This window comes from Croceitalea vernalis, assembly GCF_031846405.1.
Classification (GTDB): Bacteria; Bacteroidota; Bacteroidia; order Flavobacteriales; family Flavobacteriaceae; genus Croceitalea; species Croceitalea vernalis.
Genome location: NZ_JAVRHU010000006.1, coordinates 1 through 95,923, shown reverse-complemented (window position 1 = coordinate 95,923; position 95,923 = coordinate 1). Strand labels below are relative to the sequence as shown.

Below are 95,923 nucleotides of genomic sequence, written 5' to 3'. Positions count from 1 at the left end.
CAAATCATCATCCGAATCGTAGTCTAAATAGTCAGGTTTACCATTAGAATCAGTATTTACTGGAGTAATACCGGCATCGCCGTCACCTTCATAAGCATCATCCAATCCATCATTATCACTGTCAATACCACTTGGACCTACATAACCATCTGTGGGTTGACCTTCTACATTGTCTGGAATACCATCGTCATCACTATCTAAATCTAACTGATTTGTAAAACCATCATTATCTCTACTATCATCTGGTTGAATTCCAATCGGTGTGAATTGTTCATAAATATCATCTAATCCATTATGATTCAAATCGATACCTGAAGGTGATTCATATATATGTACGTTTTGTGCTTCAAGGTTATCTAAGAGTCCGTCATTGTCCGAATCGATATCTAAATAATCTGGTATGCCATCAGCGTCTGTGTCTGTGGGATAAGTCCAATAGCAATTATCTCCATCTTCATTTCCGTCTTCGACATCATTGGTTATTCCGTCACCATCGATATCGATATCATTTTCATCATAAACACCATCTCCGTCATAATCATTTGTATTATTTTCAAAAGAATTAAACCCAAATGAAAAATTACAAATTAAAAAACAAGAGAGTATTAAACATTGAATTAAGCCATTACACTTAAATTGAATGGTAATATTGGAATTGAATAGGTACAAATATTTATACATAGCGTTAGTCTATTTAAACTAATCACCATGGCTTTGTAGGTATGTTTTGTAAGGATTTTGGGGCAATCAATACTACTTCAAGATTTCATTTATCGCTCCAGAGTATGATTATGCATAGTTACTTTTTATCAATTTAACTACCTATTTTACTCGATAAACTGCAATCTTTTGGTTTGAATAGATACGTCAATTTTAGAAAAAAAGATGTTACAACATCCAAAAAAGACTTAACTATCAGTATTTAGATGAAATATACTTTGATTTTGTAGTACATATCTTATTTTGATTCTTTTTTATCCACAAACTATTCACATATAAGAACCAATTATTAAAAAAAGTCACTCCAACATTTTAGCTTATTTTTGCCCAAATTTTTCACATGAGCTTTGAAAAGGAAATTGCAAGAAGAAGAACTTTTGGCATAATATCACACCCAGACGCTGGAAAAACTACATTAACAGAAAAATTACTTCTCTTTGGTGGTGCTATAAAGGAAGCTGGTGCTGTAAAAAACAATAAAATAAAAAAATCTGCCACTAGTGATTTTATGGAGATTGAAAGACAGCGCGGTATTTCGGTTGCAACTTCGGTACTCGCGTTTATTTACAAAAACAAAAAAATCAATATACTTGATACTCCCGGACACAAAGATTTCGCCGAAGACACCTTCAGAACCTTAACTGCTGTAGACAGTGTTATCGTTGTTATTGATGTAGCAAAAGGGGTCGAAGAACAGACTGAGAAATTAGTTGAAGTTTGTAGAATGCGAAAAATACCAATGATTGTATTTATTAACAAATTAGATCGTGAGGGTAAAGATGCATTTGATCTTTTGGATGAAGTTGAGCAAAAATTAGGTTTAACAGTAACTCCTTTGAGTTTTCCAATAGGCATGGGGTATGATTTTAAAGGTATTTATAATATTTACGAAAAAAACATAAACTTGTTCAGTGGCAATAGCAAGCAAAATATTGAAGAAACAATTGCATTTGATAATATTGAAAATCAAGAATTAGATTCTATTATAGGTGAAAAGGCAGCCATTGAATTAAGGGAAAATTTGGAATTAGTTGAGGGAGTTTATCCCTCATTTGACACGGAATCCTATTTAAAAGCCGAACAACAACCTGTTTTCTTCGGATCTGCATTGAATAATTTTGGAGTACGTGAGCTACTTGATTGCTTTATAAATATTGCCCCGGCCCCATTATCGAAAATGGCAGAAGAAAGACTAGTGCTAGCAAAGGAAGAAGACTTTTCTGGGTTTGTATTTAAGATTCATGCAAATATGGACCCTAAGCATAGAGACAGATTAGCATTTATTAAAATTGTTTCAGGAACTTTTGAACGCAATAAACCTTACTTACATGTTCGTCATAATAAAAATTTAAAATTCTCTAGTCCAAATGCATTTTTCGCTGAAAAAAAGGAGATTGTCGATATTTCATACCCCGGAGATATTGTTGGTTTACATGATACTGGTAATTTTAAAATAGGTGATACTTTGACCAATGGAGAAAAACTTCATTATAAAGGGATACCCAGTTTTTCTCCGGAACATTTTAGGTATATCAATAATGCCGACCCAATGAAGGCCAAACAGCTAAATAAAGGTATTGACCAATTAATGGATGAAGGAGTTGCACAATTATTTACACTAGAATTAAACGGTAGAAAAATTATTGGAACTGTAGGTGCTCTTCAATATGAAGTTATCCAATATCGTCTTGAACATGAGTACGGTGCTAAGTGTACTTATGAGAATTTCCCAGTTCATAAAGCCTGTTGGGTTGAAGCGGATGAAAAAAATGAGGAGTTCAAGGAGTTTAAAAGAGTAAAACAAAAGTTTTTGGCAATTGATAAGAGAGAACAACTAGTTTTCTTGGCTGATTCACAGTTTTCCCTTCAAATGACTCAACAAAAGTATCCAAGTGTAAAACTTCATTTCACTTCAGAATTTGAATAATTAAAACAACCTAAACATCTGTCCTTCTTATTACGTGTAATTACTGTTTAATTAGGTCTTTTTTGTAACTTATTGGCTATTAACCAATAAAACTTTACAAATGACAAATTCAACATCAAAACCATCGATATGGTTTTGGGTAATAAGTGTTATTGCCCTTTTTTGGAATTTTTTTGGAGTGTTTCAATACCTTTACACAGCTTACAATCAAGTCGAGATGTTAGAAACAATGACTCAAGTTCAAAGAGAAGTGTTTGAAGCTATTCCTGCTTGGGCTACTGCATGTTTTGCTATTGCTGTTTTTTCAGGTACTATTGCTTGTATTGCCTTATTATTAAGAAAAAAGTGGGCGAAACCTCTGTTCATTCTTTCTTTTATAACTGCAGTTGCCCAATTTATCAATTGGCTATTCATTCAAAATGCAGACGAAGTTTTTCCGAATTCTTTTGCCATGCCAATTACTGTAACCATTATTGGTCTTTTACTAATTATGTTTTCAACTAAAAGCATTCAAAAGGGCTGGTTAAAATAAAAAAGAAGTGTTTTTAAAAAATAAAACCCTGACGAAAATGTCAGGGTTTTTATTTATGCTTCTCCAGCTGGGCCAAAATTTAAAGGTATTGAAGGCTGCTCATAATCCTTAATTGTACCATGGGCCTTCTCAAAACGATTCACATTATCATTTAAAGCCTTTAAAAACTTTTTAGCATGCTGCGGAGTCAATACTATTCTGCTTTTCACCTTGGCTTTCGGTGCACCAGGCATTAAGCTTATAAAATCAACTACAAATTCAGAAACTGAATGATTTATGATAGCAAGGTTGGAATAAATTCCTTCGGCCATCTTTTCATCCAATTCAATATTTATTTGCTTTTGTTTCGGGTTCTTTTCTGCCATTTCTAATTTGATTCAAACAAAAACCCTGACAATTTTGTCAGGGTTTTTAGTATTTAAAACTTAAACTCTTCTTTTCGAGCCATTATCTCATCATATTCTTCTTTCGAACCAACAATGATACTATCATAGTCTCTCATGCCTGTACCTGCAGGAATTTTATGTCCTACAATCACATTTTCTTTCAATCCTTCTAGAGTATCAACTTTACCGCTTACAGCAGCCTCGTTCAGTACTTTAGTAGTTTCTTGGAAAGAAGCCGCTGAAATAAATGATTTAGTTTGTAAAGAAGCTCTTGTAATACCTTGCAAGATTGGCGTTGCAGTTGCTGCAACAGCATCTCTAGCAGTAACAAGATTCTTATCAGAACGCTTTAATAAAGAATTTTCATCTCTAAGCTCTCTTGCCGTTATTATTTGACCTGCTTTCAAGTTTTCAGAATCTCCTGCCTCTTCAACTACTTTCTTACCAAAAATCTCATCATTCTCACGTATAAAATCATCTTTATGAATAAGTTGATTTTCTAAGAAAATAGTGTCACCAGAGTCTTGAATTCTAACCTTACGCATCATTTGTCTTACAACAACTTCAAAATGCTTATCGTTAATTTTTACTCCTTGTAAACGATATACCTCTTGTACTTCATTAACCAAGTATTGCTGTACCGCTGATGGCCCTTTAATTGCCAAAATATCTTCTGGTGTAATTGACCCATCAGAAAGTGGCATACCAGCTCTAACGTAATCATTTTCTTGAACAAGAATTTGATTAGACAATTTTACAAGGTACTTTTTTATTTCACCTAATTTAGACTCAATAATTATCTCACGATTACCACGCTTGATTTTACCGAATGACACAACACCATCAATCGCTGATACAACTGCAGGGTTTGAAGGATTTCGAGCTTCAAACAATTCAGTCACCCTTGGTAAACCACCAGTAATATCACCTGCTTTTGCCGATTTACGTGGAATCTTAACCAAAGTCTTTCCTTCATTAATTTTTTCGCCGTCATCAACCATGATATGTGAACCAACTGGTAAATTATACGATCGCAAAGTTTCACCTTTAGCATCTTGAATTAATAAAGTTGGTATCAACTTTTTATTTCTAGATTCAGAAATTACTTTTTCCTGAAAACCTGTTTGCTCATCAATTTCAACTTGATAAGTAATTCCTTGCTCAATATTTTCGTAAGCAATCTTACCAGTAAACTCAGAAACTATCACACCATTGTATGGATCCCAAGAACAAATAACATCTCCTTTTTTAATTTTGGCTCCATTTTTAATTAATAATTGAGAACCGTAAGGAATATTATTCGTACTTAAAGTAATACCTGTTTTCTTATCAATAATTTTTATCTCAGAAGTTCTTGATATAACAATATTTGATTTTTCACCTTCATTGTTTTCACCAACTACAGTTCTCAAATCTTCAATTTCAGCAACACCCTCAAACTTAGCTTCTAATCTACTTTCCTCCGAAATGTTACCTGCAATACCTCCAACGTGGAACGTACGCAATGTTAATTGTGTACCTGGCTCACCAATAGACTGAGCAGCAACCACACCAACAGCTTCACCTCTTTGAACCATTTTATTTGTAGCAAGGTTACGACCGTAACACTTTCCACAAATTCCTTTAGGTGCTTCACATGTTAATGGTGAACGAACTTCAACTTTATCAATCGGAGAAGCTTCAATTTTCTTAACCTCAACCTCAGTTATATGCTGACCTGCAGCCACCAATAATTCTTCAGAAACAGGATCAAAAATATCATGCAATGAAACACGACCAACGATACGTTCTCCTAATGTTTCAACAATTTCTTCATTCTTTTTGAGCGCTTTAACCTCAATTCCACGCAGCGTCTCACAATCTTCAATATTAATAATCACATCTTGTGAAACATCAACCAAACGTCTAGTTAAATAACCAGCATCTGCAGTTTTTAACGCGGTATCTGCTAATCCTTTACGAGCACCGTGAGTTGAGATGAAATATTCAAGAATTGACAATCCTTCTTTAAAGTTAGAAAGAATAGGATTCTCAATAATTTCACCACCACCTGCTGTTGATTTTTTAGGTTTGGCCATTAAACCACGCATACCAGTTAACTGACGAATTTGTTCTTTAGAACCCCTTGCACCAGAATCCAACATCATATAAACCGAATTGAAACCTTGTTGATCCTCGCGAATACGTTTCATTGCCAATTCAGTTAACATAGCGTTAGTAGATGTCCAAACATCAATAACTTGATTATATCGCTCATTATTAGTAATAAGACCCATGTTATAATTGGCCATAATACCATCTACTTGACCATTAGCCTCATCAATCATTTCAATTTTTTCCTTAGGAATAATAATATCCCCTAAACTGAAAGATAATCCACCTTTAAAAGCGAATTGATATCCCATAGTCTTAATCTTATCCAAGAACTCAGCAGTTCTAGGAACATCAGTTACTGCAAGAATATCACCAATAATATTACGAAGTGCCTTCTTATTCAATACCTGATTGATAAAACCAGCTTCTTTTGGAACATGACTATTAAATAATACTCTACCTACTGTAGTCTCAATTATTTGGCTAACTAATTCGCCTTCTTCATTAAAATCAACTGCTCGTACTTTAATACCAGCGTTAAGTTCAACTTTCTTCTCATTGAACGCTATTTCTACTTCTTCAGCAGAATAAAAAGTTAACCCTTCTCCCTTCACAGGAACTTCTTTAGTAGACTTACGATGTTTGGTCATATAGTAAAGACCTAAAACCATATCTTGAGAAGGAACGGTAATTGGAGAACCATTTGCAGGGTTTAATATATTTTGAGAAGCCAACATTAATAATTGAGCTTCTAAAATGGCCTCAGGACCTAATGGCAAGTGCACCGCCATTTGGTCACCATCAAAATCTGCATTAAATGCAGTACATGCTAATGGATGTAAACGAATAGCTTTACCCTCAATAAGTTTAGGTTGAAAAGCTTGAATACCTAGACGGTGTAATGTTGGGGCCCTATTCAATAAAACCGGGTGACCTTTCAAAACATTTTCAAGAATATCCCAAACTACAGGTTCCTTTTTATCTATAATCTTTTTAGCCGACTTTACTGTTTTTACAATACCTCTTTCAATCAGTTTTCTGATTACAAATGGCTTATAAAGCTCGGCAGCCATATCTTTTGGAAGGCCGCACTCATATAAGTTCATTTCCGGACCAACAACAATTACTGAACGTGCAGAATAATCAACACGTTTTCCAAGTAAGTTTTGACGGAAACGACCTTGTTTACCTTTTAACGAATCGGAAAGTGATTTAAGTGGTCTATTAGATTCCGTTTTTACAGCAGAAGCTTTTCTCGTATTATCAAAAAGTGAATCGACAGATTCTTGAAGCATTCTTTTTTCATTACGAAGAATTACCTCCGGAGCTTTTATTTCCATCAATCGCTTTAAACGATTATTTCTAATAATTACTCTACGGTATAAATCATTCAAATCTGAAGTCGCAAAACGACCACCATCTAAAGGCACTAATGGACGTAATTCAGGCGGAATCACTGGTACCACCTTCATAATCATCCACTCAGGTCTGTTCTCACGATTTTCTTGAGACTCACGCAAAGCTTCTACTACTTGAAGCCTTTTTAAAGCCTCTGTTTTACGTTGCTTTGAGGTCTCAGTATTTGCTTTATGTCTTAATTCATAAGAAAGCTGTTCTAAGTCAATTCGTCCTAATAAATCAATTAGACATTCAGCTCCCATTTTTGCTATGAACTTGTTCGGATCTGAATCTTCTAAATATTGATTCTCGGCAGGAATAGTCTCCAATATATTTAAATATTCCTCCTCTGTCAAGAAATCCATTTTATTGATTTCTTCTCCTTCAGGTCCTTTTGCAATACCAGGCTGTATAACTACGTAACGCTCGTAGTATATGATCATATCCAATTTCTTGGATGGTAACCCTAATAAATAACCTATTTTATTAGGAAGCGAACGGAAATACCATATGTGTGCGACAGGCACAACTAAGTTGATATGGCCTACTCTATCGCGACGTACTTTTTTCTCAGTTACTTCAACACCACAACGATCACATACAATTCCACGATAACGGATTCGCTTATATTTACCGCAAGCACATTCATAATCCTTTACAGGACCAAAAATACGTTCACAGAATAAACCATCTCGCTCTGGCTTATGAGTTCTATAATTAATAGTTTCTGGTTTTAAAACTTCTCCTCTTGATTCTGCCAAAATTGATTCTGGAGAAGCAAGACCTATTGAAATTTTATTAAACCTCTTTGGTGCGTTATTATCTTTTATTCTAGCCATAATGCTATAAAGATGAAAATGTTAAAAATGTTCTCTTTTAAATAGTTTTTCAACTATACTACTACTCTTCCAATCTAATATCTAAGCCTAAACCTTTCAGTTCGTGCATTAGTACATTAAAAGATTCTGGTAACCCAGGCTCAGGCATTGTTTCGCCTTTTACAATTGATTCATAAGTTTTGGCTCTACCGATTACGTCATCCGATTTAACAGTCAATATTTCGCGAAGAGTTGACGAAGCCCCATAGGCTTCAAGCGCCCAAACTTCCATCTCACCAAAACGTTGACCTCCAAATTGGGCTTTACCACCCAATGGTTGCTGCGTAATCAACGAATATGGACCAATCGAACGAGCATGCATCTTATCATCAACCATATGACCTAATTTCAACATGTAGATAATTCCAACCGTTGCAGCTTGATCAAATCGCTCTCCAGTTCCACCGTCATATAAATGTGTATGTCCAAATCTTGGAACCCCTGCTTCATCAGTCAAAGCATTGATTTGATCCAAAGTAGCCCCATCAAAAATTGGTGTTCCGTACTTTCGTCCTAATTTTTCTCCAGCCCAACCAAGCACTGTTTCATAAATTTGGCCAATATTCATACGCGATGGTACCCCTAGTGGATTCAATACAATATCAACTGGTGTTCCATCTTCCAAGAAAGGCATATCTTCTTGACGAACAATTCGAGCAACAATACCCTTATTACCGTGACGACCTGCCATTTTATCACCAACTTTCAACTTACGTTTCTTAGCTATATAAACCTTAGCTAATTTCATAATACCAGCTGGCAATTCATCACCTACAGAAATTGTGAACTTATCTCTTCTTAAATTACCTTGAAGGTCATTTAATTTAATTTTGTAGTTATGAAGTAAATCAGCTACTTGAGCATTAGTCTTATCATCAGTTGTCCAGCTGCCTGTTACCAAGTGAGCAAAATCATCAACAGCATTAAGCATTTTGATTGTATACTTCTTGCCTTTAGGAAGAACTTCTTCACCAAGGTCATTCATAACACCTTGCGAAGTTTTTCCATTAACAAGAGTAAATAGTTTTTCAACTAAAACGTCTTTCAACTGCTGGAATTTAACTTCGTATTCTAATTCTAAATTAGAAATAGCTTCCTTATCCTCCGAACGCTTGCGTTTGTCTTTGATTGAACGAGAGAAAAGCTTTTTGTCAATAACTACTCCTCTTAGAGAAGGCGAAGCTTTTAAAGATGCATCTTTTACATCACCAGCTTTATCTCCAAAAATTGCACGAAGTAGTTTCTCTTCTGGTGTAGGATCAGATTCTCCTTTAGGAGTAATTTTACCAATTAAAATATCACCAGGCTTAACTTCTGCCCCAATTCTAATCATTCCATTTTCATCTAAATCGCTTGTAGCTTCTTCAGAAACATTTGGAATGTCATTAGTAAGCTCTTCAGCACCTAATTTAGTATCACGAACTTCTAGAGCATATTCATCAATATGTATTGAAGTAAAGATATCTTCACGAACAACTTTTTCCGATATTACGATTGCATCCTCAAAGTTATACCCTTTCCAAGGCATAAAGGCAACTTTCATATTTCTTCCAAGCGCCAATTCACCCTTTTCAGTAGCATACCCCTCACAAAGAACTTGACCTTTTTTAACCTTATCACCTTTCTTAACAATAGGCTTAAGATTGATACTTGTTCCTTGATTCGTTTTACGGAACTTAATAAGATTGTAAGATTTGTAATCTTCTTCAAAGCTTACTAATTTCTCATCTGCTGACCTCGTATATTTTACTGTGATTTTTTGAGCATCAACATAATCAATTACACCATTTTCTTCAGCATTGATTAATACTCTAGAATCTGTTGCAACTTGACGTTCTAATCCAGTTCCTACAATAGGAGATTGTGGTCGCAATAATGGTACAGCTTGACGCATCATGTTTGACCCCATTAAAGCACGGTTAGCATCATCATGTTCCAAAAATGGGATTAATGAAGCAGATATGGAAGCAATTTGATTTGGTGCAACATCCGTATAATTTACTTCAGATGGGTCTACTACTGGAAAATCACCTTCTTCCCTTGCAATTACCTTATCATTAATTATAGTTCCGTCTTCTTTTAAAGGAATATTCGCTTGAACAATTTTCATTCCTTCCTCCTCCTCAGCACTTAAGTATCCAAAATTCTTAGTATCCACTTTACCATTTTGAACTTTGCGATAAGGTGTTTCTAAGAATCCCATTGGATTAACCTTAGCAAATACCGAAAGTGAAGAAATCAAACCAATATTTGGTCCTTCTGGAGTTTCAATTGGGCATAGACGTCCATAATGAGTATAGTGAACATCTCTTACCTCAAAACCTGCCCTTTCTCTTGAAAGTCCTCCAGGTCCTAATGCTGATAATCTTCGTTTGTGAGTAATCTCAGCTAATGGATTTGTTTGATCCATGAATTGAGACAACTGGTTCGTTCCAAAGAATGAATTAATTACAGAAGACAATGTCTTAGCATTAATCAAATCTATTGGTGTAAAAACCTCATTATCACGAACATTCATACGTTCGCGAATCGTACGCGCCATACGTGCCAAACCAACACCGAATTGAGAAGACAATTGTTCACCTACTGTTCTTACACGACGGTTAGACAAGTGGTCAATATCATCAATCTCTGCTTTAGAATTAATTAGCTCAATTAAGTATTTGATTATAGTTATGATATCTTCTTTGGTCAAGACTTGTTTGTCCATTCCAATATCTAACTGTAATTTCTTGTTCATTCTATAACGACCTACTTCACCTAAATTGTAACGTTGATCTGAGAAGAACAATTTATCAATAATACCGCGAGCAGTTTCCTCATCTGGCGGTTCTGCATTACGCAACTGACGATAGATATGTTCAACAGCTTCCTTTTCAGAGTTTGTTGGATCTTTTTGAAGCGTATTATGAATTATTGCGTAATCTGATTGTGCATTATTCTCTTTATGTAAAAGAATAGTTTTTACATCAGCATCAATGATTTCATCAACATGTTCTTTTTCAAGAATTGTATCACGATCAAGAACGATTTCATTTCTTTCAATTGAAACAACTTCACCAGTATCTTCATCCACAAAATCTTCATGCCAAGTATTCAAAACTCTTGCCGCTAACTTGCGACCCATGACTTTTTTAAGTCCTGCCTTAGATACTTTTACCTCTTCAGAAAGATCAAAAATTTCAAGAATATCTTTATCTCTTTCAAAACCAATGGCTCTAAACAAAGTAGTTACAGGCAACTTTTTCTTTCTATCAATATAAGCATACATAACGCCATTGATGTCAGTTGCAAATTCAATCCAAGATCCCTTGAATGGAATTACTCTTGCAGAGTATAATTTCGTACCATTTGCATGGAAAGACTGTCCGAAAAATACACCCGGAGATCTATGTAATTGAGAAACAACAACTCTTTCAGCTCCATTGATTACAAAGGTACCACTTGGAGTCATGTAAGGTATTGTTCCCAAATACACATCTTGAACAATTGTTTCAAAATCTTCGTGTTCAGGATCGGTACAGTAAAGTTTTAAACGCGCTTTTAAAGGTACGCTATAAGTAAGACCGCGCTCAATACATTCTTGTATAGAATAACGAGGAGGGTCAATAAAATAATCCAAAAACTCAAGTACAAATTGGTTTCTGGTATCTGTGATTGGAAAGTTTTCCATGAAGGTATTATACAAACCTTCGTTGCCTCTTTCGTCAGATTTAGTCTCAAGTTGAAAAAAGTCTTGAAATGACTTAATCTGAATGTCCAAGAAATCCGGATATTCCGGTATGTTCTTAGCGGATGCAAAATTTACTCTTTCAGTCTGATTTGTGAACATCTATGGACAAATTTTGATAGTGAATTCTCTTAGGGGATACGTGTGCCGTCACACGTGGCTATAAAAACAGGCTAAGGTCTGACCGTTTTTACGGAAAGACCTTAACCATATTGTCTATGTGGAAGCTATTACTTAAGCTCAACTTCTGCTCCTGCTTCTTCCAAAGATTTTTTGATACCTTCTGCTTCATCTTTAGAAACAGCTTCTTTAACAGCTTTTGGTGCGCTATCAACAATCTCTTTAGCATCTTTCAAGCCTAGACCTGTTAATTCTTTTACCAATTTAACAACTGCTAATTTAGAACCACCAGCTGCGGTTAAAATTACATCAAATTCTGATTTTTCTTCAGCGGCTTCTTCACCACCACCAGCTCCACCGCCAGCGGCAACAGCTACAGCAGCAGCTGCAGGCTCGATACCATATTCTTCTTTTAAAATACCAGCCAATTCATTTACCTCTTTTACAGTAAGGTTGACCAATTGTTCTGCAAAATCTTTTAAATCTGCCATTTTTCTATCGTTTAAATAAAATTCTTAAAATATAATTGTTTGTGTGCGTACGTATTATCTTTCAGATAAAGTTTTAATAATCCCGGCTAATTTACCGCCACCAGATTTAAGCCCAGAAATAACATTCTTGGCAGGTGATTGTAATAATCCGATAATATCTCCGATTACCTCTTCTTTTGATTTGATATTAACCAAAGAATCAAGGTTTTCATCTCCAATATAAACTGCCTCTTCAATAAAGGCACCTTTTAATAAAGGTTTATCTGATTTCTTTCTAAAATTCTTAATAAGTTTTGCTGGTGCATTTCCAGTTTCAGAAAGCATTAAAGAGGTATTACCCTTTAACACTTCAGGAAGTTCACCAAACTCCTTATCAGAAGCTTCCATTGCTTTTTCAAGTAATGTGTTTTTGACAACTGCCAGCTTAATATTGGCTTTAAAACACGCTCTTCTTAAATTAGAAGTAGTCAATGCATCTAAACCAGATATATCTGCAAGATATATGTTAGAGTTATCAGCCAACTGTGCAGTCAAATCTTCAATTACCGTTGCTTTTTCTTCTCTTGTCATTGTTTTAATTTTGAACTACTCAGTAATTAAACTGTTTTAGGGTCTAAAGGTACACTCGGGCTCATAGTACTTGACATGAAAACACTTTTCATGTAAACACCCTTTGCCGCAGCTGGCTTCAACTTATTTAAAGTTTCTAAAAGCTCTTTAGCATTTCCAGCTATTTTATCAGCTGAAAATGAAGCTTTACCAATCGCTGCATGTACGATTCCTGTTTTGTCAACTTTGAAATCTATTTTACCAGCTTTTACATCAGATACTGCCTTAGCAACATCCATGGTAACTGTTCCAGTTTTTGGATTAGGCATTAAACCTCTAGGTCCTAAAACTCTACCTAATGGTCCTAATTTACCCATAACGCTAGGCATTGTGATGATGACATCAACATCAGTCCAACCGCCTTTTATTTTATCCAAATATTCATCTAACCCAATAAAATCTGCACCCGCTTCTTTCGCTTCTGCTTCTTTATCTGGTGTTACCAATGCTAAAACTTTTACATCTTTACCAGTACCATGAGGTAGTGTTACTACACCACGTACCATTTGATTAGCTTTTCTAGGATCAACACCTAAACGTACAGCCAAATCAATTGATGCATCAAATTTTACATTAGTTATCTCTTTAATTAAAGCCGATGCCTCGTCAACAGAATACAATTTGTTTCTGTCAATTTTAGATTGAGCTTCTTTTTGATTTTTAGTCAATTTTGCCATTTGAAATTGCTTTTAGATTTTAAAAAGGTCTTTTACCTGCAACCTTTAATCCCATTGATCTAGCAGTTCCAGCAACCATACTCATTGCTGACTCTACAGTAAAAGCATTCAAATCGACCATCTTGTCTTCAGCGATTTGCTTTACTTGATCCCATGAAACAGATCCATTTTTAACTCTGTTAGGTTCGCCTGATCCTTTTTTAATCTTAGCTGCTTCCATCAATTGAACTGCCGCTGGTGGTGTTTTTACAACAAAGTCGAAAGACTTGTCTTTATATACCGTGATAACAACTGGCAATACTTTGCCCTGTTTGTCCTGCGTTCGTGCATTAAATTGCTTACAGAACTCCATGATGTTAACACCGGCAGCACCTAAGGCGGGTCCAACCGGTGGCGACGGATTCGCAGCACCTCCCCTAACTTGTAATTTAACTACCTTATCTACTTCTTTTGCCATTGTTTTTGTTTAAAATGAAAATGTGCTAATTGGAAGCAACACAATTTCTATATATGTAACAGCTCTTGTTAAACTTTTTCTACCTGCATATAACTCAATTCTAAAGGCGTTTTTCTTCCGAAAATCTTAACCATTACTTCGAGTTTACGCTTTTCTTCATTGATTTTTTCCACAGTTCCATTAAAACCGTTGAAAGGACCATCAATAACCTTTATAGTTTCTCCAATCACAAATGGAATAGAGATATTATCAGTATTTACAGCAAGTTCATCAACTTTGCCTAGCATTCTATTAACCTCAGCTTTTCTCAAAGGAACCGGGTCACCTCCTTTAACTTCACCTAAAAAACCAATAACATTGGTGATTGAACGAATGATATGAACCATTTCTCCACCTAAATTGGCTTTAATCATAATATAGCCAGGAAAGTATGTTCTTTCCTTATTGATTTTTTTACCATTCCGAATCTGAATTACCTTCTCGGTTGGCACCAAAACATCTTCTAAGTAGTCAGCAAAACCATGTCTTTCAACCTCACTCTCAATATATCCTTTGATTTTGTTCTCTTGTCCACTTACTGCTCTGACAACGTACCATTTTTTCTCTAATACCTCTGACATCAGCTTATCCTATTAAATTATCAAAATACAACTGAATCAATTTACTAAAGACTGAATCAACACCCCAAGTTGCCAACGCAAATAAAATTGAGAAAACTGCAACGATTACCATAAGACTTGAAGCTTGTTCCCGGCTTAACCAAGTCACGTTATTCTTTAATTCTTCCCAAGATTCTCTAACGTACGTCAACATAAAATAAATTTTTACTCTTTAATGCTTAGCTAATTTTGCTTTGCATAAAACTTATTACCCTATTGGGCTTTAATTTCAAACTGCACGGGCGGAGAGGCTCGAACTCCCGACACCTGGTTTTGGAGACCAGTGCTCTACCAACTGAGCTACGCCCGTAATTGTGGAGCTACATTTTTCCAAATAAAATAGAAATGAACTACACCCGTTTCTATTTACACCGAAAGGTATCCGTCATTTGACGGACACCCTTTTAGCGTAAACTATGATTACAAATATTTTTAATCAGTGATTTCAGTAACCTGACCAGCACCTACAGTTCTACCACCTTCACGGATAGCAAAACGCAGACCAACACTTAGTGCAATTGGCTGAATCAACTCAACTTCAATAGTTAAGTTATCACCAGGCATTACCATTTCAACACCACTTGGCAAAGCAATATTACCAGTTACATCAGTTGTTCTAACATAAAATTGTGGACGATAGTTGTTATGGAATGGCGTGTGACGACCACCTTCTTCTTTTTTCAAGATATAAACCTCAGCTTTAAATTTAGCGTGCGGTGTAACAGAACCTGGTTTACAAATAACCATTCCTCTTTTAATATCAGTCTTTTCAATACCTCTCAAAAGGATACCAACATTATCACCAGCTTCACCTCTATCCAAAATCTTACGGAACATTTCAACACCAGTCACTGTAGAAGCTAGTTTTTCAGCTCCCATACCAATGATATCTACAGCATCACCTGTATTTGCAACACCTGTCTCAATACGACCAGTTGCAACAGTACCACGACCTGTAATAGTAAATACATCTTCTACAGGCATTAAGAAATCTTTATCAACATCTCTTTTTGGAAGTTCAATCCAATCATCAACAGCTGCCATTAATTCCATAACAGTGTCAACCCATTTCTGTTCTCCGTTTAAAGCACCAAGTGCAGAACCAGAAATTACAGGACCGTTGTCTCCATCATACTCATAAAAAGAAAGTAATTCTCTTACTTCCATTTCAACAAGTTCTAAAAGCTCTTCATCATCAACCATGTCAACTTTGTTCAAGAAAACAACAATACGTGGTATACCAACTTGACGTCCTAAGAGGATGTGCTCGCGAGTCTGTGGCATAGGACCATCAGTAGCAGCTACAACCAAAATTGCACCGTCCATTTGAGCAGCACCAGTTACCATGTTCTTAACGTAATCCGCGTGACCTGGACAATCTACGTGCGCATAATGACGATTCGCCGTTGCATACTCAACGTGAGATGTGTTAATTGTAATACCTCTTTCTTTTTCTTCAGGGGCATTATCAATTGAGTCAAAGCTTCTAAGCTCAGACAAACCTGCGTTTGCTAAAACAGTTGTAATAGCCGCAGTTAATGTAGTTTTACCGTGATCTACGTGTCCAATGGTACCAATATTTAAGTGCGGTTTGGAACGATCGAAAGTTTCCTTTGCCATTTTGAAATGATTTTAATCTTAGTTTATATTAGTGTACAAATCGTTTATGAGCCAATGACGAGATTTGAACTCGTGACCTCTTCCTTACCAAGGAAACGCTCTACCCCTGAGCTACACCGGCGTAAAGTGTTGAAACAACTACTTTAACATAGTCCTCCCATTAATTAGGAAGAGATTTCTGCTTTCACAGAAATGACTTTTTAGAGCGGGAGACCGGGTTCGAACCGGCGACATTCAGCTTGGAAGGCTGACGCTCTACCAACTGAGCTACTCCCGCAATTTTTTAATAATTTCAATATTTCAAAACTTAAATTTCAATAAATTCATTTTTTACATGAATTTGAAAATTTAAAACTTAATACTCTTTTGTACTAAGTGGGGAGAGCAGGATTCGAACCTGCGAAGACATAGTCAGCAGATTTACAGTCTGCCCTCGTTGGCCGCTTGAGTATCTCCCCTCACTTGATTTTCAGTATTTTATGAGCCGATGGAGGGACTCGAACCCACGACCTGCTGATTACAAATCAGCTGCTCTAGCCAGCTGAGCTACATCGGCTTATCACCTACTTTTTAGCACAAAAAAAGCCCGTTATTTCTAACGGACTGCAAATGTATATATTTATTCTTTTAATCAAAACAAATTATGAAAAATTTTAATCAAGCATGCGCCCTCATTTTTTCCTTCTTTTTAACTAATTGACGTTCTAATGAACTACAAGCGGAATCAACTGCCTCTTCAAAAGACTTACATTGTTTTTTAACTATAAACTGATCCCTAGGCACATGCACTTTAATTTCAACAATTTTATTTTCCTTTTCACTAGTGTTTTCAACTTTAAGATATACGTCTGAACTGATTACTTTATCATAAAACGTTTCTAGCTTATCCATTCGATTTTGTATAAAATCGATTAGCTTTCCGTCAGCAGCAAAATTTACAGATTGTGCATTTACCTTCATAAATTAAGTATTTAAGTTTGCCGTTAGCAAACAAGTTAAACATTACAAAGAACTTTACTCTTTGTTTCTAGGATGGGCAGTAAGGTGTACTTTCTTTAGTTCGGCAATATTATTATGTGTATATACCTGGGTGGATGCCAAACTCGAGTGGCCCAACAACTCTTTTACCGCATTTAAATCAGCTCCTTTATTTAATAAGTGAGTTGCAAAGGTATGTCTGAGAATATGCGGACTCTTTTTTATCTTAGGTGATATCATACTAAAGTACTTATTTATAACCCTATAAACAAGAGTTTCGTATAATTTATGACCAGATTTTGTCAAAAAAAGAAAAGGCAATTCTTCTTGTAATTCTATCTCAGATCTCCGTAATAGATATGAGTTAAAGAGTAACGACATAGAGGACAATAATGGTATTATCCGTTCCTTATTGCGTTTTCCAAGTACTTTTATAGTTGTTCGTGTGCTATTAATGTCATGTACTTTTAAATTAATAAGTTCTGCCCTTCTCATACCAGTAGCATAAAGCAACTCTATCATTAATTTGTTACGTACACCTTCAAAATCATCCTCAAAAGGTATTTGTTTTAAAACTTTATCCATTTCAATTTCTGAAAAGGGAACCTCAAGCTTCTTTTCTGTTTTCAAAGCTTTATGTTTAGCCAAAGGGTTTTTTTCCAATACACCAATTTTTTGAAGAAACTTGTAGTAACCTTTTAAGGAAGCAATTTTTCTATTAATTGTTCTATTTGAGATTCCGGCATCTACCAATGAAACAACCCAACTTCTAATCAAAGTATATTCTACATCCTTAATAACTTTAAGATCATAAATTCTAAGACAATATTTCTTAAACTCAGTTAAATCTTTTTGATAAGCCTTTACTGTATGCGAAGAATAGTTTTTTTCTATGGATAGATATGATGTAAAGGCCTCTAATGACATGTAGTAAAGTTACAAAGTTCTTCAGAACAGGGTGGAAAGCAAATAAACATATAGTGTTTATAGCAATTGAAACAAAAAAATCCTGTTCAATTAAATTGAACAGGATTTGTATTTTATTTAGAATCTTAAGACTTTAAATTTCTTCTTGATCTCTAAGGCCTTGAATATATTCTGCCTTTTGGATTTCAGCTCTTCGCTTTACTGAAGGTTTCGTAAACTGTTGACGTTTGCGTAATTGACGCATCGTACCCGTTTTATCAAATTTTCTCTTAAAGCGCTTTAAAGCCCTATCGATATTTTCTCCTTCTTTTACTGGTATAATTAACATTGGCTACAACCTCCTTTCTTTAGTACTATTTCCCGTTATAAAACAGGAGTGCAAATATACGAATGAATTTATTTTAAAAAAGAACTATTTCTAGTTTTTTTTAATCCTATTTATTAGGAGACTTATACTCCTTTTTATCAATTACAATTTTTGCAACTATTTCTTTCAAAATTTCAGAAGTACCGCCACCAATAGGGCCTAAACGACTATCTCTTAAAAGTCGAGCCATTGGGTAATCTTCTATGTATCCATAACCTCCTAAAAACTGAAGACAGTTATAAATCACCTCATCGGCTATTTTTGTTGATTTTAACTTAGAGATAGTGGCCTCTTTCACTGCATATTCTCCTTTTTCAAGTTTAGCAACTACAGCATAGTTAAATTGTTTACACATTTCCACATCGGCATATAAATCAACAAAACGATGTCTAAGCGCTTGGTATTTACTTATAGTTTGACCAAAAGCCTCGCGTTCTGACATATAATTCAACGCATACTCCAAAGCATATTCTGCCCTAGCATGAGCATTTATACCCATAGCAAGGCGTTCAAGAGCAAAGGCTTCCATTATAAAGTTAAAACCTGTCCCTTCTTCTCCCATTAAATTTTGAACGGGTACTTTTACATTATCAAAAGCAAGTTCTGCAGTATCTGATGCTCTCCACCCCAATTTATTAAGTTTGTTTGAAGAAACACCGTCACTTTTTAAATCTACTATAATTAAGCTAATTCCCTTATTCCCTGCAGAAACATCAGTCTTAACTGCAAGAATTATATAATCTCCATAAACGCCATTTGTAATAAATGTTTTTGAGCCATTGATAATGTAAAAATCACCTTCTTTAATCGCAGTTGTGCGCATACCCGCAACATCACTACCACCAAAAGGTTCTGTTACACCTAAACAGCCTATTTTATCTCCATTTACACTGGGTATTAAATAGGCCTCTTTCTGTGATTTATTAGCATTTTTATTTAAATGTGTCATAGCCAAATAAACATGAGCCCAAATAGCAGCAGCAAAACCTCCAGAATTTATCTTTTGTAGTTCTTCTAATAAAATCGTCGTATAAAATAAATCAAGTCCAAGACCTTCTTCAGATTCTGGTGTTGCTAAACCAAAATATCCCATGTCAGCAAACTTTTTCCAAATGAAGTTATCTATCTTACCTGTTTCTTCCCATTTATCAATATGTGGAACCACTTCTTTTTGTAGAAAATCTTTAAGACTGGTTCTAAAAAGTTGATGTTCTTCAGTGAAGTACATACTATTCATAGTTGTTTTTTTAAAGAGACAAATATAGGACTATTCTCTCGAGTTTCTCAGCTGGAAAACCTTCAATTAGGGTCAATTGTTCAAAGGATTCTATCCTTCCTTGAAGCTCTCTATGTTCTACAATTTCTATAGCAACTTGATAAGGAATATATACCAAACTACTAATCTCTAATATGGTTGCTGTATTAATATTTATCTTATTAACTGTTGGAGGGTTTAAAACTTGAAATTTTTCTAGCGTACTTTCCACAACATTAGGCTCTAGGCCATAAACATCGTATAGCTGTTCATTTATCAAAAAACCTCCTAGTCTATCTCTAAACTTTATAATGCGAGTAGAAAGCTTATCTCCAATGCCTCTTATTGATTTTAATTGACTGGCACTAGCAGTGTTTAGATTTTGAATTATTGTTTTCTCTTTTCTAGAAATAAATTGCCCTCGCTCTTGGAAACCAACCTTTTCATTCGAGACCCAATTAGGAAATTTAAAAAATGGACTTATAACCCCTAACAAGGAGTCTGAAACTAAAGTTACTTGCTGAAATTCTTCTTTAGAATTGATAAACTTGTTCGTTTCTCTGAATAGATGTAATCTATCAATTTCCTTAGGTGACATTCCTAAAGTATATCCCTTATAATCGCTTATAAAGTTTGGATTAAAAGGAAAAATTCTTAAAACTTTTTTTTGAGAAGCTACTTTTTTAAGACTGTCTATTTTTTTTTGCTCAATTTGATTCAGATGAACGATACTGTCATTTAAAGGATTTGTCTTGATGTAAAAGTAAATTCCTTGTAATACGATAATGAGCAGTATTAAAAAGAAAATCCCACTTCGTTCTTGTTTATTGAACTTAAAGTGGGATTTAAAATTTTTCAATTTTATATATTATTTGCCCATAGTTTTTATCGCACCTAAATATCTATTAAGCTCTTCTTTAACCTTTGGAAAAAGGATAAGTAAACCTATCATATTAGGAAATACCAATGCTAAAATCATTGCATCTGAAAAAGCAAAAACAGCTCCCATGGACGCAGAAGCACCGATTATTATAAATGCTATAAACAAGACTTTGTAACATAAATCTGCGGCCTTGCTTCTTCCAAAAAGATACTTCCAAGACTGTAAACCATAATAAGACCATGAAATCATAGTTGAGATAGCAAAAAGTAGAACAGCAAGCGTTAAAACATATGGAAACCAAGGAATCACCGATTGAAAGGCTTGAGAGGTTAAAGTAACACCACCAACATTCATACCATCAATTAGCACATTTCCTGCACCATCACCGCCATATTCAAATACGCCGCCACTATTATAAAAAATGATAACTAAAGCAGTCATTGTACAAATTACAACGGTATCAATAAAAGGTTCTAATAAGGCAACAATACCTTCACTTGCAGAATACTTTGTTTTTACTGCTGAATGGGCAATAGCTGCAGATCCAGCTCCAGCTTCATTTGAAAACACCGCTCTTCTAAAACCAACAATTAGAACACCAAATAAACCACCTAAACCGGCTTCAGGTGTAAAAGCTCCTTTAAAAATTAGTCCGAATGCATCATCTATATAAGAGAAATTCGCAAAAATCACTATTAGACATGCTATCGCATAAATAACAGCCATAAAAGGAACAATTTTCTCAGTTACCTGAGCAATTCTCTTTATACCACCTATAATAACTACACCAACAACAAGAGCTAAAACTATCCCTATATAAAATCCTGAAGATCCACCTTCCATACCCATCATACCAATCAATTGTTCTGCTGCTTGGTTTGATTGAACTGCATTACCACCACCGAAAGATGCTCCAACACAAAGTATGGCAAAAACCACCGCTAAAAACTTCCCTAAACCTGTAAAGCCTCTTTCTTTAAGACCTCTAGACAAATAATACATTGGGCCGCCATACACAGTGCCATCTTCTCCAACATCACGGTATTGGACACCTAAAGTACATTCAACAAATTTTGTTGACATACTTAAAAGTCCACATAATATCATCCAGAAAGTAGCTCCTGGTCCTCCAATAGCAATAGCTAAAGCTACACCCGCAATGTTTCCTAAACCGACTGTGCCAGAAACTGCAGTTGCCAATGCTTGAAAATGGCTTACTTCACCCTCTTCGCTTTCATCCTTTATGGTGTCAGGTAAATCACCATCCACGATATTAACCTCAGCTTTTTCAACTCCGTGACCCTCTGCCCCTTCTAAATCGTCGTATTTACCTCGAACAACATTTATTGCTAAAGGAAACTTTCTAATATTTATAAAACCAAAATAGACTGTAAAAAATAAAGCTCCTAATACCAGTATTATTACTACCAAAGGAATGCCTGTTCCGGGTACTTGCCAAAAGACTATTCCTTCCCACACAGCGGTAATAGGTTCAAACCAAGCATTAATTCTTTCGTCAAGCCCAGGTTCTGTTGTTTCTTGAGAAAAACTAATGAGTGGTAATAATAATGCAAAAAATGAAAGAAGTCTATACTTCATAATACGTTATTTGGTTATGTTAATTTGACGTAAAGCTGACAATATCCTAAAAAAATTCAATGGAATCAAATTTATTGGATGTTAAACTAATCTAGTTGAAACATTTGATTTAGCTTATCAATTTGTTCAGGACGACCTAAAACAATGACTTTACCTTTTGATTCTAACTGCAAATCGGCTTCTGGATTAATAATATAATGTCCGTCTGGTCTTATGTACCCAATAATTGTACATCCAGTCTTACGCCTTAGGTCTAAATCTCGGATAGAATTACAATCAAGCTGTCCTTTAAAATCCTCAATCTCAACTTCTTCTAAATTAGTGGTGTGCTCACCTTCAACCGATAGCTTATCCATGAAGGTTACGAGATCTGGCATAACCACTAAGGACGCCATATGATCACCTCCAATTTTATCTGGCATAATAACTTTATTCGCACCAGCAAATTCAAGTTTTTTAACGGAGTTGACTTGCGAGGCTCTGCTTATAATAAATAGGTCTTTATTCATTTGTCGGGCAGAAAGTACCACGAAAAGATTAATAGCATCATCAGGGAGAGCAGCAACCAAATATTGAGCTTTATCAATACCGGCCTCAAGCAATACTTCGTCCTCATTGACATCGCCTTCAACAAAAAGAATTTCTTCTTCATTAGCTTCAATCAACTCTTTACTTTTTTCAATTACCACAAATGGTTTATTGTAAGCTGTAAGTTTCTCTGCAGCTTGTCGCCCATTCCTTCCATAACCACAGACTACAATGTGATTTGATAAACTCTTAATTTTATTTTTCACTCTTTTTTTCTTTAAAAGCTGTAAAGAATTTCTACTCAGTATATATTCTGAAATCACTGAAATAGCAAAACCAAAAATAAAAACGCTACTTACTATTAAAAATACGGTAAATATTTGTGCGTTGGAATCTAAAGGTCGGACTTCTTTAAAACCAACTGTAGTTACAGTAATTATTGTCATATAAATTGACTCAACCCATGTAAAGTCAGTTATTATCCGATATCCAAAAACCCCAACCAAAAAAATTGCTACCATCATGGTTAGTGCAATTGTAATTTTTGAACGGAATAGTCTAAACATAATTACAAATCAAATACTGAAGTTCGTTTGGTATAAACTAGGTCTTTTATCTTCAACCAAAAAGCAATAAAAAGATATAATGCAAAACCAAAGCCCAAAGTGGCAAAGGTTAGATATATAAAAGTTGTTCTTACAACACGGGCTCGAATTCCCCAACGCTCGGCAATTCTTCTGCAAACTTCGAATCCTCTTTTTTGAAAATAATATAAGATGTCATAAATCCACCGCATAATCAAAATTAGGTATTTCGATTTAAAAGCTTGACTCCAATAAAACATTTCAAACATTCATTTTTTGTGCAATAACAATTATATAATTGAATTTTTGATTGACTTTCTAAAGCATTAAACGTTTTTTCTCCAATTTTATCAAAACCAGTGATAATAAAATTGCTTTCAGGTTTTAAGGTTGAAATCAACCCAATCAGCTCATCGTTAATTTCTTTTCCATGTTTTTTGGCATAACAGAACTTTAATGGAATAACTGTATTAATTATTAATAAATCAATTAAATTTTTAGTCATTGTTTTAGAACTAACTTTTGATTCTTTTCCAAAGGTGAAATGACTTTTCCAATAGTCGCTTGCAGAAACTTTTAAAATTGATTCCATTCTAGTCACTGAATTAGAATTGATTAAATCATCAAACAAGTTATGGTTTAAACTATATAGATTGGCAATTTGAGACAAACGAATTGTTGGGAAATTATGGGGCCTGAGGCCAAACATTTCTGGGGATTGAACATGTTTAGTTCTTAGTTCAAATTTGATTGATTGATAGTTAAATTCCTTTTTAAGTTCTAAATAGTAGGTATCTGTCAACTCAGGTTTATCTAATAAACCCGACATGCCAAATAAAACACTTTCTAACCCAAGAGTATTGTTTTGTAGTTTTCGAACAATTGAAAAATCTAATGCCTGTGCTAATGAATAAAAAGAATCTGAATTAAGATTAAGGCCAAAATTCTTTAAGAGCATGGTAAACAAAACTTTTTCCCAATCATTATTAGTTTGCTCAAGAAGACTAAAAACCAAACTCGTCTTTTGTTCCAGACGTTCAAAATAAAGATTATGGTACCAGTTTTCTAATAAAAAAGAATCCATCTCTGAAAAATTCTTTTCGCAGTTAATAAATTTTCTTTTTGAATTATTCAATAAACCTTGGTAGGAATTAAGCAACTCATCTGGTACGATGCTTTTTAAAACCAATGTTGGTATTTCAGTCTTGTCTTTTCTAAAAACGGCAATATCATCTTCCCATACCACATGAAGTATTACATTGTCATATTTATCATCCAATTCATGACTATGAGCATACCAATCAGAAGATTTTAGATGTATTTCAACATTACCAACCCATATTTGATTATTAATTACAATTTTTGAGTTGAAAAAATCAGGCCCTCCCTTGTGATTATGATTTCCGGGTAAGAGCACTTGTACTTGCTCACCCTTTGATGACTCAAGTTTATTTGTAGTGAATTTTTGTGTCTTCCAGATAAAATGAAGTAAATCTTCACGCATGGAACTAAAATAGAAAATAGTTTACCAATTACCTGCGTAAGTTAAATTATCACTTGAGTTTGTATTAAAATAAGCTCTTTTAAGAGCATTTATTTGTCTAATATGCAAAAAGTCATGCGCTAACCAATTCTCTAAAAATGTTTTCGCCGACATAGCTCCTTTTTCTGGGTGTATTGTTGAAAGTTCCCATGATACTGTCTTTAGCCCTTTTAACCAAATCACGGATTGATTTCGTTCTTCTAGAAACTTTAATAATATCTCTTGAAAATTTTGATGTAAATATTGGTGGTCAATAGGCCAGGTTGTTGGACTAATCGGTTTAAAAGAAAATTCTGGAGTTTCTAGAATATGTTTTATTCTAGTTCTAAAATCATAAACTTCTTCATCTAATAAATGACAAATAATCTCTAAAAGGCACCAAGATTCGGAATTTATCTTAAAAAGTTCAAGCTCTTTTGGTATACCGGAAAGACTAGCTTGAAAAACATGGTAGTTTTGTTCTATTTGAGATATAATGTCATATGGAAATCTCAAAGATTAACAACTTCTCCTTCCCAATTCATAAAACCACCATCTAAATTAAATGTATTTTCAATTCCAATACTATTTAATATGGCACAAGCCTGCCCACTGCGATTACCTGAACGACAATAGACATAGTAATTTTTAGAAGTATCCAATTTTTGAATTTCATCCATAAAACCTTGTCCCAAGTAAATATCAATGTTAGTAGCATTTGCAATAGCTCCTTCTTCGAGTTCTTCGGGCGTACGAACGTCTAAAACAAAAGCATTATCGTCATTTTTCAATTGTTCGGTCCACTCTTCTTGTGTCAAATCCATCTTAATCTTATAATTAGGTTTCAAAAATAAAAGTCAATATCTAGAACTCAATGATAAATATCATTTTTATTTAAGCTTTTATCGAACAACCTATTGCTCTTGTAGTTTTTATCTCTATTTCTTTCCCTGAAAGCATATTATCAACGGCTATTTCTACAAATTTCTCTTCTACCTGACTTTCGTCTTGGTAGTTATCGTCTATAGCTCCAATGTATCTAACGATATTACCAACCTTGGTTTTCTCTAATAAATAAACATGAGGAGTGCGTTGTGCACCGTATTTTGGATAAATCTTTTGTCCTTCATCAAAAAGATAAGGAAACGTAAAGCCTTTTTCTTGTGCACGAACCTTCATCCCTTCAAAACTATCTCCAGATTGGATTTCTGGATTATTAGGGTTTATGGCAACTACTGGCACACCCAATGGCTTATATTTTTTGTCTAATGCTATAATTCTATCTTCGTAAGCAACTGCATAAGGGCAGGTATTGCAAGTGAAAATTACCAAGAAACCCTTAGCCTGATTATAATCAGATAAAGAAATCATTTCTCCATTAATATTTTTAAGGGAAAAATCAGAAGCGACGTCTCCTACTTTATATCCCAGAAGAATTGGATTGTCATTTTTAACAAATGCTGTCAAAATGAACAACATTGTAACTAATCCAAAAGACTTTAAATTTCTCATAGCTTAATTTATGAATTTGTTTAACTCCGTATTCAACTCCTCATAGGTGAATCCATGAGGGTAAAAAATCCTTTTGTCCCTATTATAAATCAAAGTAGCAGGGATACCTCCTTGCCAATTTTTATCAATTTTAGGAATCCAGTCGTTCATTTTAGGATCATCTAAAATAACTACCTCACCTTTTAATTCATTCGCTTCAACAAATGGCACCAACCTTTTTTCCCACATTGTAGGCATATCTAAGCTTACCAGAAGCATTTCTACACCATTTTCTTTTTGTTCTTCAAACGTTTTTTCAAAAGAAGGCATCTCTTCAACACAGGGCTTACACCAAGTAGCCCAAAAGTTGATAATATATGTTTTGTCGTCTTTTCTATTCAATAAAGGCTCTAAACCTTCATAATCATAAATTGGAAAATCTACTGTACTAGTTTCATTATGAATTTCTAGTTCGGTGTCATTGATTTCTTTCTCTTTATTCTTTTTATCCGCAGCTGAATTACATCCATAGATAAAAAAGGTAAAAAAAACGATTAAATAAAGTGGCTTCATACCAGTGATTTAAGGCTTAAAATTAATCAATGAAGTTTTCTCCATTTTAATTTTAACAAAAGATTAGCGAGTGTCGTTAACTGTAAATTAAAATAATCAATATACATTTGTATATACAATTGTTGTAATAACATGAATGTAGAAGAAATTATTAAAACGAAGAAAGAGATTCCGTTAGGGACAAGAACAATAATTCATTTATCTCTGGTTAATAATAAGCTAAAGGAAACTATGGGTAATGCTCTTAAACCTTTTGAAGTTTCACTACAACAGTTTAATGTTTTACGTATTTTGAGAGGGCAAAAAGGACAGCCAGCCAATCTTTCTACTTTAAATGAACGCATGGTTTCAAAGATGAGTAATACAACGAGATTAGTTGATAAATTAATTTTAAAGGGGTATGTAAAGCGCTGTGTCTGTGAATCAAATAGACGAAAAGTTGAAATTTTTATTACCGGACAAGGTGAAAATGTTTTGGTAAAAATGAGTGAATCAATGAAAAATGCTGAAAGTGACGCTCTTAAAAATTTTACTGCAAAAGAATTAGAGAATTTAAATAGATTATTAGATAAGTTTTAGAATGAATAGTATAATAGAAAATAGGACTTGGCGCTATGCCACCAAGAAATTTGATAACACTAAAAAGGTCTCTGAAGAAGATTTAGCACTCTTAATAGAGGCTACGCGATTAAGTTCTTCATCTTATGGTCTTCAACCCTATCATATTTTTGTTATTACGGACCAGGAGATAAAAGATAAACTTAGACCTGTTTCTTGGAATCAATCTCAGATTACCGATGCATCACATATTATTGTCTTTGCAAACAAAACGGATTTCGGACCTGAATTGATGGATGATTATTTAAAAAATGTATCTGAAACCCGTAATATTTCAGAAGAAGGATTAAAAGGATACGGGGATTTTATGAAATCTAAATTGCTTGATTTGAGTTTAGAAAGCAAGGCAAATTGGACTGAGAAACAGACATATATCGCCTTGGGCAATTTAATGCAAGCAGCTGCAGAGCTAAAAATTGATACTTGCCCAATGGAAGGATTTGAAGCTGATAAATACAATACTATTTTAGGCCTATCAGAAAAAAACTTGAATGCCTCAGTTGCATTGCCTATTGGCTATCGTTCCGTAGAAGATGAAACTCAGCATTACGCCAAAGTACGTCAATCAAAAGAAGAATTATTTACATATATATAAATTATTAAATCTAGTAAACACAATTAATTTTAAAATCATGAAAAAGAACGTTTTAAGTTTAGCCCTAACCGTAATTTTTGGTGCCACTGCAATTGCTGGTCCTGTTGAAGGAGAAAAAAAAGAAGTGAAAACTGACGCAAGTACAGTCACATGGAAAGCCTATAAAGTTACGGGCTCTCATACCGGTACAATCGCCCTTAAGTCAGGTGCACTTATGTTTGATGAAGGTAAATTAACAGGCGGTGAATTCACTGTAGATATGACCACCATTAATACCACTGATTTAGAAGGTGGCGCAAAAGGAAAACTAGATGGTCATTTACATTCTGATGATTTCTTTGCTACAGCTTCTAATCCAACTTCCAATTTGGTATTTACCAATGTAGAAGCTTCTGGAAAGAACTCTTACAAAGTAACAGGTGATTTGACCATAAAAGGTATTACTAAACCAGTAACATTTGATGTTTCTGTTTACGGGAGTAAAGCAACTGCAACTTTAAAAGTAGATAGAGCACAGTACAATGTAAAATATGGTTCAGGAAGTTTCTTTGACGATTTAGGAGACAAGACCATCTATGATGAATTTGATTTAGTGGTTGATTTAGAATTCTAAGTCATTCATAAACTTTGAAAAAGAAAAGGAAAATATCCTGCCTAATGGCAGGATATTTTTTTATCACAGAACTTTGTTTGAAAGTTTAAAATACATTTCTATATTTGAACCAATGAAAACATTGAATAACACTTGGTGGTGGAATACTTTACGACAACATTCGTGAACTAGTCCCTATTTAAAAATATATAAAGGCTTGTCATCACGACAAGCCTTTTTCAATTTATAGCATTACTTATGGCCTTTGAACTTAAAACATATTACAAAAAGATTTTAGCGGACACTATAACACCGGTAAGCGTTTATCTTAAAATACGTGATAAATACCCTAACAGTATCTTGCTAGAAAGTAGTGATTATCATGCAAATGACAATAGTTTCTCATATATCTGCTGTAACCCAATTGCTTCCATTAAAATTGAAAATGAAGTGATTGTTAAAGAGTTTCCTGACGGAGCTATAGAAAAAATTGAAATCACGAAAAATATTGACGTAACAAAAGAAATTGACGCATTCAGTAGACAATTCAATATCGAAAATCAAGATTTCAAATTTATTACAAATGGTTTATTTGGCTTCATGGCATATGACGCCGTAAGATATTTTGAAGATGTAGCTATATCAAAAAAGGAGAATTCAGTTGTCATTCCCGATATTTATTATGCTGTTTATCAAAACATTATTGCTATCAATCATTTTAAAAACGAAGCTTATCTTTTTGCGCATTGCTATGATTCAGAAAATAATATCGCGGAAATTGAACAAGTACTTAAAGCTAGAAGTTTTGCCTCTTATAATTTTTCTAAAGAAGGTTCAGTTAAAACCAATTTAGAAGATGATGCTTTTAAAGAACATGTTGCATTGGCAAAAAAGCATTGTCAACGCGGAGATGTTTTTCAGTTGGTGTTGTCTAGAAGATTTTCTCAAAGATTTAAAGGAGATGAATTCAATGTTTACAGAGCGTTACGCTCTATAAATCCATCACCTTACTTATTCTTTTTCGACTATGGTGATTTTAAAATTTTTGGAAGTTCACCAGAAGCTCAAATTATTGTTAAAGATGGAAAAGCAGAAATTCACCCTATTGCAGGCACCTATAAAAGGACAGGCAATGATGAAAAAGATGCAGAATTGGCAAAACAATTAGCTCAAGATGATAAAGAAAATAGCGAGCATGTAATGTTAGTTGATTTGGCTAGAAATGACTTGAGTAGAAATGGAAATTTGGTAAATGTGGAGACCTATAGAGAAGTTCAATATTTTTCACATGTAATTCATTTAGTGTCCAAAGTTACGGGTATGAAAAAACCAGATCTAGCTACCTTAAAAATTGTCGCAGATACTTTTCCCGCAGGTACCTTGAGTGGGGCACCAAAACACAGGGCTATGCAGCTCATTGAAAAGTATGAAAAAACTAGTAGAGGGTATTATGGAGGTGCTATTGGTTTTATGGACTTTTCAGGCAACTTCAATCATGCAATTATGATAAGAACTTTTTTAAGTAAAAACCATGAATTACATTTTCAGGCTGGAGCAGGGTTAGTTGCCGCCTCAGATGCTGAAGATGAATTACAAGAAACTTATAATAAACTGGGAGCATTAAACAAGGCTCTTGAAATTGCTGAAACTATCTAGATGAAAAGAGAGATTTTAATGATAGATAATTACGATAGTTTCACTTTTAATCTAGTGCACTATTTAGAAGACCTAGGTTGCACTTTAGTAGTCAAAAGAAATGATCAACTGACCCTCGATGAAGTCGATGATTTTGATGAAATGGTTTTATCTCCAGGTCCCGGAATTCCTGATGAAGCTGGGCTATTAAAACAAATAATTAAAAAATATGGCCCAAGCAAGCGCATGTTTGGGGTCTGTTTAGGTCAGCAAGCTATTGGTGAAGTTTATGGTGGTAAGCTAATAAATCTTGATAAAGTTTATCATGGTGTATCGACCAAAATAGATATTATTCAAGATGATTACATCTTCAAAAACCTTCCTCAAAAATTAGAAGTGGGAAGATACCATTCATGGGTTGTTCAAGAAGATTTACCCGATTGTTTAGAGGCAACCTCACTCGATAAGAATGGTCAAATAATGTCACTCAGACATAAAGAATTTGATATCAGAGCAGTTCAATTTCATCCGGAATCAGTACTAACACCGAATGGAAAACAAATTTTAAAAAATTGGTTAAATCGCGGATAGATGAAAGAAATATTGAATAGACTTATTAATCATGAAATTCTTGAAAAAGAAGATGCTAAAAGGGTATTGGTTAATATAGCTAAAGGGGATTATAATACTAGTCAGATTGCGGCTTTCTTAACTGTTTATATGATGCGAAGCGTCACTATAGAAGAGTTAGAGGGTTTCCGAGATGCTTTATTAGAACTTTGTATGGCAGTAGATCTATCAGCTTATAACCCTATTGATTTATGTGGAACTGGTGGAGATGGTAAAGATACTTTCAATATTTCAACATTAGCCTCATTTGTAACAGCTGGGGCTGGAATTAAGGTGACTAAACACGGTAATTATGGGGTTTCTTCCAAATGCGGAAGTAGCAATGTAATGGAGTTTTTAGGTATCAAATTTAGCAATGAAGCTGATTTTTTAACCAAATCAATTGAAGAAGCCGGCATTTGTGTATTACATGCTCCTTTGTTTCATCCAGCAATGAAGAATGTTGCTCCTATTCGCAAAGAACTAGCAGTTAAAACCTTTTTCAATATGCTAGGCCCGATGGTAAACCCGGCTTTTCCTAAAAACCAAATGGTTGGGGTTTTTAATTTAGAATTAGCACGAATGTACGGTTACTTATATCAAAATACAGATAAGAATTTTACTGTGCTACATGCTCTAGATGGTTATGATGAAATAAGTCTGACTGGTGATACAAAAACCATTTCTAATGGTTCTGAAGGTATTATTAAACCTGCTGATTTTGGTTTAAACGCTATAGGTGCCAACGAAATTGTTGGTGGAGAAGATGTTGCAGCATCAGCTCAAATTTTCTTAAATATATTAAATGGTAATGGCAGCGAAGCACAAAACAACGTCGTTTGTGCGAACGCAGGTGTTGCTATAGCAACAGTCGAAGAAATCTCGGTAAAGGACGGATTTGAGAAAGCTAAAGAATCATTGTTGAATGGTAATGGTTCAATAGCTCTAAAAAAGTTACAGAAAATTAGTGCCTCATGAATATTTTAGATAAAATAGTAGCTGATAAAAGAAATGAGGTTGAACTTAAAAAAAGTTTAATTCCTGCTTCACAATTAGAACAATCCAATCTTTTTGAAAGAAGTGGACAATCTTTAGCTTCCGCTTTACGAAAAAGCAATACTGGTATCATTGCCGAACACAAACGTCGGTCACCTTCTAAACAAACCATAAATCAAAATACCAATGTCGGCTTAGTTGCTAGAGCTTATGAAAATGCCGGTGTTTGTGGAATGAGTGTTTTAACTGACATTAAGTATTTTGGTGGTTCTTTAGAAGATTTACTGTTGGCAAGGGCGTCTGTAACAATGCCACTTTTACGAAAAGAGTTTATTATTGATGAGTATCAAATTTTAGAAGCTAAAGCGAACGGTGCTGATGTGATTCTTTTAATAGCCGCAGTATTGTCAAAACATGAGATAAAAGCATTTTCTGAATTAGCCAAAAGTTTAGATTTAGAAGTCTTGCTTGAAGTGCATAATGAAGAAGAGTTACATAAATCTATCATGCCAAGTTTAGATATGCTAGGAATTAATAATCGTGATTTAAAGACTTTTAATGTGAGTTTGGACACTAGCAAGCATCTTTCCGCTTTAATCCCAGATGATTTTGTAAAAGTTTCTGAAAGCGGAATTAGCTCTATTAAGGCCATTAAGGAATTAAAAGAATATGATTATCAAGGTTTTCTTATTGGCGAGAACTTTATGAAAGCTGAAAATCCTGGGAAAGCTGCTAATGCATTTATACAAAATTTAGTGAAATGAAACTGAAAGTGTGCGGAATGAAATATAATCCTGAGACGGTTGCAAAATTACAGCCTGACTATTTGGGTTTTATATTTTGGGAATCATCTTCACGCTATTTTGATAAAGAATTTCCTTCTCTTGCTTCAGGAATTAAAAAGGTAGGTGTTTTTGTTGATGAAAAAATCGAAGAGGTTATCAGATTGACTTTGAAACATAAATTGGATGCAGTTCAATTTCATGGCAATGAATCTATTGACTATTTGAAAAAATTTAAAAAGGCGGAAGCATTCAAGTTAAACGAGGCGGATATACTCGTTAAATCGTGGGAGTGCAAAATCACGAAGATTATCAAAGTGTTCTCCATCAAGAATGAATTTGATTTTTCGGTTTTACAACCTTTCGAAGAAGTCTGTGATTACTTCTTATTTGATACAAAAGGAAAATTACCTGGGGGAAACGGATATACCTTCGATTGGTCCATTCTAGAAAATTATCCATCAACCAAACCCTATTTTTTAAGTGGTGGCATTGGATTAAATAATTTAAGACAGATTGAAGAATTTCTAAAAAAACCGGAATCAAAGTACTGTCATGCCATTGATGTAAATAGTCGATTTGAAGATGAACCTGGATTAAAAAATATTGATGATTTAAAAAAATTTAAAAAAATTGTAATTGACAACCAATGACTTATCACGCTGACGAAAAAGGATATTATGGTGAATTTGGTGGTGCATTCATTCCTGAAATGCTCTACCCAAATGTAGAAGAATTACGACAAAACTATGTGCAAATTATGTATGAAGAGTCCTTTCAAAAGGAATTTCACCAACTGCTCAAAGATTACGTCGGTAGGCCTTCTCCATTGTATTTCGCCAAACGATTATCTGAAAAACATAACTGTAAGGTCTACTTAAAACGAGAAGACTTAAACCACACTGGTGCTCATAAGGTAAATAATACCATAGGTCAAATTTTAATGGCTCAAAAGCTAGGTAAAACTCGAATCATTGCTGAGACCGGAGCTGGCCAACATGGCGTCGCAACTGCCACAGTTTGCGCATTAATGGGAATGAAGTGTATTGTTTACATGGGCGAAATTGATATTGCACGTCAGGCTCCAAATGTGGCTCGAATGAAAATGTTAGGGGCAGAAGTACGACCTGCTTTATCAGGCAGTAGAACTTTAAAAGATGCAACTAATGAAGCTATTCGTGATTGGATTAACAATCCTGTTGACACGCATTACATAATTGGTTCCGCTATTGGTCCTCACCCTTACCCTGATATGGTCACCAGGTTCCAGTCTATAATTTCCGAAGAAATTAAATGGCAATTAAAAGAAAAAGAAGGTCGTGAAAATCCTGATTATGTGGTTGCCTGTATTGGAGGTGGCAGTAATGCCGCTGGAACTTATCATCATTTTTTAGATGAACCAGAAGTTGGAATCATTGCTGTTGAAGCTGCTGGCAAGGGTGTTGAAACCGGTGAAAGTGCCGCAACTTCAGCTTTAGGTAAAGTAGGTATCATACATGGTTGTAAAACCATGTTAATGCAAACTTTAGATGGTCAAATAACAGAGCCTTATTCTATCTCTGCAGGTTTGGATTATCCAGGTGTAGGTCCAATGCATTCGCATTTATTCAAATCGGGTCGAGCTGAGTTTTATTCTGCCACGGATGATGAAGCCATGACCGCTGGATTAGAATTATCTCAATTAGAAGGTATTATTCCGGCAATTGAAACGGGACATGCATTTGCCATTTTTTCACATAAAGTCTTTAAACCGAATGATGTAGTTGTAATCAGTTTGTCAGGTCGTGGTGATAAAGATTTGCAAACCTATATAGACTATTTTAAGTTAGCTTAAATTATGAATAGAATAAACCAAAAAATGCTGGAGGATAAAAAACTTCTTTCCATATATTTCACTGCTGGTTACCCTGCTTTAAACGATACAGTTCAAATCATTGAGGACCTTGAGAAAAATGGTGTTGATATGATTGAAATTGGGCTACCTTTTAGCGACCCATTGGCAGATGGTCCAACAATTCAAGATAGTTCAACAGCTGCCTTGAAAAATGGAATGACAACTGAAACGCTTTTTGAACAGCTTAAAGACATTCGTAAAACAATCTCAATTCCATTAATTGTTATGGGATATTTTAATCCTATGCTTCAATATGGAGTTGAAGCGTTTTGCGAAAAGTGTCATCAGATTGGAATTGACGGAATTATAATGCCGGATTTACCTTTAGATGTATATGAATCAGAATACAAAGCAATTTTTGAAAAAAATGGCTTATTAAATATTTTTCTAATAACACCTCAAACAAGCGAAACACGCATACGTCAGATTGATGAAGCTTCAAACGGTTTCATCTATATGGTCAGCTCCGCTAGTGTTACAGGTTCAAAATCTGGATTCGGAAATGAACAGGAAGATTATTTTAAAAGAATTGGGACAATGAATCTAGCAAATCCACAAATTGTGGGCTTTGGCATTAAAGATGCAGAAACATTCGAACAGGCCACTAAAAGCGCAAAAGGAGCTATTATTGGTTCAGCTTTTATTAAACATTTGACCACTAATGGGAAAAATAAAATTAGAGAATTTGTTACATCAATAGTTGGATAAAAATAAGCAACCAAATAAAAAAGTAACATCTTTAGAACTAATAATAACGGCTGGAAATGAAAAGCATCACTATATTTTTATTCTTAACTACAAGCTGTTTTGCACTATCATTAAACGCTCAAGAACCCAATTCCAATGAAGCTTCTAAAAATGTTTTCAATTTTTCACTTGGTTCTTTTGTAGTACTTAATTCAGCTCACATAACTTATGATAGACTTATAGCAAAAAAGGCAAAAGGCTTTTTTAAATCCTATTATTTTACTACAAAGGTCGGAGGTAATGCAACATTAAATTTTAGTGATACAAATAGCGGTACAGGACTTTTAACAAGTTTAGGATTTACTGGACTAACTGGAAAAGGAAATGACCATCTAGAGATTGGTCTTGGTCTCGGTTATTTTTTTGATTCTAGCACTAGTGATGATTTTATTGAAGGAGGTGTGGATGACAGCCAATTTTATCCAAGTATTTCTCTGGGGTATAGAAAACAAAGTCCAAAAGGTTTTGTATTTAGAACAGGACTTGGTGCAGCAGAATGGTTTTATGTAGGATTTGGTTATAGTTTTTAAAACTATTTAATTCCTTTATTTAGCTCGCCTGTTTTGTTTCAACTAAAACATCTCTTTTATATATTTTCAAAACAGCTTCGACTCCGTCTTTAAGAGCATTCAAATGCAATTCGCCGTTATTTTTTGCAAGCATTTGTTTTACAATGGATAATCCTTTTCCGGAACCTTTTTCATTCGAAGTACCTAAAGCACTCTCAACTTGTTCACCTCTATTAACTTGGTCTAGTTTTGTAATATCAATAGCCCGAGCTTTATTTTTTATAGAAAAAGAATAATAATTAACATGTTCTGTTGCCGCTACTTCTATTTTTTCGTCAACCGGTGAAAACTTAATAGCATTCGTTAATAAATTACGCATTGCGGTCTCAAAAACTTGTTTAGAGTAAAATAATTTAAAATCACTTGAAAATCCGTTAGAAACAATCAATTTTTTATAGTTCAACTTCTCAGAAAACTGTTCTTTTAAATCTTCTACAACTGCTCTGATATCAAGGTGCATATAGCTTTTTATAGTATCATCAGTTTGCATAGCCCAATCAAGAAGCCCTTCTAACATGGTATATGTTTTGTCCACCGAATTTTTAAGTAAATCAAGATTACTGTTTCGGTCCACTTCAGATTTTGAATTTTTAGTTATTTCGGCAAGAATTGAAATTTGATGAATTGGTGTTTTCAAATCATGTGCAATAATTTGAACTATCTCTTTCCTAAAACTAGTCAATTCCTGTAATTCCAAATTCTGCTTTAAGCTAAGCGCATTTTGTTCATGTAAATCTTGTCGCATAACAATCACCTTCTTGAAAACGAAATAGCTAATAGCACCAATAGAAGAGATAATTATAAACGCTAGAATGAACTTACCTAAAGGCATTTCTGGCATTAAAATGATACATGATGTGATATATATTGTATTATAAACTATAACAACTAATTGATGATAAGGTTTTTCAAAAACAGCAAGAAGTAATCCCATTACAAAAACTATCATCTGAACACGTAAAAAATAACCTTCAAAGTTTGTTGTGGAATCTTCTACCCTAAATGGCAAATAAATGGTTGAGGAAATAATATTTATATAGACTAAAACCAAGAACATCAAACTCGTTGAAACCCAATTTAACTTCCAACTTATTGCCGTTATCAATACAGTAGAGAAAACTATTAAGTGTTTTAAGGCATATCTATTTAACCCTCCAATTCCATATTCTATAAAAAAATTAGTCGCTAATCCGGCAAGTACCAAAAGAATTAAGGCATGAAAAATAATACTTGTCTTTCGTATAGGAACAAGCACTTGATTATCTTTAGAAAATGAATTTATATCAATCACCATTTGGGGGTTTTATATAACAGTTAACGATAAACGGTGTATTTTCTTACATTTTAACTTAAGTATTAGATGAAGCGCATTTTCGGTATCCTTTTTATTCTTTTAAGTTTTCATTCTTTCAGTCAAATAAATGATTCTACAGCTATTAAATCACAAGTGGCCAAAGCAATAAAAGAACTTGGTGATTTCGTAGCAATACCAAATGATGCCTTAAATGGCGATGATATTGATGACAATATTTTTTGGTTAAAGAAAAAGTTCAATGAACGAGGTTTTAATACAACAGAATTAGAAACCGATAATCATCCATTATTTTTTGCCGCCTTGCCTATTGAAGATAATAAACCAACTATTTTGTTTTATATGCATTTTGATGGTCAATCTGTAGACCGAAGTAAATGGAATCAACCTAATCCATATAAAATGGTTTTAAAGGCCCCTGAGGGTGATGGTTGGAAAACGCATTCATTTGATGACATGCTAGAAGACATACCTTATGATTGGCGTTTATTTGGTAGATCAACCTCTGATGATAAAGGCCCAATCGTAATGTTTTTAAATGCAATAGACCTTATCAAAAAGAATGGCAAAAAAATACCATTTAACATAAAGGTAATTTTGGATGGCGAAGAAGAAAAGAGCAGTAAACCATTACCAAACGCAGTAAAAGTATATCGAGAATTATTAGAGGCTGATTTTTTGATTATCAACGATGGACCTGTTCATTCTTCAGGAAAACCAACTTTAGTTTACGGTTGTCGTGGCATTACTACCCTGTCTTTAACCACCTATGGTCCAGTTAAACCTCAGCATAGCGGACATTATGGTAACTATGCTCCCAACCCCGGTTTTCAATTAGCGCATTTATTAGCAACTATGAAAAATAAAGAAGGTAAAGTTATCATACCTGGGTATTATGATGGTATCACTTTAGACTCCACTACAATTGAAGTTTTAAAAAGCGTGCCTGATTCTGATGTTGCAATTGCCGAAAAACAACAATTTAAAACAGCTGAAAAAGTAGGTGATTTTTATCAAGAGGCATTGCAATATCCCAGTCTAAATATTCGTGGATTAGGCTCTGGTTGGATTGGCAAAGAGGCAAGAACAATAGTTCCTGAGAGTGCGACTGCCGAATTAGATTTAAGATTAGTACCAGAAACTGATGGAAATCGATTAAAAACCCTAGTGAAACAACATATTACGAAACAGGGTTATAAAGTGATAGACCATGTGCCTACTAAAGAAGAAAGATTAAAATTTGATAACATAATAACGATAACTGAAAGTAGTGTTACCAATGCTTTTCGTACTGATTTGAATAACCCATATGGGAACTTCCTAGTAAAAACTATGAAAGAATCTTTTAATGATGATGTTGTTCAAATCAGAATCATGGGAGGTACAGTACCCATTTCACCTTTTATAAATGAATTAAAAATACCGGCATTTATCATACCTATGGTGAACGCTGATAATAATCAACATAGTCCAAATGAAAATTTAAAGATTGGACAATTGGCTTACGGCATAAATACATTTTATTCAATTTTAACTTCTACCCTTTAAAATTATAAATGAGCTTGAAAGTATGTTTTAATATACTAACTATGGTGTTTATTATCTATTAACTGCCAAAATCATCGATTTAAAAAAATAACTGTAAAGGCCTTTCTTACAATAGATACGCCTCAACGAATAAAAATTCATCTCACCCTATTTTCACTGGTACTGCTCTTTATGCGTCTTACTTTTGCTAAACCAAATTTTACTTTAGCATGAAATACACAACCATCGTAATTGATGATTCGTCAATTCAACGCCTAGCGACCACCTTTTTGGTTAAAAATCACGTTGCCCTTGAGCATATCGGTTCTTATGGGAATCCGTATGAAGGATTGCGTGCTGTAGTAGATAAAAAAGCTGATATTCTTTTTCTTGACGTCTTAATGGATGATATTGATGCTTTTGAATTGTTAGATAGTGTCAATTTAAACTGCGCGATTATCATGAACTCCACTTGGCCAAGATTTGCGGTTAAGGCTTTTGATTATGGAATTAATGATTTTATTACCAAACCAATTCAAAAACCTCGTTTTGAAAAGTCTGTCGTCAAGGTAATTAATCAATTAAAAGGAGAACAATCTTCAATTAGAAGTAATAAAGATTATTTGTGTATTGATTCTCTTTCTAATTTTAGTTTAACCTAAGCCGAATTCCTACTCGCATTTATATTTCCATATAAAGAACGTGTCACTATCTTTTCATAAAGTGCTTTATGTGCAGAATTTTGTGTGATATGATATAAAGCATTCTGCTGAATTACCAAAAGAGGTAAAACAATTTTCTCTCTTATTTTAACGGATTCTCTTGACACTGCTTCGTCTTCCATTAAAATTTTATGACCTGATATTTGTAAAAGCATTTTTTCTGAAAGTTTATACTCACTATGAAGAACCTGCCAAAAAGCTCCGAATTCTTCATCTTCTTTCATATAACTTGTTAAATTAAAATTAGTTTTAGCTAACGACATCATACTATTGTGCATTAAAGCTCTGAAAAAAGGCACTTCTTTATACAGTTTTTTCACTTCATTAAGTCTTCCCTCATCCTTGAATTTTTGAATAGCACTACCTAGACCAAAATAACCCGGAACGTTCTGCTTTAGTTGGCTCCAAGAGCCTACAAAAGATATCGCCCGTAAATCTGACAATGTCAACTTACTCTTATTCCCTCTTTTACCTGGTCTACTGCCTATATTGGCATTTGAATAATATTTTAGGGTACTTCTATGCTCTAGATAAGGCATAAATTTGTCATGATTTTTTAAGGCATCATATTTTTCAAAACTTAGTTCAGAAAGTTCTTCTATTAGTTTTCGCTGTTCTCTTGAAATAACATGTTCTTTGCCAAATAAGTTATTACTTAAACCAGCCGTTAATAGTTGCTCGGCATTATGAATAAACTGTTCTTTTGTGCCATAAGTACTAGTTATGGTCTGTCCTTGAATGGTTAATTGAATTTCATGGTTAGCCACATCTTTTGTTTGTGCAGCATAAAAGCGATGGGTTTTTCCACCGCCTCTTGCTGGAGGTCCTCCCCTACCATCAAAAAACTTAGCTTTTATTCCGTTCTTTTTACAAACCTTACTCAAAGTCTCTTTGGTCTTTAATATTGACCAGTTCGCTTTTAAATACCCTCCATCTTTGGTTCCGTCAGAAAAGCCCAACATAATAGTATGCGCGTTATGTCTACGTTCTAAATGCGCCCTGTAAGTGTTATTGTCAAAAAGATACTGCATAACCTCTTCGGAAGCATCCATACCTTTCATGGTTTCAAAAAGTGGAATAATATCAAATGTTATTTCTTCGGTTTTCCAACCGCTCCATCGGAACAAACCAAATACAAATAGCACTGAGAAAATATCTTCAGAATTACTTATGATATAGCGGTTGCAACCGTCTTCGCCATTCTTTTCTTGTATAGATTTAAGCTGTTGAATATTAGCAATAGTATCGCGAACAATACCCTCTTCAAAATCTTTCGCCTTCAGTTTTAAATCTTTTTTCAATAACCAATTCACCAATTCTTCTTGACTTAGTTCATCAATACTTTCGTTGATAATATCATTCGCTTTTAAAATAGTTTCAACGCTTAAATAATGTTTGCTATGGTCTTGTCTAATATCCAAACTAGCAAAATGTGTTTTGAAAATATGAACCTTATCAATGAGTTGATTCAAATCATCTAAATACAAAGAGTGATAATTTTCAATAAGAAGCGCTCTGGCTTCATTCAAACTTTCAATAATTTCTTGATAACCCACAAGGTAGTTCTCTTGAAACATTGCCTTATACAATTTGGTATTTAAACTGTTTAAAGGGTCCTGTAATTTTTTAAAAGAGAGTTTCTTGCGCAGTACTTTTAAATCATTGTAATAACATTTCATTAAAGTTAGTCTAAGCTCATCGGCAACCTCATTTGTGATTTTAGCCGTAACAAAAGGATTTCCATCACGATCACCGCCTGGCCAAAACCCCAATTTTAAAATATCATAATTATCAAAACCTGGACGATTCGTGTGACGTTTTACATATTGAAACAATTGACCCACGGCATTGTAATACGTATTTCGTAAAATGTAAATAATATTTTTTGCCTCATCAAGAGGTGTTGGTTTTTTAGCGTTTATTAATGATGTAAGACCTAGTTGTTGCATGGTTAAATCTATATCATCAATTCTATTATTATCAATCAATGCTCTTAATTCTGATATGATATCTAATACCGCTGGCGTATAAAACTGTGTTGGATGAGCTGTTAAAACAATACGAGCGCTAAAGGTGGACAGCTGTTTTGCGATTTGATCCCAATTCTTGCTTTGGTCTACTAATTGAAAATAATCTTTTATGGAAGTAGAACCAGTATATTCCTGTAATTTAGGGAAAGCAGCATCTTCTACACTATCATACAAAACGACTTGACGTTCTACGTATTGAATAATACGGAACATAAAGTCCAACTGTTCACTTTCTGTTCTAAAATCAGTAAAATTTAGAAAGAAGGCTTCCAGAATATCTTGAGGTTTTTTCCCTGCCTTTAAGCCCCTTTCACATTGCTCAAAGAGTAAAGGGACCAACATACCTACATTCTCCATGTCGGCATATGGCAAACTTAAAAATAAGCTGTTGTAAATATTAAACTTATTAGTAACAGATTTTTTAAACTCCTTTAAACGTTTTGATTGATGCATGTACATAAATTTGTTAAAAATAGCCTAATGGTTATTTTATAAATCTCAAAGGTCGTTATAGAAAGCCAAATGAAAAATTAAATCTTCATCAAATCACATATTTAATGGGGTTTGCTAAAAAAAATAACAGTATATGAGTTACAAAAAATGTTCTTTGTATTGTAGAACTCTAAAATCGAAAGTATTAAAGTTTGGGTTTTTATCTTTCAAATCTTTATAAAGTTGCAAACTCCCGACAGCGCGGTTGGCAGCACCAGAAGGAGCCGTTAATGACACCGTTTTTATTTTTTTCTTAGTCTTAGGATTAATAAATTGATGAATACGAGGTACATCATTTGAAACCAATTCATAATTTACTTCATGATTTTTTAGCAACTTTCTGAAAAAATACTCGGGTCCATTTTTACTATTTCCACCAGTAAAAAGTAAAGTTTCAACAGAAGGAAATTCTTCAAGATATGTAAAGATATTTCGTAGCTGAACATTAGTCATTCCCAAATCTGATGCGTCTATTTTTCGTCGTTCCGCACTAGCAACGATATCACAGATACCTATTCTTTGCGTCCGCAAAAACTGTTTGCGTTCTTGTATTGCTTCTTTAGTTGTTTCAAAGGTTAAATTAAGTTGAAAGATTTTATTCAAAATAGGCCACAGTTGACCATCTCTACTGCCATAGCAAAAATCAACATCACGTTCTTTAAGCTGACCTTTAGAAAATCTTGGTGGCGGCAAGGTACCCACAATAAGTTTTTTAACTCCTTTAAAAAGGTATGGCGGATATGGATGTTCGTGTATAAACATTAGTTAAGCTGAGATAGTTCTTCAATTGCTTTTTTTATGACGATTCTGTTTATTTTAAAACTTTGTTTGGACATATTTTCCGATTCATTCTTAATATCTTGATAAACCGCCTTAGCATTTTGTATTTTATCATTTCTCAAGTAAAACCGAGCCAACTCCAGACGTTCCATAAAATAATTATAGGGAGCGTCAAATGTTTTTAACCAAACCTCAGCCTCCCTAATGTTTTCGGTTTTTTCAAGTGCCATTCCAAAGAGAAAAGCCGCTCTTGACTTTTTAAAAGCTGTATTATTTTTTATTCGTTCAGCAAAAGTTATAGATGATTCAAACCTAGAAGAGAAATAATAGGCCTCTTGTAGTTTACTTATCACATAAAAATCATCTTTAAAAACATCCCTCAAAGAAGCCTGATAGTTTTCTATTGCCAAATCGTATCTACTTTCAAGTAAGTAGGCATCAGCCAGGGCAACTTGATTTTCAAAAGTTTTCGAAAATTTCAGTTTTCTTTCAAGATCTAGAATTTTTTTAGAGGGATTTATTACAGTTTTCAAAGTCTCTTGAGCTTTTTCAAAATCATTTTTACGAATGACATTCATAAAAAGATATGCCAATGACCCTACAACCGGCAAAAAAACAATTGCAAGCCACCAGTAATAATTGTTTCTATTGGAATAACAATGGTAAATACAAAAACCCTGTAAAGCGATAATGAAATAATAATACATTTTTTAAAAATAGAACAAACTTATCAATTGCTTAATATTGCTATAAGTTTCCAACATTAAAAAATTTTAGTGCTTTATTTCTTTTAGGGCAAGAATTTATGGAACTGGGAGACTTTAAAAGTAAAAGAGGTAAGGTTACCAACAAATCAAATGGTTCAAGACGCAAACGTAAATTAAGGAAACGGAAAATTACCGAAGAAAAAATAAGAATAGAAAAATCTAAATAGTATTAATCTACCTTAAAAATTAGTTCTATTTCACCTTCTTCGGTGATGCTAATTTCATACGTATAAAGGCCAATTGGTAAAGGGTCAAAATCAAGATTATCTGGAATAAAACTAAAATCTGCTGAATCTGCTTCTATTGTAAATGGCATGGCTTCAAACGCTTCGTCATAAGCCAAATAACTTGAAAAACCATCAGCAACAACATTTTCATAAAATAAACTATCGGCTATTACTTCAACAAGATTAAACTCAATATTAGTCTTATTTGCTATTCTAATATTCGGCGAAGTAAGGTTATCATCTCTATCATCACAACTTAAGAATATGATAACCACTGCAATTAAAGAAACTATTTTTTTCATGATGCGCCTTTTAAAAATAACGACACATCTATAAAAATATTCTACCTAATGAAAACAGGTTGATGCTCTTTTAAAGTATGCTCTTTACTAAAAACATAATCATCATAATTAAAACCTTTAATATCTTGTAGGTTCTGCGCTTTACTATCTATGATGTAACGGACCATTGAGCCTCTTGCCTTTTTAGCAAAAAAACTTATGATTTTTAACTTATCATTCTTCCAATCTTTAAAAATTGGAGTAATAACTGGCACCTTTAATGATTTTTCATCAATTGCACCAAAATATTCATTACTTGCCAGGTTAACAAAAACCTCGTCTTTTTCAAGCTCAGAGTTTAAATATGTTGTGATATCCTTTTTCCAGAATTCATAAAGATTTTTTTTACGCCCTACTTTAAGCTTGGTACCCATTTCGAGACGGTAAGGTTGCATTAAATCAAGTGGCTTAAGCACTCCATAAAGTCCTGATAAAATTCGCAAGCTTCGTTGAAGTTCTTCTAATTTATCTTCTGTAATTGAATACGCATCTAAACCTTGATATACATCGCCATTAAAAGCGAATACCGCCGGTCGCGCATTTTCATTAGTAAAAGGTATAGTAAATTCTTGATTACGTTGCCAATTCAGCTGCGCTAGACTATCTGAAATAGACATAAGTTGCGATAATGCTTTAGGCTTTTTCTTTAATAAAACTTTATTTAATTTTTCAGATTGCTCTAAGAATTCAGGCTGGCTAAATTTTGCAGTTGGCAGTTCAGTTTCAAAATCAAGCGACTTTGCAGGAGAAACAACAATCTTCATAGTTTTATTATTTATCTCAAAAGTAAAACCAAATTCTTGATTATGGTAAAGAGTTCAAATGGAAGTTATCAATCAAAGAATTGGAAAAATTGATATTAAGATGATTGTTTAGAATAATTACGCCACTTTTCAATACACTGAATCATATCTTCCGGCAATTCAGAATTAAACTTCATAAACTCTTTTGTTGTAGGGTGCTCAAAACCTAAGGTTTTTGCATGTAAGGCTTGTCTTGGTAAAATTTTAAACGCATTATCTACAAACTGCTTATATTTTGTAAAAGTGGTTCCTTTGAGAATCTTATCGCCCCCATAGCGTTCATCATTAAAAAGGGTATGACCAATAAATTTCATATGCACTCTAATTTGATGCGTACGACCTGTCTCTAACTTACAAGAAACCAAAGTGACATAACCAAGTCTTTCAATTACCTTGTAATGCGTTACCGCTTCTTTACCCTCATCTCCTTCAGGAAAGACCGTCATCTGTAAACGGTTTTTTGGGTGTCGAGCAATATTACCTTCAATAGTACCAGAATCATTCTCAACATTGCCCCACACCAAAGCAATATATTCTCGCTCACTAGTCTTCTCAAAAAACTGTTTTGCTAGATATGTCATGGCAACTTCAGTCTTAGCAACTACAAGTAAACCCGAGGTATCTTTATCTATGCGATGCACCAAACCTGGACGGTTTGAACTATTATTAGGTAGATTCTCAAAATGAAAAGTTAAGGCATTTATTAGTGTTCCTGAGTAATTACCATGACCAGGATGAACCACCATACCGGCAGGCTTATTTACCACGAGAAGGGCTTCATCTTCATAGATAATATCTAAAGGAATATCCTCTGGAGTGAGCAAAAACTCATACGGAGGATGCTCAAAAAGCACTTTCACCTCATCACCTGCTTTTACTTTATAATTCTGCTTTACGATGGTATTATTTACCCAAATATTGCCATCTTTTGCAGCTTTTTGAATTTTACTTCTAGTGGCATTCTCAATAAAATTCATTAGAAATTTATCTACACGGAGCGGTTCTTGCCCTTTTGAAGCTATAAACTTAAAATGTTCAAATAAGTCATTTTGTGAAAGCTCTTGATTCTCGGCAGTATCCATTAATTATCAGATTCAGCTTGAATACGAGCACTATTAGGTATTTTACCATTACCGCAAATAAGCTCAACCTTAGAGGTTTTAGGCAATTTATCACCCGGGCTAACGTATTTGCCTTTATACTTCATTCGATATACCATATCTTTTCCAAGTTCTTCTATATAAGTTACACGCTGAACATCTAGACCAACAGCTCGCAACATTGATGAAGCATTTCTTTGAGTTACTTGAATAATATTGGGCACGGTAACTTTTTTATAGCCGGAAGGGTTAACAGTAAAATAAATTTTTCTATTATCCTTTACCTTAGTTCCCGGGGATGGGTTCTGATCAAGAATAGAAAATCTTGGAAAATCAGGATTATAATTAGTAGAATCTAATACTTCATAACGCAGGCCAGCTTCTTCGGCAACTTTACGCATATCTTGAACCGACATTTTTGAAAAATCAGGCACTTCTACAAACTCTCCATGATTCGTTGTGCTTTTTAACCATCTTAGGGTTGCAAAGCAAATTAGCACTACTGCAAGTAATGCAAGACCAAGCTGAATTAAAAAAGTTTTACTCCTTAAAAAATTAAAAAAGTTCTTCATGAGAATTTGTTATCAAAGCAAATATAGAAAAACAGCCCTTTTTTCTTTACTTTGGCATTAGCATATTTAATTTCAATGAAGAAAAACATCGCAATCATTATGGGAGGATATTCGAATGAATTTCCTATTTCCATAAAAAGCGGTTCCGTAGTGACCAAACATTTATCCAATGATAGATTTATAACCTATCCTATTGTAGTTACTAAAGAATCATGGTATTATAATGATGAAAATCAGGTAGCACACGAAATAGATAAAAACGATTTTTCTTTGAAACTACAAAACGAGAGAATCCATTTTGATTGTGTTTTTAACGCAATTCACGGTTCACCTGGTGAAGATGGTCTTTTACAGGCATACTTTAGTTTAATGCAAATACCACAAACATCATGTGCCTATTATCAAGCAGCACTAACTTTTAATAAAAGAGACTTTTTAAGTACAATAAAGCCATACGGAATAAATTGTGCTACTTCCTATTTTCTAAATTATGGAGATACTGTAAATGAGCATGAAATTATAGATAAAGTGGGCCTTCCATGTTTTGTTAAGGCAAATAAGGCTGGCAGCAGTTTTGGAATTTCAAAGGTGTATAAATCCGAAAAACTAAAAGCCGCCATAAACAAGGCATTTGATGAAGATGATGAAATTATTATAGAATCATTTTTAGACGGCACTGAAATTTCTGTTGGAGTAATTACTTATCAAGGGAAAGTCAAAGTACTGCCTATTACAGAAGTTGTAAGCGATAATGACTTTTTTGATTATGAAGCTAAATACCAAGGCAAATCACAAGAAATAACCCCGGCAAGAATTACTGATATTCAGTGGCAAAATGCTGAAAAGACTGCTAAAAAGGTATATGAGGTTTTAAAAATGGAAGGATATACTCGTAGTGAATTTATTTTCATTGGTGATGAACCTTTTATGCTTGAAATGAATACAACACCGGGCTTAACGGAAGAAAGTATTTTACCTCAACAAGCGCAGGCTGCTGGCATTAGTTTATCAGAATTATTTGAAAGTGCAATTGATGAAGCCCTAAAGAATTTTAATGCTTAATTTTAAGCAATATTCAATTTCTTTACATGAGAAGAGCAATTTTTCCAGGTTCGTTTGATCCTTTAACCTTAGGTCATTATGATATCATAAAAAGAGGTATTACCCTTTTTGATGAACTTATTATTGCTATCGGAATAAATTCAGATAAAAAATACATGTTCTCTTTAGAAGAACGTCAAAGATTTATCGAAAATGCTTTTAAAGATGAACCTAAAATAAAAGTTTTGACCTACCAAGGCTTAACAGTTGATTTTTGCAAAGAAATTAAAGCAGAATTTATTTTAAGAGGATTACGAAACCCGGGAGATTTTGAATTTGAAAAAGCTATTGCGCATACCAATAGAAAGTTATCTGAAATAGAAACTGTTTTTCTGCTTACCTCTTCAGGCAAATCGTATATAAGCTCTTCAATTGTTCGTGATGTAATTAGAAATGGTGGAGATGTAACAGGCTTAGTACCAGATACCGTAAAAATAATGCCTTGATTTTTTTAATTATTGAGATAACCAATAACTAATTGAACTCATCTGTATAATTTCCAATTTAGCCCTTACAACATCTTTTTATTAGTTCACAACAAAAAATATATTTTATAGTTATATACTTATATTTTTGTAAGAAATTACTTATTTAAGAACCCCAAATCTTAAACCTACATCTTGAAAACTAACACTTTAACCACGTACGGCTTTTTGATAAAACAGTTACCTACTGCAACTGCATTTATCGATACTAATTTTAAACTTGTTTACGTTTCTGATAAATGGATAGAATATTTTAATCTAGAATATCACAGTAGTTTAAGTAAACATCTTTTTGAAATTTTCACTGATGCTGATAAAGAATGGCAAGAATGTTTAGAGAAATGCTTTAAAGGAAATACCGAACAGGGACTTCAAAGCACAAAAAATGCAGCAGGAATAGAGAAATGGTTTGAATGGTCAAATGTTCCATGGTATGATGATGAAGAAAATATTATTGGAGCAATTATTCAAACAGATGATGTTACCCATCGTATTGCAAGTGAACTAAAACTTGATAAGCTTGAAAACCTACTTAAAGACCAATCTGAAATTTCGAAAGTAGGCACATGGGAATATAACTTAATTACCGAGCAAGTTACTTGGTCAGAAATGACCAAAAAAATACATGAGGTAGCTAAAGATTATAAGCCTAACCTTGAATCGGCTCTAAACTTTTACAAACGAGGTCATAGCCGTAATACTACAGCCATGTTGGTTCATAATGGTATTGAAAAAGGGGAATCTTGGAATATTAAATCACAAATCATTACTCCAAAAGGAAAAGAAAAATGGGTAGTATCTGCAGGTAAACCCTTATATAAAGATGGTAAAGTAACCCGTTTAATAGGTACTTTTCAAGATATTTCAACACAAGTTGAGGCCGAAATAAAAACCGAGGAAAGCGCACAATTATTACGTACCTTAATTGATAATTTACCTTTAAATGTATACATAAAAGATGCCGAATCTAGGAAAGTTCTGGTAAATCAATCGGAATGCGATTATTTAGGCGTAACCAACCCTAAAGAACTTATCGGCAAGACAGATGCAGATCTATATGGTGAAGAAATAGCTACAATTTCGAGAGATGAAGATTTGCATGTGATGAATTCAAAAAAATCAATCATTGCCAAACGTACTGTGAATATAAAGAAAGATGGAAAATCTACTTCTTTCTTAACTTCAAAATTACCATGGCTAGATATTCATGGTCAAAGTCAAGGTATTATAGGCATTAGTTTAGATATTACTGAATTAATTCAAAAAGAAGATCAGTTACGTGATTTGATAAATGTTACGGCAATTCAAAATAAAAAACTTATCAATTTTGCTCATATCGTATCTCATAACTTAAGATCCCATACCGCCAATTTCTCGATGTTATTGGATTTCTTAGTTAATGAAAAAGTAGAAGAAGAGAAAACTAAAATCATGGATATGCTCTCTCATGCCTCTGTTAACTTAATGGATACCCTTGAAAATTTAAACGAAGTGGTTGATATTAGTACTAATGTTAATCTTGAGAAGAAGCCCATTGGTTTAAACGAACAAATAACAAAGGTTGAACAAAGTCTATCGGCCTTTTTACATAAAAATAAAGTACAACTTACCAATCATATTCCTGACGATATTACAGTAAAAGCTGTACCTGCCTATATAGAAAGTATCGTATTAAACTTAATGACTAATGCCGTCAAATACAAACACCCTGATAGGGACCCAAGAATCATACTTTCAGCACGTAAATTAGAAGACAATACTATTTTATTTAGCATTCAAGATAATGGGATGGGAATTGATTTAAACAAATACGGCAAAAAACTATTTGGAATGTATAAAACATTTCATAACAATAGTGATGCCAGGGGTATTGGGCTTTACCTTGTTAAGAATCAAATAGAAGCAATGGGTGGTAATATAGTTGCCACAAGTGAAGTAGATAAAGGTTCAACATTTAGCGTATATTTTAATGATAAAGACTAATTCTATTTATATAATTGATGATGATGTCATTACCCTTTTTGGCATTAAAAAACTCCTAAATAAAATTGTGGAGTGCGATAGCATATATGAATTTAACAATGGTAAAACAGCCATTAACACTTTAATGCATCAAATAGAACTTGGAAAAGAACTTCCAGACGTTATTTTTTTAGACATCAACATGCCTATCATGGATGGATGGGAATTTTTGAATGAGTTTCTTAAGCTTCCAATTGATAAAAAAATTAGAATAAATATTATTACTTCTTCAATTGATCCTTGCGACAGAAGAAGATGGTTGGAGTATAAAGAAATTACCCAACATCAGCTTGAATATAAAAACAAACCTGTTTTATCAATTGGGGTTGAAGATATTGTAAAAATTCACATGGCGTCTTAATACTAATATTCGCTACTTTTGATATGTATTGTGTTTAAATAATAGCACGATTATTAGAATAAAGTCCGATGCGAATATTTGTTTTCTTACTCTCTCTTCTATTTCTAGCCTCTTGTGAAACTAAGGTAAATCAAAAAAACACAAGTTTTGAAACTGTTTTTGAAACCTCAAAAGGTTTTGATACCGCTGTGTATGACGAGGTCATTGATTTTTATATTAAACTTTCAAAAAACTTTTCAGAGATTAATGTACAAACAATTGGTCAGACTGATAGCGGTCAGCCTTTACACCTAGTGACCTTTAATTCTGAGGGAGACTTCAACTATCAAAAGTTAAGAGATGACAAGACGATATTATTAATTAATAATGGTATTCACCCGGGTGAAAGTGATGGTATCGATGCCACCATGATGCTATTTCGTGATTTAGCTCAAAAAAAAATATCTCACCCTAAAAACGTTGTTGTGGTAACAATTCCTGTTTATAACGTTGGCGGCATGCTCAATAGAAACTCCACAACTAGGGCTAATCAAAATGGTCCAAGTGCATATGGGTTTAGAGGCAATGCTCAAAATTATGATCTGAACAGAGATTTCATTAAAGTTGATAGTAAAAATGCTCGTAGTTTTACTGAAATTTTTCATTTGGTTAAACCGGATATCTTCATTGACAACCATGTCAGTAATGGAGCAGATTATCAATACACACTCACACATTTATTTACACAACACAATAAATTGGGTGGTGATTTAGGTAAATACTTACACACTAAATTAATGCCTGAACTAGAAACCAAGTTGGAAGCATCTAATTGGGACATCACTCCTTATGTTAATGTTTTTAATAGACCACCAGAAACAGGTTTCTCACAATTCATGGATTCTCCAAGATACTCAACTGGCTATACCACACTTTGGAATACCCTTGGAATGATGGTTGAGACTCATATGCTAAAGCCTTATAAAAAAAGAGTAGAAGGCACTTATGAATTAATGAATCAAATGATTTTGATAGCCGAAAAAGAGCATGAAAAAATTAAGAACTTAAGAAGACAAGTTGAAGAAAAAACAATAAATCTTAACTCCTATAATCTGAATTGGCAAATTGATACTACGAAGACAACAACACTGAGTTTTAAAGGGTTTGAGGTTGACACTATCATTAGTGAAGTAACAGGTTTTAAAAGACTTAAGTACGACAAAACCAGACCTTTTACAAAAGCAACCAAGTATGCTAATTATTTCACTCCCATTGACACCGTCGAAGTACCTGCAGCTTATGTTGTAAAAAAATCATGGCATAAAGTACTTGACCTTTTAACTCTAAACCAGATTGATTATTTTGAATTAGATAAAGACACCTTATTAAATCTTGAATCATACAAAATATCAAACTATAGCACTAGAAAGTCCGCATATGAGGGGCATTATTTACATTACAACACCACAATTAGTAAAAGTCAACAAAATATACATCTCACTAGAGGTGATATAATAGTTCCAACCAACCAAATTGGAATTCGTTATTTACTTGAGACTTTAGAACCACAAGCTCCAGATTCATTTTTTAACTGGAACTTTTTTGATACCATATTACAACAAAAAGAAGGGTTTTCGCCTTACGTTTTTGAAGATGCAGCTTTAGAATTATTAAATGAAAATCCAGCACTTAGAGATGATTTTTTACTCAAAAAAGAAAAGGATAAGGAATTTTCTGAAAATTGGTATGCACAACTCGATTATATATTCAAAAATTCGGCTTTCTATGAATCTGCTCATATGCAATACCCTATTTACAGAATTTTAAAGGGTAGTACCGCTGAATTAATCTTGGTAGATTGAGTCATCTTCGAAAAGAAGTTTAATATTTATGTAAGAGTTGTGAAGTGCTTTTTTTATTTTTTTAGGTCCCTTCCATTTAACCTTTGTAATTCCTTCATTTTCTTGAGGAATCAGGTCTCCTTTAAAATTGGTTTCCATTGCAAACCAATAAACTTTTTTAAGTTTATAATTTCCATTTCGTTTAAAAATATGATACGTAGTTTTTAAATGCCTATCAATTTGAAGGCCGCTTACTCCTGTTTCCTCTTCTACCTCTCTTATAGCGGCTTTTTCAATCGATTCACCTTTATCAAGTTTACCTTTTGGCAAATCCCATTTATCATTTCTATAAATAAATAATACCTTTCCTTTTTTGTTTTTTACTAAACCTCCAGCGGCAACTACAATGGGAATCTTACTACTGAATTTTTCTAAAATGTTATCCCCTGGGTCATAGATATATGCCTCTGTCAACAACTTTTTTGACAAAGAGGTAATTGCATAGTTAATCGCATCATCATCCAACAAAAAGACATTCCCGGTAGTATTAACGGGCTTTTCATTTGTTAGAATCAAAGGTGACTCATTGACAAAAACTTTATACATTTGCGTAATGATTTTAGACAAAAACAGCGCCAATAAAACAGCGGAGCTATTACTGCAAGTTAATGCAATAAAGTTGAATCCTGAAAATCCTTTTACATGGGCATCAGGATGGAAATCTCCAATTTATTGTGATAATAGAATTATTTTATCTTATCCAGCCATTCGTAACTTCATAAGAGAAGAAATGGCGAAACAAGTAGAATCTTTGTACGGTAAACCAGACATCATTGCTGGGGTAGCTACAGGAGCAATTGGGATTGGCATTTTAGTAGCGGAGGCAATGGGTTTACCATTTATATATGTTAGGCCTGAACCAAAATCTCATGGTAGAAAAAATCAAATCGAAGGTCATTTAGAATCTGGCCAAACAGTTGTCGTTATTGAAGATTTAATAAGTACAGGTAAAAGCAGTTTAAATGCTGTAACCGCTTTAAAAAATGTTGGTGCAGAAGTCAAAGGAATGTTGGCCATTTTCTCATATGGATTTGACACTGCTGAAGAAAACTTTGAACAAGCTCAGGTGCAATTAAACACCTTAAGTAATTACGACCATCTTATTAATCAGGCTTCATCAACAAATTATATTAAAGAAGAACAATCACAAACCTTATTGCAGTGGCGCAAAGCCCCTCAGCAATGGAAAAAATTATAGTAAATATGCATATTGAAGTTGCTAAAAAGAAAGTACAAAAAAGTGATCAAGAGGTTTTTGATTTTTTGATTGACATTAAAAATTTTAAAGTTTTAATGCCTGAAAACATTGACAAATTCGAAGTTTTAGATGAAAATACTTTTAAGTTTGCCCTAAGTGGAATGCCCGAAATTGTTTTACGATTGAAGGAACAAATACCTCATAAAAAAATTGTTCTAGGAGCAGCTAGTGATAAATTACCATTTACTTTAACCGCGGATATTACCAGTATGAGCGATACTGAAAGTGAAGTTGGTTTAAGTTTCGAAGGACAATTTAATGCCATGATGGCCATGATGATTAAGAATCCAATCACTAATTTCATGGAGACGCTTTCAAAGAATATGGATAAATTAACTTAATTAAGTAACCTAATCTCTTTCAAAGCAAATTCAAATAATTTTTCATCCTCTTTTTGAATCACTAATTTTCCATCATCTGAGACCCCTCTAATTAATCCCATAAAAACGTTGCTATTTTTGTCTTGAAAAGTAGATGGTGTATCTTTTCTATACAATACTTGTTCGTATGTACTTTTTATCTTTTTAAATCTATTTGTTTCCAATATATTCAAGCGATTCTTCAAACAAATAACAATTTGATTCGTAAGTGCATCTAGATTAATAGTCTTTCCAAGCAGTAAACGGATTGAAGTTGCATTCTTCAAATCACCAAAGTCTAATTGATTTACATTTAATCCAATACCTATCACGGATTTACTTATAAAATTGCCCTGTAAAATATTCTCAATTAAAATTCCGCAAAGTTTTTTATTTCCTGACATAATGTCGTTCGGCCATTTTACCTTAAGTTCAGGTACTGACAGCATCATTAAAGTATCATAAAGTGCAAGTGAAACAGCACAGTTTAAATACACTTGCTCAGAAGCTTTAAGTGCTTCGAATTTTTTTAAAATACTGACGGTTAGATTTTTACCCTCCTGGGTTATCCAACCCGCGCCCATTTGACCTCGACCATTAGTTTGGTTATTTGTTGTCACCATTGTATAATCCTCCATTTCTCTTTCCAAAACCATATGTTTTAAATACTGGTTTGTGGAGGGCGTGGCATCAAGTTTGATTATATGCATGGTAGTGCTTTAAAACGACATTGAATGTAATGTTAAAAACGCACTGCGACAAACCAAAAAAGTAATAACTTTGTTGAAACATAAAAATTTTGAATGCAAGAGAGCAAAGCTGGAGCAGATGAACTTATTGCCTTAATATTATCAGGGATAGAAGAAGTGAAAGGAGTTGATATCAACTTGCTTGACTTAAGGGAAATAGAAAATACAGTTTGTGACTATTTTATCATTTGTAACGGTACGTCTAACACTCACGTAAACGCTATTGTATCTTCCATACAAAAAACTGTAAGCAAGGCAATTAAAGATAAACCTTGGCATGTTGAAGGTTCAGAAAACGCAGAATGGGTTTTAATGGACTATGTCAATGTCGTCGTACACGTATTTCAAAAACAAATTAGAGAATTTTACGATATCGAAGGTCTTTGGGGAGATGCCAAAGTCACCATGGTAGCAAGCAGCTATAATAATTAAATAATGGCAAAAGAAAACAATTCAAATACCCCCAAGAAACCACGTTTTAGTTCATGGTGGATTTACGGAGTAATTATCGCATTAATTTTAGGTTTCCAGTTTTTAGGGAGTAGTAGTTTTTCAAGCACAGAAAAGACAACCACCTCTGAATTACAAGAATTTTTAAGAAATGGAGACATTAAGGAGATTTTAATCATTACCAATGCTAGACAGGCTAAAGTATTTTTGACTGACGAGGCATTAACTAAAGATGTGCATAAAAATGTAGCAGAGAAACCTCTTATACCATCTTCTGGTCTTGTACCACAATATGTATTAGATTATGGTGACTTGCAAAATTTTGAAGACGAAATAAAAAACATAAAAAAGGATAATAACCTGGATACTATTGTTGATTTCGATACGGAATCTAATGTACTTGGTGACTTGCTATTATCGCTCTTACCTTTCGCCTTAATCATTGGTATTTGGATATACTTAATGAGAAGAATGTCAGGTGGAGCTGGAGGCGGCGCTGGAGGTCAAATTTTTAATATTGGCAAATCCAAGGCAAAACTTTTTGATGAAAAGACCGACACAAGAACGTCTTTTAAAGATGTTGCCGGCCTGGAAGGTGCTAAAGAAGAAATTCAAGAAATTGTTGAGTTTTTAAAGAACCCCGATAAGTACACATCGTTAGGTGGTAAAATACCTAAAGGAGCTTTGCTTGTAGGCCCTCCCGGTACGGGTAAAACACTATTGGCAAAGGCAGTAGCTGGTGAAGCTAAAGTACCGTTCTTTTCACTTTCTGGCTCTGATTTTGTAGAAATGTTTGTTGGTGTTGGAGCTTCTAGAGTTCGTGACCTTTTTAAACAAGCAAAAGATAAATCTCCTGCCATAATATTTATTGATGAAATAGATGCAATTGGCCGGGCTAGAGGAAAAAATAATTTCACCGGTTCCAATGATGAACGTGAAAATACCCTTAACCAATTATTAACCGAAATGGATGGTTTTGGGACAAACACCAATGTTATTGTCCTTGCCGCAACCAACCGTGCTGATGTTCTTGATAAAGCATTAATGCGTGCTGGTCGTTTTGACAGACAGATTTACGTTGATTTACCGGATATTAGGGAACGTAAAGAAATTTTTGAAGTGCATTTAAGGCCTATAAAAACCTCTGAAACACTAGATTTAGATTTTCTTGCTAAACAAACTCCTGGCTTTTCTGGTGCTGATATTGCCAATGTTTGTAACGAAGCAGCATTAATTGCGGCAAGAAAGGAAAAGAAAGCTGTTAACAAACAAGACTTCTTAGATGCTGTAGATAGAATAGTTGGTGGTCTTGAAAAGAAAAATAAAATTATCACTCAAGGTGAAAAAGAAACCATAGCCTATCATGAAGCTGGCCATGCAACAGTAAGTTGGATGTTAGAGCATGCCGCTCCTCTAGTTAAGGTTACTATTGTACCTCGCGGTCAATCTTTAGGAGCTGCTTGGTATTTACCTGAAGAACGTTTAATAGTTAGACCTGATCAAATGCTTGATGAAATGTGCGCTACCATGGGTGGTAGAGCAGCTGAAAAAGTAATGTTCAATAAAATTTCAACAGGTGCTTTAAGTGATTTAGAAAAAGTAACTAAACAAGCTAGAGCAATGGTTACTATATACGGGCTTAATGAAGAACTGGGTAACATCACCTACTACGATTCATCAGGTCAAAATGAATATGGCTTTTCTAAACCTTACAGTGAAGATACTGCCCAAAAGATAGATGAAGAAATTTCAAAAATCATTGAAGAACAGTATAAAAGGGCAATTGCCTTGCTTCAAGACAATAAAGATAAATTGACATCGTTGGCTGAAAGACTCCTTGAAAAAGAGGTTATTTTTAAAGATGATTTAGAGAAAATCTTTGGAAAAAGACCCTTTGAAAAAGAAGAAGAAATAGAAGTTTCTGATTCTACGAGCTCCACCAAGGAAGAGGAGAGCGAAAAGGAATAGTTTTTTGGTGCTTATTGAATTGCCGTTACAAAATCCTTAAGAGGTTTTAATTTATATGGGTGTTTTTGACAAACTTTTCGGAGGTGGAAAAAAAGTTTCCAAAGAAACTGCTGAAACTCGAGGCGAACATTTGCCTGACCTTAAAATACCCATAGACGAAAAGTTTACCATTTATTTTAAAAAAAATGGAGGTAAGTTTATCTATTGTGAAGATTTCACCGAGGTTCTGAACGCGCTTCAAAATATTATTTCAGAAAACAATTGGCAGTCAAAACTCTTTTATACTTTAGACAAAAGAGTAAACGAACGCTTTTCGACCGAAAAACTGGCTTTTACTAGTAATTCAAATGAAAGTGATATCTTCTTCACAACTTGCGAGCATCTGGTTGCACATAATGGTTCAATCTTAGTTTGTTCAAATCAAATCAAAGAACGAAAATTAAATGAGTTACCAGCCAACCTCATCGTATTTGCCACTACCAGCCAATTGGTAGATTCCATAAGTGAGGCTTTAAAAATTATAAAGAAAAAATACCCGCATCAAATTCCGGACAATATCACAACACTTAAGCACTTTGAATTAACTCAAGAAAACAAAAATGATTTCCTTTCTTACGGCAGTGCTTCAAAAAATGTATATCTTTTACTTCTAGAAGACTACTAGAACTAGAACAATGAAAGAACTTTTAAGAAGACTACTTACAGGCATTGTTTATGTCGTCTTATTACTTTCTACAGCCTATTTGAACTCTGATGCTTTTGATTTTCTTTTTATGGCTTTCGGCCTTGGATGTCTTTATGAGTTTAAACGCATTGTCGAGATTAAAGGGTATTATATTTTTATTGCCTATTTAGCCCTATGGTGGGCGTACATATATCTTATTCATACGGAGATTCCTGTCCTTATTTTGCTGGTTATAACATTGATTATAGATATTGCCTTATTGGGGTATCTTTTCACTAAAACGAAGCAAAAATTCAAAAAACTTGAACTATATCTGATTGGAATCTTTTATATATCTGGTGGGTTTATTTTTTTAACCATGATACCCTACAATCAAAGTGAGTTTGCTAAATTTTTAATTATGGGCATCTTTATATTAATTTGGGTAAGTGATAGTTTTGCTTACTTGGTTGGCAAATCAATCGGCAGAACAAAATTATTTCCTTCAGTTTCACCAAAAAAAACTATTGAAGGTTCGTTAGGAGGACTTATTTTTGCAATGTTGGCAGGTTACCTACTTTCATTTTATGAAAACAGTATAACTTCTAGTCAATGGTTAATACTTGCCTTTATAATTGTTTTGACAGGCGGCTTGGGTGATTTATTACAGTCTAAATTTAAAAGGGTTGCCGGAGTTAAAGACAGTGGAGCCATACTTCCAGGCCATGGCGGAATATGGGATAGGCTTGATAGTTTGGTATTTGCCGCACCATTTGCTTATTTGACACTTAAATTATTTTTTTATGTTTCATAAAGAAGGACAAAAAATTATTCTTACAACGTTTTTTTTAGTTGTTGCAGCACTTTTAGCTACTCAATATTTCATTGAATTAACTTGGCTTCGTATCACCCTACAATTGTTCACCCTAGGAGTTTTGGTACTAATTCTTCAATTTTTCAGAAACCCTAAACGGTTAGTAACACCAAATTTTGATGAAATTTTAGCTCCAGTTGATGGTAAAGTAGTCGTTATTGAAGAAGTTGAAGAAACTGAATATTTTAAAGAAAAAAGAAAGCAAGTATCAATATTTATGTCACCTTTAAATGTACATGTTACACGTTATGCAGCAAGTGGCACAATCACTTTTTCTAAATATCATCCTGGTAAATACCTAGTAGCTTGGCATCCAAAATCAAGTACAGAAAACGAACGTACTACCGTAGTAATACATACACCAAAATTTGGCGAAATTTTATACCGTCAAATTGCTGGTGCCTTGGCTAGAAGGATTGTTAATTATGCAGAAGAAGGTGAGCAGGTTGTGCAAGGCGAAGATGCAGGCTTTATAAAATTTGGGTCTAGAGTTGATTTATTTTTACCCTTAGATAGTAAAATTTGTGTCTCTTTAAATCAAACCGTGACAGGCGCAAAAACCTGTATAGCAATGCTAGGTAAAAAAGATGAGTGAAAAAACTTTGGAAATAAAGTTTGAAGAAGCGGTAAAGTTTGTAAATGATTTCACAAAACCTTTACCGGCTGATCTTTTATTGAAATTATATGCCTACTATAAAATTGCTAATAAAAACTACAACAATCCCGGGAGTAAAACTCCTTTAATAAATGCCTTCAAGGCCAATGCACTTATTCAAGCTCAAAATATTAGTAGACAAGAAGCAATGTCTAGCTATATTGAGTTAGTTCAATCAGAAGTTAAAACTATTAAATAGGCAGTTGCAGTAATCCAGTTGGCTTTTCAAAAAAAGTAAAGTAGAAACCACCTATTATTGTTATAACATAATAGAGTATCATTAATAAGCTACCAATTGTGATATAACTATTAAGGCCAAACCAATCATTTGTAAAAACAATAAGTCCTATTCCGGTCAAACCCCGAAAAAGTTCAATCCATACCGCATGCCTTTTTCTATCCATTAATGCGCTATAACCGTAAATACCAGTGAAAACAAAAGCTCCAAACAACAGTAATCCTTTGAAGCCAATTTCTGAATAATTATAAAACATAAAAAGCATTAAAATCGTACTACTTAACATTTGAAAAATAGCGTATCCTTTTAGGCTATTACTGGCAGCAGGCCGGTACTTTTTAAAATTATAAACATCTTCAATAATAGCAATAGGGTATTTTTTAGCAACATCTTCTGGACGCCACCCAGTAGGCATAAACCAAATTCTGAATTTATCAAGCCAATTGTTGGCTCTCCAGGCATCTTGTAACAACCTCCAAAAATGTTGAAAATTTATTAAAATAGGATTCCAAGTTGATGCTGGTTTTAATACCCCATATTGAGGAGGAACATCATCGAGTTCCTCTTGAAAAGTACCGAACATTCTATCCCAAATACTTAGTACCTGACCTAAGTTTTTATCAATATACTCCGAGTTTATTGCATGATGTACTCGATGCTGTGAGGGGGTTACAATTATGTATTCTAACCAACCCATTTTACCAATATGCTGCGTATGATACCAGAATTGAGCAAACAAATGAATAGGGGCTAAAATTGCTATGACCTGTGTTGGTACTCCTAAAACTGCCGCGGGAATGAGCAATATTGAAAAATAACCCACCAAATTAGAAATAGATTGTCGCAGGGCACATGCCAAGTTAAACTCTTCACTACTATGATGAATCACATGTTGATTCCAAAAAATATTAATATGATGACTTAAGCGATGATTCCAATACCCAGCAAAATCTATAGAAATAAATGCAACTAACCATACCAACCAGGTGGCTTTCATTTCAAATAATGATAAGCTTTTCAATAAAAAAGGATAACTCACCAAAACTACAACCAAACCCAGTGAATCTTTTATAATATTCGTGAGCCCTGAACTAAGACTACTCACAGTATCCATCACATTATGCTTCTGATTTTTTACAAAATAACCGTATAGTATTTCAACTAAAACAAGACCTGTAAAAAAGGGTATAGCGTAGAGCAAAGCATTTGCATAAGTTTCCATAAATCAATTTTTATTCAATAATACTGAGGGGTTGTGTTTTTTTCCAATTACCTCTTGTAAAATCAGGGAATGGTTGCGATGAACCTCCACTTGCTACCGAACGTTCACTTAAAGGAGCTACAGCACTCCATAAACATCCTTCGTAGACATTTTGGTCTAAAGGCAGTCCTTTTTGCAAACATTCTACAATACGGTAAACCATAATACCATCCATTCCTCCATGTCCACTTCCCCTGGCAGCTTCATTTAGGCGTTTATATAATGGATGATCATACTTTTCATATAGCTTGTCCAACGCTTCACCCTGTACCCAAGAATGATGATTTTCATTGATACCCTCTACGCCCCCTTCAAGTGCAACTCGTGTTGGAAAACCTGCTAGAGCACCTTTGGTGCCTTGTATGAGATTATGACGCGTATATGGTCGCGGACTTGTTTCATCCCATTGTACCATTATAGTTTTACCAAGTTGCGTTTTAAGTATTGAAGTATTCAAATCTCCACCTTGAAAATCAAGTTGATTCCATTTATGATTTTCTGGATAGTTTTTTTCGGCATAAGAAGCTCTGCCTCTTGAGGGGGTTGAAAATGATACTAAACTACTCAAAGTATCTTCTCCCCTTCCTAAGTTCATATACTGCGCGACTGGACCCAATCCATGAGTAGGATATAAATTACCATTACGTTTTGCATAATGATAAGTTCGCCATGAGCCAGTGCCTCTCTCCTGCTCATCCATCTGCCAACGAAGTTCATGGATGTAAGCGGCTTCGCCATGTAAAATTTCACCGATTACACCTTGTCGACACATGTTTAAAAACATAAGCTCATCCCGACTATAATTAACATTTTCAAGCATCATACAATGCTTTCGAGTGCTTTCACTAGTATCAACAATATCCCACATTTCTTGCAATGTGACCGCAATTGGCACTTCAACCATAGCATGTGCCCCCATTTTCATACTTTCAATAGCCATCGGAGCATGGTTTTTCCAATTAGTGGCAATAAAAACGACATCAGGCTTTACTTCTTCGAGCATTTTCCTCCATTGATCTTCATCGCCATAATATTGGGCAATATTTTTATGACGACTTTCATCAGAAACTTCTCGAACCCAACCTATTTTTTCCTTAACTAAATCTTCGTACACATCACAGACCGCAACTACTTCAGTATTTGGCAAGGCAGCCAAAAACTTTAAATGATAACCACCTCTAGCACCAACGCCTATAAAAGCAGCCTTTAGGTTCTTCAGCTTGGGAGCTGCAAAATCACCCATATATATTTGATTAAAGGCTCGTTCTGAATTTGCCCTTAAATAACTTGGAACAACAGAAACTGCCGCCGCTGAAAGTGTGGTTTTCTTTAAAAATTTACGTCTGTCGATATTTTTCATATTCTGGCTTCTATAAAATTTAAATAGCTATCATTCAATAATTTCAATTTGAACAATGATAGACTTGCTTATAGGTGTATTACTTTTTTTTGCAAATTCATCAATTGGTACTAAAATATTGGTTTCAGGAAAATATGCAGCTAAATTACCTTTCGGGATAGCATAAGGAACAACCTTAAACTTTTCTGCCTTTCGTTTTTCGCCTTTATAAGTAGAGGTCAAATCAATAATCTGCTGAGTTTTAAGTCCTCTTTTTTCCATATCAATCGGATTCATAAAAACAATCCTTCTTTCACCATAAATACCACGATATCGATCATTCATATCGTAAATAGTAGTATTAAATTGGTCATGGCTACGAATAGTCATTAGAATGAAATCATTCTCATTCAATTTATGCTCTGCTAAAGCGTTAACGGAAAATTGAGCCTTCCCGTTTGGCAATTTTGAAAAATCACCAACTCGAGCATTATTAGGAAGATAAAAACCCGAACCTTTTGAGCGCTTGGAGTAATCTTCGTAACCTTGATATACTTCAGATATTTTTTTTCTTATTAATTCATAATCCTCACCTAAGGCTAACCAATCAATTGAACTTTCACACTTGAAATAAACTTCAGCCATTTGAGCAACTATACTAGGCTCACTCCTTAAAGCATTACTGATAGGATCGCGAGCACCTTTACTTTGATGCACTTTACCCATACTATTTTCAACCGTAACTGAACGTTGTTTTCCTTGTACGGTATCTTTCTCTGTTCTGCCTAAGGTTGGCAAAATAAGTGCAGTCTTGCCCGTAATCAAATGCCCTCTATTTAGCTTGGTAGCAATTGAAACAGTTAAGTCGCAATTCTGTAACGCTTTAGCTGTGTAATTTGTATCGGAAGCAGCTGAAACAAAATTACCTCCGAGGGCAACAAATACTTTTGCTTTTCCTTCATACATTGCCTTAATACAATGAACTGTGTCCAGACCTTCCTTTTCTGGAGCTTCAAAACCAAACACCTTCTTTATTGCTTTATTCAAAGGTTTTGAAACGTGATGCATAATTCCGACACTTCTATCACCTTGAACATTACTATGTCCACGAACGGGACAAGTACCTGAACCCTTTTTGCCAATGCTACCTTTTAAAAGTAAGAGATTAACACACTCTTTGATATTAGCCACACCATTTTTGTGTTGGGTCAAACCCATTGCCCAGCAAATAATAATTCGCTTTTTAGAGGCCAAAAGAGAGACAGCTTTATCAATTTCATTGGATGCTACGCCGCACCTTTCAAGAAGTTCTTCTTCCTGATATTTATCTAAATCTAGAATTAATTCTTGATAACCTGAAGTTTTATTTTGAATAAATTCTTTGTCAAAAACCTGGGCACCACTACGCTCAATAGTCAATAAACGCATCATTATTAATTTCAATAATGCAACATCTTCATTGATTTTAACTTGTAAAAATATATCAGTTAGTTTAGTCCCAGAACCTATTACTCCTTTAATTTTTTGCGGGTTCTTAAAGCGAACCAATCCTGCTTCTTCAAGAGGGTTTATTGTAATAATACTTCCTCCATTATTTTTACATTTTTCTAAAGCGGAAAGCATTCGAGGGTGATTGGTACCTGGGTTTTGACCAATAACCATAACCACTTCCGCCTCATGCAAATCATCTAAAGTCACTGAGCCCTTACCTATGCCTAAAGTTTCACTCAAAGCTACACCACTAGATTCATGACACATATTTGAACAATCAGGCATGTTATTAGTTCCGAAAGCCCTTGCGAAAAGCCCGTATAAAAATGCGGCTTCGTTACTTGAACGACCAGAGGTATAGAATATGGCCTCATCAGGTGAACTTAATTGATGCAGGTGTTCCGCAATCAATCCAAAAGCGTCATTCCAAGTTATAGGTTCATAATAAGTTGCTTCAGGTTTTAATATCATTGGCTCTGTCAATCGTCCACTTTTACCAATAACCATATCGGTCCAACGAGAAATCTCTTCGACTGAGTACTGTTCAAAAAACACTTTATCTGCCCGTTCTGGAGCTGTTTCTTCAGCGATAGCTTTTGCACCATTCTCGCAATACTCGCCAAGTTTTGAGGGATCTTCAGGATCAGGCCAGGCACAACCAGGGCAATCAAAACCATCTTTCTGATTCATAGCACTTAAGGTGGAGAGTGATTTAAATAGCCCAGCCTCTTTATTTAAATGCTCTAAAGTTTTTTTAATTGCTGTTGCACCAGCTGCATATGCTGCGGGTTCACTGACCTTTAAATCTGCAAACTGAATATCACCGGTAATAGAAACTTGGCGTTTCACGCTTTTCCCCATCTAAATACTTATCGTGGTTTAATAATTATATAAATACGAAAGACTAGGTTAAATTTTCAGTAAAGAATTCAATAGTGCGTTTCCAAGCCAATTCAGCAGATTGTTTATGATACCTTGCAGTAGTTGTATTATGAAAACCGTGATTTACATCAGGGTAAACAAATGCTTGGTATTGCTTTCCTTCTGCTTTAAGTAATTCTTCAAAAGCTGGCCACCCAGCATTGACTCTTTTATCCAATCCTGCAAATTGCAACATTAAAGGCGCATTAATTTTATCAACATTTTCTTTGGGTTGCCCTCCATAAAAAGGAACCGAAGCCGCTAAATCAGGAACTTTTACAGCCATCATATTTGATATCCATCCGCCAAAACAAAAACCAACAACACCTATTCTACCGTTACAATCTGGATGATTCTTTAAATATTCAAAAGCAGCAATAAAATCTTCTAACATTTCATTACGATCACGTGTTCGCTGCATGGTTCTCCCTTCATCATCATTACCAGGATACCCCCCTAGTGGAGACAATGCATCTGGTGCAATTGTTATAAAACCCTCAAGAGCACCCATTCGTGCTGTATCCTCAATATATGGGTTTAAACCTCGATTTTCATGAACAACAACGATCCCTCCTAATTTACCTTCAAACTTTGCTGGTTTAGACAGTAATGCTTTTATTTCTCCACCGCCTTTTTCAGAATTATAAGTAACGAAATCACTTATCAAATTAGGGTCTTGAGGGTCCACCAACATAGTATCAGTATAGTTTGGCATCATAAAACTCAATAAACTCGGTAATGTTAGTCCACCTATAGTGTAAAGTGATAATTTCTCAATAAATTCTCTTCTCTGTATTTTATTGTGCGCATAATCGTCATAAAGGTCAAATACCTCTTGAGGAATATCTTCTTTTTTTAACTCTTTCATCTTTAGTCGGATTTTCAATTCCTTCTAAATTTACGAAAAAGAGTGACCCGATAATATCAATTAAACAAAAAGCATTATAAGAGTTAGTAAGATACCTCCAGCGGTGAAATATAATCCTTTTTTAAAGATTGTAGTGTTTGGCAAAAACATCCAAAAGGCAGACAATACAAAGAATAATAAAGACACTCCAAAGAAAATATTAAGAATATATAAAGGATCGGAAGAAGTCGCTTTATGCATATGGGTCATTTTGTCAAGAACATAGGGCAGTTTTTTTGAAAAGTATTTTACCTCTCCTGTTTTTATATTATAAACACCTTGTTCAAAATTGACAACATCACCCTCTACAGAAGTAAAAGTGAGGTTCTTTATTTTAACTTCTTTACCTAATCGCTCCGCGTCTAAACCTGCCTCAACTTTCTTTTCGTTGATTACTTCGACTTTTAGAAAATCGGTATTTCGAAATATTAAGACAACACCACTAAATGCATAAACACCCATAATACCGGCTAAAAAAAAGCCTAAATACCTGTGATAAACTCGTGCCTTATTTGATACTTTTCTATTATTCATTTTTATTTAGACTAATTTTAAACAAAGAAAAGTATTTTCATTTTTTTGTCCTAGTTTTTCGTAGAAAAGTGTTTAAATAAATCGTTAAAATTTGATGTAGCTTTGTTCATTGAAATTTTCCTGTGAAGAAAGCACTTCTTTTTATGCTCATTAGTACGGCATCATTTTCGTTGATGAATGCTTTTATAAAGTACTTAGATCATATTCCAGGTTTTCAATTAGTTTTTTTTAGGTCAATCACCTCATTTATTTTTGCAACCACTTATCTTTTATCTAATCAAATAAATGTCTTAGGAAACCAACGAAAATTATTGTCACTGCGCGCAATAGCGGGGCTAATTTCAATGAGTTTATTTTTCTTCTCTTTTAAATACCTATCGGTAGGCACAGCAGTTTCACTTCGGTATGTCGCTCCAATTTTTGCTGCAATTTTCGCAGTTATTCTGCTTAAAGAAAAGCTTAAACCAATTCAATGGTTCTTTTTTTTTATTGCATTTACCGGAGTACTAATTTTGAAAGGATTCGATAGTGAAATGAGCAATATTGGAATGCTATTAGTCATTACTGCATCAGTCTTTACTGGGATAGTTTATATTTTAATTAGAAAAATTGGAAAAGCAGATCATCCCGTTGTAGTTGTAAACTACTTTATGTTCTTTTCTACCATTGTTGGAGGCATCATGTGCCTATTTAACTGGATCCAACCCAAAGGTTTGGACTGGGCCCTGTTGGCTAGTCTTGGGGTATTTGGCTATTTTGGACAAGTTTTTATGACTAAAGCCTTTCAAATGGCTGAAACCAGTAGGGTTGCTCCCATTAAATATACAGAAGTTATTTTTACTATTTGCATTGGTGTATTCTGGTTTGGCGACACTTATACGCTTTGGAGTTTTATAGGCCTTTTCTTAATTGTCGGCGCTCTAATCGCTAATAATTTTGTTAAGAAGGAGTAATAGTATTAAAGTTTTTTGATTCGAAATAGAAGAAAAGAATTAGAATTAAAATGATTTGAAAAACTATGGCTAGAATAGAACCCTCAAATCCAAATTCACCACCATTTATCAAATTATTCTTTGGTATTTTAAATTCAATTAAAGAATAAAAATCAATGCCGCTTACATTGAAACCAAAAAGTGTCTGGAATATATTCCAACTAAAATGAAGTCCTACAGGAAACCATATATTCTTTGTATATATGTAACTAATGCCCAATAATATCCCAGCAAGAAACAGATTGATTAGAGGAAATAAATCAATATTTGGATTTGCACCATGCATAAGTGCAAAAATTAATGAAGACAAAACCAAAGCAATATACTTATTAAAAGAGGACATAAAATTTTTGAGAACATATCCTCTAAATAAGAGTTCTTCAGAAAAAGAAACACATGTAAAGACCAAAATACCATAAAGGATATCTTTCCAGCTAACAACCATTCTTTCGAAAGCTATGCTATCTATACCTAAAAGTAAAAAATAAGCAAAACACATTATAAAAGCCCCGAGTAATATTCCAACCAGCAAGTCTTTTGATCTACCTTTCCAATAAAGGCCTAAATTTTTAAAAGGTTCTTTATCTACAAATCGGATAAAAAGAAATAGCACAATAACAGTACCTAACAATGTAGTAAAAGTAATTATGGTACGCTGAAGACTGTTAAATTCGTAATCCTCAGTATTTAATGGAACACCAGCTATATAATATCCAAAAACCTGAAAAACACCTACTACTAAAAGGTAAGGTAGAATTAGTGCTACTACCCGCAGCCAATCCCAATTTTTAATTTTCTTAATCATCTTAGACTCGCCAAACTTTTTTCCAAGGTTTCAATCTTTGCCTCAGCATCTGTAACCTTTTTACGTTCAATATCGACTACTTGTGGCGGTGCATTATTCACAAAGCGCTCATTCGAAAGTTTCTTTTGTACCGATTGTAAAAAGCCCTTCGTATACTTTAATTCTTCATTTATTTTTTGAATTTCAGCTTCAACATCAATGGCTCCAGCAATTGGTATGAAATATTCATTGCTCTTAACCCTAAAGCTCAAAGCACCATCAACTGCATCCTTTACCGATTCAATCGTAGAAAGATTGCCCAATTTAATGATAATGGCATCCATCTTAGAGTTTGAACTTTCAGTATTTAACTCCAATAGCTCTAAAACTTCTTTGTTAGGGATATTTTTTTCTTTTCTAATATTTCGAACTCCTGAAACTATTTCCGCTGCAAATTCAAAATCACTGATCAAATTCTTGTCATTTGAGCCAACTTTAGGCCAATCAGCAATACAAAGAGCTTCTTCTGGTGTTCGTTCTGCCATATGCTGCCAAACTTCTTCACTTAAAAAAGGCATAAAAGGGTGAAGCAATTTTAAATTAGCCTCAAACAAATCAATAACCGCAGCTAAAGTCTTGTTATCAATTGGCTTTTGATATTCAGGCTTTACAATCTCTAAGAACCATGAACAGAAATCATCCCAAACCAATTTATAAATAGCCATTAAAGCATCTGAAATTCGATATTTGCTATAATGATCTTCTATTTCAGTTAAAGTTTGATTGAATTTAGCCGTGTACCACTCAATCCCTATTTTCGCAGCCTTAGGTTGTTCTATGTCTGCTACATCCCAACCTTTAACTAATCTAAAGGCATTCCATATTTTATTAGCAAAGTTTTTCCCTTGTTGACATAAAGCTTCATCAAACATTAAATCGTTACCAGCAGCTGAACTTAATAATAGTCCAACCCGCACTCCATCTGCACCAAATTCTTCAATTAGTTTTAAGGCATCAGGTGAATTACCTAGTGATTTTGACATTTTTCTACGCTGTTTATCGCGAACCAATCCTGTCAAATACACATTTTCATATGGGCGTTCATTTCTAAATTCATAACCAGCAACAATCATTCTAGCTACCCAAAAGAATAGAATATCTGGACCGGTTACTAAATCATTAGTAGGGTAGTAATAATTTACCTCTTCATTTTCGGGTTCAAGAATACCACCAAAAACACTAATAGGCCATAACCATGAAGAAAACCAAGTATCTAGAACGTCATTATCTTGTTTTAAGTCGTCAGTTGTTAGTTGTGCGTTATTTAAGCGTTCTCTTGCTAGCTCTAGGGCTTTTTCAGGATTTTCGGCAACAACAAAATCGTCTTTTCCATCACCATAGTAATAAGCCGGAATTTGCTGTCCCCACCATAATTGCCGTGAAATATTCCAATCGCGAATATTTTCCATCCAATGACGATAAGTACTCTCAAATTTCTTTGGAAACAACTTAACTTCACCATTCTTTAAAACAGCGTCAATAGCTGGTTTGGCCAAGTCTTCCATTTTTAAAAACCACTGATCTGAAAGTCTTGGTTCAATAACGGCCTTTGTGCGTTCTGAAGTACCAATTTTATTGGTATGCTGTTCCGTTTTGATTAAAAACCCTTTTTCTTCCAACTCTTTTGAAATTTCTTTTCGAACAACGAAACGATCTTTACCTTCATAATGTAAACCGAAGGAATTTAAAGAAGCATCTTCATTAAAAATATCAATTACTTCTAATTGATGCTTTTCACCAAGATTTTTATCGTTTTCATCATGGGCAGGGGTTACTTTTAAACATCCAGTACCAAATTCAATATCAACATATTCATCTTCAATTATTGGAATAACCCGTCCGCAAATAGGCACTATGGCCTTTTTGCCTCTCAAATGAACATATCTTTCATCATTTGGATTAATACAAATTGCAGTATCGCCTAAAATAGTTTCTGGCCTAGTTGTAGCAATTGTTACTTTTTCGTCAGAATTTTCTATTTCATACGATAAATAATATAAAAGTCCCTGTTTCTCTTCATAATTAACCTCTTCATCAGAAAGGGTTGTTTTAGCTTCAGGATCCCAATTTACCATTCGGTATCCTCTGTAAATCAATCCTTTTTGGTATAAATCAACAAAAACTTTGATAACAGATGCTGACATATCGTCATCCAAGGTAAACTTTGTACGACTCCAGTCGCAAGAAGCTCCTAATTTTTTAAGTTGTTGTAGTATTACCCCACCATATTCATCGGTCCAATCCCATGCATGCTTTAAAAACTCTTCACGAGATAAATCAGCCTTATCAATACCTTGTTCTTTAAGTTTGGCTACCACTTTTGCTTCAGTAGCTATGGAAGCATGGTCCATACCTGGTACCCAGCAAGCATTTTTGCCTTCTAAACGTGCTTTTCGTATCAAAACATCTTGAATAGTATTATTGAGCATATGCCCCATATGTAAAACTCCTGTAACATTAGGTGGAGGTATTACAATGGTATAAGGCTCTCTATCATCTGGTTTTGAAGAGAAATAGTCGTGTTGCATCCAGTAATCGTACCAATGCTGTTCGACTTTAGTAGAATCGTATTTTGATGGAATATCCATTTTTCGGTATAGTTTTTGCAAAAGTAAGGTGGATTGTAGAATCGCAAAGGAATGGCGTTATGTTAATTTTACGCTATTCATTGGCGATTGGCCAATCCTTTAAATACGAAACAAAAATAAGTAACGTTATTAGAAGACAAAAGAATTTTGGATGTAGGTTGAAATCAACTACTTTTGAAATTCCTCAAAACTAAAAAAAATGAAGAAAATAATACTTTTATTATTTGTTGGTCTATTAGCCGTTAGCGTGCAAGCACAAGACCAAGTTGCTAAAATTGAATTTAAATCTGAGACTGTAGACTACGGTGAAATTGAAAAAGGTAGTGATGGTGTTCGAATTTTCGAATTCACGAACACGGGTGATGCTCCATTAGTTATCAGCGATGTAAAGTCTAGCTGTGGATGCACAATCCCTAAAAAACCAGATGCACCAATTTTACCTGGAGAAACTGGAGAGATTCAAGTAAAATATGACACTAAACGTGTTGGCCCAATCAGAAAGGCTATTACCGTTAGTTCAAATGCAGATACTCCAACTAAAGTTCTTAAGATAAAAGGAACTGTCAAAAGTGAAGGAGCAAAATAAATTTTTCACCTTTAAGTGAACAAAAAGCCTTGGCGTAAGTCAGGGCTTTTTTGTTTTGAAAATATCCTTTAAGACAAATGTAAAGAGCAAGTCTTTGTTATAACGCTCAATTTGAACTCGTACTTTTTTGCCTTCACGTTCATTGAGCATTTGAAGAATTTCTTGCAATTTATAATCATGAATCTCTTTACCGTTAACAGCTAAAATAACATCACCCTCTTGCAAACCCGCCTCTTCTGCAGGGCTACCAGCTCTAATACCTGAAACTACAATCTCGGGCACAAGACTTAAACGTGTTCTGTTCTCTAGCAAAATTTGAACATTACCAAAGGTTTTCTGCTCAACATCAAGAATTCCATTAGCATCAGTGATTCTTTTAGCAATATATCTGACACCATTATGCTGCAATTCTATTCCGGCAAGGTTATATTGAAATGGCCTATTAAAGTTAATATTTTTAGACAGTGTAATTTTCTGGCCAGGATAATCAAAAACAATATTAAATCTTTTTAGTATTTCACCACCTACACTACCATTGCGGTTACCGAGTTCTTTTATAGCTCCAAAAGATTCTTTATAAGGAAAAGCTACTTTAGCTTCATTCAATTGAAACATTCCGATACGAACGCCTTTCAATTTAGTTCTCTTTCCAAAAATATCGCCGCTCAAGCCCTGACCTAAAAAATCCTCGTAGTTTTTATCTGGAATATCTAAACCTTTCTCAGGGTCATGAAATAACCAAAGTGCATCGCTGCTACCCGTATCTACCAGTAATTTCACTGGAATTTCAGAATCATCTTCCTTGGTAACCGCACCATCTACATAAGCCTTCTTTTGAATAATGGATAAAGGAAGAGTTTGCCTTCTCTTAGACTTTTTGTAGTTGTATTTGTCTGGATGATAAATCTTTAAAGTCTGTGCACCATAGTTAACGTCTACCACAAAATTCTTAAAAAGGTCAAAACCGATGATACCATGAATAGGTATACCTAATGATGTAGAAAAATTCAAATCTCGATCTAAAACAACATACAAAGGTTGACTAAAGTTTTTAGCGTTACCAATTTTGAATGTATTCTTTGTCGATTTTAAGGCTTGTATGGGTTCACCTTCCCCTAAACCACGTAACGATATTTCCGATACATTATTTATTTGAATGGAGTCTTGATTCGTCAAATTAAAAAGTATGGGACTACCCACTCCAGTATCAAGAATAAAAGAAAGTTTTGCTCCATTTAATTCAACAGGAACAACTATTAAATTGTTGACTAACTCAAACTTTACTTTTTCATACTTTTTCTTATTTGAAATATGAAATCTTTGCCCATATCCCGTATAGAAAAAACAAACAAAAACAAAGGTTATATAGACGAGAGTCTTCTTCAAGCTATTAATTTATAATGAGTTATATCTCTTAAAGATAAACAAATTAATCGCCAAAAGGCTTTATTTAACATAATCAGAGAAGGCCAAATAATAATAGCTTTTATTGTTTTGCAGACACCTTTTCGCCATTTTTGCTAAAATTTACCATTTCATGCCAGAGATTTCTTCCAAAGGGCAATTAATGCCACCTTCACCAATTCGAAAATTGGTCCCTTACGCTGAAGAAGCTAAAAAAAGAGGCACCCATGTTATACATCTTAACATTGGTCAGCCAGACATTAAAACGCCTAAATTGGCACTAGATGCCATTAGAAATCATAATATTGAAGTGTTGGCTTATAGCCGCACTGAAGGTTCTGATGCTTACCGAGAAAAATTAGCAAGCTATTATGCCAAACATGATATTGAAGTAACCGCCGAAGATATTATTGTAACTACTGGTGGATCTGAAGCATTAGCATTTACCATGGGCACTATTTTAGATGAAGGTGATGAAATAATCATCCCTGAGCCATTTTACGCTAATTATAATGGTTTCGCAACTGCCAATGGTGTCAAAGTAGTTCCAATTGTCTCGAGCATTGACAATAATTTTGCCTTGCCACCTATTTCAGAATTTGAAAAAACAATTACTTCTAAAACCAAGGCAATTTTAATTTGCAATCCCGGTAATCCCACTGGATATCTTTATAATCAAGAAGAAATCAATCAATTAGTTCATCTTGTTAAAAAGTATGATTTGTTTCTTATTGCTGATGAAGTTTATAGAGAATTTACCTACGATAATAAACAACACCATTCCATTCTAAGTCAAAAGGGTATTGAAAACAACGCAATTATTGTTGACTCGGTTTCAAAAAGATACAGCATGTGCGGAGCACGAATTGGTTGCATCGTTTCTAAAAACCAACGTGTTATTCAAACGGCTATGAAATTTGCTCAAGCCAGGCTTTCGCCACCTACCCTAGCGCAAATAGCTGGTGAAGCAGCCTTAGATACTCCACAAAGCTATTTTGACGAGGTTATAGCAGAGTATGTTTCAAGAAGAAACGTACTTGTTACAGAGCTTCAGAAAATAGAGAACATAAAAATTGCAAAACCAAGTGGTGCATTTTACTGTGTTGTTGAACTTCCTGTCCAAAATTCAGATGAATTTGCACAGTGGCTTTTAGAACATTATAGCTTAAATGGCGAGACTGTTATGGTGGCACCAGCAGCTGGTTTTTATGCAACTGTAGGCTTAGGAGCCAATCAAATTCGCATTGCGTATGTTCTAAAGAAAGAACAACTTGTTAGAGCCGTGGCTATTTTAAAAGAAGGTTTAGCCAAATACCTTTCAATTTGAACATACAAGAAAACATATCATTAAAATCGTTTAATACCTTTGGTATTGATGTTAAAGCAAAATCTTTTGTAGAAATTACTAGCCTTATACAATTACAAAAGATTCTTCAACTTTCTGCTTATTCTAAACGTTTTATTATCAGCGGAGGTAGTAACATGCTTTTGACAAAAGATATTGATGCCCTAGTAATGCATATTAATTTAAAGGGCATAAATATAATTGAGGAAAATGAAGATGAAGTCATTATTAAAGTAATGGCTGGTGAAAATTGGCATGGATTAGTACTATGGACTCTTGATAATAATTATGGTGGTATTGAAAATTTATCTTTAATACCCGGTAATACAGGCACTGCTCCTATTCAAAATATTGGCGCATACGGGGTAGAATTAAAAGATGTCTTTGAGTCATGCGAAGCAATGAATATTGAAACCCAAGAACTAGAAGAATTTTCAAAAGAAGATTGTCAGTTTGGGTATCGTGATTCTGTTTTTAAAAAATCAAAAAAAGGTCAATATATAATAACCTCAGTTGCTTTAAAGCTCACTAAGAATAATCATAAATTGTTAACTTTTTATGGTGCTATTGAAAATGAACTTCAAAAGCAAGCTATTATACATCCAAGCATAAAAAATATCTCCGATGCTGTAATTAATATACGCCAAAGTAAATTACCAGACCCAAAAGAACTGGGCAATAGTGGAAGTTTTTTTAAAAATCCAATACTATCAAAAAAGACTTTCAAAACTTTTCAAAAGAAAAACCCAGAAGCTCCTTTTTATAAATTGGACGATGGGCAATTCAAAATTCCTGCAGGCTGGCTCATTGAACAATGCGGATTTAAAGGTAAACGTTTCGATGATGCAGGTGTGCATGAAAAGCAAGCTCTAGTATTGGTAAATTATGGTAATGCCAGTGGAGAGGAAATATGGAATTTAGCTTTAAAAATTCAAGCTGAAGTTCAAAAACAATATCAAATTAAAATAGAACCTGAAGTTAATGTCATAAAATAACCCCAGATACTTAGCAGTAAACTGGGGTTATACCAAACCAAACTAACCAAAAACTTAAATATCTTAACTAAACTGTTTCTTTTTAAAACGCTGTCGTTATAATCAATTTTATACTTTAGCGTTATTCTATTTACGAGTAAAAAGTTAATTTGGATTTTTTTAATTTTCTTTTTGTCGTTAGCGTACTATATGAGCACACTTTTAGAAAAACACATTGTCGAATTATTAAAAGAGCGTGATGAAAAAGCAATTTCATTACTTTATGACAATTATGCAGATACGCTGCATGGCGTTGCTTACAAAGTGGTGAAAGATGCAGATTTAGCACAAGACGTTGTCCAAGAAAGTTTTGTAAAAATTTGGAAAAAAGCGGATTCTTATGATGCTTCAAAAGCAAAATTATTTACTTGGTTATTCAGAATAACACGGAATACAGCGATTGATAAACTCAGAAGCATTAACACCAAGACAGATAAAGAAATCCAAATTGATGTTTCAGACGTATATAATTTAGGTGTTAACACAACACGTCCTGAATTTATGGATGTTAAGGAGCATCTTGATAAAATTGAGCCTAAATACAAAGTAGTTCTTGATGCGCTATTTTTTGAAGGCATGACACAGCAAGAGGCAAGTGAAGAATTGGACATTCCTTTAGGCACAATTAAATCAAGATTAAAAATTGGCCTAAGAGAATTACGTAAAATTTATGGTGCCCCGATGGTGCTAACACTGATAGCAAGTTTTATATCATGACAGAAAAGATTAAAATATTTTTAGATACTGACCTTTTAGAAAAATACCTATTAGGTGATACAACTACAACGGAAACTCTTCAAGTAGAGCGGTATATTGCGATGTATCCTGAGGTTCAAAAAACGTATATTGAATTACAAGATAACCTAGAAGCTTATGCAAAGCTGCATTCACTTAAGGCTCCGGAAGGCTTAAAAGAAAGTATACTTTATAAAATAAGACAGCAAAAACGTGGTGCTAGCAAATTCTTTAAATATGCTATTGCTGCAAGCTTTGCCGCTTTAGTTTTTGCGGGTTCTTCTTACTTTTTTTATAATCAAAATAAAAATCTTCAAGAGGAGAATACAATTGTGACAAACAAGATTAAAGATCTTGAAATGGACATGAAGGTTCAATTAGAAGACATTAGAAATCAATATATCGTATTAAATAATCCAAATACAAAAAGATATTCTGTTAGAGGGAATCAGAAAGCACAGGAACTAAAAGCGGTTGCTTATGTAAACCCTGTTAAGAAACTTTCTTACATAAATGTTAGCAATTTGCCTCAATTACCTGAAGATAAATGTTTTCAGATGTGGGCTGAAGTTAATGGAGAAATGGTAAACTTGGGTATCATTAAAGATATTGATGATAAAGAAAAATTATGGGCCTTACCTTATGCCGATAACGCGGTAGGGTATATAACTATTGAACAACAAGGTGGTAATGCAACACCAACAGTTCAAAATATTGTAGCCAATATCAACTATTAGAATTCCCTAAAGTCATCTTAATGCTAAGTTTCGTAGTAGGTATTTGTGTATTTTTACAAAAATTTTCTAAATGAAACTTGCTTTACTCACCGTTGGCCTTTTGGCACTAGCTTTTGCTGGAATTGCTATTAAAATATGGTCTAAAAAAGACGGTAAATTTGCAGGAACCTGTGCTAGTCAAAATCCTTTTTTAAATAAAGAAGGGGAGGCTTGCGGGTTTTGTGGAAAACTCCCCGATGAACAAGAATGCCAAAAAGATAGCATACCAGAAATTCAATAGTCGTATCGTTAATTTATATTCTCCACTTTTTTGAATAAAACCGAGGACAACCTTTTAGAAACGATTGCAAGAGCTAAGGCTGGAAAGCAAATTGCTTTCAGCTCACTTTTAGATCGGTTTTGGAATGATGTTTATGGTTTTCAACTCAAAAGAACCAATAATGAGAACGACGCCGAAGATATTACGGTACAAACGTTTTCTAAGGCTTTTGATAAAATCAAAACTTTTGATGAGAAATATGAATTTAGTACGTGGTTAATTACTATTTCTAAAAACCTACACGTCGATTTAATTCGAAAAAGAAAGAAAAATATCTTAACCGGACTTGAAAACGGAAAAAATAATGAAGTTCACAATGTTGCTGATGAAAGTCCATCCGCTGAAGATAATCTTATTATTGAGCAAAATTTAGCTTCATTATTGGGTCACATAAAAAAATTAAAGCCTCATTATCAAAAAGTTATCAATCTTAGATATTTCAATGAAATGAGTTATTCAGAAATAGCTAATGAACTAAATGAGCCAGTAAATAACATAAAAGTTAAGCTATTACGAGCCAAAAAGCTTTTAGCGGAAATTATTAAGAACAAGTAAAATTGTTATCTCATCAACAACTACCCTTTTCGTATATTTGCAGTATAAATCATTGCTATGAGTACGACCACATCTGAACATGTGATTCCACCTAAAAAAGGCAAACCAAAATGGTTACGTGTAAAGTTACCAACAGGTAAAAAATACACGCAATTACGAGGCCTTGTTGAAAAATATGATTTACATACCATATGTACTTCTGGTAGTTGCCCAAACATGGGAGAATGTTGGGGCGAGGGTACCGCAACTTTCATGATTCTTGGTAATATCTGTACGAGATCTTGTGGCTTCTGCGGTGTGAAAACTGGGCGACCAGAAAGTGTTGATTGGGCAGAACCAGAAAAAGTAGCACGTTCTATAAAAATCATGCAAATAAAGCATGCTGTACTCACCTCAGTTGACAGAGACGATTTAAAGGATATGGGTTCAATTATTTGGGCTGAAACAGTAAAAGCTGTTCGGAGAATGAATCCAGGAACAACCTTAGAAACTCTTATACCCGATTTTCAAGGAATAGAAACGCACTTAGATCGTATTTTAGCTGTTCGTCCAGAGGTGATTTCTCATAATATGGAAACGGTAAAACGTTTGACTAGAGAGGTAAGAATTCAAGCGAAATACGAAAGAAGTCTTGAAGTTCTAAGATATTTAAAAGAAAATGGTGCTAATAGAACCAAATCAGGAATTATGCTTGGTTTAGGGGAGTTTGAAGAAGAAGTTTTACAAACAATGCAAGATTTAAGATTAGCAGGAGTAGATGTTGTAACTATCGGACAATATCTTCAACCATCAAAAAAACATTTACCTGTTAAAGAATTTATCTTACCCGAGCAATTCAAAATGTATGAAGAGGAAGGTCTCAAAATGGGCTTTCGCCATGTTGAAAGTGGGGCCTTAGTAAGATCTTCTTATAAAGCTCACAAACATATCCACTAGACCTGCTGCTTAAAAAAGAGCAAGTTTTAATAGCGAAATATCATGGCTAAACTCAAAGTAGGCATCAATGGTTTTGGACGAATTGGCAGAACATTGTTTCGTCTATTAGCTGGTAATAGTCAGTTTGAAGTTGTGGCTATTAATGACATTGCTGATGCTAAAACCCTAGCTCATTTAGTCAAATATGACAGTATACACGGTAGGTTTAACAGAACTATTGAAGCGAAAGAGAGCAACTTATTATTTAATAACAAGGAAATAACCGTGCTCAATGAACGTCATCCTAAAAATATTGATTGGAGTGCCTTTAACACTGATATTGTTATTGAATCATCAGGAAAATTTAAGCAAAAGAGGGATTTAGAATATCATTTAAAAAACGGAGCTAAAAAGGTAATTTTATCTGTTCCTCCCATTGAAGATGACATAAAAATGGTTGTTTTTGGTGTTAATGAACAAATGCTCAATGTTGATGACCAGATTATTTCAAATGCTTCTTGCACTACAAATAATGCTGCTCCAATGATCAAAGTAATTAATGAATTATGCGGTATTGATCAAGCCTATATTACAACAATTCATTCTTACACATCTGATCAAAGCCTACACGATAGTCCTCATCGAGATTTACGTAGGGCCAGAGCAGCGAGCCAATCCATTATTCCGACAACCACAGGAGCAGCAAAAGCACTAACAAAGATTTTTCCGGAATTAGAAGATGTTATTGGTGGTTGTGGCATAAGAGTTCCTGTACCAAACGGCTCATTAACAGACATAACTTTTAATGTTAAAAAAGAAACGACTATTGATAAAATTAACGCAGCTTTTAAGTCAGTTTCAGAAAATGAACTAAAAAACGTACTTTTCTATACGAAAGACCCTATAGTATCAATTGATATAAACAATAGTTGTTACTCTTGTACGTTTGATTCTCAGATGACTTCGGTCATTGGTAAAATGGTTAAAATAATCGGATGGTATGACAATGAAACTGGCTACTGTTCAAGAATTATAGATTTAATGCAATTCCTTATAAACAAAAATTACGTTTGAATTTAAAGAATAGACTGTCGCTTTGCACAAATCGCTTGGTTGTATTTGTTGTTATGTTGCTTTTTGCTACTGGCTTAAAAGCTCAAGACACTAATACCCAAACTAAATCTATTGAAGATTTTCATACTCAGGCCAGAATTTTTAGACATCAAAATAAACTTGATAAAGCCTTAAAAGCTCTAAATCAAGCGTCTAAACTGGCAGAAGAAAAGGAAGATTTAAAATCTTTACTAGACACTTTTCACAAATTTGCTCTTTTACATTTAGAAATTGGAGATGAGGAGAATACTCAATTTTATTGGGACCGTGCATCTGTCCTTCTTAAAGATATTGAGTACCCATACGGTGACGCAGTTCATAAATATATAGAAGCTTCACTTTTATTTATTTCAGATAATAAATTTCAAGCAAGGCAAAAATTAGAAGAGTCAAAAAGTTTGAGCAATGATAAAAATCTGCTAAATAATATGTTGCTTCTTGAGGCTCAAATATTTTCAGAAATGAGTAACTATGAAGATGCATCAAAAAATTTCAATGCCTTACTCGTTAACTCGGATAAGAACGAACGCGCATTTTTAGCCACTCAAGCAAATCTTGGCTTAGCGCAGATGTATAAACAGCAAGGTAATTTGATTGAAAGCTTAAAACATGCTGAAGCAGCTCTTGAGCTTGCCCAAAAACATCAGTTCTTTAGAGAAATACTTAGCGCTAATACTTTTTTAACAGCTACATATGCTGCCCTAAGTGATTATGAAAAGGCATTTAAATCACAAAATAATTTAATTACTATTAATGATTCACTGTTCACTATAGAAAAAACCAAACTTGAGGCAAGAACTGGGAATAAAATTCTACAACAAACCCAAACAGAATATATTGAAGATTTAGAAGCCAAGAATGAAGAGTTAAATCAATCGGCAAATAGATCTGACATTACCGCTATTTTGGCTTCTGCATTCTTAACTATTATTTCAATTTTAGCCGTTTCATTATTTCGTAACAATCAAATCAAATTAAAAACCAATGATTTATTAGTTACAAAAAACAAAGAATTAGAAACAGCAAGAGACGCTGCGATCTCTGCGATGGAAGCTAAAACAAATTTTTTATCTACGGTTACACATGAGTTGAGAACACCATTGTATGCAGTTACCGGATTAACACACTTACTTCTTGATGAAGACCCTGCCGATCATCAGAAAGAGCATTTAAAATCATTAAAATTTTCAGGTGATTATCTATTAAATTTTATCAATGATATTTTACAGATAAACAAAATTGATGCTGATAAACTTGAACCACTAAATATTGAGTTCAAACTTAAAAAGGTATTAACCGATGTCATTGATTCTTTACAACAAAATGCAAAAGACAATAACACTACAATAGTTCTAGATTACGACAACAACATTCCATTACATCTTTTAGGGGACCCTTTAAAACTTTCTCAAATTATCATGAACCTTGTGGGCAACGCCCTTAAATTTACTCATCATGGTAAAGTAGAAGTAATCACCAAATTAAAAGACAGAGATGAAGATAATCTTACTGTCTATTTTGAAGTTAAAGATTCCGGTATCGGTATTTCGGAAGAACAACAGAAAAACATTTTTGATAGTTTTGAACAAGGTTCTGTTCAGATTAATAGGGAATATGGAGGAACAGGTCTTGGGCTCACAATTGTTAAAAGTCTACTTGGTCTTTTTGACAGTAAAATATACTTAGAAAGTAAACTTGATAAGGGCAGTTCTTTTTTCTTTGAGCTTAATTTGAAGTGTGAAGAGAACTCTTTGGAAGATGTTCCTTTTGAATTGACGGTTGAAGATTTTGATTTTGACGGACTTCACATACTCGTTGTCGAGGATAATAAAATCAATCAAGTAATTACCAAAAAAATGTTGAATAAGAAGGGTATGTCGGTTGATATTGCTAATAATGGAAATGAAGCTATTGATGCCGCAAGCTCTAAAAAATATGATGCCATTTTAATGGATATTCATATGCCAGGTATTAGTGGTACAGAAGCAACCATACAAATTCGAAAATTTGATTCCGACATTCCTATTATTGCCTTGACGGCAATTTCAATGGATGATAGTCTTGATGAATTTTATGCTGCCGGGTGTAATGCTGTTGTTACTAAACCATTCAAACCAGAAGTATTTTATCAAAAGATTGGTGAAAATATTTTTAAGACTAAGATTGAAGGTGAAGCGTAACTGCTTTTTTAAGACTGTTTGAAAGAATTAGATCTCCATCAAATAAAAACTGATGTCTTACTTCTACATAAAATAGATTTTCTACTTTTCCATTAAGTCGCACAAAATCTTTTTCAGTGGTAATCACATAATCATTATTGGCAAAATCGTTAATTTCCTTCTCTGTAAAAAAGTGGTGGTCCTTAAATTTATAATGCTTAAAAAGTAGTCCCAAAGACTCTAAATATTTCACCAAAGGACTCGGATTCGCAATACCAGTTACTAATGCAACTTTTTTTAATTTCAAAACTTCAGGTGCTATTTCTCCTTTTAAAGAGAAGAATACTTTAGAATACGAAAGATGAGCAAAAATAACTTGTTTCTTTACCCCTATTCTCTCGCTGACCTTGTTAGACCCCTCTTTTGATAAATTATCAGGGCACTTGGTAACAATTATCAGATTAGCCCTTTTTACTTGATTTTTAGAATCTCTTAAACTTCCTGTGGGTAAAAAGAAATCATCTACATAAAGATTATCATAGGTGGTCAAAAGTATACTGAAAGAAGGTATTACTTTACGATGTTGAAAAGCGTCATCTAATAATATAATATCAGGTTGTTTATTCTTCTCTAAAATGCGTATTCCGTTGCATCTATTAGCATCAACAGCAACAGCAACATCAATGGACTTAAATTTACTATGTATTTGAAAAGGCTCATCACCAAGCACTTCAACACTAGACTTTGAACCAGCCATTTGAAATCCTTTTGACTTCCTTCTGTAACCGCGACTAAGCATTGCTATTTTATAATCGTCATGAAGTAACTTAATTAGATATTCTATCATTGGTGTTTTTCCAGTACCACCTACACTTAAATTACCCACGCAAATAGTAGGAGTTTGAAATGCTTTAGATTTAAATACCTTAATATCGTAAAGAAAATTACGGGTATGAACAACAATTCCGTACAACAACGAAATTGGGAAAAGTATTTTACCTAGTAGTCGCATCAAAGCGAATTTATAATATTTTATCTTTAAAGACTTAAAAGAAAAAAATGACCGTTTCCGATGTTACGAAGATACTCGAAGAATTGTGCCCACTTCATTATGCAGAAGACTTTGATAACGTAGGACTTTTAGTGGGTAACTCTAAAGCAGTTGTTAGTGGTATCTTGGTAACTTTAGATACTCTTGAAAATGTTGTTGATGAGGCAATTGAAAAGAAATGTAATCTCATTATTAGTTTTCATCCAATAATTTTTAAAGGACTTAAGAAAATAACAGGTCGAGATTATGTAGAAAGAGTCGTTATAAAGGCAATTGCAAATAATATTGCTATTTATAGCATGCATACTGCCTTGGATAATAGTCCTGAGGGTGTAAACGCCAAAATCTGTGAAGTTCTTGAAATAAAAAATCCTAAAATTCTAATTCCTAAAAAGAATAGTATTAAAAAACTGACTACCCATGTACCTAATGATAAAGCCGACTTTTTAAGAACTAAGCTTTTTGATGCTCAAGCTGGAACTATTGGTAACTACAGCAACTGTAGTTTTAATACGGAAGGAGTTGGGTCGTTTAAACCAAACGCTACATCAAACCCAACAATTGGTCAAGCCGGTAAATTACATTATGAAAAAGAAACTCAAATTCAAATTACATTCAGTAGTGTTTATGAAAGGTCAATTTTAAATGCTCTTTTCAAAAATCACCCCTATGAAGAAGTGGCTTACGAAATAATCACTTTGGAAAATGCCAATCAAAATTTAGGTATGGGTATGGTAGGTTTCATAGAAAATGAAATGAAAGAAAATGATTTTTTGAACTATCTAAAGTTGAAAATGAACGCAAAAGTAGTTCGCCATTCTTCTTTACTCAACAAAACAATTAAATCAGTTGCGGTGTTAGGTGGAAGCGGTGCTTTTGGCATTGAGGCCGCGATTGAAGCCAATGCAGATATTTATATTACTTCAGATATTAAATATCATGAGTTTTACAAAGCTGATAATAAGATAGTTATAGCAGATATTGGTCACTTTGAAACAGAACAGTTTACAAAAAATTTATTGGTAGACTATCTTACAAAAAAAATTCCTAATTTTGCGGTCACTTTATCGGAAAGTATTACTAATCCCATCAAGTATTTTTAATATATGGCTACAAAAACAGAAATAACTGTAGAAGAGAAATTACGAGCACTGTATGATTTACAGTTAATTGACTCTAGGGTAGATGAAATAAGGAATGTTCGAGGAGAATTACCTTTAGAAGTTGCAGATTTAGAAGACGAAGTTCTTGGTCTTAAGACTAGAATGGATAAATTAAAATCTGATGTTGAGACCATAAATTTTGAAATCACTGCGAAGAAGAACTTGATTGAAGAATCTAAAGTTTTGATCAAGAAATATGCTGAGCAACAAAAGAATGTTCGTAACAGTAGAGAATTTAACTCGTTAACTAAAGAAGTCGAGTTTCAGGAATTAGAAATTCAATTAGCTGAGAAAAACATTAAGGAGTTTAAAGTTCAAATTGAACAGAAGAAAGAGGTCATTTCTGGCACAAAAGAAAATTTATCAGAGCGTGAATCTCACTTAAAGCATAAAAAGGGAGAACTTGATGCTATTCTCGCTGAAACTGAAAAAGAAGAAACAGCTTTATTAAAAAAATCAGAACAGTTTGAGAGTAAAATTGATGAACGCTTGGTTAAGGCTTATAAGCGCATTCGTCATAATGTAAAGAATGGTTTGGCCGTAGTACCTATTGAAAGAGGTGCTTCTGGTGGTTCTTTCTTTACGATTCCACCTCAGGTTCAGGTTGAAATTGCTTCAAGAAAAAAAATAATTACTGATGAGCATAGTGGTCGAATCTTGGTAGACCCTACTTTGGCCGAAGAAGAGCAAGAAAAAATGAAAAAGCTATTTAAGAAATTATAGCTTTTGATACACTTATAATTTTAAAAACCATCCAATCTCTGGATGGTTTTTTGTTTTATATCTTTAACCATGAGAAAATTTGCGGTCATTTTATTTATTGTGATTTGTAGCAATTGTTCCAGTCAAAATTTAAAAAATTATCAATGGAAAAATCGATTAGTTATTCTTGTTGGTGATAAAAATGATTCAGTAATAAAAGAACAATTGAAGCTTCTTACTAGCCTTCAAAATGAACTCGATGAAAGACAAATAAAAGTGCTTCATTCCAATCATGGAATTCGGAAAGAATTAAATTTAAATCCCAAATTCGTAGGCCTAATACTTATTGGAAAAGATGGCGGTATTAAACTCAAAAAACCATATGTAGTTCAACCTGGTTCATTATTCAGTTTAATTGATGGAATGCCTATGCGTAGAGCAGAATTAAAAAACAAGTAGCATTTTTAATAATTTAAAAGGTTCAAGATTTTTTTCTCGACTTCTTTTGAATTCCAGACTTGTTCAATATCCTTAATTTTCATGATTTCTTTCATGATTTTTTCTTGCTCATCACCTATTTGCAATGCTTCTGTATATGGTTTATCTGAAAAAGTGACTCGACTATAAACAGGCAACCATTTATCAGGATGCTTTTCAGCAAAGTATTTTTCAATCTTCTTTTGAAGTAAAAATATTGGGTCAGCAGTTTTACTGCTCATCTCAATAAAATTTCGATAACTTAATTCAGCTATGGCGTCAGCATTGGGTTTTCTTTCTAATTGATAAGCAGAAAAAATAGCTTCCCAATCATCGCCATGAATTGAGATTAATTCATTTAGTTTATAAATATCTTCAAAACCGGCATTCATCCCTTGTCCATAAAAAGGTACAATTGCATGTGCAGAATCACCAACCAATGCCACTTTATCCCAATAGGTCCAAGGATAGCACTTCATAGTAACCATTGCACTTGTAGGGTTCTTGAAAAAATCCTCTATAAGGTTTTCAATTTCTTTTTGAACATTTGGAAAATATGTCTTGAAAAAAACTTTGGCCTCTTTCTTAGTGGTAATCTTTTCAAAAGAAACTTCTCCATCAAAGGGCATAAATAAAGTACAAGTAAAACTGCCATCAAGATTCGGCATGGCAATTAGCATAAACTTACCTCTAGGCCATATATGAAAAGAATTTTTATCAAGCTTGTGCGTACCATCTTCATTCGGGGGTATCGTCAATTCTTTATATCCAACATCAATAAAGTCTTGAGAATAATCAAATCTACTTCGACGTTGCATCTTATGCCTTACTCTTGAAAAAGCACCGTCACAACCAAAAACTAAATCAAACTGATATTCAGCCCATTCGCTTTTCTCACTTTCACCAGTATAAATTTTTGCTTCAGGTAGGTTTACATCCCACACTTTTTCATTGAACTTGAAATCAACACCTGCCTCCTCAGCCAAATCAATCATTTTTCTATTTAGAATACCTCTTGAAATTGACCAAATAGCCTCATTATCTTTGCCATATTTTTGAAAATAAACTGGTGTATCAATTACATGCATAGCCCTTTTATCTAAGGGTATAGCTATTTTTTTTATAACATCTTCAATACCTACACCTTGTAATGATTTCCAGCCTCGATTACTCATTGCTAAATTAATTGACCTTCCTGAAAACTCAATTGTTCTTATATCTGGTCTTCTATCAAAAACGGTAACATCATGACCCCGTCTTCTAAGGTATATAGCAAGTAAAGAACCAACAAGGCCCGAACCGATTATCGCAATTTTTTTAGGTGTTTGTTTCATAAATAATTAAAGTAGCAACAAAAATATTAACTATTAAAGGTAATATCTTTTGAATAATTCTAAATAAAGTATTGTGATTACTTTTTGTTTAATTTATTTATATTTTTGTTAAACAAAATATGTCTCATCAAAAAATATATCTACCTCAGAAAATTTGCTTAATCTGCAAAAGGCCATTTTCTTGGCGAAAAAAATGGGAAAAGAACTGGGAACAGGTTAAATATTGTAGCAAGAAATGCCAAAAAAATAAATAGCTTTGAAAAGTTTAATCTGGTTTAAAAACAATTTACGAGTATCTGATAATCATGGGCTTACAAACGCATGTTCCCATGATAGCACCATTGCAATTTTTTGTTTTAACCCTATTGATTTTGAAAAAGGTGATTTTGGATTTAGAAAGACTAGTGCGTTTCGAGTTCAATTTTTAATAGAATCATTACTACACTTAAAAGAAGCTTTACGAAAGCTCAACATTACCTTACTTATATTTCACGATAAACCAGAAATTACTATTCCTCAGGTTATTGAACAATACGAAATAGATACCGTATATCTTCAAACGGAATGGACAAGAGATGAAAATGACACACTTGCTAAAACCAAAAAAAATAGTAATCCCACAGTTCAATTTATTGAAACTTGTGACCAATTTTTATATCACCCTGAAGACGTTCCCTTTGAAAATTTTAACGAAATACCCGATGTTTTTACCTTTTTCAGAAAGAAGGTTGAAAAATATGGTAAGGTTAGACTAGTTCTAGAAAAACCAGATAAAAAACCAGCAAGTAACTTATTAAAACAAAAGACTAAATTACCCTCTTTAAAAGAATTGGGGTTTCAAGACTTTCGAGTTGATTCAAGGAGTGCTTTCCCTTTTAAAGGTGGTGAAGATAAAGCTATAGAAAGAATAGAGACGTATTTCTGGAAATCTAAGAGCCTAGCATCATACAAACAAACTCGCAATGGCCTAATTGGGTTAGACTACAGTTCTAAATTATCCGCTTGGTTGGCCAATGGTTGTATTTCGCCAAGAACTATTTATAAGACTGTTAAAGAATTTGAACATAAAATTATTAAAAATCAGGATACATATTGGCTAATTTTTGAATTGATTTGGCGCGATTTTTTTAAATACATAAGCTTAAAACACAAGGATAAAATTTTCCACCTAGGGGGTATTTTAGAAAGAAAATATGATTGGGGAACGTCATCAAGAATATTGCAGCAATGGATTTCTGGTAACACGAATGAACCCTTTATTAATGCTAATATGAAGGAACTGGCAGCAACTGGTTGGATGAGTAATCGTGGTCGACAAAATGTGGCAAGCTATTGGGCAAAAGAGTTAGAGCAAGACTGGCGAATTGGTGCTGCTTACTTTGAAAGTATGCTAATTGATTATGATGTACACAGTAATTGGTGCAATTGGATGTATCTAAGTGGGGTTGGTAATGACCCAAGGGATAGAAAATTTAATATAAGACGACAGGCGGATATTTATGACAAGAATGGAAAATATCAAAAATTGTGGCAATAAATAATGAAAACACTTAGGCTAATTCTAGGAGACCAACTAAATAGTGATCATTCTTGGTTCAATACAGTTGATAGTGAGATAATCTATTTAATGGCTGAAATGCGCCAAGAGACTGACTATGTAAAACATCATATTCAAAAAATTGTTGGTTTTTTTAATGCAATGCGTAGCTTCTGTTCAGAACAAGAAAAGAACGGTCATGAGTTTATTTATTTTAAAATAAATGATAGCCACAACTCTCATAAGCTCGAAAGCCTAATTTTTTCAATTGTAAAGGAAAAGGGTATTGAAAAATTTGAATATCTGCAACCTGATGAATTTCGATTGGATCAAGAACTTAAAAAACTTTGTGATGTATTAGAAATTCCTGTTGAATATTTTGACACGGAACATTTTTATTCTTCGAGAGATGAACTCAGTCAATTTTTCAAAGGAAAGAAGCAGTTGATTATGGAGAGTTTCTACCGAATGATGCGTAAAAAGCACGACATTATGATGGTCAATGGTCAACCAGATGGTGGTAAATGGAATTTTGACCATAGTAATCGAAAAAAATGGAAAGGAACGCCAAATATTCCTTCTGCACTTAATTTTAAAAAAGATGTTACAATTATCACCAATGAAATTGAAAAATCAGGTGTCAATTTTTTTGGAAATATTGAAGTTAATAACTTTCAATGGCCAAGCACAAAAAGCGAATGCAAAGAGCTTTTGGCATATTTTTGCGAGCATCTTTTAATTCATTTTGGTGATTATCAAGATGCAATGCATACGGAACAAAAATACCTATTCCATTCTAGGTTGTCTTTTGCAATGAACATCAAAATGATTTCTCCAAAAGAAGTTATTAAACATGTTCTTTCTTACTATTACGAACATACAGTTGATATCAATATTTCACAAGTAGAAGGATTTGTTCGTCAAATTTTAGGTTGGCGAGAATATATGCGAGGCATTTATTGGAAAGAAATGCCTAACTACAAAACTTTAAATAAGCTAAAAAACCATAATCCCCTACCTGATTTCTTTTGGACAGGAAAAACCAAAATGAACTGTTTGCAAAAGTCAATAAATCAAAGCCTAGATGATGCCTATGCTCATCATATTCAGCGTTTAATGATTATTGGTAATTATGCCTTGTTAACCCAAATACACCCTGATGCAGTAGATTATTGGTATTTAGGTGTTTATATTGACGCTATCGAGTGGGTAGAAATTACAAACACCAGAGGTATGAGTCAATTTGCTGATGGCGGTATTGTTGCTACAAAACCTTATGTAAGTAGTGCCAATTACATTAATAAAATGGGCGATTATTGTAAAAACTGCCATTATAAACATTCTAAAAAGGTTGGAGAAGATGCTTGTCCATTTAATGCCTTGTATTGGAATTTTTTAGACCAGAAAAAAGAATATTTTCAAAACAATCAGCGCATGTCAATGATGTTAAATCTTCTAAATAAAAAAGACAAAGAAGAATTGGCAGCTTTAAAGCAAAGAGCACAAGAAGTGATAACTAATCCAGATAATTTTTAAGAGAATATTAACGAGGATTTAAAATCCAAAACATTCGTTTCAAACGTAGGTATATAAACTATTCCGCGAGAGCGTCTATATATAAAAAGTCCTTCACAATGGATTGTGAAGGACTTTTCTTTATAATTAAATTTCTGCGTATTTATTGCATTATTCCATCAACAATACCATATGCTAAAGATTCTTCGGCACCCATCCAATAATCACGATCAAAGTCTTTCATAACCTTATCAAAATCTTGCCCACAATTATCTGCTAAAATTTTGGCACCCAACTCTTTGGTTTTTATAATTTCTTTTGCTTGAATTTCTATATTCGAAGCCTGACCTTGCGCACCACCACTAGGTTGATGAATCATCACTCGAGCGTGAGGTTGTATAAAACGCCTCCCCTTTTCTCCAACAGAAAGTAGAATAGATCCCATTGAGGCTGCCAAACCAGAACAGACCGTTGAAACCGGACTTTTTATCTGTTTTATGGTATCATAAATAGCGAAACCAGAAGTCACATAACCACCTGGGCTATTTATAATTAATTGAATTTCTTTATCATTCTGTAAATCAAGAAACAACAATCTGTCAATTACATGTTTGGCAGAATTATCATCTACCATTCCCCACAAAAAAACTTTACGTTCTTCTAGTAATTTTTCTTGAATGGCCTCTTGTACTTTTCCTTTTTTCGAACTCATTTTTTGTTTTTGTGATAAACCACAAAATTAATCAAATAATTTATGTTTTGATGGAATAGAATTTTCGCTCTAATTAAAAGCTACAAAAGAATCAAGTGATTTCCTACAAATAAAAAAAATCATGCTATTGACATACAAAAGGCCTTGTTTCACAACAATTTACCAATAATGTTAAAAAACGCTCGTTTTTATTTTTTAATAGTAATTAAACGAAAATAACTATACCGACAACGTGAAATTTGAGGGTTTTCAAGGATTGGGAATACATTTGCAGCGAAATTGATCCCAAATCGATTCAACCCAAAATCAAAGCTTAACCTGCATTATCTGAATATTTTAGAACCTAAATCTTCAGAGAACATAGGTGAAGTAGAGATTTAAAAAATTTCAAAACCTTGACCTATGAAGCGTACAAATACTTCTACATTAAAGAATTTTTTCCTTTTCACCATTTTTCTTAGTGTCCTACTATCAGGAACTAATAGTTACGGACAAGCCAATTCCATTAGAACTGGCGCTACATTCAATTGGGCGGACACTCAAACCAATGTAAGTGACCCTGCTACGCTTGAATCAATTGATATTAATGGTACTTCCTATTCATCATTCGCGGTACCTTCAAACTATGTCATGACTAGACTTGGTCCAGGAGGGCATGGCAATAATAACATTATGCAAAATGGAACGGAAATTATTGGAAGCAGTAATGATCCGAACTGGGCTACTGGAGCACTAAGCGCTTATCAAGATATAAACCTGAATCACTATTTCGAATCCAATGGAAATGGAGACGACTTTTGTGAAGACTACAGTCAGGTAGCAACAACAGATTCTCAAATTCAAACGATATCATATTCTCCTGGTATACCATCAAACCCTGATGGTGTTTTAGCCGTAACCGAACGTGGAGGTAATAACTGTATTTATATTCAAGTATGGGGTATTCCTAATGGCGGTGGCGCTGAACAACAACTTGGTCAAACCTTTGTTCGCAATCAAGGAAACCTTTCTGGAGTTGGTCCTCAAGATGAACCTCGTCCTAATAGCGATTACTGGAGCAGTGGACGAAATCATGAAAATAATCAAGTAATTGCCATAGCTCTATACGAGTTATCTGAATTGGCGCCAGTTGGTTCTATAATAACTCAAATCAAATATTACGCAGCAAGTGATGATAATGGAGATGGAAAGTTCTTTATTATGCAGGCCTATGCACAAGACGAATGCATTGATATTAAATTGGATAGAGATGGCAATGGAGATTCTAGTGCTAATGATAATGTACCAGCAGGTAGCACATATTCTTTAGTTTCAGGAACTTCTAATGGTACATTAACCCTGGATTCAGATGGAACGTTTAACTATCAACCTAACCCTGGGTATTCTGGTACGGATAGTTTTGAGTATCAAGTTTGTTTACCAGCACCTAACCAAGCCGTTTGCGATACAGCAACGGTTTGTATCGGTATTGGACCAGATGCCTTAGCAGATAGTTATGTGGTTGAGGAAGGCTCCAATAACAATGATCTTAATATACTTTTAAATGATATTTTTGGTAGTTCTGGACCGCAAGCAGGAAATGCAATAACGGATAATACCAACCCGCCAAATGGAACGGTAACTCTTAACAATAATGGTACACCAGGGAATCCTTTAGACGATTACTTTCAATATACACCCAATGGTGGTTTTGAAGGAACTGATGCTTTTACTTATGAAATAACTGATGCAGATGGTAACACAGCAACTGCAACTGTTCTTATTTATGTGGCCCCTGATTCAGAGGATGATGATATTCCGGACCCAATGGATTTGGATGATGATAATGATGGTATATTAGATTCTAATGAATCACAAGAATGTATTGATGATGATTACATACAATGGGGCCTTAATAGCCCAATTGGTGTTAGATCAGTCGATTTTGTTCAAAACCCCGCAATTACTAATTGGTTATTAACAAGTACAGGCGACATTGCTACAGGTGCAGGACTTAACAGCACATCACCAGGTTCAGAATTGCAAATAACTAGTCTGGATGCTTACACTTATGAAGAAGCCTTAGCTAATAATGAATATATCCAGGTAAGTTTTACAACTGGTTCTGATATTTCTGGTCAGGTAATTGAACGTTTAGGTATTAACTGGTATAGAAATTCTGATGGTTTTACGGTAGGAAATTCTTATGATGCTGCTATTGCCATTTCATCAGATAACTTTGCGACCTCGCATGTATTGAATACTGATGTACAAATACATTATCCTTCAAATGGTATTTCTGAATTCTTTGATTTGCTTCCAACAGGAACTACTTACTATCTTGAAGAAAATACGACCTATGCAATTCGATTATATGCCTACAACCAAACGAATGATGGTACGGTAGCGTATTCAGTTTATGATGATTTTACTGTTCGCTTTTCTGGTTGTCAAGATTTAGATACTGACAGCGATGGTATACCAAACCATCTCGAAGGTGATTCAGATGCTGATGGCTGTGCCGATGCTATTGAAGCAGGCCATACTGATGGTGATGGTGATAATTATTTAGGAAATTCACCATTAACCGTTGATTCAAATGGTGTAGTAACTGGTCAAGATGGTTATACAGGGGTAACTGGTAACGAAACTATTGCTACACAAGTAACGATTAATACTTCTCCTTCCAATCTAACTACAATTGCCGGAAATCCTGCGGTATTTGAGATTGATGCTATAGCTCTAAATACAACTTCTTTCTCATCAGGTAATCCTAATTATGGAAGTGGGTCGGATAGTTCTGGACAACTGCGATACCAATGGCAAGAAAATGGTGTCAATTTGTCTGAAGGTGGAAACTATAATGGTACCCAAACATCACGATTAACAATTATAGATGCCACCGGATTAGATGGAAATACTTATACTGTTATTGTAACACATTTAGATAATAATTGTACTAATGAAACCCGAACGGCTACACTTACAGTAAATAATCCTTGTGATCCTATTAGTTCTGGTAATGTTGATACAGATGGAGATGGCATTGCAGATGTTTGTGATTTAGATGATGATAATGATGGTATTCTTGACTTAGACGAAAATTCCTGTACTTTAGGCTCTAACCCTTCATCACAGTTTGACTCCTTTCAACAGCAGTGGCAAGCAACCGGAGCAACAGTAATAGCCGGCAATAGATATAGTTTAATCTCTAATGGAAGTGATTTAGGTACCAGAACAGTTACCGGCGGTCCTAATGATGGGCTAACAGTCACAGTAAATCAATTTGATACTAATCGATACACAGATTTAGATGGCAATTCTTATGATTTTCCTACAAATACTAAAAGAACTAATGGCCCAAATGTAAATATTGGATTTGCCAATATTCTAGCCCCACAATATCCTAGAAGATGGACTTTTGTTGCAATGATTGATGTGAATGGAAATGGTCAATATGACCCTTTAACTGACCAATTTATATCCAAAATATTTACTGAACAAGGACGATTAGGTTTTGAACCAATTAACAGCGGTGATGTCTATATTGTCTTTACTGACGATATGTATGGTGATAATGGAGGAAACTTAACTTTTAACGTAGAAACCTGCGTCGATAAGGATAGTGATAATGATGGTATCCCTGATCGTTTAGATTTAGATTCTGACAATGATGGTATTTATGATGCAGTAGAAGCTGGTCACAGTCAAACTCATGTAAATGGCAGACTTTCAGGAGGTGTAGATGCTGATGGAATACCGAATACGGTTTCCGATAACGAAGGGGCTATAAATTATAACTATGCAGATGCCGATTATGATGGACTCTTAAACAGTATTGACCCCGATTCGGATAATGACAATTGTGTTGATGCCATTGAAGCTGGTCATACTGATGGTGATGGTGATAATTATTTAGGAAACTCACCACTATCCGTTGATTCAGATGGTGTAGTAACTGGTCAAGGTGGTTATACAGGGGTAACTGGTAACGAAACTATTGCTACACAAGTAACCTTGAATACAGCACCTATTGATCAAATGGTAAATAATGGCGGTTCGGTAAGCTTTTCAATTGATTTAGATGCGATAAATACTACCAATTATTCCGGGGGAACTCCTGATTACGGAAGTGGGTCGGACAGCTCTGGACAATTACGATACCAATGGCAAGAAAACGGCACAAACCTATCTAATGGAGGTGTATATTCCGGTGTGAATACATCGACACTTACCATTTCAAATACTTCAGGACTTGACAATAATACATATACTGTTCTTGTAACTCATTTAAACAACAATTGTTTTGCTTTAGATAGAACTGCTACCCTTAGCATCACGCCTGAGATTACAATTAATGACTCTTCAACAGTTGAAGGAACAAATAATGTATTTACTATTACTTCTTCAGCTGCTATTAGCCAAAATGTGGTATTCAATATTGGTTACACAAATATTAGTACAACCGATGCAGATTACAGCGGTCCAAGTACTGTAATACTTCCAGCTAATGATACCAGCGTTTCCTTTAATGTCGCAGCAGTTGATGATAATCTTATTGAACCTACAGAACGACACGAAGTTGAAATCTCTTATGCCTCTGGTGGAACGGTAAATATTACTGATAATGAAGGTACGGGTGAAATAATAGATAATGATGGTGGTTCAGGAAATGGGCTTTCTTTTGACAACACAAATGTAGTTGTCAATGAAGCTGACGGTACAGCAACTTTTACTGTTAGACTAACTGGAAATGTACCAGGTGGTTTTACTGTTAATTATGCTACTTCTAATGATACTGCTTTAGCTGATACTGGGGCAGATGCAAACGATTACACCAACACAAGTAACACCTTAACCTTTTTAGGAAATGATAATGAGTCGTTTGATATAGTTGTTCCTATTACAGATGATAATATCCATGAACTTACACAATCGTTTAATCTGAATTTAAGTGGCTTATCTACGACCTTAATTACTATTAATGACCCTGTAGCTACTGGCACTATAATTGACAATGATTCTGCTAGTATATTTAACCGATTTGTAGTCGTGTTTGAAAATGATTTAGTCTACAATTTAGAAGTAGAACTAAACGCACCGGTTGAACATTCTTTTACCGTTGATTTTGAAACCTTTGGTAATGAAAATACCGGATTAGGTGGAACAGCGACTGTTGGTGCTGACTATGTCGCAAACGTAAATACTACATTTACTTTTCCTGCTAATTCTCCAGCTGGCACTATTCTTTCAATTCCAATAACTGTACTTGAAGATGCCATCATTGAACCTAATGAAACTATAATACAAGTTTTAGATAATATTAGTGATCCAACGATTGGAATTTTATCTCCAAATAGAACCTTTACTATTAATGATGATGATAGTAATTCTTCTAATGGGATTTCAGTTGCCGACTTTAGTGAAAATGAATCTATCGGTACAGCGAATTTCGTTGTAAGTTCAAATGTTGCTGTATCAGAGGCATACACCGTAAACTATACCATTTCAAATGGATCCGCAATCAGAAACCAAGATTTTACGGTTCCATCAATGTCAGGTACTTTGAATTTTTCAGGTACTTTAAATGAAACTGTTAATGTACCTATATCGATTACTGATGATACTATTTTAGAGAATAATGAAAACTTATTCATTACACTATCTAATATCTCCAATGCCCTAGTATCTATGGTTGATGCAAATGGTATTGGAAATATTATTGATAACGATGGAGCGGGAATTACAGTAGACCTTTCTGCTAACACTGCTGTGGAAGGAAACGATATCATATTTACAGCTACTATGTCAACTGTAAACAATACAGGGGCTGACATCGTGGTTGATATCAATGACCTAGGTACAGGTACTGCTATTGCTGGTACAGATTATACT

The 95,923-nt window shown here is 34.1% G+C and carries 90 protein-coding genes, 5 tRNA genes and 1 pseudogene; 46 read left to right on the top strand and 50 right to left on the bottom strand.

Annotated elements, in window-relative coordinates; translation table 11 throughout:
• A pseudogene (locus RM520_RS14940) lies at positions 1-681 on the bottom strand (hypothetical protein); the annotation flags it as partial.
• A gap of 379 nt (positions 682-1,060) precedes the next feature.
• Here RM520_RS14940 and RM520_RS14935 point away from each other — a divergent pair.
• Positions 1,061-2,647, top strand: a complete 1,587-nt coding sequence (locus tag RM520_RS14935; protein ID WP_311388522.1) for a peptide chain release factor 3 — start codon at positions 1,061-1,063, stop codon at positions 2,645-2,647.
• Positions 2,648-2,747: 100 nt separating this feature from the next.
• A complete protein-coding gene (locus tag RM520_RS14930) occupies positions 2,748-3,179 on the top strand; it encodes a hypothetical protein (RefSeq protein ID WP_311386491.1) in 432 nt (143 codons plus the stop codon).
• A gap of 53 nt (positions 3,180-3,232) precedes the next feature.
• On the opposite strand, the gene RM520_RS14925 is transcribed toward RM520_RS14930, so the two are convergent.
• The 28 genes from RM520_RS14925 to RM520_RS14790 all read right to left on the bottom strand — a co-directional run bounded on the left by RM520_RS14925 (position 3,233) and on the right by RM520_RS14790 (position 27,005).
• Positions 3,233-3,544, bottom strand: a complete 312-nt coding sequence (locus RM520_RS14925) for a DUF3467 domain-containing protein (RefSeq protein WP_311386490.1) — start codon at positions 3,542-3,544, stop codon at positions 3,233-3,235.
• A gap of 53 nt (positions 3,545-3,597) precedes the next feature.
• Positions 3,598-7,896: a DNA-directed RNA polymerase subunit beta' gene (gene rpoC / locus RM520_RS14920; protein ID WP_311388521.1), complete on the bottom strand. Its 4,299-nt coding sequence runs from the start codon at positions 7,894-7,896 to the stop codon at positions 3,598-3,600.
• Between the two features lie 61 nt (positions 7,897-7,957).
• Entirely contained in the window at positions 7,958-11,767 is a 3,810-nt protein-coding gene (rpoB, locus tag RM520_RS14915) for a DNA-directed RNA polymerase subunit beta (RefSeq protein ID WP_311388520.1), read from the bottom strand.
• Between the two features lie 128 nt (positions 11,768-11,895).
• On the bottom strand, positions 11,896-12,276 hold the full coding sequence (gene rplL, locus RM520_RS14910) for a 50S ribosomal protein L7/L12 (protein ID WP_311386487.1): 381 nt from the start codon (positions 12,274-12,276) through the stop codon (positions 11,896-11,898).
• A 54-nt stretch (positions 12,277-12,330) separates the two neighbouring features.
• Positions 12,331-12,846: a 50S ribosomal protein L10 gene (gene rplJ, locus RM520_RS14905; RefSeq protein ID WP_311386486.1), complete on the bottom strand. Its 516-nt coding sequence runs from the start codon at positions 12,844-12,846 to the stop codon at positions 12,331-12,333.
• A gap of 26 nt (positions 12,847-12,872) precedes the next feature.
• Positions 12,873-13,562 carry a 50S ribosomal protein L1 gene (rplA, locus tag RM520_RS14900; protein WP_311386485.1) on the bottom strand — a complete coding sequence of 230 codons (690 nt, stop codon included), beginning with the start codon at positions 13,560-13,562 and terminating at the stop codon, positions 12,873-12,875.
• A gap of 19 nt (positions 13,563-13,581) precedes the next feature.
• A complete protein-coding gene (rplK, locus tag RM520_RS14895; RefSeq protein ID WP_311386484.1) occupies positions 13,582-14,019 on the bottom strand; it encodes a 50S ribosomal protein L11 in 438 nt (145 codons plus the stop codon).
• A 68-nt stretch (positions 14,020-14,087) separates the two neighbouring features.
• Positions 14,088-14,639, bottom strand: coding sequence for a transcription termination/antitermination protein NusG (gene nusG, locus RM520_RS14890; protein ID WP_311386483.1), 552 nt, complete (start codon positions 14,637-14,639; stop codon positions 14,088-14,090).
• A 4-nt stretch (positions 14,640-14,643) separates the two neighbouring features.
• Positions 14,644-14,832: a preprotein translocase subunit SecE gene (gene secE, locus RM520_RS14885; protein WP_311386482.1), complete on the bottom strand. Its 189-nt coding sequence runs from the start codon at positions 14,830-14,832 to the stop codon at positions 14,644-14,646.
• 83 nt (positions 14,833-14,915) lie between these two features.
• Positions 14,916-14,988: transfer RNA gene (locus tag RM520_RS14880), tRNA-Trp, on the bottom strand.
• A gap of 122 nt (positions 14,989-15,110) precedes the next feature.
• The gene (gene tuf, locus RM520_RS14875; protein WP_311386481.1) at positions 15,111-16,298 is read right to left on the bottom strand and encodes an elongation factor Tu; all 1,188 of its coding nucleotides are present in this window, start codon (positions 16,296-16,298) and stop codon (positions 15,111-15,113) included.
• Positions 16,299-16,347: 49 nt separating this feature from the next.
• Positions 16,348-16,419, bottom strand: a tRNA-Thr gene (locus RM520_RS14870).
• A gap of 83 nt (positions 16,420-16,502) precedes the next feature.
• Positions 16,503-16,575: transfer RNA gene (locus RM520_RS14865), tRNA-Gly, on the bottom strand.
• 99 nt (positions 16,576-16,674) lie between these two features.
• Positions 16,675-16,756, bottom strand: a tRNA-Tyr gene (locus RM520_RS14860).
• Positions 16,757-16,780: 24 nt separating this feature from the next.
• Positions 16,781-16,854 (bottom strand) — tRNA-Thr (locus RM520_RS14855).
• A 101-nt stretch (positions 16,855-16,955) separates the two neighbouring features.
• Positions 16,956-17,258, bottom strand: coding sequence for a ribosome hibernation-promoting factor, HPF/YfiA family (gene hpf / locus RM520_RS14850; RefSeq protein WP_311386480.1), 303 nt, complete (start codon positions 17,256-17,258; stop codon positions 16,956-16,958).
• A 54-nt stretch (positions 17,259-17,312) separates the two neighbouring features.
• Positions 17,313-18,203 carry a tyrosine-type recombinase/integrase gene (locus tag RM520_RS14845; RefSeq protein WP_311388519.1) on the bottom strand — a complete coding sequence of 297 codons (891 nt, stop codon included), beginning with the start codon at positions 18,201-18,203 and terminating at the stop codon, positions 17,313-17,315.
• Between the two features lie 133 nt (positions 18,204-18,336).
• Positions 18,337-18,531, bottom strand: a complete 195-nt coding sequence (rpsU, locus tag RM520_RS14840) for a 30S ribosomal protein S21 (RefSeq protein ID WP_055393644.1) — start codon at positions 18,529-18,531, stop codon at positions 18,337-18,339.
• Positions 18,532-18,637: 106 nt separating this feature from the next.
• Positions 18,638-19,807, bottom strand: a complete 1,170-nt coding sequence (locus RM520_RS14835) for an acyl-CoA dehydrogenase family protein (protein WP_311386478.1) — start codon at positions 19,805-19,807, stop codon at positions 18,638-18,640.
• Positions 19,808-19,817: 10 nt separating this feature from the next.
• Positions 19,818-20,684, bottom strand: a complete 867-nt coding sequence (locus tag RM520_RS14830) for a ComEA family DNA-binding protein (protein ID WP_311388518.1) — start codon at positions 20,682-20,684, stop codon at positions 19,818-19,820.
• A gap of 9 nt (positions 20,685-20,693) precedes the next feature.
• A complete protein-coding gene (locus RM520_RS14825) occupies positions 20,694-22,307 on the bottom strand; it encodes an alanine/glycine:cation symporter family protein (RefSeq protein WP_311386476.1) in 1,614 nt (537 codons plus the stop codon).
• A gap of 86 nt (positions 22,308-22,393) precedes the next feature.
• A complete protein-coding gene (locus tag RM520_RS14820) occupies positions 22,394-23,401 on the bottom strand; it encodes a potassium channel family protein (RefSeq protein ID WP_311388517.1) in 1,008 nt (335 codons plus the stop codon).
• Positions 23,402-23,403: 2 nt separating this feature from the next.
• Complete coding sequence (locus RM520_RS14815; RefSeq protein WP_311386474.1) at positions 23,404-23,631, bottom strand: PspC domain-containing protein; 228 nt, start codon at positions 23,629-23,631, stop codon at positions 23,404-23,406.
• 8 nt (positions 23,632-23,639) lie between these two features.
• The gene (locus tag RM520_RS14810; protein ID WP_311388516.1) at positions 23,640-24,923 is read right to left on the bottom strand and encodes a DUF2851 family protein; all 1,284 of its coding nucleotides are present in this window, start codon (positions 24,921-24,923) and stop codon (positions 23,640-23,642) included.
• A 21-nt stretch (positions 24,924-24,944) separates the two neighbouring features.
• The gene (locus RM520_RS14805) at positions 24,945-25,457 is read right to left on the bottom strand and encodes a DinB family protein (RefSeq protein WP_311386472.1); all 513 of its coding nucleotides are present in this window, start codon (positions 25,455-25,457) and stop codon (positions 24,945-24,947) included.
• Positions 25,454-25,765 carry a rhodanese-like domain-containing protein gene (locus tag RM520_RS14800; RefSeq protein WP_311386471.1) on the bottom strand — a complete coding sequence of 104 codons (312 nt, stop codon included), beginning with the start codon at positions 25,763-25,765 and terminating at the stop codon, positions 25,454-25,456. Before RM520_RS14800 ends, RM520_RS14805 begins: the two co-directional genes overlap by 4 nt.
• Before the next feature lie 70 nt (positions 25,766-25,835).
• On the bottom strand, positions 25,836-26,453 hold the full coding sequence (locus RM520_RS14795; RefSeq protein ID WP_311388515.1) for a thioredoxin family protein: 618 nt from the start codon (positions 26,451-26,453) through the stop codon (positions 25,836-25,838).
• Positions 26,454-26,456: 3 nt separating this feature from the next.
• Positions 26,457-27,005: a TlpA disulfide reductase family protein gene (locus RM520_RS14790; RefSeq protein ID WP_311386469.1), complete on the bottom strand. Its 549-nt coding sequence runs from the start codon at positions 27,003-27,005 to the stop codon at positions 26,457-26,459.
• A gap of 132 nt (positions 27,006-27,137) precedes the next feature.
• Here RM520_RS14790 and RM520_RS14785 point away from each other — a divergent pair, with 132 nt between their 5' ends.
• The 11 genes from RM520_RS14785 (at position 27,138) to RM520_RS14735 (ending at position 36,003) form a co-directional block, all read left to right on the top strand.
• Positions 27,138-27,584 (top strand): MarR family winged helix-turn-helix transcriptional regulator, encoded by a 447-nt coding sequence (locus tag RM520_RS14785; protein ID WP_311386468.1) that lies wholly within the window; start codon positions 27,138-27,140, stop codon positions 27,582-27,584.
• A gap of 1 nt (position 27,585) precedes the next feature.
• Entirely contained in the window at positions 27,586-28,218 is a 633-nt protein-coding gene (locus tag RM520_RS14780) for an NAD(P)H-dependent oxidoreductase (RefSeq protein ID WP_311386467.1), read from the top strand.
• 37 nt (positions 28,219-28,255) lie between these two features.
• Positions 28,256-28,831 carry a YceI family protein gene (locus RM520_RS14775; protein WP_311386466.1) on the top strand — a complete coding sequence of 192 codons (576 nt, stop codon included), beginning with the start codon at positions 28,256-28,258 and terminating at the stop codon, positions 28,829-28,831.
• A gap of 237 nt (positions 28,832-29,068) precedes the next feature.
• Positions 29,069-30,466, top strand: coding sequence for an anthranilate synthase component I family protein (locus tag RM520_RS14770; RefSeq protein WP_311388514.1), 1,398 nt, complete (start codon positions 29,069-29,071; stop codon positions 30,464-30,466).
• Entirely contained in the window at positions 30,467-31,036 is a 570-nt protein-coding gene (locus RM520_RS14765; RefSeq protein ID WP_311386464.1) for an anthranilate synthase component II, read from the top strand.
• Entirely contained in the window at positions 31,037-32,032 is a 996-nt protein-coding gene (trpD, locus tag RM520_RS14760; RefSeq protein WP_311386463.1) for an anthranilate phosphoribosyltransferase, read from the top strand.
• Positions 32,029-32,814 (top strand): indole-3-glycerol phosphate synthase TrpC, encoded by a 786-nt coding sequence (trpC, locus tag RM520_RS14755; protein ID WP_311386462.1) that lies wholly within the window; start codon positions 32,029-32,031, stop codon positions 32,812-32,814. The genes trpD and trpC overlap by 4 nt, the downstream gene beginning before the upstream one ends.
• A complete protein-coding gene (locus tag RM520_RS14750) occupies positions 32,811-33,485 on the top strand; it encodes a phosphoribosylanthranilate isomerase (RefSeq protein WP_311388513.1) in 675 nt (224 codons plus the stop codon). Before trpC ends, RM520_RS14750 begins: the two co-directional genes overlap by 4 nt.
• Positions 33,482-34,666, top strand: coding sequence for a tryptophan synthase subunit beta (gene trpB / locus RM520_RS14745; protein ID WP_311388512.1), 1,185 nt, complete (start codon positions 33,482-33,484; stop codon positions 34,664-34,666). Before RM520_RS14750 ends, trpB begins: the two co-directional genes overlap by 4 nt.
• A 3-nt stretch (positions 34,667-34,669) precedes the next feature.
• Positions 34,670-35,434 carry a tryptophan synthase subunit alpha gene (gene trpA, locus RM520_RS14740; protein WP_311388511.1) on the top strand — a complete coding sequence of 255 codons (765 nt, stop codon included), beginning with the start codon at positions 34,670-34,672 and terminating at the stop codon, positions 35,432-35,434.
• 56 nt (positions 35,435-35,490) lie between these two features.
• Positions 35,491-36,003 (top strand): hypothetical protein, encoded by a 513-nt coding sequence (locus RM520_RS14735; RefSeq protein ID WP_311388510.1) that lies wholly within the window; start codon positions 35,491-35,493, stop codon positions 36,001-36,003.
• A 19-nt stretch (positions 36,004-36,022) separates the two neighbouring features.
• On the opposite strand, the gene RM520_RS14730 is transcribed toward RM520_RS14735, so the two are convergent.
• Positions 36,023-37,336 carry a sensor histidine kinase gene (locus tag RM520_RS14730; RefSeq protein ID WP_311388509.1) on the bottom strand — a complete coding sequence of 438 codons (1,314 nt, stop codon included), beginning with the start codon at positions 37,334-37,336 and terminating at the stop codon, positions 36,023-36,025.
• Positions 37,337-37,402: 66 nt separating this feature from the next.
• On the opposite strand from RM520_RS14730, the gene RM520_RS14725 reads away from it, so the two are divergent.
• A complete protein-coding gene (locus tag RM520_RS14725; RefSeq protein ID WP_311388508.1) occupies positions 37,403-38,902 on the top strand; it encodes a M20/M25/M40 family metallo-hydrolase in 1,500 nt (499 codons plus the stop codon).
• Between the two features lie 209 nt (positions 38,903-39,111).
• A complete protein-coding gene (locus RM520_RS14720) occupies positions 39,112-39,543 on the top strand; it encodes a LytR/AlgR family response regulator transcription factor (RefSeq protein WP_311386455.1) in 432 nt (143 codons plus the stop codon).
• On the opposite strand, the gene RM520_RS14715 is transcribed toward RM520_RS14720, so the two are convergent.
• From RM520_RS14715 to RM520_RS14685, 7 genes are all read right to left on the bottom strand, one after another.
• The gene (locus RM520_RS14715; protein ID WP_311388507.1) at positions 39,540-42,086 is read right to left on the bottom strand and encodes a phosphoenolpyruvate carboxylase; all 2,547 of its coding nucleotides are present in this window, start codon (positions 42,084-42,086) and stop codon (positions 39,540-39,542) included. The two genes, RM520_RS14720 and RM520_RS14715, sit on opposite strands and share 4 nt — an antisense overlap.
• 138 nt (positions 42,087-42,224) lie before the next feature.
• A complete protein-coding gene (locus tag RM520_RS14710) occupies positions 42,225-42,887 on the bottom strand; it encodes a uracil-DNA glycosylase family protein (RefSeq protein WP_311388506.1) in 663 nt (220 codons plus the stop codon).
• A complete protein-coding gene (locus RM520_RS14705; RefSeq protein ID WP_311386452.1) occupies positions 42,887-43,612 on the bottom strand; it encodes a hypothetical protein in 726 nt (241 codons plus the stop codon). The genes RM520_RS14710 and RM520_RS14705 overlap by 1 nt, the downstream gene beginning before the upstream one ends.
• A gap of 229 nt (positions 43,613-43,841) precedes the next feature.
• A complete protein-coding gene (locus RM520_RS14700; protein WP_311386451.1) occupies positions 43,842-44,201 on the bottom strand; it encodes a hypothetical protein in 360 nt (119 codons plus the stop codon).
• Between the two features lie 41 nt (positions 44,202-44,242).
• The gene (gene yaaA / locus RM520_RS14695) at positions 44,243-45,004 is read right to left on the bottom strand and encodes a peroxide stress protein YaaA (RefSeq protein WP_311388505.1); all 762 of its coding nucleotides are present in this window, start codon (positions 45,002-45,004) and stop codon (positions 44,243-44,245) included.
• Positions 45,005-45,099: 95 nt separating this feature from the next.
• The gene (locus RM520_RS14690; protein WP_311388504.1) at positions 45,100-46,125 is read right to left on the bottom strand and encodes an RluA family pseudouridine synthase; all 1,026 of its coding nucleotides are present in this window, start codon (positions 46,123-46,125) and stop codon (positions 45,100-45,102) included.
• Positions 46,125-46,715, bottom strand: coding sequence for a PASTA domain-containing protein (locus RM520_RS14685; RefSeq protein ID WP_311386448.1), 591 nt, complete (start codon positions 46,713-46,715; stop codon positions 46,125-46,127). The genes RM520_RS14690 and RM520_RS14685 overlap by 1 nt, the downstream gene beginning before the upstream one ends.
• Positions 46,716-46,790: 75 nt before the next feature.
• Here RM520_RS14685 and RM520_RS14680 point away from each other — a divergent pair, with 75 nt between their 5' ends.
• From RM520_RS14680 to RM520_RS14660, 5 genes are all read left to right on the top strand, one after another.
• Positions 46,791-47,777, top strand: coding sequence for a D-alanine--D-alanine ligase (locus tag RM520_RS14680; RefSeq protein WP_311388503.1), 987 nt, complete (start codon positions 46,791-46,793; stop codon positions 47,775-47,777).
• A 26-nt stretch (positions 47,778-47,803) separates the two neighbouring features.
• Positions 47,804-48,262 (top strand): pantetheine-phosphate adenylyltransferase, encoded by a 459-nt coding sequence (gene coaD, locus RM520_RS14675; protein WP_311388502.1) that lies wholly within the window; start codon positions 47,804-47,806, stop codon positions 48,260-48,262.
• A gap of 174 nt (positions 48,263-48,436) precedes the next feature.
• Complete coding sequence (locus tag RM520_RS14670) at positions 48,437-50,284, top strand: PAS domain-containing sensor histidine kinase (protein WP_311388501.1); 1,848 nt, start codon at positions 48,437-48,439, stop codon at positions 50,282-50,284.
• Positions 50,271-50,684, top strand: coding sequence for a response regulator transcription factor (locus RM520_RS14665; protein WP_311388500.1), 414 nt, complete (start codon positions 50,271-50,273; stop codon positions 50,682-50,684). The genes RM520_RS14670 and RM520_RS14665 overlap by 14 nt, the downstream gene beginning before the upstream one ends.
• Before the next feature lie 68 nt (positions 50,685-50,752).
• Positions 50,753-52,525, top strand: coding sequence for a M14 family metallopeptidase (locus RM520_RS14660; protein WP_311388499.1), 1,773 nt, complete (start codon positions 50,753-50,755; stop codon positions 52,523-52,525).
• Here RM520_RS14660 and RM520_RS14655 read toward each other — a convergent pair.
• The gene (locus tag RM520_RS14655; protein ID WP_311386442.1) at positions 52,508-53,110 is read right to left on the bottom strand and encodes an NUDIX hydrolase; all 603 of its coding nucleotides are present in this window, start codon (positions 53,108-53,110) and stop codon (positions 52,508-52,510) included. The two genes, RM520_RS14660 and RM520_RS14655, sit on opposite strands and share 18 nt — an antisense overlap.
• 7 nt (positions 53,111-53,117) lie before the next feature.
• Between RM520_RS14655 and pyrE the strand changes: the two genes are divergently transcribed.
• The gene (gene pyrE / locus RM520_RS14650) at positions 53,118-53,762 is read left to right on the top strand and encodes an orotate phosphoribosyltransferase (RefSeq protein WP_311386441.1); all 645 of its coding nucleotides are present in this window, start codon (positions 53,118-53,120) and stop codon (positions 53,760-53,762) included.
• Between the two features lie 5 nt (positions 53,763-53,767).
• A complete protein-coding gene (locus RM520_RS14645) occupies positions 53,768-54,163 on the top strand; it encodes an SRPBCC family protein (RefSeq protein ID WP_311386493.1) in 396 nt (131 codons plus the stop codon).
• On the opposite strand, the gene RM520_RS14640 is transcribed toward RM520_RS14645, so the two are convergent.
• Positions 54,160-54,891 (bottom strand): biotin--[acetyl-CoA-carboxylase] ligase, encoded by a 732-nt coding sequence (locus RM520_RS14640; RefSeq protein ID WP_311386440.1) that lies wholly within the window; start codon positions 54,889-54,891, stop codon positions 54,160-54,162. The genes RM520_RS14645 and RM520_RS14640 overlap by 4 nt on opposite strands.
• Positions 54,892-54,984: 93 nt before the next feature.
• Between RM520_RS14640 and rsfS the strand changes: the two genes are divergently transcribed.
• Genes rsfS through RM520_RS14610 form a run of 6 tightly spaced genes read left to right on the top strand, consistent with a single transcriptional unit; the run spans position 54,985 to position 59,740 of the window.
• On the top strand, positions 54,985-55,362 hold the full coding sequence (rsfS, locus tag RM520_RS14635) for a ribosome silencing factor (protein WP_311386439.1): 378 nt from the start codon (positions 54,985-54,987) through the stop codon (positions 55,360-55,362).
• A gap of 3 nt (positions 55,363-55,365) precedes the next feature.
• Entirely contained in the window at positions 55,366-57,348 is a 1,983-nt protein-coding gene (gene ftsH / locus RM520_RS14630) for an ATP-dependent zinc metalloprotease FtsH (protein WP_311386438.1), read from the top strand.
• A gap of 55 nt (positions 57,349-57,403) precedes the next feature.
• On the top strand, positions 57,404-58,012 hold the full coding sequence (locus tag RM520_RS14625; RefSeq protein WP_311386437.1) for an LUD domain-containing protein: 609 nt from the start codon (positions 57,404-57,406) through the stop codon (positions 58,010-58,012).
• 10 nt (positions 58,013-58,022) lie between these two features.
• Complete coding sequence (locus RM520_RS14620; protein ID WP_311386436.1) at positions 58,023-58,826, top strand: phosphatidate cytidylyltransferase; 804 nt, start codon at positions 58,023-58,025, stop codon at positions 58,824-58,826.
• Complete coding sequence (locus tag RM520_RS14615) at positions 58,816-59,481, top strand: phosphatidylserine decarboxylase family protein (RefSeq protein WP_311386435.1); 666 nt, start codon at positions 58,816-58,818, stop codon at positions 59,479-59,481. Before RM520_RS14620 ends, RM520_RS14615 begins: the two co-directional genes overlap by 11 nt.
• Complete coding sequence (locus tag RM520_RS14610; RefSeq protein ID WP_311386434.1) at positions 59,474-59,740, top strand: acyl-CoA-binding protein; 267 nt, start codon at positions 59,474-59,476, stop codon at positions 59,738-59,740. The genes RM520_RS14615 and RM520_RS14610 overlap by 8 nt, the downstream gene beginning before the upstream one ends.
• On the opposite strand, the gene RM520_RS14605 is transcribed toward RM520_RS14610, so the two are convergent.
• The 5 genes from RM520_RS14605 to RM520_RS14585 are packed head-to-tail and all read right to left on the bottom strand — an operon-like array spanning position 59,733 to position 66,232.
• Complete coding sequence (locus RM520_RS14605) at positions 59,733-61,001, bottom strand: sterol desaturase family protein (RefSeq protein ID WP_311388498.1); 1,269 nt, start codon at positions 60,999-61,001, stop codon at positions 59,733-59,735. The two genes, RM520_RS14610 and RM520_RS14605, sit on opposite strands and share 8 nt — an antisense overlap.
• A gap of 10 nt (positions 61,002-61,011) precedes the next feature.
• Positions 61,012-62,400, bottom strand: a complete 1,389-nt coding sequence (locus RM520_RS14600) for a Gfo/Idh/MocA family protein (RefSeq protein ID WP_311388497.1) — start codon at positions 62,398-62,400, stop codon at positions 61,012-61,014.
• Positions 62,401-62,430: 30 nt separating this feature from the next.
• Entirely contained in the window at positions 62,431-64,719 is a 2,289-nt protein-coding gene (locus tag RM520_RS14595) for an FdhF/YdeP family oxidoreductase (RefSeq protein ID WP_311388496.1), read from the bottom strand.
• 55 nt (positions 64,720-64,774) lie between these two features.
• Positions 64,775-65,659 carry a dienelactone hydrolase family protein gene (locus tag RM520_RS14590; RefSeq protein ID WP_311388495.1) on the bottom strand — a complete coding sequence of 295 codons (885 nt, stop codon included), beginning with the start codon at positions 65,657-65,659 and terminating at the stop codon, positions 64,775-64,777.
• 60 nt (positions 65,660-65,719) lie between these two features.
• The gene (locus tag RM520_RS14585; RefSeq protein WP_311388494.1) at positions 65,720-66,232 is read right to left on the bottom strand and encodes a hypothetical protein; all 513 of its coding nucleotides are present in this window, start codon (positions 66,230-66,232) and stop codon (positions 65,720-65,722) included.
• Positions 66,233-66,354: 122 nt separating this feature from the next.
• Between RM520_RS14585 and RM520_RS14580 the strand changes: the two genes are divergently transcribed.
• Complete coding sequence (locus RM520_RS14580) at positions 66,355-67,185, top strand: DMT family transporter (protein WP_311388493.1); 831 nt, start codon at positions 66,355-66,357, stop codon at positions 67,183-67,185.
• On the opposite strand, the gene RM520_RS14575 is transcribed toward RM520_RS14580, so the two are convergent.
• Both RM520_RS14575 and RM520_RS14570 read right to left on the bottom strand, forming a co-directional pair.
• Positions 67,172-68,029: a CPBP family intramembrane glutamic endopeptidase gene (locus RM520_RS14575; RefSeq protein ID WP_311388492.1), complete on the bottom strand. Its 858-nt coding sequence runs from the start codon at positions 68,027-68,029 to the stop codon at positions 67,172-67,174. The two genes, RM520_RS14580 and RM520_RS14575, sit on opposite strands and share 14 nt — an antisense overlap.
• The gene (locus tag RM520_RS14570; protein ID WP_311388491.1) at positions 68,026-70,656 is read right to left on the bottom strand and encodes a valine--tRNA ligase; all 2,631 of its coding nucleotides are present in this window, start codon (positions 70,654-70,656) and stop codon (positions 68,026-68,028) included. Before RM520_RS14570 ends, RM520_RS14575 begins: the two co-directional genes overlap by 4 nt.
• A gap of 199 nt (positions 70,657-70,855) precedes the next feature.
• Between RM520_RS14570 and RM520_RS14565 the strand changes: the two genes are divergently transcribed.
• The gene (locus RM520_RS14565; protein WP_311386425.1) at positions 70,856-71,242 is read left to right on the top strand and encodes a DUF1573 domain-containing protein; all 387 of its coding nucleotides are present in this window, start codon (positions 70,856-70,858) and stop codon (positions 71,240-71,242) included.
• A gap of 39 nt (positions 71,243-71,281) precedes the next feature.
• On the opposite strand, the gene RM520_RS14560 is transcribed toward RM520_RS14565, so the two are convergent.
• On the bottom strand, positions 71,282-72,628 hold the full coding sequence (locus RM520_RS14560; RefSeq protein ID WP_311388490.1) for a PDZ domain-containing protein: 1,347 nt from the start codon (positions 72,626-72,628) through the stop codon (positions 71,282-71,284).
• Between the two features lie 151 nt (positions 72,629-72,779).
• Here RM520_RS14560 and RM520_RS14555 point away from each other — a divergent pair, with 151 nt between their 5' ends.
• The 9 genes from RM520_RS14555 (at position 72,780) to RM520_RS14515 (ending at position 81,579) form a co-directional block, all read left to right on the top strand.
• Complete coding sequence (locus RM520_RS14555; protein WP_311388489.1) at positions 72,780-73,973, top strand: pyridoxal phosphate-dependent aminotransferase; 1,194 nt, start codon at positions 72,780-72,782, stop codon at positions 73,971-73,973.
• Complete coding sequence (murB, locus tag RM520_RS14550; RefSeq protein ID WP_311388488.1) at positions 73,970-74,986, top strand: UDP-N-acetylmuramate dehydrogenase; 1,017 nt, start codon at positions 73,970-73,972, stop codon at positions 74,984-74,986. The genes RM520_RS14555 and murB overlap by 4 nt, the downstream gene beginning before the upstream one ends.
• A gap of 189 nt (positions 74,987-75,175) precedes the next feature.
• A complete protein-coding gene (locus RM520_RS14545; RefSeq protein ID WP_311386421.1) occupies positions 75,176-75,742 on the top strand; it encodes an RNA polymerase sigma factor in 567 nt (188 codons plus the stop codon).
• Positions 75,739-76,497 carry an anti-sigma factor gene (locus RM520_RS14540; RefSeq protein ID WP_311386420.1) on the top strand — a complete coding sequence of 253 codons (759 nt, stop codon included), beginning with the start codon at positions 75,739-75,741 and terminating at the stop codon, positions 76,495-76,497. Before RM520_RS14545 ends, RM520_RS14540 begins: the two co-directional genes overlap by 4 nt.
• A 70-nt stretch (positions 76,498-76,567) precedes the next feature.
• Positions 76,568-76,777 (top strand): membrane or secreted protein, encoded by a 210-nt coding sequence (locus RM520_RS14535; protein WP_311388487.1) that lies wholly within the window; start codon positions 76,568-76,570, stop codon positions 76,775-76,777.
• A gap of 30 nt (positions 76,778-76,807) precedes the next feature.
• Positions 76,808-77,371, top strand: a complete 564-nt coding sequence (locus RM520_RS14530) for an RNA polymerase sigma factor (protein ID WP_311386418.1) — start codon at positions 76,808-76,810, stop codon at positions 77,369-77,371.
• Positions 77,372-77,428: 57 nt separating this feature from the next.
• Positions 77,429-78,307 carry a lipoyl synthase gene (gene lipA, locus RM520_RS14525; RefSeq protein ID WP_311388486.1) on the top strand — a complete coding sequence of 293 codons (879 nt, stop codon included), beginning with the start codon at positions 77,429-77,431 and terminating at the stop codon, positions 78,305-78,307.
• A 42-nt stretch (positions 78,308-78,349) separates the two neighbouring features.
• Positions 78,350-79,360 carry a type I glyceraldehyde-3-phosphate dehydrogenase gene (gene gap, locus RM520_RS14520; RefSeq protein WP_311388485.1) on the top strand — a complete coding sequence of 337 codons (1,011 nt, stop codon included), beginning with the start codon at positions 78,350-78,352 and terminating at the stop codon, positions 79,358-79,360.
• A complete protein-coding gene (locus RM520_RS14515) occupies positions 79,357-81,579 on the top strand; it encodes a hybrid sensor histidine kinase/response regulator (RefSeq protein WP_311388484.1) in 2,223 nt (740 codons plus the stop codon). Before gap ends, RM520_RS14515 begins: the two co-directional genes overlap by 4 nt.
• Here the strand turns inward: RM520_RS14515 and lpxK are convergent.
• The gene (gene lpxK / locus RM520_RS14510; RefSeq protein WP_311388483.1) at positions 81,557-82,570 is read right to left on the bottom strand and encodes a tetraacyldisaccharide 4'-kinase; all 1,014 of its coding nucleotides are present in this window, start codon (positions 82,568-82,570) and stop codon (positions 81,557-81,559) included. The genes RM520_RS14515 and lpxK overlap by 23 nt on opposite strands.
• A 47-nt stretch (positions 82,571-82,617) precedes the next feature.
• Between lpxK and RM520_RS14505 the strand changes: the two genes are divergently transcribed.
• From RM520_RS14505 to RM520_RS14495, 3 genes are all read left to right on the top strand, one after another.
• Positions 82,618-83,712 (top strand): Nif3-like dinuclear metal center hexameric protein, encoded by a 1,095-nt coding sequence (locus tag RM520_RS14505; RefSeq protein ID WP_311388482.1) that lies wholly within the window; start codon positions 82,618-82,620, stop codon positions 83,710-83,712.
• A 3-nt stretch (positions 83,713-83,715) separates the two neighbouring features.
• Positions 83,716-84,495 (top strand): zinc ribbon domain-containing protein, encoded by a 780-nt coding sequence (locus RM520_RS14500; protein ID WP_311386412.1) that lies wholly within the window; start codon positions 83,716-83,718, stop codon positions 84,493-84,495.
• A gap of 69 nt (positions 84,496-84,564) precedes the next feature.
• Positions 84,565-84,933 carry a DUF4174 domain-containing protein gene (locus tag RM520_RS14495; RefSeq protein WP_311386411.1) on the top strand — a complete coding sequence of 123 codons (369 nt, stop codon included), beginning with the start codon at positions 84,565-84,567 and terminating at the stop codon, positions 84,931-84,933.
• A 5-nt stretch (positions 84,934-84,938) separates the two neighbouring features.
• Here the strand turns inward: RM520_RS14495 and RM520_RS14490 are convergent, their stop codons facing one another.
• A complete protein-coding gene (locus RM520_RS14490; protein ID WP_311388481.1) occupies positions 84,939-86,285 on the bottom strand; it encodes an FAD-dependent oxidoreductase in 1,347 nt (448 codons plus the stop codon).
• 119 nt (positions 86,286-86,404) lie between these two features.
• Here RM520_RS14490 and RM520_RS14485 point away from each other — a divergent pair, with 119 nt between their 5' ends.
• The 3 genes from RM520_RS14485 to RM520_RS14475 are packed head-to-tail and all read left to right on the top strand — an operon-like array spanning position 86,405 to position 89,358.
• On the top strand, positions 86,405-86,539 hold the full coding sequence (locus RM520_RS14485) for a DUF2256 domain-containing protein (RefSeq protein WP_311388480.1): 135 nt from the start codon (positions 86,405-86,407) through the stop codon (positions 86,537-86,539).
• A gap of 2 nt (positions 86,540-86,541) precedes the next feature.
• Positions 86,542-87,822, top strand: a complete 1,281-nt coding sequence (locus RM520_RS14480) for a DASH family cryptochrome (RefSeq protein WP_311388479.1) — start codon at positions 86,542-86,544, stop codon at positions 87,820-87,822.
• A gap of 3 nt (positions 87,823-87,825) precedes the next feature.
• Positions 87,826-89,358 carry a cryptochrome/photolyase family protein gene (locus tag RM520_RS14475; RefSeq protein ID WP_311388478.1) on the top strand — a complete coding sequence of 511 codons (1,533 nt, stop codon included), beginning with the start codon at positions 87,826-87,828 and terminating at the stop codon, positions 89,356-89,358.
• Positions 89,359-89,500: 142 nt separating this feature from the next.
• Here RM520_RS14475 and RM520_RS14470 read toward each other — a convergent pair whose 3' ends face one another.
• The gene (locus tag RM520_RS14470; RefSeq protein ID WP_311386406.1) at positions 89,501-90,049 is read right to left on the bottom strand and encodes a ClpP family protease; all 549 of its coding nucleotides are present in this window, start codon (positions 90,047-90,049) and stop codon (positions 89,501-89,503) included.
• A gap of 402 nt (positions 90,050-90,451) precedes the next feature.
• Here RM520_RS14470 and RM520_RS14465 point away from each other — a divergent pair.
• Positions 90,452-95,923: Calx-beta domain-containing protein (locus RM520_RS14465; protein WP_311388477.1), on the top strand; the 5,472-nt coding region annotated here is incomplete at its 3' end.

What these genes read in the sequence shown, in the direction of transcription:
- rplJ (WP_311386486.1), bottom strand. Translation starts at nt 12,846, where the DNA reads ATGACAAGAGAAGAAAAAGCAACGGTAATTGAAGATTTGACTGCACAG.
- RM520_RS14750 (WP_311388513.1), top strand. Translation starts at nt 32,811, where the DNA reads ATGAAACTGAAAGTGTGCGGAATGAAATATAATCCTGAGACGGTTGCA.
- tuf (WP_311386481.1), bottom strand. Translation starts at nt 16,298, where the DNA reads ATGGCAAAGGAAACTTTCGATCGTTCCAAACCGCACTTAAATATTGGT.
- rplK (WP_311386484.1), bottom strand. Translation starts at nt 14,019, where the DNA reads ATGGCAAAAGAAGTAGATAAGGTAGTTAAATTACAAGTTAGGGGAGGT.
- RM520_RS14585 (WP_311388494.1), bottom strand. Translation starts at nt 66,232, where the DNA reads ATGAATAATAGAAAAGTATCAAATAAGGCACGAGTTTATCACAGGTAT.
- RM520_RS14720 (WP_311386455.1), top strand. Translation starts at nt 39,112, where the DNA reads ATGAAATACACAACCATCGTAATTGATGATTCGTCAATTCAACGCCTA.
- RM520_RS14825 (WP_311386476.1), bottom strand. Translation starts at nt 22,307, where the DNA reads ATGAAGTATAGACTTCTTTCATTTTTTGCATTATTATTACCACTCATT.
- yaaA (WP_311388505.1), bottom strand. Translation starts at nt 45,004, where the DNA reads ATGAAGATTGTTGTTTCTCCTGCAAAGTCGCTTGATTTTGAAACTGAA.
- RM520_RS14625 (WP_311386437.1), top strand. Translation starts at nt 57,404, where the DNA reads ATGGGTGTTTTTGACAAACTTTTCGGAGGTGGAAAAAAAGTTTCCAAA.
- trpB (WP_311388512.1), top strand. Translation starts at nt 33,482, where the DNA reads ATGACTTATCACGCTGACGAAAAAGGATATTATGGTGAATTTGGTGGT.
- RM520_RS14495 (WP_311386411.1), top strand. Translation starts at nt 84,565, where the DNA reads ATGAGAAAATTTGCGGTCATTTTATTTATTGTGATTTGTAGCAATTGT.
- RM520_RS14770 (WP_311388514.1), top strand. Translation starts at nt 29,069, where the DNA reads ATGGCCTTTGAACTTAAAACATATTACAAAAAGATTTTAGCGGACACT.
- RM520_RS14930 (WP_311386491.1), top strand. Translation starts at nt 2,748, where the DNA reads ATGACAAATTCAACATCAAAACCATCGATATGGTTTTGGGTAATAAGT.
- secE (WP_311386482.1), bottom strand. Translation starts at nt 14,832, where the DNA reads ATGTTGACGTACGTTAGAGAATCTTGGGAAGAATTAAAGAATAACGTG.
- RM520_RS14925 (WP_311386490.1), bottom strand. Translation starts at nt 3,544, where the DNA reads ATGGCAGAAAAGAACCCGAAACAAAAGCAAATAAATATTGAATTGGAT.
- nusG (WP_311386483.1), bottom strand. Translation starts at nt 14,639, where the DNA reads ATGTCAGAGGTATTAGAGAAAAAATGGTACGTTGTCAGAGCAGTAAGT.
- RM520_RS14815 (WP_311386474.1), bottom strand. Translation starts at nt 23,631, where the DNA reads ATGCGGTGGATTTATGACATCTTATATTATTTTCAAAAAAGAGGATTC.
- RM520_RS14795 (WP_311388515.1), bottom strand. Translation starts at nt 26,453, where the DNA reads ATGAGAAATTTAAAGTCTTTTGGATTAGTTACAATGTTGTTCATTTTG.
- RM520_RS14605 (WP_311388498.1), bottom strand. Translation starts at nt 61,001, where the DNA reads ATGGAAACTTATGCAAATGCTTTGCTCTACGCTATACCCTTTTTTACA.
- gap (WP_311388485.1), top strand. Translation starts at nt 78,350, where the DNA reads ATGGCTAAACTCAAAGTAGGCATCAATGGTTTTGGACGAATTGGCAGA.
- RM520_RS14475 (WP_311388478.1), top strand. Translation starts at nt 87,826, where the DNA reads ATGAAAACACTTAGGCTAATTCTAGGAGACCAACTAAATAGTGATCAT.
- RM520_RS14665 (WP_311388500.1), top strand. Translation starts at nt 50,271, where the DNA reads ATGATAAAGACTAATTCTATTTATATAATTGATGATGATGTCATTACC.
- lpxK (WP_311388483.1), bottom strand. Translation starts at nt 82,570, where the DNA reads ATGCGACTACTAGGTAAAATACTTTTCCCAATTTCGTTGTTGTACGGA.
- RM520_RS14490 (WP_311388481.1), bottom strand. Translation starts at nt 86,285, where the DNA reads ATGAAACAAACACCTAAAAAAATTGCGATAATCGGTTCGGGCCTTGTT.
- RM520_RS14685 (WP_311386448.1), bottom strand. Translation starts at nt 46,715, where the DNA reads ATGAAGAACTTTTTTAATTTTTTAAGGAGTAAAACTTTTTTAATTCAG.
- RM520_RS14540 (WP_311386420.1), top strand. Translation starts at nt 75,739, where the DNA reads ATGACAGAAAAGATTAAAATATTTTTAGATACTGACCTTTTAGAAAAA.
- RM520_RS14680 (WP_311388503.1), top strand. Translation starts at nt 46,791, where the DNA reads ATGAAGAAAAACATCGCAATCATTATGGGAGGATATTCGAATGAATTT.
- RM520_RS14690 (WP_311388504.1), bottom strand. Translation starts at nt 46,125, where the DNA reads ATGGATACTGCCGAGAATCAAGAGCTTTCACAAAATGACTTATTTGAA.
- RM520_RS14600 (WP_311388497.1), bottom strand. Translation starts at nt 62,400, where the DNA reads ATGAAAAATATCGACAGACGTAAATTTTTAAAGAAAACCACACTTTCA.
- RM520_RS14845 (WP_311388519.1), bottom strand. Translation starts at nt 18,203, where the DNA reads ATGTCATTAGAGGCCTTTACATCATATCTATCCATAGAAAAAAACTAT.
- RM520_RS14555 (WP_311388489.1), top strand. Translation starts at nt 72,780, where the DNA reads ATGCCAGAGATTTCTTCCAAAGGGCAATTAATGCCACCTTCACCAATT.
- hpf (WP_311386480.1), bottom strand. Translation starts at nt 17,258, where the DNA reads ATGAAGGTAAATGCACAATCTGTAAATTTTGCTGCTGACGGAAAGCTA.
- lipA (WP_311388486.1), top strand. Translation starts at nt 77,429, where the DNA reads ATGAGTACGACCACATCTGAACATGTGATTCCACCTAAAAAAGGCAAA.
- rpoB (WP_311388520.1), bottom strand. Translation starts at nt 11,767, where the DNA reads ATGTTCACAAATCAGACTGAAAGAGTAAATTTTGCATCCGCTAAGAAC.
- RM520_RS14835 (WP_311386478.1), bottom strand. Translation starts at nt 19,807, where the DNA reads ATGAATAGTATGTACTTCACTGAAGAACATCAACTTTTTAGAACCAGT.
- RM520_RS14810 (WP_311388516.1), bottom strand. Translation starts at nt 24,923, where the DNA reads ATGCGTGAAGATTTACTTCATTTTATCTGGAAGACACAAAAATTCACT.
- rpoC (WP_311388521.1), bottom strand. Translation starts at nt 7,896, where the DNA reads ATGGCTAGAATAAAAGATAATAACGCACCAAAGAGGTTTAATAAAATT.
- RM520_RS14590 (WP_311388495.1), bottom strand. Translation starts at nt 65,659, where the DNA reads ATGAAAGAGTTAAAAAAAGAAGATATTCCTCAAGAGGTATTTGACCTT.
- RM520_RS14765 (WP_311386464.1), top strand. Translation starts at nt 30,467, where the DNA reads ATGAAAAGAGAGATTTTAATGATAGATAATTACGATAGTTTCACTTTT.
- RM520_RS14470 (WP_311386406.1), bottom strand. Translation starts at nt 90,049, where the DNA reads ATGAGTTCGAAAAAAGGAAAAGTACAAGAGGCCATTCAAGAAAAATTA.
- RM520_RS14565 (WP_311386425.1), top strand. Translation starts at nt 70,856, where the DNA reads ATGAAGAAAATAATACTTTTATTATTTGTTGGTCTATTAGCCGTTAGC.
- coaD (WP_311388502.1), top strand. Translation starts at nt 47,804, where the DNA reads ATGAGAAGAGCAATTTTTCCAGGTTCGTTTGATCCTTTAACCTTAGGT.
- RM520_RS14710 (WP_311388506.1), bottom strand. Translation starts at nt 42,887, where the DNA reads ATGTTTATACACGAACATCCATATCCGCCATACCTTTTTAAAGGAGTT.
- RM520_RS14545 (WP_311386421.1), top strand. Translation starts at nt 75,176, where the DNA reads ATGAGCACACTTTTAGAAAAACACATTGTCGAATTATTAAAAGAGCGT.
- ftsH (WP_311386438.1), top strand. Translation starts at nt 55,366, where the DNA reads ATGGCAAAAGAAAACAATTCAAATACCCCCAAGAAACCACGTTTTAGT.
- RM520_RS14725 (WP_311388508.1), top strand. Translation starts at nt 37,403, where the DNA reads ATGAAGCGCATTTTCGGTATCCTTTTTATTCTTTTAAGTTTTCATTCT.
- rsfS (WP_311386439.1), top strand. Translation starts at nt 54,985, where the DNA reads ATGCAAGAGAGCAAAGCTGGAGCAGATGAACTTATTGCCTTAATATTA.
- trpC (WP_311386462.1), top strand. Translation starts at nt 32,029, where the DNA reads ATGAATATTTTAGATAAAATAGTAGCTGATAAAAGAAATGAGGTTGAA.
- RM520_RS14775 (WP_311386466.1), top strand. Translation starts at nt 28,256, where the DNA reads ATGAAAAAGAACGTTTTAAGTTTAGCCCTAACCGTAATTTTTGGTGCC.
- RM520_RS14640 (WP_311386440.1), bottom strand. Translation starts at nt 54,891, where the DNA reads ATGCATATAATCAAACTTGATGCCACGCCCTCCACAAACCAGTATTTA.
- RM520_RS14935 (WP_311388522.1), top strand. Translation starts at nt 1,061, where the DNA reads ATGAGCTTTGAAAAGGAAATTGCAAGAAGAAGAACTTTTGGCATAATA.
- RM520_RS14655 (WP_311386442.1), bottom strand. Translation starts at nt 53,110, where the DNA reads ATGTATAAAGTTTTTGTCAATGAGTCACCTTTGATTCTAACAAATGAA.
- RM520_RS14485 (WP_311388480.1), top strand. Translation starts at nt 86,405, where the DNA reads ATGTCTCATCAAAAAATATATCTACCTCAGAAAATTTGCTTAATCTGC.
- RM520_RS14735 (WP_311388510.1), top strand. Translation starts at nt 35,491, where the DNA reads ATGAAAAGCATCACTATATTTTTATTCTTAACTACAAGCTGTTTTGCA.
- RM520_RS14790 (WP_311386469.1), bottom strand. Translation starts at nt 27,005, where the DNA reads ATGAAGCCACTTTATTTAATCGTTTTTTTTACCTTTTTTATCTATGGA.
- pyrE (WP_311386441.1), top strand. Translation starts at nt 53,118, where the DNA reads ATGATTTTAGACAAAAACAGCGCCAATAAAACAGCGGAGCTATTACTG.
- RM520_RS14615 (WP_311386435.1), top strand. Translation starts at nt 58,816, where the DNA reads ATGTTTCATAAAGAAGGACAAAAAATTATTCTTACAACGTTTTTTTTA.
- rpsU (WP_055393644.1), bottom strand. Translation starts at nt 18,531, where the DNA reads ATGTTAATTATACCAGTAAAAGAAGGAGAAAATATCGATAGGGCTTTA.
- RM520_RS14705 (WP_311386452.1), bottom strand. Translation starts at nt 43,612, where the DNA reads ATGTATTATTATTTCATTATCGCTTTACAGGGTTTTTGTATTTACCAT.
- RM520_RS14800 (WP_311386471.1), bottom strand. Translation starts at nt 25,765, where the DNA reads ATGGATTTGACACAAGAAGAGTGGACCGAACAATTGAAAAATGACGAT.
- RM520_RS14535 (WP_311388487.1), top strand. Translation starts at nt 76,568, where the DNA reads ATGAAACTTGCTTTACTCACCGTTGGCCTTTTGGCACTAGCTTTTGCT.
- RM520_RS14785 (WP_311386468.1), top strand. Translation starts at nt 27,138, where the DNA reads ATGAATGTAGAAGAAATTATTAAAACGAAGAAAGAGATTCCGTTAGGG.
- trpD (WP_311386463.1), top strand. Translation starts at nt 31,037, where the DNA reads ATGAAAGAAATATTGAATAGACTTATTAATCATGAAATTCTTGAAAAA.
- RM520_RS14620 (WP_311386436.1), top strand. Translation starts at nt 58,023, where the DNA reads ATGAAAGAACTTTTAAGAAGACTACTTACAGGCATTGTTTATGTCGTC.
- RM520_RS14610 (WP_311386434.1), top strand. Translation starts at nt 59,474, where the DNA reads ATGAGTGAAAAAACTTTGGAAATAAAGTTTGAAGAAGCGGTAAAGTTT.
- RM520_RS14730 (WP_311388509.1), bottom strand. Translation starts at nt 37,336, where the DNA reads ATGGTGATTGATATAAATTCATTTTCTAAAGATAATCAAGTGCTTGTT.
- RM520_RS14575 (WP_311388492.1), bottom strand. Translation starts at nt 68,029, where the DNA reads ATGATTAAGAAAATTAAAAATTGGGATTGGCTGCGGGTAGTAGCACTA.
- RM520_RS14660 (WP_311388499.1), top strand. Translation starts at nt 50,753, where the DNA reads ATGCGAATATTTGTTTTCTTACTCTCTCTTCTATTTCTAGCCTCTTGT.
- trpA (WP_311388511.1), top strand. Translation starts at nt 34,670, where the DNA reads ATGAATAGAATAAACCAAAAAATGCTGGAGGATAAAAAACTTCTTTCC.
- RM520_RS14645 (WP_311386493.1), top strand. Translation starts at nt 53,768, where the DNA reads ATGCATATTGAAGTTGCTAAAAAGAAAGTACAAAAAAGTGATCAAGAG.
- rplA (WP_311386485.1), bottom strand. Translation starts at nt 13,562, where the DNA reads ATGGCAAAATTGACTAAAAATCAAAAAGAAGCTCAATCTAAAATTGAC.
- RM520_RS14780 (WP_311386467.1), top strand. Translation starts at nt 27,586, where the DNA reads ATGAATAGTATAATAGAAAATAGGACTTGGCGCTATGCCACCAAGAAA.
- rplL (WP_311386487.1), bottom strand. Translation starts at nt 12,276, where the DNA reads ATGGCAGATTTAAAAGATTTTGCAGAACAATTGGTCAACCTTACTGTA.
- RM520_RS14715 (WP_311388507.1), bottom strand. Translation starts at nt 42,086, where the DNA reads ATGCATCAATCAAAACGTTTAAAGGAGTTTAAAAAATCTGTTACTAAT.
- RM520_RS14820 (WP_311388517.1), bottom strand. Translation starts at nt 23,401, where the DNA reads ATGTTTAGACTATTCCGTTCAAAAATTACAATTGCACTAACCATGATG.
- RM520_RS14500 (WP_311386412.1), top strand. Translation starts at nt 83,716, where the DNA reads ATGGCTACAAAAACAGAAATAACTGTAGAAGAGAAATTACGAGCACTG.
- RM520_RS14505 (WP_311388482.1), top strand. Translation starts at nt 82,618, where the DNA reads ATGACCGTTTCCGATGTTACGAAGATACTCGAAGAATTGTGCCCACTT.
- RM520_RS14570 (WP_311388491.1), bottom strand. Translation starts at nt 70,656, where the DNA reads ATGGATATTCCATCAAAATACGATTCTACTAAAGTCGAACAGCATTGG.
- RM520_RS14700 (WP_311386451.1), bottom strand. Translation starts at nt 44,201, where the DNA reads ATGAAAAAAATAGTTTCTTTAATTGCAGTGGTTATCATATTCTTAAGT.